The sequence below is a fragment of the Actinoplanes sp. NPDC089786 genome (assembly GCF_040684855.1).
In the GTDB taxonomy this organism is placed as follows: Bacteria; Actinomycetota; Actinomycetes; order Mycobacteriales; family Micromonosporaceae; genus Actinoplanes.
Map to the genome: position 1 here is coordinate 111,983 of NZ_JBFBGU010000007.1, position 113,767 is coordinate 225,749.

The 113,767-nt window shown below is 71.4% G+C and carries 99 protein-coding genes and 1 pseudogene (2 of these 100 cut by a window edge); 47 read left to right on the plus strand and 53 right to left on the minus strand.

Going from position 1 to position 113,767, the window contains the following annotated elements:
- From AB0O15_RS22465 to AB0O15_RS22480, 4 genes are all read left to right on the plus strand, one after another.
- Window positions 1-145: the 3' end of a ThuA domain-containing protein gene (locus AB0O15_RS22465; RefSeq protein WP_364321615.1), read on the plus strand. It extends 3,713 nt beyond the left edge of the window; 145 of the gene's 3,858 nt are visible here — the last part of the coding sequence; its start codon lies off the left edge, out of view; it ends in the stop codon at window positions 143-145.
- Window positions 142-1,941 (plus strand): copper-binding protein, encoded by a 1,800-nt coding sequence (locus AB0O15_RS22470; protein ID WP_364321618.1) that lies wholly within the window; start codon window positions 142-144, stop codon window positions 1,939-1,941. Before AB0O15_RS22465 ends, AB0O15_RS22470 begins: the two co-directional genes overlap by 4 nt.
- 38 nt (window positions 1,942-1,979) lie before the next feature.
- Window positions 1,980-2,963, plus strand: coding sequence for a hypothetical protein (locus AB0O15_RS22475; protein WP_364321621.1), 984 nt, complete (start codon window positions 1,980-1,982; stop codon window positions 2,961-2,963).
- A gap of 90 nt (window positions 2,964-3,053) precedes the next feature.
- Entirely contained in the window at window positions 3,054-3,470 is a 417-nt protein-coding gene (locus AB0O15_RS22480) for a nitroreductase/quinone reductase family protein (protein ID WP_364321624.1), read from the plus strand.
- Here AB0O15_RS22480 and AB0O15_RS22485 read toward each other — a convergent pair.
- Window positions 3,457-3,783 carry a plasmid stabilization protein gene (locus AB0O15_RS22485; RefSeq protein ID WP_364321627.1) on the minus strand — a complete coding sequence of 109 codons (327 nt, stop codon included), beginning with the start codon at window positions 3,781-3,783 and terminating at the stop codon, window positions 3,457-3,459. The genes AB0O15_RS22480 and AB0O15_RS22485 overlap by 14 nt on opposite strands.
- A gap of 2 nt (window positions 3,784-3,785) precedes the next feature.
- Window positions 3,786-4,751 carry a TIGR03557 family F420-dependent LLM class oxidoreductase gene (locus tag AB0O15_RS22490; protein ID WP_364321630.1) on the minus strand — a complete coding sequence of 322 codons (966 nt, stop codon included), beginning with the start codon at window positions 4,749-4,751 and terminating at the stop codon, window positions 3,786-3,788.
- A 50-nt stretch (window positions 4,752-4,801) separates the two neighbouring features.
- On the opposite strand from AB0O15_RS22490, the gene AB0O15_RS22495 reads away from it, so the two are divergent.
- Entirely contained in the window at window positions 4,802-5,230 is a 429-nt protein-coding gene (locus AB0O15_RS22495; protein WP_364321633.1) for an SRPBCC family protein, read from the plus strand.
- Window positions 5,231-5,885: 655 nt separating this feature from the next.
- Here the strand turns inward: AB0O15_RS22495 and AB0O15_RS22500 are convergent.
- Entirely contained in the window at window positions 5,886-7,346 is a 1,461-nt protein-coding gene (locus tag AB0O15_RS22500; RefSeq protein WP_364321636.1) for a benzaldehyde dehydrogenase, read from the minus strand.
- Window positions 7,347-7,356: 10 nt separating this feature from the next.
- The gene (locus tag AB0O15_RS22505; RefSeq protein WP_364321639.1) at window positions 7,357-8,307 is read right to left on the minus strand and encodes an EamA family transporter; all 951 of its coding nucleotides are present in this window, start codon (window positions 8,305-8,307) and stop codon (window positions 7,357-7,359) included.
- Window positions 8,308-8,380: 73 nt separating this feature from the next.
- Between AB0O15_RS22505 and AB0O15_RS22510 the strand changes: the two genes are divergently transcribed.
- A complete protein-coding gene (locus AB0O15_RS22510; RefSeq protein ID WP_364321642.1) occupies window positions 8,381-8,929 on the plus strand; it encodes a CGNR zinc finger domain-containing protein in 549 nt (182 codons plus the stop codon).
- Between the two features lie 18 nt (window positions 8,930-8,947).
- Window positions 8,948-10,129, plus strand: a complete 1,182-nt coding sequence (gene fabV / locus AB0O15_RS22515; protein WP_364321645.1) for an enoyl-[acyl-carrier-protein] reductase FabV — start codon at window positions 8,948-8,950, stop codon at window positions 10,127-10,129.
- 180 nt (window positions 10,130-10,309) lie between these two features.
- Here fabV and AB0O15_RS22520 read toward each other — a convergent pair whose 3' ends face one another.
- Window positions 10,310-11,893 carry an RICIN domain-containing protein gene (locus tag AB0O15_RS22520; protein WP_364321648.1) on the minus strand — a complete coding sequence of 528 codons (1,584 nt, stop codon included), beginning with the start codon at window positions 11,891-11,893 and terminating at the stop codon, window positions 10,310-10,312.
- A gap of 149 nt (window positions 11,894-12,042) precedes the next feature.
- Between AB0O15_RS22520 and AB0O15_RS22525 the strand changes: the two genes are divergently transcribed.
- Window positions 12,043-13,224: an MFS transporter gene (locus AB0O15_RS22525; RefSeq protein WP_364321651.1), complete on the plus strand. Its 1,182-nt coding sequence runs from the start codon at window positions 12,043-12,045 to the stop codon at window positions 13,222-13,224.
- Here the strand turns inward: AB0O15_RS22525 and AB0O15_RS22530 are convergent.
- Genes AB0O15_RS22530 through AB0O15_RS22540 form a run of 3 tightly spaced genes read right to left on the minus strand, consistent with a single transcriptional unit; the run spans window position 13,215 to window position 15,825 of the window.
- Window positions 13,215-13,670: a MaoC family dehydratase gene (locus AB0O15_RS22530; protein WP_364321654.1), complete on the minus strand. Its 456-nt coding sequence runs from the start codon at window positions 13,668-13,670 to the stop codon at window positions 13,215-13,217. The two genes, AB0O15_RS22525 and AB0O15_RS22530, sit on opposite strands and share 10 nt — an antisense overlap.
- Entirely contained in the window at window positions 13,667-15,091 is a 1,425-nt protein-coding gene (locus tag AB0O15_RS22535) for a long-chain fatty acid--CoA ligase (RefSeq protein ID WP_364321657.1), read from the minus strand. The genes AB0O15_RS22530 and AB0O15_RS22535 overlap by 4 nt, the downstream gene beginning before the upstream one ends.
- 56 nt (window positions 15,092-15,147) lie before the next feature.
- Entirely contained in the window at window positions 15,148-15,825 is a 678-nt protein-coding gene (locus tag AB0O15_RS22540) for a maleylpyruvate isomerase family mycothiol-dependent enzyme (RefSeq protein ID WP_364321660.1), read from the minus strand.
- Window positions 15,826-16,511: 686 nt separating this feature from the next.
- Here AB0O15_RS22540 and AB0O15_RS22545 point away from each other — a divergent pair.
- Complete coding sequence (locus AB0O15_RS22545; protein WP_364321663.1) at window positions 16,512-17,915, plus strand: serine/threonine-protein kinase; 1,404 nt, start codon at window positions 16,512-16,514, stop codon at window positions 17,913-17,915.
- Window positions 17,916-17,918: 3 nt separating this feature from the next.
- On the opposite strand, the gene AB0O15_RS22550 is transcribed toward AB0O15_RS22545, so the two are convergent.
- The 3 genes from AB0O15_RS22550 to AB0O15_RS22560 all read right to left on the minus strand — a co-directional run bounded on the left by AB0O15_RS22550 (window position 17,919) and on the right by AB0O15_RS22560 (window position 22,361).
- Complete coding sequence (locus AB0O15_RS22550; protein ID WP_364321666.1) at window positions 17,919-18,932, minus strand: LacI family DNA-binding transcriptional regulator; 1,014 nt, start codon at window positions 18,930-18,932, stop codon at window positions 17,919-17,921.
- 68 nt (window positions 18,933-19,000) lie between these two features.
- Window positions 19,001-20,071 (minus strand): lytic polysaccharide monooxygenase, encoded by a 1,071-nt coding sequence (locus AB0O15_RS22555; RefSeq protein WP_364321669.1) that lies wholly within the window; start codon window positions 20,069-20,071, stop codon window positions 19,001-19,003.
- 67 nt (window positions 20,072-20,138) lie between these two features.
- A complete protein-coding gene (locus tag AB0O15_RS22560) occupies window positions 20,139-22,361 on the minus strand; it encodes a xyloglucanase (protein WP_364321672.1) in 2,223 nt (740 codons plus the stop codon).
- A 190-nt stretch (window positions 22,362-22,551) separates the two neighbouring features.
- Here AB0O15_RS22560 and AB0O15_RS22565 point away from each other — a divergent pair, with 190 nt between their 5' ends.
- The 5 genes from AB0O15_RS22565 (at window position 22,552) to AB0O15_RS22585 (ending at window position 28,094) form a co-directional block, all read left to right on the plus strand.
- Window positions 22,552-23,862: a cellulase family glycosylhydrolase gene (locus AB0O15_RS22565; protein WP_364321675.1), complete on the plus strand. Its 1,311-nt coding sequence runs from the start codon at window positions 22,552-22,554 to the stop codon at window positions 23,860-23,862.
- A gap of 124 nt (window positions 23,863-23,986) precedes the next feature.
- Window positions 23,987-25,717, plus strand: a complete 1,731-nt coding sequence (locus AB0O15_RS22570) for a glycoside hydrolase family 6 protein (RefSeq protein WP_364321678.1) — start codon at window positions 23,987-23,989, stop codon at window positions 25,715-25,717.
- Between the two features lie 64 nt (window positions 25,718-25,781).
- Window positions 25,782-26,789: a cellulose binding domain-containing protein gene (locus AB0O15_RS22575; RefSeq protein WP_364321681.1), complete on the plus strand. Its 1,008-nt coding sequence runs from the start codon at window positions 25,782-25,784 to the stop codon at window positions 26,787-26,789.
- Between the two features lie 111 nt (window positions 26,790-26,900).
- Complete coding sequence (locus AB0O15_RS22580) at window positions 26,901-27,560, plus strand: ElyC/SanA/YdcF family protein (RefSeq protein WP_364321684.1); 660 nt, start codon at window positions 26,901-26,903, stop codon at window positions 27,558-27,560.
- A gap of 90 nt (window positions 27,561-27,650) precedes the next feature.
- A complete protein-coding gene (locus AB0O15_RS22585; RefSeq protein ID WP_364321687.1) occupies window positions 27,651-28,094 on the plus strand; it encodes a thioesterase family protein in 444 nt (147 codons plus the stop codon).
- Window positions 28,095-28,099: 5 nt separating this feature from the next.
- On the opposite strand, the gene AB0O15_RS22590 is transcribed toward AB0O15_RS22585, so the two are convergent.
- The gene (locus AB0O15_RS22590) at window positions 28,100-30,733 is read right to left on the minus strand and encodes a glycoside hydrolase family 48 protein (protein ID WP_364321690.1); all 2,634 of its coding nucleotides are present in this window, start codon (window positions 30,731-30,733) and stop codon (window positions 28,100-28,102) included.
- Between the two features lie 529 nt (window positions 30,734-31,262).
- Between AB0O15_RS22590 and AB0O15_RS22595 the strand changes: the two genes are divergently transcribed.
- Window positions 31,263-31,805: a hypothetical protein gene (locus tag AB0O15_RS22595; RefSeq protein ID WP_364321693.1), complete on the plus strand. Its 543-nt coding sequence runs from the start codon at window positions 31,263-31,265 to the stop codon at window positions 31,803-31,805.
- On the opposite strand, the gene AB0O15_RS22600 is transcribed toward AB0O15_RS22595, so the two are convergent.
- Window positions 31,780-32,358: an ABATE domain-containing protein gene (locus AB0O15_RS22600; RefSeq protein WP_364321696.1), complete on the minus strand. Its 579-nt coding sequence runs from the start codon at window positions 32,356-32,358 to the stop codon at window positions 31,780-31,782. The genes AB0O15_RS22595 and AB0O15_RS22600 overlap by 26 nt on opposite strands.
- Window positions 32,359-32,420: 62 nt before the next feature.
- Here AB0O15_RS22600 and AB0O15_RS22605 point away from each other — a divergent pair, with 62 nt between their 5' ends.
- The 4 genes from AB0O15_RS22605 to AB0O15_RS22620 all read left to right on the plus strand — a co-directional run bounded on the left by AB0O15_RS22605 (window position 32,421) and on the right by AB0O15_RS22620 (window position 38,303).
- The gene (locus AB0O15_RS22605; RefSeq protein ID WP_364321699.1) at window positions 32,421-33,596 is read left to right on the plus strand and encodes an MFS transporter; all 1,176 of its coding nucleotides are present in this window, start codon (window positions 32,421-32,423) and stop codon (window positions 33,594-33,596) included.
- 250 nt (window positions 33,597-33,846) lie between these two features.
- Window positions 33,847-36,549 carry a BTAD domain-containing putative transcriptional regulator gene (locus tag AB0O15_RS22610; protein ID WP_364321702.1) on the plus strand — a complete coding sequence of 901 codons (2,703 nt, stop codon included), beginning with the start codon at window positions 33,847-33,849 and terminating at the stop codon, window positions 36,547-36,549.
- A gap of 451 nt (window positions 36,550-37,000) precedes the next feature.
- Entirely contained in the window at window positions 37,001-37,537 is a 537-nt protein-coding gene (locus tag AB0O15_RS22615; RefSeq protein WP_364321705.1) for a sigma-70 family RNA polymerase sigma factor, read from the plus strand.
- 286 nt (window positions 37,538-37,823) lie between these two features.
- Window positions 37,824-38,303, plus strand: a complete 480-nt coding sequence (locus tag AB0O15_RS22620) for an Rrf2 family transcriptional regulator (protein ID WP_364322114.1) — start codon at window positions 37,824-37,826, stop codon at window positions 38,301-38,303.
- 113 nt (window positions 38,304-38,416) lie between these two features.
- On the opposite strand, the gene AB0O15_RS22625 is transcribed toward AB0O15_RS22620, so the two are convergent.
- From AB0O15_RS22625 to AB0O15_RS22635, 3 genes are all read right to left on the minus strand, one after another.
- On the minus strand, window positions 38,417-39,676 hold the full coding sequence (locus AB0O15_RS22625; RefSeq protein ID WP_364321708.1) for a histidinol-phosphate transaminase: 1,260 nt from the start codon (window positions 39,674-39,676) through the stop codon (window positions 38,417-38,419).
- A gap of 91 nt (window positions 39,677-39,767) precedes the next feature.
- Window positions 39,768-41,381 carry a CocE/NonD family hydrolase gene (locus tag AB0O15_RS22630; RefSeq protein WP_364321711.1) on the minus strand — a complete coding sequence of 538 codons (1,614 nt, stop codon included), beginning with the start codon at window positions 41,379-41,381 and terminating at the stop codon, window positions 39,768-39,770.
- 133 nt (window positions 41,382-41,514) lie between these two features.
- Complete coding sequence (locus AB0O15_RS22635) at window positions 41,515-42,261, minus strand: class I SAM-dependent methyltransferase (RefSeq protein ID WP_364321714.1); 747 nt, start codon at window positions 42,259-42,261, stop codon at window positions 41,515-41,517.
- Window positions 42,262-42,321: 60 nt separating this feature from the next.
- On the opposite strand from AB0O15_RS22635, the gene AB0O15_RS22640 reads away from it, so the two are divergent.
- Complete coding sequence (locus AB0O15_RS22640) at window positions 42,322-43,215, plus strand: GNAT family N-acetyltransferase (RefSeq protein ID WP_364322116.1); 894 nt, start codon at window positions 42,322-42,324, stop codon at window positions 43,213-43,215.
- Here AB0O15_RS22640 and AB0O15_RS22645 read toward each other — a convergent pair.
- From AB0O15_RS22645 to AB0O15_RS22670, 6 genes are all read right to left on the minus strand, one after another.
- Window positions 43,176-43,583, minus strand: coding sequence for a GNAT family N-acetyltransferase (locus tag AB0O15_RS22645; protein ID WP_364321716.1), 408 nt, complete (start codon window positions 43,581-43,583; stop codon window positions 43,176-43,178). The two genes, AB0O15_RS22640 and AB0O15_RS22645, sit on opposite strands and share 40 nt — an antisense overlap.
- On the minus strand, window positions 43,580-44,371 hold the full coding sequence (locus AB0O15_RS22650; RefSeq protein ID WP_364321719.1) for a GNAT family N-acetyltransferase: 792 nt from the start codon (window positions 44,369-44,371) through the stop codon (window positions 43,580-43,582). Before AB0O15_RS22650 ends, AB0O15_RS22645 begins: the two co-directional genes overlap by 4 nt.
- A complete protein-coding gene (locus AB0O15_RS22655; protein WP_364321722.1) occupies window positions 44,368-45,453 on the minus strand; it encodes a M20 family metallopeptidase in 1,086 nt (361 codons plus the stop codon). Before AB0O15_RS22655 ends, AB0O15_RS22650 begins: the two co-directional genes overlap by 4 nt.
- A complete protein-coding gene (locus AB0O15_RS22660) occupies window positions 45,450-48,641 on the minus strand; it encodes a serine hydrolase (protein WP_364321725.1) in 3,192 nt (1,063 codons plus the stop codon). The genes AB0O15_RS22655 and AB0O15_RS22660 overlap by 4 nt, the downstream gene beginning before the upstream one ends.
- 382 nt (window positions 48,642-49,023) lie before the next feature.
- Entirely contained in the window at window positions 49,024-49,692 is a 669-nt protein-coding gene (locus AB0O15_RS22665; protein ID WP_364321728.1) for an HAD-IA family hydrolase, read from the minus strand.
- A 555-nt stretch (window positions 49,693-50,247) separates the two neighbouring features.
- Complete coding sequence (locus AB0O15_RS22670) at window positions 50,248-50,904, minus strand: DUF4386 domain-containing protein (protein WP_364321731.1); 657 nt, start codon at window positions 50,902-50,904, stop codon at window positions 50,248-50,250.
- Between the two features lie 66 nt (window positions 50,905-50,970).
- On the opposite strand from AB0O15_RS22670, the gene AB0O15_RS22675 reads away from it, so the two are divergent.
- Entirely contained in the window at window positions 50,971-51,606 is a 636-nt protein-coding gene (locus tag AB0O15_RS22675; protein WP_364321734.1) for a TetR/AcrR family transcriptional regulator C-terminal domain-containing protein, read from the plus strand.
- On the opposite strand, the gene AB0O15_RS22680 is transcribed toward AB0O15_RS22675, so the two are convergent.
- From AB0O15_RS22680 to AB0O15_RS22690, 3 genes are read right to left on the minus strand one after another with little or no spacing between them, the layout of a single operon-like run.
- Entirely contained in the window at window positions 51,581-53,293 is a 1,713-nt protein-coding gene (locus AB0O15_RS22680) for a glycerol-3-phosphate dehydrogenase/oxidase (protein WP_364321736.1), read from the minus strand. The two genes, AB0O15_RS22675 and AB0O15_RS22680, sit on opposite strands and share 26 nt — an antisense overlap.
- A gap of 1 nt (window position 53,294) precedes the next feature.
- Window positions 53,295-54,800, minus strand: a complete 1,506-nt coding sequence (gene glpK / locus AB0O15_RS22685) for a glycerol kinase GlpK (RefSeq protein WP_364321739.1) — start codon at window positions 54,798-54,800, stop codon at window positions 53,295-53,297.
- Entirely contained in the window at window positions 54,793-55,626 is an 834-nt protein-coding gene (locus AB0O15_RS22690; protein WP_364321742.1) for an MIP/aquaporin family protein, read from the minus strand. Before AB0O15_RS22690 ends, glpK (AB0O15_RS22685) begins: the two co-directional genes overlap by 8 nt.
- A gap of 126 nt (window positions 55,627-55,752) precedes the next feature.
- Here AB0O15_RS22690 and AB0O15_RS22695 point away from each other — a divergent pair, with 126 nt between their 5' ends.
- The 6 genes from AB0O15_RS22695 to AB0O15_RS22720 all read left to right on the plus strand — a co-directional run bounded on the left by AB0O15_RS22695 (window position 55,753) and on the right by AB0O15_RS22720 (window position 63,201).
- Window positions 55,753-56,514 carry an IclR family transcriptional regulator gene (locus AB0O15_RS22695; RefSeq protein WP_364321745.1) on the plus strand — a complete coding sequence of 254 codons (762 nt, stop codon included), beginning with the start codon at window positions 55,753-55,755 and terminating at the stop codon, window positions 56,512-56,514.
- A gap of 2 nt (window positions 56,515-56,516) precedes the next feature.
- Window positions 56,517-58,010, plus strand: a complete 1,494-nt coding sequence (gene glpK, locus AB0O15_RS22700) for a glycerol kinase GlpK (protein ID WP_364321748.1) — start codon at window positions 56,517-56,519, stop codon at window positions 58,008-58,010.
- 20 nt (window positions 58,011-58,030) lie between these two features.
- On the plus strand, window positions 58,031-59,344 hold the full coding sequence (locus AB0O15_RS22705; protein WP_364321751.1) for an ABC transporter substrate-binding protein: 1,314 nt from the start codon (window positions 58,031-58,033) through the stop codon (window positions 59,342-59,344).
- Window positions 59,341-60,630: an ABC transporter permease subunit gene (locus tag AB0O15_RS22710; RefSeq protein ID WP_364321754.1), complete on the plus strand. Its 1,290-nt coding sequence runs from the start codon at window positions 59,341-59,343 to the stop codon at window positions 60,628-60,630. The genes AB0O15_RS22705 and AB0O15_RS22710 overlap by 4 nt, the downstream gene beginning before the upstream one ends.
- 113 nt (window positions 60,631-60,743) lie before the next feature.
- Window positions 60,744-62,279 (plus strand): ABC transporter ATP-binding protein, encoded by a 1,536-nt coding sequence (locus AB0O15_RS22715; RefSeq protein ID WP_364321757.1) that lies wholly within the window; start codon window positions 60,744-60,746, stop codon window positions 62,277-62,279.
- 31 nt (window positions 62,280-62,310) lie between these two features.
- Window positions 62,311-63,201, plus strand: coding sequence for a M64 family metallopeptidase (locus AB0O15_RS22720; protein ID WP_364321760.1), 891 nt, complete (start codon window positions 62,311-62,313; stop codon window positions 63,199-63,201).
- Window positions 63,202-63,260: 59 nt separating this feature from the next.
- Here the strand turns inward: AB0O15_RS22720 and AB0O15_RS22725 are convergent, their stop codons facing one another.
- The 6 genes from AB0O15_RS22725 to AB0O15_RS22750 form a co-directional block, all read right to left on the minus strand.
- Entirely contained in the window at window positions 63,261-64,079 is an 819-nt protein-coding gene (locus AB0O15_RS22725; RefSeq protein WP_364321763.1) for a carbohydrate ABC transporter permease, read from the minus strand.
- Window positions 64,076-64,948 (minus strand): sugar ABC transporter permease, encoded by an 873-nt coding sequence (locus AB0O15_RS22730; protein ID WP_364321766.1) that lies wholly within the window; start codon window positions 64,946-64,948, stop codon window positions 64,076-64,078. The genes AB0O15_RS22725 and AB0O15_RS22730 overlap by 4 nt, the downstream gene beginning before the upstream one ends.
- A complete protein-coding gene (locus tag AB0O15_RS22735) occupies window positions 64,945-66,288 on the minus strand; it encodes an extracellular solute-binding protein (protein ID WP_364321769.1) in 1,344 nt (447 codons plus the stop codon). The genes AB0O15_RS22730 and AB0O15_RS22735 overlap by 4 nt, the downstream gene beginning before the upstream one ends.
- Before the next feature lie 71 nt (window positions 66,289-66,359).
- Complete coding sequence (locus AB0O15_RS22740; RefSeq protein ID WP_364321772.1) at window positions 66,360-67,235, minus strand: phosphotransferase; 876 nt, start codon at window positions 67,233-67,235, stop codon at window positions 66,360-66,362.
- Between the two features lie 51 nt (window positions 67,236-67,286).
- Window positions 67,287-68,939: a HEAT repeat domain-containing protein gene (locus AB0O15_RS22745; protein WP_364321775.1), complete on the minus strand. Its 1,653-nt coding sequence runs from the start codon at window positions 68,937-68,939 to the stop codon at window positions 67,287-67,289.
- Between the two features lie 73 nt (window positions 68,940-69,012).
- On the minus strand, window positions 69,013-70,197 hold the full coding sequence (locus AB0O15_RS22750) for a cytochrome P450 (RefSeq protein ID WP_364321778.1): 1,185 nt from the start codon (window positions 70,195-70,197) through the stop codon (window positions 69,013-69,015).
- A 113-nt stretch (window positions 70,198-70,310) separates the two neighbouring features.
- Here AB0O15_RS22750 and AB0O15_RS22755 point away from each other — a divergent pair, with 113 nt between their 5' ends.
- From AB0O15_RS22755 to AB0O15_RS22765, 3 genes are read left to right on the plus strand one after another with little or no spacing between them, the layout of a single operon-like run.
- Window positions 70,311-71,279, plus strand: coding sequence for an aldo/keto reductase (locus AB0O15_RS22755; RefSeq protein ID WP_364321781.1), 969 nt, complete (start codon window positions 70,311-70,313; stop codon window positions 71,277-71,279).
- 9 nt (window positions 71,280-71,288) lie between these two features.
- Entirely contained in the window at window positions 71,289-72,125 is an 837-nt protein-coding gene (locus AB0O15_RS22760; RefSeq protein WP_364321784.1) for a helix-turn-helix transcriptional regulator, read from the plus strand.
- A gap of 51 nt (window positions 72,126-72,176) precedes the next feature.
- A complete protein-coding gene (locus AB0O15_RS22765; RefSeq protein ID WP_364321787.1) occupies window positions 72,177-72,992 on the plus strand; it encodes a PfkB family carbohydrate kinase in 816 nt (271 codons plus the stop codon).
- 93 nt (window positions 72,993-73,085) lie between these two features.
- Here AB0O15_RS22765 and AB0O15_RS22770 read toward each other — a convergent pair whose 3' ends face one another.
- The 9 genes from AB0O15_RS22770 to AB0O15_RS22810 form a co-directional block, all read right to left on the minus strand.
- Window positions 73,086-73,757, minus strand: coding sequence for a FadR/GntR family transcriptional regulator (locus AB0O15_RS22770; RefSeq protein WP_364321789.1), 672 nt, complete (start codon window positions 73,755-73,757; stop codon window positions 73,086-73,088).
- An 87-nt stretch (window positions 73,758-73,844) separates the two neighbouring features.
- Window positions 73,845-75,146: an L-fuconate dehydratase gene (locus AB0O15_RS22775; protein WP_364321791.1), complete on the minus strand. Its 1,302-nt coding sequence runs from the start codon at window positions 75,144-75,146 to the stop codon at window positions 73,845-73,847.
- A gap of 26 nt (window positions 75,147-75,172) precedes the next feature.
- Window positions 75,173-75,841 (minus strand): FadR/GntR family transcriptional regulator, encoded by a 669-nt coding sequence (locus AB0O15_RS22780; RefSeq protein WP_364321793.1) that lies wholly within the window; start codon window positions 75,839-75,841, stop codon window positions 75,173-75,175.
- Complete coding sequence (locus tag AB0O15_RS22785; RefSeq protein WP_364321794.1) at window positions 75,842-76,828, minus strand: ABC transporter permease; 987 nt, start codon at window positions 76,826-76,828, stop codon at window positions 75,842-75,844. It abuts the gene before it with no gap.
- Complete coding sequence (locus tag AB0O15_RS22790) at window positions 76,825-78,303, minus strand: sugar ABC transporter ATP-binding protein (protein WP_364321796.1); 1,479 nt, start codon at window positions 78,301-78,303, stop codon at window positions 76,825-76,827. Before AB0O15_RS22790 ends, AB0O15_RS22785 begins: the two co-directional genes overlap by 4 nt.
- The gene (locus tag AB0O15_RS22795) at window positions 78,303-79,343 is read right to left on the minus strand and encodes a sugar ABC transporter substrate-binding protein (RefSeq protein ID WP_364321798.1); all 1,041 of its coding nucleotides are present in this window, start codon (window positions 79,341-79,343) and stop codon (window positions 78,303-78,305) included. The genes AB0O15_RS22790 and AB0O15_RS22795 overlap by 1 nt, the downstream gene beginning before the upstream one ends.
- Before the next feature lie 64 nt (window positions 79,344-79,407).
- The gene (locus AB0O15_RS22800; protein WP_364322118.1) at window positions 79,408-82,212 is read right to left on the minus strand and encodes a PQQ-dependent sugar dehydrogenase; all 2,805 of its coding nucleotides are present in this window, start codon (window positions 82,210-82,212) and stop codon (window positions 79,408-79,410) included.
- A 28-nt stretch (window positions 82,213-82,240) separates the two neighbouring features.
- Window positions 82,241-83,392 carry a ThuA domain-containing protein gene (locus AB0O15_RS22805; RefSeq protein ID WP_364321800.1) on the minus strand — a complete coding sequence of 384 codons (1,152 nt, stop codon included), beginning with the start codon at window positions 83,390-83,392 and terminating at the stop codon, window positions 82,241-82,243.
- A gap of 74 nt (window positions 83,393-83,466) precedes the next feature.
- On the minus strand, window positions 83,467-83,928 hold the full coding sequence (locus AB0O15_RS22810) for a hypothetical protein (protein ID WP_364321801.1): 462 nt from the start codon (window positions 83,926-83,928) through the stop codon (window positions 83,467-83,469).
- Window positions 83,929-84,357: 429 nt separating this feature from the next.
- Between AB0O15_RS22810 and AB0O15_RS22815 the strand changes: the two genes are divergently transcribed.
- A complete protein-coding gene (locus tag AB0O15_RS22815) occupies window positions 84,358-84,834 on the plus strand; it encodes a hypothetical protein (RefSeq protein ID WP_364321804.1) in 477 nt (158 codons plus the stop codon).
- Between the two features lie 248 nt (window positions 84,835-85,082).
- Here AB0O15_RS22815 and AB0O15_RS22820 read toward each other — a convergent pair whose 3' ends face one another.
- On the minus strand, window positions 85,083-85,412 hold the full coding sequence (locus tag AB0O15_RS22820; RefSeq protein ID WP_364321807.1) for a hypothetical protein: 330 nt from the start codon (window positions 85,410-85,412) through the stop codon (window positions 85,083-85,085).
- A gap of 314 nt (window positions 85,413-85,726) precedes the next feature.
- Here AB0O15_RS22820 and AB0O15_RS22825 point away from each other — a divergent pair, with 314 nt between their 5' ends.
- Window positions 85,727-86,353 (plus strand): AAA family ATPase, encoded by a 627-nt coding sequence (locus AB0O15_RS22825; protein WP_364321810.1) that lies wholly within the window; start codon window positions 85,727-85,729, stop codon window positions 86,351-86,353.
- A gap of 144 nt (window positions 86,354-86,497) precedes the next feature.
- Complete coding sequence (locus AB0O15_RS22830) at window positions 86,498-89,176, plus strand: AAA family ATPase (RefSeq protein WP_364321813.1); 2,679 nt, start codon at window positions 86,498-86,500, stop codon at window positions 89,174-89,176.
- 62 nt (window positions 89,177-89,238) lie between these two features.
- Here the strand turns inward: AB0O15_RS22830 and AB0O15_RS22835 are convergent, their stop codons facing one another.
- Both AB0O15_RS22835 and AB0O15_RS22840 read right to left on the minus strand, forming a co-directional pair.
- Entirely contained in the window at window positions 89,239-89,895 is a 657-nt protein-coding gene (locus tag AB0O15_RS22835) for an SRPBCC family protein (RefSeq protein WP_364321815.1), read from the minus strand.
- A 20-nt stretch (window positions 89,896-89,915) separates the two neighbouring features.
- Window positions 89,916-90,419 carry an SRPBCC family protein gene (locus AB0O15_RS22840; RefSeq protein WP_364321818.1) on the minus strand — a complete coding sequence of 168 codons (504 nt, stop codon included), beginning with the start codon at window positions 90,417-90,419 and terminating at the stop codon, window positions 89,916-89,918.
- A gap of 288 nt (window positions 90,420-90,707) precedes the next feature.
- Between AB0O15_RS22840 and AB0O15_RS22845 the strand changes: the two genes are divergently transcribed.
- Entirely contained in the window at window positions 90,708-91,745 is a 1,038-nt protein-coding gene (locus tag AB0O15_RS22845; protein ID WP_364321821.1) for an FAD-dependent monooxygenase, read from the plus strand.
- Between the two features lie 70 nt (window positions 91,746-91,815).
- On the opposite strand, the gene AB0O15_RS22850 is transcribed toward AB0O15_RS22845, so the two are convergent.
- From AB0O15_RS22850 to AB0O15_RS22870, 5 genes are all read right to left on the minus strand, one after another.
- Entirely contained in the window at window positions 91,816-93,417 is a 1,602-nt protein-coding gene (locus AB0O15_RS22850; RefSeq protein WP_364321824.1) for an amidohydrolase family protein, read from the minus strand.
- Window positions 93,418-93,426: 9 nt separating this feature from the next.
- Entirely contained in the window at window positions 93,427-94,086 is a 660-nt protein-coding gene (locus AB0O15_RS22855) for a helix-turn-helix domain-containing protein (RefSeq protein ID WP_364321827.1), read from the minus strand.
- Window positions 94,083-95,300 carry a fumarylacetoacetase gene (gene fahA, locus AB0O15_RS22860; protein WP_364321830.1) on the minus strand — a complete coding sequence of 406 codons (1,218 nt, stop codon included), beginning with the start codon at window positions 95,298-95,300 and terminating at the stop codon, window positions 94,083-94,085. Before fahA ends, AB0O15_RS22855 begins: the two co-directional genes overlap by 4 nt.
- Window positions 95,297-96,493 (minus strand): homogentisate 1,2-dioxygenase, encoded by a 1,197-nt coding sequence (locus AB0O15_RS22865; protein ID WP_364321833.1) that lies wholly within the window; start codon window positions 96,491-96,493, stop codon window positions 95,297-95,299. Before AB0O15_RS22865 ends, fahA begins: the two co-directional genes overlap by 4 nt.
- Before the next feature lie 237 nt (window positions 96,494-96,730).
- Complete coding sequence (locus tag AB0O15_RS22870) at window positions 96,731-97,072, minus strand: helix-turn-helix domain-containing protein (RefSeq protein ID WP_364321836.1); 342 nt, start codon at window positions 97,070-97,072, stop codon at window positions 96,731-96,733.
- A 143-nt stretch (window positions 97,073-97,215) separates the two neighbouring features.
- On the opposite strand from AB0O15_RS22870, the gene AB0O15_RS22875 reads away from it, so the two are divergent.
- The 3 genes from AB0O15_RS22875 to AB0O15_RS22885 all read left to right on the plus strand — a co-directional run bounded on the left by AB0O15_RS22875 (window position 97,216) and on the right by AB0O15_RS22885 (window position 100,315).
- A complete protein-coding gene (locus AB0O15_RS22875; protein ID WP_364321839.1) occupies window positions 97,216-98,514 on the plus strand; it encodes a helix-turn-helix domain-containing protein in 1,299 nt (432 codons plus the stop codon).
- Between the two features lie 365 nt (window positions 98,515-98,879).
- Window positions 98,880-99,104 (plus strand): hypothetical protein, encoded by a 225-nt coding sequence (locus AB0O15_RS22880; RefSeq protein WP_364321842.1) that lies wholly within the window; start codon window positions 98,880-98,882, stop codon window positions 99,102-99,104.
- Window positions 99,101-100,315 carry a PEP/pyruvate-binding domain-containing protein gene (locus AB0O15_RS22885; protein WP_364321845.1) on the plus strand — a complete coding sequence of 405 codons (1,215 nt, stop codon included), beginning with the start codon at window positions 99,101-99,103 and terminating at the stop codon, window positions 100,313-100,315. The genes AB0O15_RS22880 and AB0O15_RS22885 overlap by 4 nt, the downstream gene beginning before the upstream one ends.
- Here the strand turns inward: AB0O15_RS22885 and AB0O15_RS22890 are convergent.
- Window positions 100,310-101,389 carry a hypothetical protein gene (locus AB0O15_RS22890; RefSeq protein WP_364321848.1) on the minus strand — a complete coding sequence of 360 codons (1,080 nt, stop codon included), beginning with the start codon at window positions 101,387-101,389 and terminating at the stop codon, window positions 100,310-100,312. The genes AB0O15_RS22885 and AB0O15_RS22890 overlap by 6 nt on opposite strands.
- Complete coding sequence (locus tag AB0O15_RS22895) at window positions 101,386-101,721, minus strand: PadR family transcriptional regulator (protein ID WP_364321851.1); 336 nt, start codon at window positions 101,719-101,721, stop codon at window positions 101,386-101,388. Before AB0O15_RS22895 ends, AB0O15_RS22890 begins: the two co-directional genes overlap by 4 nt.
- Before the next feature lie 126 nt (window positions 101,722-101,847).
- Here AB0O15_RS22895 and ribA point away from each other — a divergent pair, with 126 nt between their 5' ends.
- From ribA to AB0O15_RS22910, 3 genes are read left to right on the plus strand one after another with little or no spacing between them, the layout of a single operon-like run.
- Entirely contained in the window at window positions 101,848-102,483 is a 636-nt protein-coding gene (gene ribA / locus AB0O15_RS22900) for a GTP cyclohydrolase II (protein WP_364321854.1), read from the plus strand.
- Between the two features lie 5 nt (window positions 102,484-102,488).
- Entirely contained in the window at window positions 102,489-102,956 is a 468-nt protein-coding gene (locus AB0O15_RS22905; RefSeq protein WP_364321857.1) for a deaminase, read from the plus strand.
- Window positions 102,934-103,407 carry a MarR family transcriptional regulator gene (locus tag AB0O15_RS22910; protein ID WP_364321860.1) on the plus strand — a complete coding sequence of 158 codons (474 nt, stop codon included), beginning with the start codon at window positions 102,934-102,936 and terminating at the stop codon, window positions 103,405-103,407. The genes AB0O15_RS22905 and AB0O15_RS22910 overlap by 23 nt, the downstream gene beginning before the upstream one ends.
- On the opposite strand, the gene speB is transcribed toward AB0O15_RS22910, so the two are convergent.
- On the minus strand, window positions 103,367-104,371 hold the full coding sequence (speB, locus tag AB0O15_RS22915) for an agmatinase (RefSeq protein ID WP_364321862.1): 1,005 nt from the start codon (window positions 104,369-104,371) through the stop codon (window positions 103,367-103,369). The two genes, AB0O15_RS22910 and speB, sit on opposite strands and share 41 nt — an antisense overlap.
- A 95-nt stretch (window positions 104,372-104,466) precedes the next feature.
- Between speB and AB0O15_RS22920 the strand changes: the two genes are divergently transcribed.
- From AB0O15_RS22920 to AB0O15_RS22940, 5 genes are all read left to right on the plus strand, one after another.
- Entirely contained in the window at window positions 104,467-105,681 is a 1,215-nt protein-coding gene (locus AB0O15_RS22920) for an extracellular solute-binding protein (protein WP_364321865.1), read from the plus strand.
- Window positions 105,678-106,703 carry an ABC transporter ATP-binding protein gene (locus AB0O15_RS22925; RefSeq protein WP_364321868.1) on the plus strand — a complete coding sequence of 342 codons (1,026 nt, stop codon included), beginning with the start codon at window positions 105,678-105,680 and terminating at the stop codon, window positions 106,701-106,703. Before AB0O15_RS22920 ends, AB0O15_RS22925 begins: the two co-directional genes overlap by 4 nt.
- The gene (locus AB0O15_RS22930) at window positions 106,700-107,560 is read left to right on the plus strand and encodes a sugar ABC transporter permease (RefSeq protein WP_364321871.1); all 861 of its coding nucleotides are present in this window, start codon (window positions 106,700-106,702) and stop codon (window positions 107,558-107,560) included. Before AB0O15_RS22925 ends, AB0O15_RS22930 begins: the two co-directional genes overlap by 4 nt.
- 4 nt (window positions 107,561-107,564) lie before the next feature.
- Complete coding sequence (locus AB0O15_RS22935) at window positions 107,565-108,398, plus strand: ABC transporter permease subunit (RefSeq protein WP_364321874.1); 834 nt, start codon at window positions 107,565-107,567, stop codon at window positions 108,396-108,398.
- A gap of 114 nt (window positions 108,399-108,512) precedes the next feature.
- A complete protein-coding gene (locus AB0O15_RS22940; RefSeq protein WP_364321877.1) occupies window positions 108,513-109,070 on the plus strand; it encodes a hypothetical protein in 558 nt (185 codons plus the stop codon).
- A gap of 138 nt (window positions 109,071-109,208) precedes the next feature.
- On the opposite strand, the gene AB0O15_RS22945 is transcribed toward AB0O15_RS22940, so the two are convergent.
- Window positions 109,209-109,679, minus strand: a complete 471-nt coding sequence (locus AB0O15_RS22945; protein ID WP_364321880.1) for a nuclear transport factor 2 family protein — start codon at window positions 109,677-109,679, stop codon at window positions 109,209-109,211.
- Between the two features lie 216 nt (window positions 109,680-109,895).
- Between AB0O15_RS22945 and AB0O15_RS22950 the strand changes: the two are divergent.
- Both AB0O15_RS22950 and AB0O15_RS22955 read left to right on the plus strand, forming a co-directional pair.
- Window positions 109,896-110,728, plus strand: a pseudogene (locus tag AB0O15_RS22950) (DUF72 domain-containing protein).
- A 133-nt stretch (window positions 110,729-110,861) separates the two neighbouring features.
- Complete coding sequence (locus tag AB0O15_RS22955) at window positions 110,862-112,298, plus strand: NAD(P)/FAD-dependent oxidoreductase (protein WP_364321883.1); 1,437 nt, start codon at window positions 110,862-110,864, stop codon at window positions 112,296-112,298.
- Here the strand turns inward: AB0O15_RS22955 and AB0O15_RS22960 are convergent.
- Window positions 112,211-113,767, minus strand: partial view of a M14 family zinc carboxypeptidase gene (locus AB0O15_RS22960; RefSeq protein ID WP_364321886.1) — the 3' portion only. The gene runs 1,272 nt beyond the window's last position; the window shows 1,557 of its 2,829 coding nt (coding positions 1,273-2,829); the start codon falls outside the window, past its right edge; the stop codon is at window positions 112,211-112,213. The two genes, AB0O15_RS22955 and AB0O15_RS22960, sit on opposite strands and share 88 nt — an antisense overlap.

A 113,767-nucleotide genomic window follows, 5' to 3' on the forward strand; every position in this document is an offset into this window, starting at 1 on the left:
CGACAACACCCCGGGCAAGCAGTCGTCCCGGGCCGGCGACCCGCCGACCGACCTGCGGCAGTTCACCGAGGGCTTCCTCGGGCTGCAGAACCACGGCGACGCCGATCTCATCGAGTTCCGCAACATTCGCGTGAGGCCCCTGTGAATTTAAAGATCCGCGCTGCCTTCGCGGCGCTGGTCCTGCTGGTCAGCACCTTCGTCGTGGCGGGGGCTTCCCCCGCCGCGGCGGCGGTGCAGACCTTGAACTGGACCGCTGACAGTGACATCACCCGCTACAAATCGGCGCCGTCGTCGGCCGTCGCCGGCGCCACCACGATCGTGTGGGAGAACAGCGAGGCGACCGGCAACAACATCGGCATGCCGCACACGCTGACCTTCGACACCTCGGCCGAGGGCTACAACCACGACGTCAACGTCAACCAGCTGGCCAGCCCGTTCGACCAGAACAACGGCCGCTGGGTGATCGACGTGGTGCTGACGCCGGGCAAGTACCGGTACTTCTGCTCCATCCCGGGGCACAGCACGATGGTCGGCGAGTTCACCGTCACCGGCGGGCCCGTCGAGGACACCACGCCGCCGACGGTGACCGGCTCGGTGGCCGGCAACCGGAACGACGACGGCGACTACGTCGGCTCGGCCACCGTCACGGTCAACGCGACCGACAGCGGGTCCGGGGTCGACACGGTCGAGTACCAGGTCGACGACACCAGCTTCCTGCCGTACACCGCACCGGTCGTGGTCGATGAGCTCGGTGACCACTCGGTGCAGTTCCGGGCCACCGACAAAGCCGGCAACACCTCGGCGGTCGGCTCGGTCTCGTTCACGGTGGTCGAGCCCGGCGACGAGGACGTGACCCCGCCTTCGGCGAGTCACACGATCGCCGGTGACAAGGACGCCAACGGCAACTACATCGGTACGGCCACCGTCACGGTGACCGCCACCGACGCGGACTCCGGGGTCGCCCTGATCGAGTACAACGTCGACGGCGGCGCGTACCAGCCGTACACGGCGCCGGTCGTGGTCAACACGCCGGGCTCGCACATGGTGCACTACCGCGCCACCGACAACGCCGGGAACCGGTCGGCCGAGCAGATGGCGATGTTCACCGTCGTCGCGCGGCCCACGCCGGACACCACTCCCCCGGCGACCAACGCGACCGTGGCCGGCTCCCGGGACACCAACGGCAACTACATCGGTACGGCCACCGTCACGGTGACCGCCACCGACGCGGATTCCGGCGTGGCCACCGTCGAGTACCAGCTCGACTCGGGCGCCTGGACGGCGTACACCGCGCCGGTCGCGGTGACCGCCGTGGGCGCGCACACGCTCCGCTACCGGGCGACCGACCAGGCCGGCAACGCCGCCCCGGAGAAGTCGGTGACCTTCACCGTGGTCGCCCCGCCGCAGCCGGACACCACCGCTCCGGCCACGACCGCCTCGGCGGCCGGTGAGCAGGACGGCGACGGCAACTTCGTCGGCGCCGCGACGGTGACCGTCACCGCGACCGACAGCGAGTCGGGCGTGGCGCGGATCCAGTACGCGCTGGACGCCGGCGGCTGGACGACCTACACGGCCCCGGTCGTGGTCCGGACGGCCGGCGCGCACACCCTCAAGTACCGCGCCACCGACAACGCCGGCAACACCGCGCCGGAGAAGTCGGTGACCTTCACCGTGGTCACCTCGGGCGAGGACGCCTGTCCCGCCTCGGACACCCGGCCCACGGTGATCATCGGGACCGACGACACCAGGGTCCCGAACCGGGACACCGGGGACGGCTGCACGGTCAACGACCTGGTCGCCGAGTTCGCTCCCTACCCCAACCACGCCGCGTTCGTCCGGCACGTCGAGACGGTCACCGGACCGCTCGTCCCGGGCACGCTCACCCCGCGGCAGCAGGGCGCCATCGTCCGGGCGGCAGCTCGATCGACGGTCGGCTCATGACCCATCTTTCGAACACCGACGAATCGGGGAGATCCACGATGCGCAGACGCTTAGTCGCCCAGCTCGCCACGGCCACGGCCGCCGTCACCGCCGGTGTCCTCGTCGGCGCCGCGCCGGCCAGCGCCGACCTGGTCACCTACTGCATCGGCACCGGTGGCGCCGTCACCGTGCCGAACGACCTCTACGTCCCGCCGAACGAGTCGTGCGCGCTGACCGGCACCACGATCACCGGCAACGTCAGCGTGGCGGCGGGGGCCAACCTGGTCGTCACCGGCGGCCACGTCAGCGGCAACGTGCAGGTCGCGGCCAACGGGTACCTGGACGCCGGCAACTCCGACATCGGCGGGACCGTGGTGGTCGCGTCCGGCGGCTACGGCGTCTTCCTCAAGTCGGCGCGGACCGGCACGATCACGGTCCGGGCCAAGGGCGCGTCGACGGTCGACTCGTTCCTGTTCGTCGAGGGCTCGACCATCACCGGCGCGGTCAACGCCAGCGCCGGCGAGGTTCGCCTGGACCAGAACACCCAGGTCACCGGCGCGGTGAACAGCTCCGGCACCTACTACACGGACGTGCACGACTCGTTCGTCGACGGCCAGCTCTCGGTGCTCAACAGCGCGACCGGCAGCGTGGTCTGCGGCAGCGCGGTCCGGGGCAAGGCGACGTTCGCCGGTAACCTCGGCGGCGTGCAGCTCGGCCCGAACGGCGCCCTGGACGGCTGCGCGTCCGGTGGCTACTTCGGCCGGGACGTCAGCATCACCAACACCCAGGGCGGCGTGACCGTCGACGACAACATCATCGACGGCGTGCTGACCGTGCAGACGAACAACCCGGCGGCCGTGGTGGCGTCCAACAACCGCATCCGCGGTGGCGTGGTCGGCGACTCGACCGCGACGGCGGCGGCGTCCAAGAAGGCCGCCAAGTCGGTCACGGCCGACCGCTCGGGCTCGCGTGACGCCCGGGCGTCGGAGCGGCGCACCGACGCGGTGGCCGAGGCCACGGCGGCCGGCGCGGCCAACCTGTAATCTGCTGTTTCCGGGAGCCCGGCGGACCTGATGGCCGCCGGGCTCCCACTTTTTTGGTGGAATTTCCCGGCGTCAACTAATCTTGGCGGCATGGCTTCGTTCAACGACACGATCATCGAGCAGTTCCGAGCCAACGACGGCGTGCTGGGGGGCCACTTCGAGGGCAAAGAGACCCTCCTGCTGCACACCCCGGGCCGCAAGACCGGCAAGGTGACCATCAACCCGCTGGTGGCGGCGTCCGACGGCGACACGTTCATCGTCTGCGGCAGCGCCGGCGGCGGCCCCTCCGACCCGGTGTGGGTGGCCAACCTGGAGGCGGTCGACGGCCCGGTCACCGTCGAGTACCACACCGACACGGTGAAGGCGGACCACCGTGTGGTCCGCCCGGGCCGCGACGACGACTGGGACCGCCTGTACGGCATCTGGCGCGCGTACTGGCCGGACGCCGCCGACTACGAGACGAAGACCGACCGCAAGTTCCCGGTCGCCGTCATCACTTTGCGTTGACGGCCTTCTCCAGCTCCGCCTTGGACATCGAGGAACGACCCTTGATGTTCTTCTGCTTCGCCTCGTTGTAGAGCTGCTCCTTCGTCCGGCCGCCGGGTCCGCTGTGCGACCGCTTGCCGCCCCGGTGGCCCGACGACACGTCCTTCAGCGAGCTCTTGCTGGCCGTCCGCGACTCGCCCGCCCGGGCGCGTTCCTTGTTGACGGTCCGCGCGGCGATCTCCTCGGCCACACCCTCGGACCGGCCGCTCTTCTTGAGTCCCTGCTTGATGTGCTCGTACTGCCGCTCCCGCTTGGGGCTCGAACCAGCCGGCATGATCAGACCTCCTTCGTGAGCACGTCCCGTAGTTCCTTGTCGTAGAAGTCGAGGAAGCCGTCCGGGTCCGGGCCGGCGTTCATCAGCACCAGGTGGTCGTACCCGGCCTCGGCGTAGGTCTTGACCTGCTCGACGTACTTGCGCGGGTCGGGCCCGACGACGAACTGCTCGCGGATGTCGTCGGCGGTGACCGTGGCCGCGGCGGCCTCGAAGTTGACCGGGTTCGGCAGCTCGCTCATCACCTTCCAGCCGGTGACCGCCCACGGCGTGAGCTTCAGCGCCGACTCGACCGCCGCGTCCTCACTGGTCGCCCAGGCCGTCGCGACCTCGGCGTACCGCGGGCCCTGGCCACCGGCCTTCGCGTAGGTCTCGGCGAGATCCTTGCGCGGCTCGGTCGTGAACAGCCCGCCACCATGCGTCGCGGCCAGTTCCGCGGCGTCCTTCCCACCGGCCGCGACCGCGATCACGGGCAGCTGTTCCGGCAGGTCGAAGACCCGCGCGTCCTCCAGGGTCAGATGCTTCCCGTCGTACGACCGGTAGCCGCCCTGCCACAGCAGGTTGATGATGTCGAGCGCCTCGGCCAGCCGCTCGTGCCGCCCGCGGACGCTCGGGAACCCCTGACCGACCACGTGCTCGTTGAGCCGCTCCCCCGCCCCGATGCCCAGCGTGAAGCGGTTGTCCGAGACGATCTGCAACGTCGCCGCGGCCTGCGCCACGATCGCCGGGTGGTAGCGCACCGTCGGGCAGGTCACGCCGGTGGCCAGACCCAGATCCCGGGTACGCGCGGCGATCGCGCCCAGCACCGTCCACGCGAACGGCGAATGCCCCTGCGCCTCCACCCACGGATGGTAGTGATCACTGATCTCGACGAAGTCGAATCCCACGGCCTCGGCCCGCTCCGCCTGCCGGATCAGCTCCCGCGGCCCGAAGTTCTCGGCGAACAACTTGTATCCGAAACGCATACTCATCGGGTTCCCCCGCCGCGCACGGACAAACCAGGGTCCCCGATCATGGATCGATGCCCACCGACCACTTCAGCACCACGACCAGCCTGGCCACACCCCCGGCCGACGTCCACGCCTTCCTGTCCGACCCGCACAGCTACGTCGGCCTGGCGCCCCTGGTCGTCGAGGTCCGCGACATCCGCGTCACCGGCGCCTCGACCCGCTACGTGGCCGCGGAACGCTTCCGCTTCGGCCCGTTCCACTGGGACAACGCGATCGACGTGACCATGACCTTCCCGACCCCGCTGGAGGTCGTCAGCTCGGTCCGTTCCCCCGGCTGGGTCCGCCTGACCTCCACCGTCACCCTGACGCCGACCGAGGCCGGCTGCACGCTCGTCGAGTCGGTCGAGCTGCACACGCCGTGGTTCCTCCGCTCCTACGCCCTGCGCAAGGCCCGCGAGGCCCAGGCAGGCCGCATAACCGGCCTCCAGTCCCGCTTCTGACCCGCCCGCGGTCCCCATCCAGGCGTCCTCGACGGCGCCGACCGCGGCCCCCAGCCGCCTTCCTCTCAGCTCCTGAGCCCCTCAGCCCCTGAGCCCCGCCTCTGGCGCCCCTTTGCTCTGAGCGCGTATAGGCAACACTTCGATGTTGGCGTATCCGGATGTCGTCGCCATCCAAGTGGTGCCTATACGCGCTCAGAGCAAAGGCGCCGGCGGAGGGGTCGGGCTCGGAGCGCCGGCGCGGAACGGCTCGGCCCGGAGTGGTGGTTTGGGCGCGGAGCGCCCGGAGGGTGACCACGCACGCAGAACGAAGGGTGCGCGGCTCTGTTCTGGCCGGCCACGGCCTTGGAGCCGCGCGCCCGGCCTCGGCGGGAGCTGCGGTCTGCACACCCCACCCAGCTACGACATCACGCTCTTGATCTTGATCTGGGGGTGGCGGGCCGACAATTTGCGCCCCGGCGGAAGCCGCTGCCGCTCTTGAAGTTGGGTGAGACGAAGAAGCCGGGGATCACTGAGCACGAAGCGGCTGCGCCCGGCGGTGGGCCTGATGCACGCCGAGCCGGGGCGGCCGTGGCAGCTGGTCGAGCCGGCCCGCGCGGCCACCATGTCCCGTCGGAGAGCGCGTTCAAGCGCGAGGTGGGCGTCTCGCCGCCGCGGTTCAGATCGGGTACGAGGGCAGATCGCCGCGCAGGGTGACCCACTGGGTCTCGGTGAACGCCTCGATGTTGGCCTGCGGGCCGCCGTGGCGGGAGCCGGTGCCGGACGCGCCGACACCACCGAACGGGGCCACCGCCTCGTCGTTGACCGTCTGGTCGTTGATGTGGACCAGGCCGGACGGGATGCGCTCGGCCAGGGCCAGGCCCGCGTAGACGTCCTTGGTCAGGATGCCCAGCGACAGCCCGTAGTCGGTGTCGGCGGCCAGCGCGATCACCTCGTCGATCGACGAGAACGGCGTCACCGGGGCGACCGGGCCGAAGATCTCCTCGGCGTACGCGGGGGCGGACACCGGCACGTCGCCCAGGACCGTGGGCCGGTAGAACAGGTTGTCGTAGGTGCCGCCGGTGCGCAGCGTCGCCCCGCCGGCCACGCTGGACGAGACCAGGCCGTGCACGCGGTCGCGCTGGGCCTGGTCGATCAGCGGGCCGAGCGCCACCTCCTCGCGGAACGGGTCGCCGACCGGCAGTTTCGCGACCCGCTCGGCCAGCTGGGCGGTGTACTCCTCGGCGATGTCCCGGTGCACCAGGTGGCGGGAGGTGGCCATGCAGATCTGGCCGGCGTGCGCGAAGGTTCCCCACGCGCCGACCGAGGAGGCCGCGGCGACGTCGACGTCGGGCATGACGATCAGCGCCGAGTTGCCGCCCAGCTCGAGGTGGGCGCGTTTGAGGTGCTTGCCGGCCAGCTCGCCGACCAGCCGGCCGGCGCGGGTCGATCCGGTGAAGGCGATGACGCGTACGGCCGGCTCGGTCACCAGCGCGGCGCCCACGTCCGCGCCGCCGGGCAGCACCTGGAGCACGCCGGCGGGCAGCCCGGCCTCCTCGAAGATCCGGGCGAAGACCACGCCGCCGGTCACCGCGGTGCGCGGGTCGGGCTTCAGGATGACCGCGTTGCCCAGCGCCAGGGCCGGGGCGACGGCGCGGATGGCCAGGATCGTGGGGACGTTGAACGGCGCGATCACGCCGACCACGCCGGCCGGGACGCGGCGGGCGAAGCTGAGGCGGGGCAGGCCGGTGCGGAGCAGTTCGCCATACGGGTGGGACGGCAGCGCCGAGGCCTCGTAACATTCGGCGGCGCTGGTGTGCACCTGGAAGCCGCCGAACGGCTGGATGGCGCCGGTCTCGCGGGCCAGCCACTCCTTGATCTCGCCGGCGTTGGCGTTGAGCAGGTCGCCGGCGCGGCGCAGCACGGCGGCGCGTTCCTCGTGGGGCAGGCCGGCCCACGCCACCTGCGCCTCCTTGGCCCGGGCGGCGGCCGTGGCGACGTCGGCCGGCGTGGCCAGCCCCATCGTGCCCAGCGTATCGCCGGTGGCCGGTTCGACCACGTCGTACGCGTCGCCGCCACCGTCGGCCCACGCCCCGGTCCAGATCTTGCCGTGCCACGCACCATCGCCGACGAGTGTCATGACCGGGACGCTATGCAGCTGCCTCAACAGACGGGAGTGGCGCCTTCCGCTCAGTGGAATCGGGGCCGGCTCGATCCATGCCCAGCCGCACCAGCACGATGCCTCCGATGATGAGGACGCCGCCGCCGAGCTGGAGCGCGGTCGGCAGCTCGTCGACGAACAGCCACGCGAACAGGACGGCGAACAGCACCTCGGTCAGGCCGACGAACGACGACAGCGACGCGCCCAGCAGCCGCGCGGCGCCGATGCCGGCCACGTACGCGATGGTGGCCGCGACCACCGCGAGCCCGGCGATCGGCACCAGCCAGCTCACCCGGAGCCCGGCCAGGGTCACCTGGCCGAAGGTGAACGTCATCGGCAGCAGTCCTGCCGCGCCCAGCCCGAAGAGCAGCACCGCGCCGACCGCCATGCCGCCCGAGGCCAGCGCGATCGACGGCAGCTCGGGGTCGACCCGGGCCGAGAGCACGAAGTAGCCGGCCAGCCCGACCGCGGCGATCAGCCCCCACATCACGCCCAGCGGGTCGAAGCGGGCGCCGCTGGTCAGGTCGAGGACCAGCGCCAGCCCGGCCAGCGCGGTGACCGCACCGGCCACGGTGAGCCGCACCGGCCGCTGCCCGTGCACCGCCCACATCCACAGCACCACCAGCAGGATGCCGGAGTATTCCAGCAGCAGCGCCACCCCGATCGGCAGCCGCTGGACGGCGTTGAAGTAGCCGACCTGGGCGGCCGCGATGGCCAGTAGGCCGAACAGCCCGATCGGGCCGGCCGACCGCCGCAGCGCGGCCCAGCGCCCCCGCATCGCGATCAGGGCCGGTATCGCCAGCAGCACGGCGCCGAGCCCGACCCGCACGGCCACCGCCGACCCGGCCGACCAGCCGGCGTCGAGCAGTGAACGCGCGAAGATGCCCGACGTTCCGAAGGTGGCGGCCGACAGCAGCGCCAGCAGCAGCCCGAGACGCATAGCCCCATCCCCTGTCATGAGTCAAACATTGCTATGCTCATGACACTAGGACCCGGGCGTGACAGGAGTCAAGATGATTTTCGCCCATGACACGGAGATCTCTCTGGCCGGCGCGGCGGCGTTGGTGAACACCACCGACGGCGGCGAGCAGCTGCCCGACCTGGCCGCTCTGGACGCGTTCTACCGGACCTGGCAGTGGACCGGCCGCCGCGCCGGCACCGAGGCCGAGCTGCGCGCGGTGCACAAGCTGCGCCCCCGCCTGCGCCAGGTCTGGGAGGCGGCCGGCGAGGAGCAGATCGTCGTCCTGGTGAACGAGCTGCTCCGCGAGGGCCGGGCGCTCCCCCAGCTGGTCCGCCACGACCAGTTCAGCTGGCACCTGCACGCCGCCCCGTCCGAGGCCCCGCTGGCCACCCGGATGATGGTCGAGGCGGCGATGGCGTTCGTCGACATGATCCGCGAGGACGAGCTGAGCCGCCTGCGCCGGTGCGCCGCCGACGACTGCGACAACGTGCTCGTCGACCTGTCCAAGAACCGCTCGAAGCGCTTCTGCGAGGCCGGCTGCGGCAACCGGGCGGCCGTCAACGCGTACCGCGCCCGCAAGGCCGGCCGCGTCCGACCGTGAGCATGGCAGGATGTGCCGGTGGCTGAACGTATCGTGCGCCCCACCGGGCGCGGCTTCCTCCTGCTCGACTCCCACCCGACCGGCTGCGTCGAGAGCGTCCGGGCGGCGCTGCCTCCCATCGCAACCGTGTCCCGGCGGCCGACGGCACTGGTGATCGGTTCCAGCGCCGGCTACGGCCTGGCCGCCACCGTCGCGGGCCTGGCCCGGCAGGGCATCCAGGGCGTCGGCATCGGTTTCGAGCGCCCGCCCGGCCGCCGCACCGCGACCGCCGGCTGGTACCGCACGATCGCCACGGCCGAGTTCGCCGCCGAGGCGGGCAGCGACTTCACCTTCCTGAACGCCGACGCCTTCGCCGACGCGACCAAGCAGGAGACCCTCGACCTGCTGGCCAAGCGCTTCGGCGGCCTCGACCACCTGATCTACAGCGTCGCCGCGCCCCGCCGCACCGACCCCGACACCGGCGAGACCTTCCAGTCGGTCATCAAGCCCCTTGGCGCCGCCCATACGACCCGCACGCTGGAGTTCGACCGCGACGGCACCCCCGCGCTGCGCGAGCTGAGCGCCGACCCCGCCGACGAGGCCGAGACCGCCGCCACGGTCCGCGTGATGGGCGGCGACGACTGGTCCCGCTGGATCACCGCCCTGTCCGACCGCGGCCTGCTGCGCGACGGCTTCCGGACGGTGGCCCTGACCTACATCGGCTCGAAGCTGACCTCGGCCATCTACCGCGACGGCACGATCGGCGCCGCCAAGGCCCACCTGGAGTCGACCGCGGCCGGCCTGACCGACCTCCTGAAGCCGGTCGGCGGCCGCGCCCTGACCTCGGTGAACGGCGCCGCGGTGACCCAGGCGTCGACCGCCATCCCCGGCATCGCCCTCTACGTCAGCCTGCTGCGCGCCGTCCTGGGCGACGCGCTCCAGTCCCCGATGGAACAGTCGATCCGGCTGTGGGACCAGCTCACCGGCGCGGCCCCCCTCGACCTGGACGAGCAGGGCCGCATCCGCCTCGACCGCTGGGAACTCTCCCCCGACGTGCAGGCCGCCGTGGCCGAGCGCTGGTCGTCGATCACCCCCGGGACGATCAGCGAGGTGGCCGACGTAGCCTGGTTCCGCGCCCAGTTCCGCGCCCTCTACGGCTTCGACATCGACGGCGTCGACTACGACGTCCCGGTCGAGCCCGACCTTCCGTGGCCGACGTGAGTTCACGATCAAAGGCTTGATGTCGTAGCTCGGTGGGTGGTGCTGACCGCCGCTCCCGCCGGGGCCGGTCGCGCGGCTCCTGGCCGCTGGCGCGCCCAAACCAGAGCCGCGCGACCTTCATTCCGCGTGCGTGGTCACCCTCCGGGCGCTCCGCGCCCAACCCTGACCGGGGCGGCGGGATCAGGTCCAGATCTGGTTGGGCTGGGCGTGGCAGGTCCAGATGATGATGCCGGCGCCGGGGGTGGTGGAGGCGCCGTTGACGTCGAGGCACAGGCCGGACTGGACGGCCGCGATGGTGCCGTTGGGGTTGAGGCGGAACTGCTGGTTGACGCCGCCGTTGCATTCCCATTGCAGGACGCGGGTGCCCGCCGCCGTGCCGCCGTTGAAGACGTCGAGGCAACGCGTGCCGTCGTAGACCCGCAGCTCACCGGCCGCGGTGAAGTTCCAACGCTGGTTGGCGCCGCCGTTGCACGGGTAGATCTCGGCCGCCGCGTCGTTGACCACCACGTTGTCGTGCACGTCGAGACACTGTCCGGAGGCTTGGCCGACCAGCTGGCGACCGGCGTAGGGCGACCCGCCGGACACCCGGAACACCGCGGTGCCATGGGCCGGAACGGTCGCCGAGATCGTTCCGGTGGTCGTCGAGGCGCCGCCGGTCCAGAGGTCGCGCAGACCGTAGGACCCGGCCGCGTTCATGCCGACCTGGGCCGCGCTCGTGGTGATCGTGGTGGCCGAGCCGTTCTCGTTGAACAATGCCACCGCGCGGTCGCCGTTCGCCAGCACCTTGCTGAACACCCACTGGCCGGAGTAGTTGCGGACCACGTACGCCGACCGGCCCAGCGAGTCCTGGTCGACCGCGATCAGCCCGGCGTTGGTCAGGATGCCGAACGTGGCGCTGGAGGCGGTCCTCAGGTCCGAGCCGATCAGCAGCGGCGCCGACATCATGGCCCACAGCGCGAAGTGCGTACGGTATTCGGTATCGGTCATCCCGCCGTTGCCGACCTCGAGCATGTCGGGGTCGTTCCAGGCGCCGGGCCGGGAGTACGGGGCCAGCACGTAGTTCTGCCGGATGATGCTGAGGACGGAGCCCCAGTTGTCCTCGATGTCGCCGGTGCTGCGCCACGCGTTGCCGACCGGGCCGGCCCAGCGCCACGGTTGGGTCGAGCCCCACTCGCAGATCGCGAACACGATCGGCCGGCCGGTGCGGGCCAGCGCGTCGCGCATCCGGGTGTAGCGCTCGATCGCGTCGCGGCCCTGGTTGTTGCAGTTGTCGTACTTCAGGTAGTCGACGCCCCACGAGGCGAACAGCCGCGCGTCCTGGTCCTCGTGGTCGAGCCCGCCCGGGAACCCGATCGGCGAGCAGGTCATCGTGCCGGCGCTGGTGTAGATGCCGAACTTCAGACCCTTGCCGTGTACGTAGTCGGCGACCGCCTTGATCCCGTTGGGGAACCGCGCCGGGTCGGGCACCAGGTTGCCGTTCGCGTCCCGCTGCGACAACGCCCAGCAGTCGTCGAGGTTGACGTACTCGTAGCCGGCCGCCTTGAGGCCGCGCGCCACGAAGATGTCCGCGATGCCCCTGATCATGGCCTCGTTGAACTCGGCCCGGCACTGCGTCGAGTTCCAGTTGTTGAAGCCCATCGGTGGTGTCCGGGCCAGCCCGTTGTCCAGCGCCAGGACGGGCTGAGCTGGAGCGACGAGCGAGGCGGCGAGTACGAGGACGGCGACGGCAGCGAGCCGGAGGATCCGCATCACATTGATGAACATCCATGTATTGCCGATATTTGTCAACGCCGGGCCGCGCCGGTGGCGTAGGGTCCCCGCCATGCCCGGTCGTTCCCGCACGCGCTGACGAAACCCGTCCGACGCGTGCCGCCCACTGAGATGCGTGGCACCAGCCTGCCCGAAGGATCTCCGTGCGCGACCGCGACTTCCGCTTGCTCTGGTTCGGCCAGACCGCTTCCCAGCTCGGCGAACACACCACCGCGGCGGTCCTGCCGCTGATCGCGGTGCTCGCCCTGAACGCCACCCCGGCCGACGTCGGCCTCCTCCGCGCCTTCGGCCAGGCGCCGTTCCTGCTGCTCGCGCTGTTCGCCGGCGCTTGGGTGGACCGATGGCGTACCCGCGACGTGATGGTCGCGGCCGACCTCACCCGGGCCGTCGCCCTGACCGTCGCGGCCGTGGCCGGGCTCGCGCTGCCGGGCCTGTTCGTGGTGGCCCTGGTCGTCGGCGGCATGTCGGTGCTGTTCGACATCGCCTACCAGGCGTCGATCCCCCGGCTGCTGCGCCGCGACCAGCTCATCACGGCCAACAGCGCTCTGGAGGGCACCCGCTCGGCCGCGCAGCTGGGTGGCCCGGCTCTCGGCGGCGCGCTCGTGTCGCTGCTGCCGGCCGCGGCGGCCATCGGTTCCGGCGCGCTGTTCTTCGCGACCTCGTTCCTGTCGATCCGCGCGCTGCGCGCCGACGACCCGGAACACCGCTCCCGCACCCGGATCCGCGACGGCCTGCGCTTCGTCGCCGGTCAGCCGGTGCTGCGGGCGGTGGGCCTGGCGTCGGCGGCGTTCCAGTTCTCGTTCGCCGGGTTCATGACCGCGTTCCTGGTCTTCCTGCCCCGGGACCTGGGTCTCTCGGCCGGCGCGATCGGGCTGGTGCTGGCCGCGACCGGGCCGGGCGCGCTGGTCGGGTCACTCCTGGCGGCGCGGCTGCCGGGTCTTCTCGGGTACGGGGTGACGGTGGTCGGCGCCGCGCTGATCGGGGACGGCGTGGCCCTGGTCGTCCCGGCCCTGCACGGGTCACCGGCCTGGACGTTCCCGCTCCTGCTGGCCGTGATGGTGATCTTCGGGGCGGGCGGTCAGCTGGTGAACGTGACGGTGATGGCCATCCGCCAGGCGGTCACCCCGGCCGCCATGCAGGGCCGCGTCGCCGCCACGATCACCTTCGCGGGCATGGGCACGCAGCCGCTGGGCTCGCTGGCCGGCGGCTTGCTGGCCGGCGCGTCGAGCCCGCGGACCACCCTGGTGGCGGCCGCCGCGGCGATGCTGCTGTCCCCCCTCGTGCTGGCCCTGTCACCGGTGCGGAGATGGAGCGATCAGGCGTAGAAGCGCTGGATGCTCTGCGCCACGCAGACCGGCTTGGGCGAGCCCTCGGCCTCGACGGTGAAGTCGAACACCGCCTGCACGCCGCCGTCGACCGGCTCGACGCTCGCCACGGCGCCGAGCATGCGGATGCGGGAGCCGACCCGGACGGGGGCCGGGAACCGTACCCGGTTGAGCCCGTAGTTGATCCCCATCGCGACGCCCTTGACCTGCAGCAGTTGGGAGAACAGCGGGATCACCAGGGACAGCGTGAGGAAGCCGTGCGCGATCGTGCCCTTGAACGGCCCGGCCGCGGCGCGTTCGGCGTCCAGGTGGATCCACTGGTGGTCGTCGGTGGCGTCGGCGAACTGGTTCACCCGCTCCTGGGTGATCTCCATCCACTCGGTGGCGCCCAGGTCCTGGCCGGCCAGGGCGGTCACCTCGGCCAGCCCGTTGGCGACGGTCGTCATGCGGTTGTCCCTTCGATGGGTCCGCCGTACTCACGGCGGAGTCGTGCCTTCAGCAGTTTGCCCGACGCGGTCCGGGGCAGATCGTCCACGAACCGTACGTACCGGGGAATCTTGAACTTGGCCAGCCGCCCCTCGAGGCTGCTCAGGATGTCGGCGGCCTCGACGGCCGAGGACCGCACGATCAGCGCCTGGCCGACCTCGCCCCACTTGGCGTCGGGCACCCCGATCACCGCGCACTCGGCGACGCCCGGGCAGCTCAGCAGGGCGCTCTCCACCTCGGCCGGGTAGATGTTCTCGCCCCCCGAGATGATCATGTCCTTGGCCCGGTCGACGATCCGGTGGAAGCCGTCGGCGTCGCGGACCGCGATGTCGCCCGAGCGGAACCAGCCGTCGTCGTCGAGCACCGCGGCGGTCTCGTCGGGCCGGCCCCAGTAGCCGTCGAACACGTTCGGGCCGGCGACCAGGATCTCGCCCGGCTCGCCGTCGGCGGTGTCACGGCCGTCCGGGGTGACCACGCGGACGTCGGAGAAGAACACCGGCACGCCGGCCGTGCCCGCCCTGCGCGCGGCGTCCTCGGCTGCCAGGTAGAGCACGCCGGGCGCGGCCTCGGTCATCCCGTAGCCCTGGAGGAACGGCACGCCGCGGTCCTCGTACGCCTGGATCAGCGACGCCGGCACCGGCGCGCCACCGCACTCGAGGATCCGCAGGCTGGAGAAGTCGGCGTCCTTGACCTTCAGAAGCAGGGCGAACATCGTGGGTACGCCGAACATCACGGTCACCCGTTCGGCCGCGATCGTGGCCGCCGCCCGCTGCGGGTCGAACGACGGCACGAGCACCGCCCGGCCGCCCTTGACCAGGATCGGCAGCAGCGACTGGGCGAGCGCGGCGATGTGGAACAGCGGCGCCGCCACCAGCACCACGTCGTCGCCGCGCAGGTCGATGTCGATCAGGTGGTTGCAGACGTTCCAGGTCAGGTTGCCGTGGGTGAGCATGGCGCCCTTGGGCCGCCCGGTCGTCCCCGACGTGTACATGAGCACGGCCAGGTCGTCGAGCCCCACCGGCTCGTCGATGGGGTCGCCGCCCACGCCACCGACCGTGACCGACGGGAGGTCGAGGTCGGCCGCGGCGCCCTCGTGTCCCGGCCCGGCCACCACCACGACCGGCTCGGCGTCGCGGACGATCACCATCAGCTCGTCGCGGGTCAGCCGGAAGTTGAGCGGCAGGTACACCGCCCCGAGCAGCCCCGCCGCGAACAGGGTCCGGACCGCGTGCGGATGGTTCACCCCGAGGTAGGCGACGCGGTCACCACGCCGCACGCCCAGTCGCCTGAGCCGGTGGGCGAAACCCAAAGCTTCCGAGGCGAGTTCCGCGTACGTCGTGCCGGCCGCGCCGTGGGTCAGGGCGACGCGGTCAGGTGACATCCGCGCCCGGCGGGCCGGCCAGGATCCGAGTCCCTGATTGCGCATCGCTCCCCCGCTCACAGCCAGTCGGGCAACTCCGGCTTCTCGCCCCGCACGTCATCACCCGGCGACCGGCCGGTGAGCCAGCCGGCCACCGCGGCCGGCGTGCCCGACACCGCCACCGCGCCGTCGCCCAGGGTCCAGCTGTGTCCCGCCGCCTCGATCCGCACCGACAGCCCTTTGAGACGCCCGGCGACATCCCCGATCAGCTCGATCAGGAAGTCTTCCGGAAAGCCGTCGAAGGTCAGCCCGGTGCCGAGGTCGGCCTGGTGCACCCAGACCTCCCGCGACCGCATCCAGAGCACCTCGGCCCCCTGGATCGCACGCCCCTGCCGCGTTCGCACGGTGGCCGTCCACGCCTCGGCCGGCATCTCCGCCGTCCGGGCCGCGAACCGCTCACTCGACCGGAGCAGGTCGGCACGCAGCTCGGCGGCCGGCCGCTTGGCGCCACGCTCGATGTCGTCGTCCCGCTGCTCCGGGCTCGCGTACATCGGGGTCTCCACCCCGGTGCGCGCCCACTCCAGCAGGTTGACCAGCGCATCGGCGTTGCGGGCGACATGCGCGACCACGTGGGCGCGGGTCCAGCCGGCCAGCGCCGACGGTTCCCGCACCTGGTCCTCGGTGAGCCCGGCGACCGCCGCCACGAACCGGGCGGTGCCCTCCCGGGCCCATTCCTCACTCCATGCGCGAGACACGTGAGGATTCTACGGTTGGCGCCCCCGAAACGCAGTCTCCGCGGCGGTGTCCGACATCCCGCCGACCTAGGTCCGATAGACCCCCGGCACCGTGGTCCAGCCCTGCCGTCCCCAGATCGCCAGCTCATCGCCGGCGAGCCGGATCCCGATGTCCCGGTGCTCACCGAGCCGCAGCCACTCGGTCTGTTGTGGACCGTCCGGCCGGCTGCTGGACCAGCCACCGATACTTCTGGCGCTGGGCGCTCGCTCGCAGCAGCGCCGTCGCCCGCTGCTCAGCCGTCCGGCGCCGATCCGTCCAAGGCACCATCCCGCACCTGCCCCCTTTTGCTCTGCGCACCTATATGCACCCCCTAGGCAAACCGCCTGACCAGGGGCGCCGGCGCCGACGCCGGGGTGCTCAGCCGCACCCCGGAGAGAAAGCCGAGGTCAGCGGGGGTTGCGTATGAGTGCGCAGAGCAAAGGCGGGCGGGGCGGGTAGCGTCGCGGTCGACAGGGCGGCCGTCGGAGCAGCCAGGACACGAATGTATGCACGGGAAGTGGGCATATCGGCCCCCAAGCGGCGACAATGCTTCGGCGTAGTTGACATCCTGTGTCCGATCGACGTCGGCCAGGAGGACCGAGGCACGCGCGGTAGCACAGAAACGCACCTGTTGACGGCGACCAGGCTCTTGGCGGAGGGTTCCCAGGTGGACGAGGACTGGCCACAACCAGGGGCGCTGCTGTCCCACCGCTACCGGCTGGTGGACCGGCTGGCCACCGGCGGCATGGCGGAGATCTGGCGCGCCGACGACGAGCTGCTCGGGCGGGCCGTCGCGCTGAAGCTGCCCACCCCGCACGCCGCCGAGGTGCTGCACCAGGCGTGGACCGAGGCGCGCACCGCGGCCCGGCTCTCGCACCCGCACATCGCGGCCGTCCACGACTACGGCGAGTCGCCCCGCCCGGACGGGTCGCTGGCGCCGTTCGTGGTGATGGAGCTGCTGGACGGCGAGTCGCTCGCGGCCCGGCTCACCGACGGCCCGATCCCCTGGCCGGAGGCGGCGCGGATCGGCGTCGAGGTGGCGTCGGCGCTGGCCGCGGCCCATGCCCGCAGCGTGGTGCACCGTGACGTCAAGCCGGGCAACGTGATGCTCACGCCGACCGGCACCAAGATCCTCGACTTCGGGATCAGCGCGGTCACCGGTACGCCGGACGAGGACGAAACCGGGTCGACGTTCGGTACGCCGGCCTACGTGGCGCCGGAACGGCTGGACGGACGCCCGGCCGAACCCGCGACCGATGTGTACGCGCTGGGCGCGGTCCTGTTCGAGATGGTGGCCGGCGAGCCGCCCTACCCGGTGGACACGTGGGAGGAGTACGCCGCCGCGCGGACCGCCGGGCCGGGCCGGCTGCCCGACGACCTGCCGGTGGCGTTCCGTGACCTGGTCGAGCATTGCCTCCGGGACGATCCCGCGAAACGGCCGCCCGCCGACGAGGTTCGCGACGAGTTGAGCACACTGATCGGCAACAAAGAGAAAGGACGTTCGTTCTCTCCCCGGGCCGCGGCGGGACCGTTCACCTCGGGCCGGGCGCCCGCGCACACGGTGCCGATCGTGCGGCCCCCGCGCCGTACCGCGGGACGCATCGCCGTGGTCGTCGCTCTGCTCGCCGCGGCCGGCGTGGCCGTGGTGATCGGCTCCTGGTCCTCCCCGGGCGACGAGAACCGCGCCGAACCACTGGTTCCGACGACCGAGCCCGCCGTCACCCACACGGTCACCGTCGAGCCGGACCTGCCGCCGGCCAGCCCACCGCCGTCGCCGGCGACGGAGACGGGGACGGGGACCGGGACGGAGAACGACGGGAGGCGGGACGCCGCCGTGCAGGACGTGACGGCCGCCGTCGAGGCGGGCCGCGACGCCGGCCGGATCCGCGAGGACGTGGCCGTCGACCTGCTCAACCTGCTCGGCCAGCTGGACGACGCGCCGGCCGGCGAGGTGGCCGGCCGGGTCGACGCGCTCCAGCAGAAGGTCCGCCAGCGCATCGGCGAGGGTGGCCTCGACGCCGCCCAGGCCGACGTCCTGCGGGCCCGCCTCGACGAGGTGAAGCGGACCTAGGCGTCAGGCCGAGCCGCGGGGCACCAGCCGGGTGGGCAGCACGACCTCGTGCTGCCCGAGGTCGGTGCCGTCGACCTTGGCGAGCAGCAGCCGGACCATCTCCTCGCCCATCTCCTCGATCGGCTGGTGCACGCTGGTCAGCCCGGGGTCGGTGTGCCCGGCGATGGACGAGTCGTCGAAGCCGACCATGGCGACGTCGTCGGGCACCCGCCGGCCGCTCTCGCGCAGCACCCGCATCGCCCCGGCGGCCATCAGGTCGGAGGCGGCGAACACCGCGTCGAGGTCGGGGTGCTGGTCGAGCAGCCGGCGCATGGCCGTCTCGCCGCTCTCCTCGCTGAAGTCGCCGACCACCACCGCGCCGGGCCCGACCACGTCGCGGTAGCCGGCCAGCCGGGCCACGCCGGGCGCCATGTCCTGCGGGCCGGCGATCGCCGCGATCCGGCGGCGGCCCCGCATCTGGAGGTATTCGACCGCGGCCCGGGCGCCGCCCCGGTTGTCCGCGTCGACGAACGTCTGCCCGCCGATGACGCCGGTCGGGCGCCCGGCGCGGACCGTGGCCACGCCGCGCTCCTCGAGCTTGGCCGGCAGGGCGTCGTCACCGTGCAACGAGAGCAGCAGGGCGCCGTCCACGTGCTGGCGGGTCAGGAAGCCCTCGGTGCGGTGCCGTTCCTCGGGCGACTGCGCGATCATCAGCAGCAGCTGGAGGTTGCGGCCGACCAGGGCCGAGGAGATCGACTGCACGATCCGGCCGAAGAAGGGCTCGGCGAAGAAGCGCCGGCCCGACTCGAAGATGACCAGCGCGATCGAATCGGTCCGCTGGGTGACCAGCGTCCGGGCGGCGCGGTTCGGCACGTACCCCAACTCCGCGATAGCGCTCTCCACGGCGCGCCGGGCGCCGGCGCTGACCTTGTCGGAGCCGTTCACCACCCGGGAGACCGTGCCCCGGCCCACCCCGGCCCGACTTGCGACCTGGTCCAGCGTCGGTCGTCCCGAGGCACGGCTTCGTTCCGTCGTCATGTCCCCCGCCTCCCCCAACCCGAGCGGTTGTCGCTGCACAAGCTACAACCACCCGGGTAGGGATTGGATCACGCGGGCATGCACATCAGTTCGTTGAGCGCCGCCGGGGCGGTCCCGTTGGCGAGGAAACCGATCGTTGCCGTGCCGCCGGCGGGCAGCGACCCGTTCCAGGTCTCGTTGGTGATGGTGACCAGTGAGCCGGCCGAGGTCTGGCGTCCGTTCCAGGCCTGGGTCAGGGTCTGCGAGCCGGGCCAGGTCCAGTGCACCATCCAGCCGTTCAGGGCCTCATCGCCCGCGCGTACCGTGACCTGGCCCTGGAAACCGCCACCCCACGAGCTGGTGATCGAGTACGCGGCGGCGCAGGAGCCGTCCGGCGGTTCGGTCGGGTCGGTCGGGTCCCCGCCTCCGGGCGGCGGCAGGGTGCTGTCGCCGACGCCGGTGACCTCGCCGTGGCCGCCGTCGAAGACCACGTCCGAGCAGCCGTAGAAGGTCTCCGTGCTGTCCGAGCGTGACCACACCGAGTAGATCAGGTGCCGCCCGGTCTTGTTGGCCGGCAGCATCGCGTTCCACGAGTAGCGGCCCTCCGCCGTGCCGGGGCCGCCGACCGACGACGGGTTGACCACCTGGCTGAACGGCTGCGGCTCCAGGTCGTTCCAGGCCAGCGCGCGGGTCGGGCTCCACGAGTCCTTGGTGATGTAGAGCGAGAACGTGCCCGGGTGCTTGGCCCAGTTGTTGTAGTCGAACCGCATGCTCGCGCCGGAGGTCAGGTGGGTGACCGGCCAGTCGGTGCGCGGCAGGTTGAAACCGGTGAAGTTGTACGGCCCGCCGGCGCCGCCGCTGCACGGCTGCCCGTCCGGGATGAAGCCGCTGGTCCGGCCGGCGCCGTCGGAGCGGAGCACGGCGAACCAGTTGTACAGCGAGGTGGCGCCGCTCTGCGCGACGGCCGCCGCGCAGGCCGGATTCTTGGGGTTGATCGCGCCGGTCGAGTCGAGGCCGTCCAGCCAGCAGAGGTACGTGCGGCTGCCCGGCGCCATCATCGCGCCGTGCGCCGCGGCCGGTTGTGCGGTCAGGGCGACCAGCCCCGTCGTGGCGGCGAGAACGGCCGCCGCCGCGAACGAGACCCAGCGTCCTCGTTTCATTGGTGTCCTTTCCGAAACAGGGCTTCGGGGCGGACGGAACCCGGTGGATGGTCCCGTCCGCCCCCGATCAGGAGCCGGCCCGGTCGGCGTAGAGGATGCCGCGGCCGTTGGTGCCGAGGTACACGCGCCCGTAGACGCGCGGGTCGCCGGCCAGCGCCTCGCCGGCGTTGCCGTACTGGTGCTGGTCGTCGTTGATCCGGACCCAGGAGCCGCCCGCGTTGTCGGAGCGGAAGACCCCGTCGAGACCCACGGCATAGACCGCCGGGTACGCCGACCCGGGCGCCGCCTTGCCGAAGGCGACGTTGACCGCCCCGTTGACGCCGGCCACCGGGGTGAACGTGGCGCCGGAGTCGGTCGAGCGGGAGAGACCGTTCGGGCCGGCCAGCCACACCTCGCCGGCCCGGCCGGGCACGGTCCGCAGCGTCCGGGCGTCGATCATGGCCCGGCCGGTGAACGTGGCGCCGCCGTCGGTGCTGATGTAGAGCCGGCCGGCGGCGTACCCGTAGAAGGTCTTGGGGTTGACCCGATCGGCCTCGACCTTGGCGCCGGTCGGCAGGCCGGACGATCGCGTCCACGAGCCGCCGCGCGAGGTCGAGTGGTGCACCTCGGCGCCGGCCGGGGCCCAGACGATGGACGAGGCGTCGGCCGCGATCGCGATGTTTCCGCCGCCGGTGACGCCGGCCGGTTCCTGCCCGGCGTACCAGTTGCGCCCGCCGTCGTTGGAGATGCCGACGTTCGAGCCGTCGCCGTTGCCGGCCCGGACGAACACCGACGGGTTGAGCTCGGCGAAGTCGATGCTGGTGTTGCTGCCCAGGCTGGGCTGGTCGTGGAAGGCGGCCGGCACGGCCGTAAGGTCGGCGTGGTAGAAGCCGCCGATGTCGCCGAGCGCGCTGACCAGCGGGGCGCCGGAGGGTGGGCTGGCCAGGTCGAGCACCGCGGTCTCCTCCAGCCCGCGCGCCTGCGGCCGGATCGTGAACGTGGTGCCGCGGTCCCAGTTGGTCAGCTCGGTGGTGCCGTAGATCGTGCCGCCGGTGCCGTACAGCAGCCGGTTGGAGTCGAACGGGTCGATCTCCACCGACTCGTTCATCCAGCCGAGCTTCGGGGTGGCCTCCGGCGGCTGCGGGTTGGTGTTGAAGTCGAGCCACGGGTTGGCCGAGATGTCCATGGTGTAGCGCTTGGACGTGTTCGGATAGCTGGTGTAGTCCCAGATCCGCGACCAGGTGGCGCCGCTGTCGGTGCTGCGGAAGAAGATCGCGTCCGGCCACCAGGAGATCTGCGAGGCGACGATCAGCGTGCCCGGCTTCTGCCGGTCGAGGGTCAGGCCGGAGTAGCCGAAGTAGGTGTCGGCCAGGCCGACCGGGCTGATGTCGGTCCATCCGCCGGTCCGTGGGTCGAACTTCCAGACCTGACCCTTGCCCCCGTCGTACGGGCCACCGGTGTCGCTGGTGGCGATGTAGAGCTGGTGGCTGACCGGGTCGACCACGCCCTTGTGCGCGAGGTAGCCGGTGGGCTGCCCCGGGATCCGCGACCAGGTGCTGCCGCCGTCACTGCTGCGGTAGACCGGGTTCTGCTTGTCCGCGACGCCGACGAAGACGTCACGCGTGGTCTCGTCGAAGGTCACCCAGGTCAGACCCTGGTTCTGGCTCAGGTAGCCGGTGGCGTCGGACGGGTCCTGCGCGTAGTTGCCGGCGTTCGGGAAGGCGGTGACCCGGACCCAGGTGGCGCCGTAGTCCTTGCTGCGCCACAACCCGTTGCCGCCCTCGGCCGCGTAGTAGACCGTCTTGTTGTCGCGGGGGTCGACGGCCAGTCGCTCGCCCTGGCCCCGGCCGGGCATGTTGCCGCCGTTCTTGAACGGGAGCGGGGTGACCTGCCAGGTGGCGCCGCGGTCGGTGGAGCGCAGGATCGCGCCGTTGTTCGGGTCCCACGAGTTGGTGTACATGCCGACCGCGGCGTACACCCGGTTGGGGTCGACCGGGTCGGTGGCGATGCTGACCACGCCGTTGTAGCCCCAGTTGCGCTGGCCGACCCAGTCGAGCAGCGGGATCCAGCGGCCGCCGGCCTGGTCCCAGCGGTAGGCGCCGCCGATGTCGGTCCGCGCGTAGATCAGGTTCCGTTCGCGGCGGTTGAAGACGACGCCGGGTACGAAGCCGCCGCCGTCGATCCGCACGTTCTTCCACGTGTAAGTTTCGGCAAGTTTCCGATCAGTAACCTCGGCTGCGGCGGATCCGGGTACGGCGGCACCGGCCACCATCAGGGCGGCGGCGAGCACGGCGAACGGGCGGCGGGGCACAGAAACTCTCCCTCCGGACAGGGGATGTGGGAGCGCTCCCAACACCATCGGCCGCCGTAACTATCCTGTCAAGGGCCCGAAACAAATACCGCACTTTTCGGGCCCGGGATTTGACACATGTCGATGTTCTTGAGTAGACAGAGACCCGTCCGTCGATGTGGGAGCGCTCCCGACCATCGATGGAGGACCCATGCGCCGCATCGTCTCCGCAGCCCTCGTGGCCGCGGCGATATCGATCGCACCGTCGCCGGCCCCGGCCGCGGACCGCCTCGCGCCCGCCGCCGGCATCCATGTCGACGGAACCCGGATCGTGGAGTCCACCGGCGACACGTTCGTCTTCCGCGGTGTCAACCACGCGCACACCTGGTACCCGCAGCAGACCACCGCGCTGGCCGACCTCAAGTCGCTCGGCGCCAACTCGGCCCGGGTCGTGCTGGCCAGCGGCAAACGCTGGACCAGGAACGAGACGTCGGACGTGGCCGCGGTCGTCGCCGAGTGCAAGCGGGTCAAGCTGATCTGCGTCCTCGAGGTCCACGACACCACCGGGTACGGCGAGGAGGCCGCCGCCGCGACCCTGGACGAGGCGGTCACCTACTGGATCAGCGTGAAGTCGGCGCTCGACGGCCAGGAGCCGTACGTGGTGCTCAACATCGGCAACGAGCCGTACGGGAACACCGGCGCCCCGGCCTGGACCGCCGCGACCACCTCGGCCGTCCAGCGCCTGCGCGCGGCCGGCTTCGGCCACGCCATCATGGTGGACGCGCCGAACTGGGGCCAGGACTGGCAGTTCGTCATGCGCGACAACGCCGCCTCGGTGTTCGCCGCCGACCCGCGGAAGAACACCATCTTCTCGATCCACATGTACGGCGTGTTCGACACCGCCGCCGAGATCACCGACTACGTCGGCCGCTTCCAGTCGGCCAACCTGCCGCTGGTGATCGGCGAGTTCGGCCACCTGCACTCCGACGGCGACCCGGACGAGGACACCATCCTGGCCACCGCCCGGTCCCGGGGCATCGGCTACCTGGGCTGGTCGTGGAGCGGCAACGGGGGCGGCGTCGAATACCTCGACCTGGTCACCGGCTTCAACAAGAACGCGCTGACCCCGTGGGGCGCCCGCCTCTTCAACGGCGCCAACGGCATCTCGGCCACCGCCAAGGAGGCCGCGGTCTACGGCGGCGCTCCCACCGATCCCCCTCCGGCCTCATCGTGCTCGGCCACCTACGCCGCCACCGGCGACTGGGGCGCCGGCTTCCAGGGCGCGGTGACCGTCAAGGCCGCCGCCGGCGCGATCACCGGCTGGACCGTCACCTGGACCTGGCCCGACGGGCAGCGCCTCACCAACAGCTGGAACGCCGTGGTCACCGGCACCGACGCGATCACGGCTCGCAACGCCGCGTACAACGGCTCGCTCCCGGCCGGCGGCAGCACCACCTGGGGCTTCACCGCCAGCCGGGGCAGCGCCAACCGCGCACCCACACCGACCTGCACCGCTTCCTGATCCGTCCGTCCCACCGCAGTCGTCCGCTCCCAGACCCGTCCCACCAAGGTCTTCCGCTCCCAGACCCGTCCCACCACAGTCTTCCGCTCCCAGACCCGTCCCACCGAAGTAAGGAGCTCCACGCATGCACCATCCATCTCGACGGATGCTCGCCGCCACCGCGGCGGCCGTCCTCGCCACCGGCGTAGGCCTGGTGGCCGCCAACGAGGCGAACGCCGCGGCCGGCTGCCGGGTCGCCTACACGGTCAACCAGTGGAGCACCGGCTTCACCGGCGACATCGCCCTGACCAACCTCGGCGACCCGATCAGCAACGGCTGGCGGCTGGAGTGGAACTTCGCCGGCAACCAGCGGGTCACCCAGGGCTGGAGCGGCACCTTCGCCCAGAGCGGGCAGCACGTCACGGTCACCAACCCGTCGTGGAGCGCCTCCCTACCTACCAACCAGTCGGTAAGTCTGGGCTTCAACGCCGACTACTCCGGCACCAACGCCACCCCGGCCCAGTTCACGCTCAACGGGACGGTGTGCACGGGCTCGACCACGCCCGGCCCCTCGCCGTCCGACCCGGGCCCGTCGCCGTCCGACCCCGGCCCGTCCACCCCGCCGCCGCCCGGCAACAAGGTGGACAACCCGTACGCCAGCGCGCAGGGCTACCGCAACCCGGAGTGGCAGGCCAAGGCCAACGGCGAGCCGGGCGGCAGCCGGGTCGCCAACAACCCGACCGCGGTCTGGCTGGACCGGATCGCCGCGATCGAGGGCACCGACGACTCCAGCTCGAACGGGTCGATGGGCGTCCGCGACCACCTCGACGAGGCGCTGCGGCAGGGCGCCGGCTACATCCAGTTCGTCATCTACAACCTGCCCGGCCGGGACTGCTCGGCGCTGGCCTCCAACGGTGAGCTGGGCGTCAACGACCTGCCGCGGTACAAGTCGGAGTACATCGACCCGATCGCCAGGATCATGGCCGATTCCAAGTACGCCAACCTGCGCATCATCAACATCGTCGAGATCGACTCGCTGCCCAACCTGGTGACCAACACCAACGTGGCGACCTGCGCGACGATGAAGGCCAACGGCGGCTACGTGCAGGGCATCGGGTACGCGCTGCAGAAGCTGGGCGCGCTGCCCAACGGCTACAACTACGTGGACGCCGCGCACCACGGCTGGATCGGCTGGGACTCCAACTTCGGCCCCTCCGCCCAGCAGATGCTGGCCGCCGCCCAGGCGTCCGGCAGCGTCAACAACGTCACCGGCTTCATCACCAACACGGCCAACTACTCGGCGCTGACCGAGCCGAACTTCACCATCAACACCTCGGTGAACGGAACCTCGGTGCGCCAGTCGAAGTGGCTGGACTGGAACCAGTACGTCGACGAGCTGACGTTCGCCCAGGCCTTCCGCAACCAGCTGGTCTCGGTCGGCTTCAGCTCCACCATCGGCATGCTGATCGACACCTCCCGCAACGGCTGGGGCGGCTCGGCCCGGCCGACCGGCCCGAGCACGGCCACCAACGTCGACACGTTCGTCAACCAGTCCAAGATCGACCGCCGCATCCACGCCGGCAACTGGTGCAACCAGTCCGGCGCGGGCCTCGGCGAGCGGCCGCGGGCCAACCCGGCGACCGGCATCGACGCGTACGTGTGGGTCAAGCCGCCGGGCGAGTCGGACGGGTCCAGCACGCTGATCCCGAACGACGAGGGCAAGGGCTTCGACCGGATGTGCGACCCGACGTACACCGGCAATGAGCGCAACGGCAACAACCCCACCGGCGCGCTGTCCGGCGCGCCGATCTCCGGGGCGTGGTTCTCCGCTCAGTTCCGCGAGCTGATGGCCAACGCGTACCCGCCGCTGTCCTGACTCCATCCGCGGCCCGGGACCGACCCCTTCGGTCCCGGGCCGTCCCCTTCCCCGGAGGGTTCTCATGCTTGTTCGTCGCCTTGTCGCGGCCGTGCTGCTCGCCGCCGCGCTGGTCATGGTCGTGCCGTCCCCGGCGAGCGCGCTCGGCGCCTGCACGGCGTCCTACGCGGTCACCGGGAGCTGGACCGGCGCCTTCCAGGCCGCCGTGACCGTGACGGCCGGCTCCTCGCCGATCACCGGCTGGACCGTACGGCTCACCTACCCCGGCGCCCAGACGATCCAGCAGTCCTGGAACGCCACGGTCACCACCAGCGGTTCCGTCGTGACGGCGGCCAACGCGTCCTACAACGGCGCGCTACCCGCCGGCGGCACCGCTTCCTTCGGTTTCATCGGCAACGGCTCGAGCACCACCCCGACGGTGGCCTGCTCCACCGGCGCGGCAGAGGATCCCGGCACCGGAACCGCCGTCCGGATCATGCCGCTGGGCGACTCGATCACCGGCTCCCCCGGCTGCTGGCGGGCCTCCCTCTACAACAACCTGGTCGCGGCCGGCCACGAGGTCGACATGGTCGGCACCCTGCCCGGCGACGGCTGCGGCGTGGCCTACGACGGCGACAACGAGGGCCACGGCGGCTACCTGGCGACCAACATCGCCGGCGGCAGCCAGCTCCCACCCTGGCTGGCCGCCACCGACCCCGACGTCGTGATCATGCACCTGGGCACCAACGACGTCTGGAGCAACCGCTCACCGACCGAGATCCTGGCCGCCTTCACCACCCTGCTCCGCCAGATGCGCGCCCAGAACCCGGACGTCGTCCTGCTCGTGGCCCAGATCATCCCGATGAACCCGTCGAACTGCGCCGCGTGCGGCGCCCGGACCGTGGCCCTCAACCAGGCGATCCCGTCGTGGGCCGCCCAGAACACCACGGCCGCGTCCCCGGTCCGTGTGGTCGACCAGTGGACCGGCTTCACCACGTCGACCGACACCTACGACGGCGTCCACCCCAACGACAGCGGCAACGCCAAGATCGCCGCCAGATGGCTCGCCGCCCTGGAGACAGTCCTCCCCTGACCCTTTGCTCTGAGCGCGTATAGGCACCACCCGCGGACGTTTCATGGGTGGTGCCTATACGCGCTCAGAGCAAAAGGCGCCGGTTCGCATGGGCCTGACAGGATCGTGGCCGTGCGACGGCTGCGACGACGTTTCTGGATCCCGCTGATCGTTCTTGTGCTGCTCGGGAGCGGGCCCTGGGTGTGGACCGAGGTCGGGGCCGCGGGGCACGAGCATGACGAGGCCACCGCGCCGGCGGCGGAGGTGGCGATCGTGCTGGGGACCGGGGTCGAGGCGGACGGACGGCCGTCGCCACGGCTCGAAGGGCGGCTGCGGACGGCGGCGGCCCTGGTGGCGAGCGGGCGGGCGCGGGTGCTGCTGGTGTCGGGGGACGGCGGCGGCGACTCGGGGGACGAGACCGGCGTGATGGCCGCGTACCTGAAAGGTCTCGGGGTTGACGAGAAGCGCGTCGTCGAGGATCCGCACGGACTGGACACCTACGACAGCTGTGTGCGGGCGCGTGAGGTCTACGGGATCGACCGGGCGCTGGTCGTCACGCAGGGCTATCACCTGTCGCGGGCGGTGACGCTGTGCCGGAGGGTGGGCATCGACGCCGACGGGGTGAGCGCGGGCTGCCCGGGCTGCGGGACCCTGTTCCTGGCCGGGAAGGCCGGGCGCGACTTCTTCGCCTGTTTCAAGGCCGCCTGGGACACCGTCCGCGGCCGGCCGCCGGTGACGAGCGAGCCGCCGAATCCGGCCGTGACCGAGGCACTGACGGTCAGCATGCGGTGACAGTTCAGATTTAGGAGCGGCCGGTTGAGCGCAGCGCCTGTTTCGACGTCTGTACGGTTGCCCGGTCAACAAAACAAAGAGGTAAGAAACATGGAAGCTGCGGTCTCCTACGGCTCGATCGAGCACCCGGTCGTGTTCTACGACGACCTGGACACCATGGGCATGGTCTACGCCTCGCACTACTTCACGCTGGTCGACCGGGCGTCCGCCGACTTCTGGGCGCGGCACGGCATCCTGCCCAGCCACCCGGACGCGATCCACCTGATCCGCGCGCAGTCGATCAGCTACCACGCCCCGATCCGGGAGACCGGGCCGCTGCGGGTTCGGCTCTGGCTGGACCGCATCGGCCGGACCTCGTCCGCGTACGGCTTCGAGATCCGCTCCGGCAACGGGCGCATCCTGCACGCCGACGGGCACCGGACGACCGTACGCGTCAGCCTCGCGACGGGTCGTCCGGCGCCCTGGACCGCCCAGGCCCGTCAGGGCGCCCAGGAGATCCTCAAGCCGGGAGCGGAACAGCACCAACCGGCCTGACCGGCTCAGCCGTTCGGGAAGAGCCGTCCGTAGTCGGCGTAGGCCATGGCCACGTCGGCCTGCGCCCAGAACCGGTGGTAGTTGAACGTCGGCGCGGCGCCGCCGTTCAGGTAGGTCTGGACCTTGGCCCAGTCCGGGTCGTTGCGGTAGAAGGAGCGGATGCCCAGGAAGGTGGAGCCGGGACGGATGGCGTCACCGTTGGGCATCGTGCCCGACCAGCCCGGCGGCAGGTAGAGGCCCTGGCCGGTGGACGCGTTGTAGGTGTCGTCGAAGCGGTTGAAGTCGGCCCGCGTCTCGGTCACCGACACGCCCTTGCTGTCCGCGTTCGCGTTCAGCGCGTCGATCAGGCCTTTCGCGCCGGTCTTGGCCGCGCTGTTGCCCGACTTGGCGGCATACCACATGAGGGTACGGGCGTACGCCGCCGCGACACCGACGTCGTTGCCCCGCTCGGTGACCGTGACGTGCAGGCCGCTGTTGGCGGCGGGGCTGGACGGGTTCCACGTGGCCGGCGCGCCCGACCAGGCCAGCGTGGACGGGATCGAGAAGGTGGCGCCCGTCCCGATGGTGGTGTTGGCGAGCGCCCACGGCACCCACTTGTCCAGCAGCGCCTTGGCCTGGGCGTTGCCGGTCTGGTGGTACAGCTCGGCGATCCGCTGCATCGACCACACCTGCATGCCGAACCAGGTGTTGCTGCCTGGGTCGGCGTAGACCGGGTTCTCCACGTACGGCATGCCGTAGAAGCTCGGCGTCCCGGACGGCGGCTGGGCGTACGCGCCGTCCCAGCTGTTCGTGGCGCCGCCGGCGATGCCGCCCTCGGACGACTGGAGCCAGGTGTAGAACTCGAGCTGGCGGGCCATCGACTTGGTCCAGTCGGCCGACGCGGTGCTCGACTTCATGCCCGCCGACAGCTCCGGCGTATTCGTCAGCGCCCAGGCCGCGAACGGGTTCTGGTAGCCGAAGTGGGCGTGGCTCGAGCCGATCCGCCAGGACCAGCCGGCGGCCGGGTCGGTCGCCCCGCCCCACGCGTAGTACCAGGAGAGCAGGTAGTGCGCCGAGTCCTTGCCGGTGCCGGCCGGGCAGGCGGAGGCGCCGACGCAGTTGCCGATCTTCTTGAAGTACTTGTCGAACATGGCGTAGCGCAGGTAGTCGCCCATCTTGCCGGCCTTGGTGATGGTGGACGACACGTCGGTCAGCTTGCCCTGCTCCTTGGCCCAGGTCAGCGCCCAGTAGGCGGCCTGCACGGCGCGGGCGTCGGCGTCCGGCGCGTTGGTGTACTTCCACTGCTTGGCCGGGGTCCCGCTGTCCTTGATCGAGATGTCCAGGAAGCCGTTCGGGCCGCCGTGCTTGAACGTGTCGCAGGACGGCTGCGGCACGGTTTCCCACACCGACTCCTGCGGGCCCCGCTGGAAGGTGTTGATGTACGCCGGTTTCGTGGTCCCGTCGCCGCAGCGGCCGAAGCCGTACGTGTTGTCGACGTCGAGCAGCCAGTGCATGCCGTAGATGTCGCCGGTGCCGTAGGCCGACTGGAGCTCCGACCGCAGCGGGTCCTGCCCGACCGGGACGCTGGGTTGCAGCTGGGACGGGTACTGGTCGGGCCGGTTGTACTCGGCGGCGTACTGCGGGGTGCCGTTGACGCCGGCGGTGGGCTGGTCGGCGTGGCTGGGGATGATGTACTGCTCCATCGCCGTCCAGGCCCGGTTGAACGGCGACCAGTCCTGCGTGACCCGGCCGTACTGCGCCTCGAGCCAGAGCCAGAAGCTGAACGCCTCGGACGTGGTCTCGTGGCCGTGGTCGGGCGCCTCCACGATCAGCGTCTCGATCGAGTGGTAGGGCACGCCCTGCGGGCTGAAGTAGCCGGAGTTCTTGATCTTCCGGTACTGCTCCAGGAACCGCGCGGTGTAGGCGTTGTCGCTGGACGGGACGTCGTCGTCGATCTCGGTGACCGGCACGGCCAGGGACGGATAACCGGTGGCGCTCGCCGTGATCGTCGCGCTGCCGCCGGTGGTGTCGGCGTCGGCCGCCGCCGAGACGGTCACCGGGACGCCGGTGTTCCAGTTCGAGGCGGTGAGGGTCGCGCTCGTCGGCGAGACGGAGACGTCGGCGTCGCCCGACCTGACCAACGAGACGGGTACGCCGGCCGCGGGCGCCGCCGTCAGCTTGAGGGTGAACGCGCTGCTCCCGGCCTCGGGCACGCTGACCGACGACGGGGTGGCGACCAGCGCCGCCGCGGGAACGTCGCCGGCGCAGGTGGTGCCGTTGAGCGTGAAGCTGGTCGGCGCCGGGTTGCGGCCGGTGTGCGAGCCGTTGAAGCCGAAGCTGACCGAGCCGCCGGCCGGCACCGAGCCGTTCCAGCCGGCGTTGACCGCGGACACCTGGCTGCCGGTCTGCGTGACGGCCGCGGACCAGCCCTGGGTGACCCGTTGACCGCTGTCCGGGAAGGTCCAGCCCAGGTTCCAGGAGCTGAGCGGGTCGCCGAGGTTGTGGATGGTGACGGTGGCGGTGAAGCCGGTGCTCCAGTCGCTGGTGGTGTAGCCGACCTCGCAGGCGGTGGCGGCGTACGCGGGCGCGCTCACCGCCCCGGAGGTCAGGAGGACGCCGGCGACCAGGGCCGCGCGCCATCGTTTGAGGACAGGTTGCATGGTGGTGGACTCCTCGCAACGGGTCGTGCTGGACGGAGGACTTGCGCCGGTCCGGCTCCCCGATCGCGATATCGACACTCTTCCATGGGAGCGTTCCCACGGCAACACCCCGGCTCGCGCCGCGACTCGCGCCATGTGCCCCTGGCCTTGGCCCGGGAGGCGTCATTCGATAGGCTGATCGGCATATGGGAGCGCTCCCATGAGCGTGACCAGGGCGAGCCTCACCAATTCGCCTTCATCCCGATCCGCCGACCGAGAAGGAGGCGCCACCACCCGAGCATCGACCACGCGGCCGGCTCCCGCGTGGTCACCCGCGGGGGACAGGGGACCGCCATCCCGGTCCCCCGCGCTCAGGGTCGATCACCCCGTTCTTGACCACCTTCGTGTCCTCCAGCTCGAACGTCGCGGCCACGTCCCGCAGCGGCGTCGTCAGCGGTTCGGGTTCTCGTCGTTGACCAGCTGAACCTGGCCCGACCGGCCTGACGATCCGCTTCAGGTGCGCCTACGGCGGGTCTGCGAAGATCAAGTAATGCCCTGGACCGCCCCGACTCCCCCGCGCCCCCTGACCCGGCCCGTGGCGTTGCGCCCGGCCGACCGGCGGCATCGCGCCGTCCTGCACAACCTGGGTCAGCTGTTCCGCTACGACCTGTCCGAATCGTACGGAATGCTGCCGAACGAGGACGGCACCTTCAACGACCGGATGGTCGACCGCTTCCTGGCCGAGGCCGACCCCGGCCACCGGGCCTGGCTGATCACCGCCGCCGGCCGGCTGGGCGGCTTCGTGATGACCCTGCCGATCGCCGGCGGCGGCACCACGATCGGCGCGTTCTTCGTGGTCCGGGCGCTGCGCCGGACCGGAGTCGGCCGGGAGGCGGCGCTGCGGACCATCGCGCTGTTCCCGGGCCGCTGGCGGATCGGCTTCCAGCGCTACAACCCCGGCGTCGAGTCCTTCTGGGCCGGCGTCGCGACCGAGGTGGCCGGGAACGAGTGGAAGGTCGAGGACGGCCCGCACCCGGAGAACCGCCCGCCGGACACGTTCATCGAGTTCACGACCGCTCCCGCCGGCGGCTGACGTACCGCTGCATCTTCTCGACCGTGCCGCAGTCGGCCATGTCGCACCAGCGGCGGCTGTGGTTGCGGGACCGGTCGACGAACAACCACGGGCAGCCCGAGCACCGCTTGACCAGGCGCAGGTCGGTGCCGGTCAGCAGCTCGGCCGCGGCGACGGCGACCGGGTGCAGCATGGCCGCCGGGTCGTCCCGGATCGACCACGACCAGCGCATCTCGTCGTCGAGGGCCGCGGCCGCCATGGCCTGGACGACGAAGGGCCGCAGGGCCGGCCACCGCTCCGCCACGTCGCCGGTCCGGTCGGCCGCCGCCCCGAACACGTCGTTGAGGACGTCGCGCAGCTCGTGGGCCCGGCCCAGCACCTCGCCGGGTCGCCGGCGCCGTGACGACCCGGTGGCCAGCGTGCCGGCCCGCTCCGACCAGGCCATCAGGTCGTCGTAGTCGCCGAGGTGGTCGTGCCGGGTCGGCCCCCACGGGTTGTCGACCGTGTTGGCGAAGTCGAGGGCCAGGTTGCCGCCGACGACCGGCAACGCGCGCGGGGGCGTCCTGCTCACCATGTTTCCACCGTATCGCTCCTTACCGGTTGCGGGCCTCCCGGCGCGATGCCAGTGTTTCCAGTATGAGCCTGATAGCCGGTAACAAGGGAACGTTCACCGCGCTGGCCGGTGCGGTGGTGCTGCTCGGGATCGCGGACTCGATGACCGGGGCGTACCTGGTGCTCTTCGCGGCCGGGCCCGCCGGGCTGAGTCCGGTGGAGATCGGACTGTTCACCTCGGCGCCCGCCGCGGGCGGGATCGTGATCGGCACGCTCGCCGGTCGCCGCTTCGACCGCCGACCGGCCAAGAGCTACGCGATCGCCACGGCGGTGCTCGGCGCGCTGGGCTTCCTGCTGCTCACCACCATCAGGTCGGCGCCGCTGCTGATCCTGGTCGGCGGCACCCTGCTCGCCGCCGGGCAGGCGATGTTCCCGCAGCTCTTCGCCCTCTCCCGGGTCGTGCTGGGCGGTCCGCGGTCGACCCCTCTGCTGCGCTCGACATGGTCGCTGGCCTGGGCGCTGGGCCCGCTCGCCGGGGCCGCCCTGCTCCCGCGGACCGGCTTCACCGGGCTGCTCGTCGCGGCCGCGCTGACCCTGATCCTGGCGGCGGTCGCGACGGCTCTCGTCCCCGCGCCCGCGACCGGCCGGGCGGCGGGCCCGGACGAGGCCGCGCCGGCGACGCCGCCGAAGACGCCGATCATGGCGGTGGCCGGCGTGACGCTGTTCTTCCTGGCGATGTTCGCCGGGTCGCTGGTGTTGCCGCTCTACGTCACGACCGACCTGCACCGGCCCAGCAGCGCGGTCGGCCTGCTGTTCAGCGCGTGCGCGGCGATCGAGATCGTCGCCGCCCTGGGCCTGGCCGTGCTGCCCGAGCGGGTGAACCAGCGGCTGCTGATCGGCGGCGGGATGGTGGCGATGGCCGCGTACTACGCGATCACCCTGCTCGCCCGGAGCATGACCGGCCTGCTGGTGGGCCAGGTCGCCCGGGCTGTCGCGATCGCCGTGGTCAGCGCGGCCGGGATCCGCTGGTTCCAGGAGCTGATGCGGCCGGCCGCCGGCCGGGCCACCACGCTGTTCGCGAACGCCACCGCGGCCGGTTCGCTGCTCGCCGGCGTGCTCGCCGGGCTGGCCATCGAGCACTGGGGACGGGTCGTGACGCTGGGCCTCTGCGGAGTGGTTGCCCTGGTGGGCGCCGCCGTTTTCACGTTTGCCCGGGAGCCGAGTCGGCATGGCGACAGACCGCTCGCCCGATCACACTGAGTCAGATCGGGGCTGACCGGCTGGGTGATCGACGGATGCGTCCGCGCCCGGTCGGGAGTGGACGGTAGCGCCATGACACAAATACGACAGCGCCCAACGACATGCCGATGGTTGGCGTTGCAGCCGAACGGCTACCGTGACCCACGTGCAGCCCAGTGATCTTCAGCCGGTGACATTTCACCTGCTCGGATCCCTTCGCGTCACTCAGGGTCACCATGAGCTTGCGCTCGGGGCTCGGCAGCAACGCCTCGTGCTCGCGCTGTTGCTCGCGCGGGCCGGCTCCCTGGTCACCATGACCGAGCTGATCGACCTGCTCTGGGAGGAGTCGGCGCCCGCGTCGGCGTCCAACGTGGTGCATCGGCAGATCGGGGCGCTGCGCCGGCTGCTCGAGCCGGGGCTGCCCACCCGCGAGACCGGGCGCTACCTGATCCGGCAGATGTCCGGCTACCAGCTGCACGTCGCCCCGGAGTCGCTCGACCTGCTCCGGTTCCGGGGCCTGGTCGCCCAGGCGCGGTCCACCGACGACCCCGGCGCCGCGCTCGACCTGCTGCTGGCCGGCCTCGGGCTGTGGCGCGGGCGGGTCGCGGCCGGGCTCGAGCCGGTCAGCCGTACCCATCCGGCCTTCACCGCGATCGAGGCCGAGCACGCCGTGGCCGTGCGGGAGGCGGCCGACGCGGCGGAACGAAGCGGGCGCGCGGCGGCGGTGCTGGTGCCGCTCCGGGACGCGGCCGGGCGGCATCCGCTCGACGAGGCGCTGCAGAGCCGGTTGCTGGTCGCGCTGGCCGCGGACGGGCGGCAGGCCGAGGCGGTCGACCTCTACCACGCGGTACGCCGCCGGATGGCCGACGAGCTGGGCATCGACCCGGGCGAGGAGATGCGCGACGCGTACGACCGGGTGGTTCGCCGGACCGCCGGGCGTACCCCCGCCCCGACATCGGCCGCGGCCCTGCCCGCACCCGCGCAACTCCCGCCGGACCTGCCGTTCTTCGCCGGCCGCGTCGGCGCCCTGGCCGAGGCCTACCGCGTCGCCGGGGCGCCCGGGCCGGACGGCGCCGGGGTGCTGGCGCTGGACGGCATGCCGGGCGTCGGCAAGACCACCCTGGCCGTGCACATCGCACACGCGCTCGCCCCGCGTTATCCGGACGGTCAGCTCTACGTCGAACTGCGCGGCTTCGACGGGCAAGGACCCGCGATGAGTACGGCCGAGGCGCTCCGCGGCCTGCTCGGCTCGCTGGGCGTGCCCCAGGACACCATCCCGGCCGAGCTGCACGCCCAGGCCGGCCTGTTCCGCAGCACCGTGGCCGGCCGCCGGCTGCTCATCGTGCTGGACAACTGCCGCGACACCGAACAGGTCCGCCACCTGCTCCCCGGCAGCCCGGGCTGCCTGGTCATCGTGACCAGCCGCAGCCGGCTGACCGGCCTGATGGCGGGCGCCGGCGCCCACCCGATGCCGGTCGCGCTGCCCACCCTCGAGGAGGCGCGCGAGGGGTTCATCCGGCGGCTCGGCCCGGCCCGGGTGAACGCGGCCGGCGACATGGTCGACGAGATCATCGAGAGCTGCGGGCGGCTGCCGCTGGCCTGCGCGGTGGTGTGTGCCCGCGCGGCGAGCCGGCCGGACACCCCGTTGGAACGGATCGCCGAGGAGCTCCGGCTGGCCCGGGGCAGCCTCGACGGGTTCTCCGGTGACGACCCGAACACCGATCTGCGCGCGGTGTTCTCGTGGTCGTACCGGGCGCTGAACCCGGAGACCCAGCGGCTGTTCCGGCTGCTGCCCGCGCACCCCGGCAAGGACGTGTCGATCGCCGGGGCGGCGGCGCTGGCCGGGGTGCCCGCCCGGGCCGGACGCCGGCTGGTCGGGGAGCTGAACCGGGCCCACCTGATCGCCGAGCACCGGCCGGGCCGCTATCAGACCCACGACCTGCTCCACGCGTACGCCACCGAGCTGCTGGACGAGGCCGGGGCCGCCGAGCGGAGCGCCGCCGAAGACCGCTGCCTGCGCTTCTACCGGTCCACGGCGGCCGTCGCCCATGAGCTTCTGTCCACCCGCGCCGAGCAGCACGGCGTACCCGACACCGGCCCGGACGTGACTCCCCTGGCCTTCCCCGGCCGGGTGGCGGCGATGTCCTGGCTGGAGGCGGAGGGGCAGGTCCTGATCGACCTCGTGCAGTTCGCCGCGCGGACCGGCCGGCACGCCGCCGCGTGGCAGCTCGCCGTCGGCATCCAGCACTACTTCGAGCGCAGCGGCCGGTCGCTGGACTGGGCGGCCACCGCGCTCGTGGCGCTCGAGGCGGCCGAGCGCGGCGGTGACCGGCCAGGCCAGGCGCGCACCCACCGCAGCCTGGCCGGCGCGTACTACTTCCAGCGCGACTTCGACGCGGCCGTGCTCCATCTGGAACGCAGCCGGTCGCTGTTCGTCGCGCTGGGGCTCGGGGCCGAGCTGAGCCGGGTCGAGTTCAACATCGCGATGGTGCTGCGCCAGCAGGGCCGGCACGACGAGGCGCTGGCCGCCCTGGCCAAGCCGATCGCCCAGGCCACCGCCACCGGCGACCGCAAGCAGCTGGCCGACGCCGCCGTCGAGCAGGCGGCCAACCACGCGGCGCTGGGGCATCGGGACGAGGCGGCGCGGCTGGCCCGGTGGGCGCTCGGGGTCTTCCAGGAGCTGGACGACCAGCTCGGGGCCGGGGAGTGCTGGGACGTGATCGGGAAGGTGCACACCGCCGCGGGCGATCACGAGGCCGCGGTGGCGGCGTGGCGGGCCGCCGCCGTGTGCTTCCGGGAGGCGTCGGCCAGGCCGCAGACCGCCGAGGCGCTGACCGCGCTCGGTGACGCGCTCATGGCGGCCGGCGATGCCTCCGAGGCGGGGCGGGCCTGGGACGAGGCGTTGAGGCTGATCTCGTACGCGCAGGCGGCGACCGCTCACGCCCTGCGTCGGCGGCTGCGTCCCTCGGCCTGAGCAGAACCCGCTCCGGGGTCTCCCGGACCGGTTCGGGCAAGGCGACCACCGCACGGGGAGAGGTGGCCGCCTTGCGTCACTAAGGACGCAAACCGGCAGCCTGTGTTCACGGTGACAACTGTGATCCAGATCACTTCCACCGGCCAAATGAACAACGCCTGGTCAGCACCGTTCTTAACGGATGGAGCCGGCGTGTTGCCGCTGGGGGGTCAGGGACAGCGCCGCTCCCGTTGCGGGCGACGGCGGCGCCGCACGCTGCCCGCCGGTGGCCGGCCCGCCGTCGTCCGCGTTCGTGACGGACCGTGACTTGTTTCCCGCACGCCGCGACGGCACTCATTCCGCACTCGAGTGTCAGTGCGATGACACCCTCGCCTTCTAGCGTTCTCGGGCAGACGGACCGGACCCGGTCCGTGACCTCATCTCGCCCTAGTTCGCCCGACGGGGGTTACGGATGCTCGCACCACCTCTGGAAACACCATCTCTGCGCGGGGAGGACCGGGAGGCCCGCATGGTCGCCCTGCACGCCGAACACTCACGCGACGTGTCCCGCTTCCTGCTCGGCCTCACCAAGGGGGAACGGCAGACCGCCGAGGACCTGCTCCAGGAGACGATGCTGCGGGCCTGGCGGCACATCGACTCGCTGCCCGACGACTCCGAGGGCATCCGCCGCTGGCTCTTCACGGTGGCCCGGCGCCTGGTCATCGACGTCGTGCGCATGCGGCACAACCGCCCGGCCGAGGTCGGGGCCGTCGACCTGAACTGGATCGCCGCCCGCGACGACACCACCGGCTCGGCGCTGGCCGGCGCGTCCATGCGGTACGCCTTCGACCGCCTGACGCCGGCCCACCGCGACATCCTGTCCCAGGTCTACCTGCGTGGCCGTTCGATCGACGAGGTGGCCGAACGCCTGGGCGTCCCGGTCGGGACGGTCAAGTCGCGCACCCACTACGCCCTCCGGGCTCTGCGGACCGGACTGGAGGCGGCCTGACCGCTCCGGTCGTGTTCTCGGGAGGTGCCCCTCCACCGCGGGGTGGGTGGAGGGGCACCGATTCCCCAGGGCCGGCGCCGTCGGAGGGGGGTCGCGGCGCCTGCGTACGGCCCCGGCACGGCCACCGGCTGGAGCACCGGCGCCGCAGCGGAAAGCGTGCGTCGGACTCCACAACGGACCGGTCAACCCGTTGTTCATGCCGATCCGAGTTTTTTCGCGGCGTGAAATGATCCTGACCATCCAATTCGGACAATATTGTCCGGGAAAGTAGCGTGTCGGCGTGAAGATGTCCGGTGGCGTCGAATGGGCCCTGCACAGCTGCGTGGTGCTGACCGCGGCCGACCGCCCCGTCCCCGCCGCCCGCCTGGCCGAGCTGCACGACGTGTCCGCCAGCTATCTGGCCAAGCAGATGCAGGCGCTGTCCCGGGCCGGCCTGATCGAGTCGGTGCAGGGCCACTCCGGCGGGTACATCCTCACCCGCTCCTCGGCCGAGATCACCGTGCTGGACGTGGTCGAGGCGGTCGACGGCGCCTTGCCGGCCTTCGTCTGCACCGAGATCCGCCAGCGCGGCCCGATCGCCATCAGCGCCTCCGAGTGCCTGACGCCGTGCGCCATCAACCGCGCGATGCTCTCCGCCGACCAGGCCTGGCGCCAGGCCCTGCGCGCGGTCACGGTCGCCGACCTGGCCGGCTCGGTCGCCGCCGACCAGGGCCCCGGCAGCCTCAGCGACATCCGGAGCTGGCTGGGCGTCCCCGCCACGCTCTAGCCGCAAGATCAATTTGCCTCCCGCGCGCGTGCCGCCACCTCCCCCACCCCGGCACTGGGTGGGCGGAAATGTAGCGCACGGGTGTGACGTTCCGGGACGGTTATCCACAGGGGCTACATGGCGGCCCGGCGGGCCGAGTACTCGGAACGGCCCCGGGACGGGTACTGGATCAGGTTGTCCGGCCGGGCCTCCGGCTGCGGCGGCTCCCAGCCGCGGCGGGTGTCCAGCGGGTCGGCCTCGTACGACGGCGGGCGGCGGAACTGGCTGCCGTAATCGATCATCCCGTCGATCAGCCGGTCCACGTCCCGGGCCGGCCGCACCACCATCCGCATGAACTGGCTGGTCATGCCCAGCTTGTTGCCGCACTCGCGGGTGTAGACGCCGTGGTTGGCGACCAGGAAGTCGCGCAGCGCCACACCGGACCACTCGGTGGGCAGCTTGACCAGGATGAAGTTGCCCTGCGAGGGGAAGACGGTCAGGCCGGGGATCCGGGACAGCTCGCCGGCCATCGACCGGCGGTCCCGGCTCAGCAGGGCGAGGCTCTCCTCGTACTCGCCGTCGTGCTCCTGAATCATGTAGACGACCTTCTCGGCCAGCGAGTTCAGGTTCCACTTGGGCAGCGTCCTGGCGATCTTCCCGGCGATGGCCGGGTTGGCCAGCAGGTAGCCGAACCGGATGCCGTGCAGGCCGAAGTTCTTGCCCAGGCTCTTCAGGACGACCGTGTTGGGGCGGATCACCGCGTCCGGGCCGACCGACGGGTACTGCTCCTCGTCGGAGAAGTCGATGAACGACTCGTCGATGACGACCAGGTCGAGGTCGCCGAGCATGTCCATGAACCGGATCACCTCGCGCCGCGGGAGGTAGCCGCCGTCCGGGTTGTTCACGTTGCAGACCACGGCCACCCGGGTGCCACGCTCGCGGATGAAGCGCACGTAGTCGTCCAGGTTGAGCCGGAAGCCGTCCCGTTCCTGCAGCGGGTACATGTCGACCCGCTTGCCGGTCTCCAGCGGCTGGTCGGTCCACCGCCCGAAGGTGGGGATCGGGATCGCCACGCTCTCCTTGATGAGCAGGTGGTCGATCCAGGTGATCAGCTCGGTCGAGCCGTTGGCCATGGCCACCGTCTGCGGGTGCAGGTTGAGCACGCTGGCGAGCTTCTTGGTGATGTTCGCCGAGTCGCTCGGGTAGTACTTCAGGATGTTCTTGAGGTCGCGGGAGAGCTCGTCGAACATCTCCGGGGTCGGGAAGTACGGGTTGCAGGGAATGCAGAAATCGACGATCTCCACACCGTCACCCGCGTTCCGGGCGAGGTCGAAGTAGGACGCGCTGTGCGCACCCTTGTGCAGGATCGACGTATCGATTCCCGTCCCGGCCATCGCGACTCCAGTCCTCGGTGACATTGGCGTCTTTCTGTACGTGTCACGTCCGCGAAACGTTCAGCCGTTTTGGAAACCATCAATTCAGCCTTCAACCCTCGGGCTCGACCTGCGGCAAGACGATGCTCGAGGTACGCAGCGCGATGGCGTGCGTGGCCGGCCTCATGGCCGACCCGGTGCCCGGGTTCTCCCCGGTGCCGAGGTTCCGGGCGTACTGCGGGTGGGCGCCGCCCGAGATCAGCAGGCGCACCCGGCTCCCCGCGGCGAAACGGTGCGCGACGTTCCGCAGCCTCAGCGTGACCGGCCCGTCGCCACGCTCCGGGTCGAGCCGCAGGTAGCCCTCGGTGACGTTGCGCGACCGGGCACGCGCGCCCACGTCGGACAGCCGGGCGAAGACGTCGACGTGCGGGTTGTCCGAGCTGTGCGCCAGGGTCAGCACCGGGGCGCCGAGGACGGTCAGCGGCTCGGTCAGCGGGGCGCTGGTGAACGCGAGCACGTCGTCCCGGCCGGCCAGCGCGCTGTCGTCGACCACGCCGCCGCCGGACAGCACCGGGCCGCCGCTGACCGGGGTCGGCCGGGCCGGATCGAAGGTGAAGGCGGCCGTGGCGGCCTCGCCGGCGCGCTCCGCGGTCAGCTCGCCGTTCACATTCAGAAAGAACGTTCGTTCTCTTTCGGCCGGCGGCCACGACGGCAGGTCGCGCCACTCGCCCGCCCCGGTGACGAACACCCGGACCGGCGTCCGGCGCCGCCGCCGGCCGTGCCCGGCGAGGTGTTCGCCCAGCCAGTCGAGGGTCTCGCGGGTGATCAGGCCGGCGCCCTGGCCGGCCACCTGGGTGTGACTCCACGGCCCGACGGTCAGCGCCACGTCGACCCCGCGGTCACGCAGCCGGGTGTACTGCTCGATCGACTGCTCCAGGAACAGGTCCTGCCAGCCCGCCGCGATCAGGATCGGCACGTCGGCCCGCTCCAGGGCGGCCGCCTGCCGCATCGGCGCCCAGAACGGGTCGGCCAGGTCCGGGCGGGTCACCCGGTCCCGGTACCAGGGCGCCCGCCCGGCCAGGTACCGCTCCCCCGCGTCGGCCACCGGCAGCCCCGCCAGCACCGGTCCGAGGCGCTTGGCCGCGGTGGCCTGCCGGTACACGCGGCGCAGCACACCCGGGTCCTCCTGGTGCGCGACCAGGTCGGCCCAGCCGAGGAAGTCCAGGTTCAGCGCGCCGGTCCCCCACATGTGCCGGGCGAAGTCGTGCGGGCCGACGGTGACGATCGCGGCGGCCAGCTGCGGCGGCGGGTCGGCCATCAGCGCCCACTGGGTGAATCCCAGGTACGAGATCCCGAGCGTGGCGAACCGCCCGGTGAACCAGGGCTGCGCCACCATCCAGCGCACGACGTCCTGCCCGTCGTCGGCCTCCGTGATCATCGGGTCGAACACGCCACCCGACCCGAACGTCCCGCGCGACGACACGTAGAGCACCGCGTAACCTCGGGCGGCATAGACGCCGGCGGCGCCCGCCGCGAACATCCCCCGCCCGTACGGGCCACGGATCAGAATCGTCCCCGCCGCCTCGGCGACCGGCCGGAACAGATCGGCGGCCAGCGTCACGCCGTCGCGCATCGGCACCCGTAAATCCTTGGTGACCGTGTAGCCGGTGGTCGCGGGCGGCAGCTTCAGCAGCCGGGTGGCGAGGCGATCAAGGAGACGGGCCATGGCCGACTGTAACCCCGCCGCTACCCGCGTGCCCGAACGGGCAACGCGTTCATCGACGGCGCCTGGACCCCCGTGCCCGGCGAGACCCTCACGCTGGTCGATCCGGCGACCACGCCGCGCCAAGCTTCCTCGTTCAGCCCTTGCGGGCGAGCAGGGCGTAGGTGTTGGGGAGCCGGCCGTCGAAGGCCGCCGCCTCGACGTCGCCCATCTTCCAGAACGGCTCGGGGTGTTCGCTGAGGTGCTCGATCGCGAGGCCGGCGTTCACCACCGCGGTCACCAGCCGGCCCAGGGTCCACTGGTATTCGACGGCGCCGTTGGCCGGGAAGCTGTCGTTGACGTAGCCGCGGGCGAAGTACGACCGGTCGGGCCGGATGCGGGCGACATCGGTGTCCCACGACCACAGGGCGGAGGCGGGGTGGCCGTCGAAGATGAAGAAGTGGCCGCCGGGGCGGAGCAGCCGGGCGATGTCCCGGGCCCAGGCGTCGATGTCGGGCATCCAGATCAGGCCGCCCTTGCCGGTGTAGACCAGGTCGGCGCAGCCGGCCCGCAGCGGGGCGCCGGGCAGCGCGCCGGTCACGTAGTGGCAGGGCAGGCCGAGCTCACACGCCCGCCGCCGGCCGGTGGCGGCGGCCACCACGCTGAAGTCGACGCCGACCACCGAGGCGGCGCCGGCCCGCACCAGGGCGACGTCGTCGAGGGCCCAGCCACTCTGCAGATGGACCACGTGCGGCGCCGTTGCCAGCAATGGTCCGAGCAGGGCAAGCTCGGCCGGGAAGAGCGGATAGGTGCCCTCGGCGAGGCCGGAGAGCGAGGAGTACTCCCGCACGTACTTCTCCGAGGCGATCTCCCACGCGTGCCGGTTCCCCCGCAGCTCGTCCACACCCGGCATCGTGGCGGTCCACGGCCGGGCCGGTCAACCAGGTATGTTCTCGCCGTGCCGATGTGGAAGATCGTCGAAGAGGCCGGTAACGACCTCGCCGACCTGTGCCGGACCGCGGACGCGGAGGTGTACGACCCGCGCCCGCCGGATGCTCGCTCGCTGCGCGCCCGGCATGGCGAGTCGCAGCGCCGATGGGTCGCTCGGGCCGCGGACAACACGCCCATCGGGTACGCGACGCTGACGCTGCCGTCCGGCAAGCTGCGGATCGTGGTCCGGGCCGACTGGCGGCGCCGGGGCCTGGGCTCGGAGCTGATGCAATGGGTACGCGCGGCCGCGCTCGCCGACGGCCCGGCCACCGTCTACGGCTGGGCCGCGGAACACTCGGCCGGTCACGGCTTCCTGGTCGCCCGCTTCGACCGGCCCCGCGGCGCCGAGGAGTGGAGCCTGCTCGACCTGCGCGGGCGCGCCGCCGGCCCGAGCGACGACAGCCTGGCCGGCTGGTTCGGCCCGTGCCCGACCGCGCTACGGGAGTCGTTCGCGCAGGCCCACCGCATGCTGGAGATCCCGCCGCGCGGCACCTCGTCGATGACCGCCTCGCTCGGCCTGCTCGAGGAGCGGGCCGCCTTCGCCGGCGAGCGCTGGCTGACCCTGTGCGCCCGCGACCAGGCCGGCGTGATCACCGGCTTCACCCAGGTCACCCTGTCGCCGACCACGCCGGGGGTGGCCGAGCAGGAGTTCACCGGTGTGCTGCCGGCGGCCCGGGGCCGTGGCCTGGGCACCCGCCTGAAGGACGCGATGCTGTCGGTGCTGATCCGCGAGCACCCCGAGATCCGCTACCTGGTCACCCAGAGCGCCGCCGACAACACCCCGATGCTGGCCATCAACCGCCGCCTCGGCTTCCAGGTGTTCCAGCGTCAGGTCGCCTGGGAGTCGAGGCTGATGAGCCCGGCCTGAGTGGGGCGGAACCCGCAGCGGTCACGGTAGAAGTGGTCGAGGTGTGGCTCGTAGTCGACGTGCAGCCAGTCGCAGCCGGCCGCCTTGGCCTCGGCGGCGGCCGTCCGCACCAGCGCCGCGCCGACGCCTCGGCCCTGCGCGGCCGGGTCGACCGCGGTGTCGAGGATGAAGGCGTGCCCGCCGCCGTCCCACGCCACCTGCACGAAGCCGATCAGCTCGTCGCCGGCGTCGAAGGCGCCCAGCCAGGTCAAGGCGTGCCGGTTCAACTGCGAAGACCACTTCTTCACTTCGACGGGTACGCCGAAAGCACGCGAATGCAGAGCGCTGAGGACGGCATCGTCGACCGGGAACCGCGACCGAATGATCATTGCTCGAGGATGTAGTACCCGGTGCGGTCGAAGCCCGCGAAATAGTAGCCCTCGGCGAGCAGCCCGGTCAGCGCCTCGCGCACCGCGTGGCGCCACCGGTTGGCCGTGTCCGGGTCGGCCTCGCGCAGCGCCTCGATGTCATCGGGCACCGCCACCAGCACCCGCGGCCCGCCGCCGGGCTCGTAAGCGGGCCCGCCGTCGGCCGCCCGGCCGAGCACCACCTCGGCGCCGTCCACCGGAGTCGGAGGCGGTGGGTAGCGGGCCACCTCCCAGCGGGCCATCAGCCGGTCGCTCTCGTCCTTGCCGTTCCGCCCGTCCTGCATGGTGCCGTAGAAGTTGGTCAGGTAGGTGGTCGGCCGCGCGCCCAGCCGGGCCAGGTTGAAGTACGCGTTCCGGGCCACCAGCGGGTCGTACGTCCAGGTGATCGCCGCGACGCCGCGTTCCAGGCACCACTGCCGCTGGTGCAGCTTGAGCGCCCGGCCGACGCCGCGCCCGGCCGCCCGGTCGGTGACCCCGGTGACGTGGCTGTGCAGGGCGTTCGCCGCCGGCGCCTCGAAGAAGCCGATGCTGCACCCGACCATCTCCTCGCCGGAGTACGCCCCGACCAGGTAGTTGCCGGTGTGCGCGAAGGCCCGCATGGTCTCCAGCGGCAGCATCATGCCGGGCTCGACCGGTTGCCAGATGTCCCGGGTCAGGGAGTCGGCGGCCATCAGGTCGGTGATGCTCTCGAGCGCGCGGATGCGCACCCCGGCGGCCCGGGCGGCCGCCTCCGCTTCGGTTTCCGTCACGAGTCCGACCGTAGATCGGCGATCAGGGCCGCGACCAGGGCGACGCGCCCGTCCATCGTGTCCACCAGCACGTGTTCGTCGTCGGCGTGCGCCCCGCCGCCGATCGCGCCGAGGCCGTCCAGCGTGGGCACCCCGATCGCGGCGGTGAAGTTGCCGTCCGAGCCGCCGCCGACCGCGACACCGGCCGGGGCGGGCTGGCCCAGCCGCCCGGCCACCGCGATCGCCCGCCGGTGCAGGCCGGCCGAGGCTTCCGGCGGCATGGGCGGCCGGTTGACGCCACCGGTGACCTCGAGCCGCGCCCCGGGCAGCACCGGGCGCAGGCTCTTCAACGCGGCGTCGACCCGCTCCGCCTCGTCCGCGTCGGGCACCCGGACGTCGATGACCAGCCGTGCCCGCGCGGGCACGGTGTTGGCCGCTGTTCCACCACTGAGCACGGTCGGTGTGACGGTCGTGCCGCGGTCCCGGTTCCCGAGCCCGGCCACCGCCACGATCTGGTGGGCCAGCTCGACCGAAGCGTTCACCCCGAGCTCCGGGTTGAGGCCGGCGTGCGCCGCCTTCCCGTACACGTCGATGGTGTAACCCGCGATGCCCTTGCGCGCGGTCTTGAGCGCACCCCGGTCGTCGGCCGCGGCCTCCAGGACCAGGGCGGCGACACAGCCGGCGGCGTCCTCCTCGATCAGCCGGCGCGACGTCGGCGAGCCGATCTCCTCGTCCGCGGTGATCAGCAGCTCGACCCCGGCGCGATCGGGCCGGCCGGCCAGCGCGTGCATGGCCAGGACCAGGCCGGCCTTCATGTCGACGCAGCCGGGACCGCGCAGCACGCCGTCCCGGACGGTGGCCGGGTGGCGGGCCAGCGAGCCGATCGGCCACACCGTGTCGTAGTGGCCGAGCAGCAGGACACGCGGGCCGTCGTCGAAGGATCGCCAGCGGAGATGCGTACGCCCATCGACCTGGATCCGCTCCGGAGCCGCACCCAGCAGACGCTCGCCCAGCCCCGCGACCAGCCCGGCGCAGTCGGCCAGGGCGGCCAGGTCACTGGACGGCGACTCGCACTCGATCAGTCTCAGGGCGTCGGCGATCACGCAAGCTCCACCTTCGGGGTCGCGCGGATGGAGAGGTGCACGTAGCGCTCCCCGGTAGGCAGAGCGTAGAACCTGACCGGTGTCCAGACCGACGAATACGGCGAGCGCACCACGAAATGGTCCTCGGAGAGCGCGACCAGAGCGTACTCGGTGACCGGCTCGGCGGTGAGTTGCGTCATCTCGCCGGTGGCCGTGTAGCGCAGCGCCGGGCCGTCGGCCAGCACCTCGATCTCGGCGCCGGCCCGGCGGTAGACACCCACGTGCGGCGTGATGTCCACCTCGACCGGCTGCTCCGGCGGGGCCGGCGGCCGCGGCATGGCCACCCCGGCGACCTCGGCGAACACCTCCCGCAGCAGCTCGTCGGCCAGGTCGGCGGCCTCGTCCGAGTTGGTCAGCAGCGTCATCGCGAACCCGGCCTCGGGCAGCAGCCGCAGGAACGCGCACTGTCCCACGGTCCGCCCGTCGTGGCCCAGCACCAGCCGGCCGTCCCAGGTGGCGCGCATCCAGCCCAGCCCCCACGAGTCGTGCAGCGTGTGCCCGTCCGGCACGTCCACCTGGTGTTCGGTCATCGCCGAGACCGCCTTCTCGCCCAGCACGTGCAGGCCGTCCGGCGCCACGCCGCCGGCCAGGTGCATGCGTGCGAAGGCCAGTACGTCGCCGACCGACGAATGGATCAGCCCGGCCGGTCCGATCCCCCGCGGGAGCATCCAGACCGGCGTGGGTCTTAACCCGGTGCGCGCGTTCAGGTGGCCGACGGCCGCCCGGTGCAGCAGCGCCTCCTCGGGCATGGTGCCGGTGTGGGTCAGGCCGAGCGGCTCGCAGATGCGCTTCTGGACGGCGCCGTCCCAGGTCAGCCCGGTCAGCCGCTCGACCACACGGCCGGCCAGCACGAACCCGGCGTTGCAGTACGACCAGGTGGCGCCGACCGGGTGGTTCTGGGCCACGTCGGCGAGCAGGTCGACGTACTTCTCGACGCAGTCGTCGCCCCGGCCGGTGTCGGTGAACACGTCGCCGTCGATGCCGCTGGTGTGAGTGAGCAGGTGGCGCATGGTGACGCCGGGCCGTTTGAACTCCGGCAGCACGTCGCTCAGCGGCGCGTCCAGGTCGAGCCGGCCCTCCTCGACCAGTTGCATGACCAACGTGGTCGTCCAGATCTTGGAGATCGAGCCGATCTGGAACACCGAATCCGGCGTGGCCGGCACCTCGGTCGACGTGCTCAGCACACCGTGTGCGACCTCGATCGTCTCGCCGTCCAGGTGGGTGATGCCGAGCGCCGCGCCCGGGACGTTGTGCCGCTCGGCCAGCACCCGCAGCCGCCGCTCCCAGCGCACCGGGTCCAGCGTGGCCGGCCGGCCCGCGGTGTGCTCCAGCAGCCAGGCCACGGTCCGCCGGTGGTAGTCGATCCGGTAGGACGGCCGCCCGTTGAACAGGAACAGGTGATCGGCCTCCGGATACATCACCAGCCGCGCCGGCACGCCCCGCTGCCGCAGCGCGGTGTGCCACTGCCGGGCCTGGTCGGGCGGGCAGCGGCGGTCGTCGGCGCCCTGCAGGATCAGCGTCGGCGCGGTCACCCGCTCGACCTGGGACAGCGGCGAGAGCTCGGCCGACCGCTCACGGTCCTGCCACGGCAACACCCTGATCTCGTGTACGCCGAGGTACTGCGCGATGTCCGCCGTCCCGGTCATGCTGGTCAGGTCGCTGATCGGCGCCCCCGTGACGGCCGCCGCGAAGCGCTGGTCGCGGCTGGTCAGATAACACGTCATGAAGCCGCCGTAGCTGTAGCCGGTCACCGCCAGCCGCCGCGGGTCGGCGATGCCCTCCTCGACCAGCCGGTCGATCGGCTCGAGCAGGTCCTTGGCGTCGGCCTCGCCCCAGGCGCCGGAGACGGCCACGTAGAACGCCTCGCCGTACCCGTCGCTCCCCCGCGGGTTCAGCAGCAGCACCGTCCACCCCTGCCGGACCAGCTCCTGGTGGTACATGTGGATGCCGTCCGCGGCCCCGTTCCAGGCGTTGTGCGGGCCGCCGTGCACATCGAGCAGCAGCGGCTGCGGGCCGGTGGCGTCGTCGTCGCGGATCACCCAGCCGTGCACCACGGCGCCGTCCGAGATGGCGAACTCGCGTTCCCGCCGCGGGTAGAACACGATCTCCGGGTCGCTGTGCTTCGTGCGTACGCGTTCCTCACCGGTCTCCAGATCGACCACGACGATCTCGCCGAGCGACTCCGAAGTCTCCAGCACCACCACGGCCGTGTTGCCCCGCACGTCGTAGCCGGCCACGTTGCGCCCCGCGCCCTGGACGACCGCCTTGGCCTTCTGGTCGTCGGCGGCGTAGAGATGGGTGCAGCCGCGGTCGATGGCGGAGAAGTAGACCTTGTCCCCGCTGATCTTCGGCGCCACCGGTGAGACGTTCCGGTCGAGGGCGGCGGTCAGATCGGTCGGCTCCGTCCCGCTGACCGGCATGCGGAGCAGATGCTGGTGGCCGCCCGGCCCGTCCGGGCGCCCGGTCACCAGGAGCGCGTCGCCGTCCCAGGTCACGGTCGTCGCCACCCCGTCGACCGGCCCGTGCACGCGCGGCTCGCCCTTCCCGCCGGCGTCGATCACCCACACCGGTTCGCGCAGGCTCAGGTCGGCGTCCGGCCCGGTGCAGGCCGGGTACGCCAGCCGGGTGCCGTCCGGCGACCAGGCCGGCTGGCCCACCGGCCAGTCCCCGTCGGTGATCTGCCGGCAGGCGCCGGTGGCCAGGTCGAGGACATGCACATGTCCCGCCTCCCGGATACCGAGCCGATCCGCGACCACGGGCTTGTTCGGCTGCCTGATCTCGGCCCGCGCGGTGAACGCGATCCGGCCGCCGTCCGGGCTCCACACCGGCGCCCCCGCACCCTGTGGCAACGATGTCAGCTGTTGTGGTTCGCCGCCGCCGGCCGGCAGGACCCAGACCTGGCCGGCCCGCAGGAAGGCGATCCGCTCCCCGTCCGGCGCCCAGGCCGGCGCGGTGTCGGCGGGTCCGTGGGTCAGTTGCTGCGGTTCACCGTCCGTGGCGCCCACGCGCCACAGGCAGGTCACGGCGCGGTCGGCGGTGGCATCGGCGGTGCGCAGGACGTACGCGATCAGCGTTCCGTCCGGCGACAGTGCGGGCTCCTCCGGCGCGGCGAACGAGGTCAGGTCGTCGATGCGCGGGCGTCGGGTCACCGAAGTTCTCCTCGGGGTGCGGGGGTTCGATCAGCACATCGTGCACACACGATGACGCTCTGGTCACGCCCCGAAAGCAAACGGTCCTGTTTGCCCCATCACAGTTTCCTGTTGGCCCGAAACGCCCCTTCCGCGTCGACGCCCGTCAATGTCCCATGTCAAACCGCGCCGATCCCCCGAAGTGGATCTCCCTGGTCCGCCCGCCCGCGCCCCCTTTGGCCCGCTTCGCCAATTCCCAGCAGACGGACGCCACCGTCCCAATTCCGAGCCCTTCGACCGCCGATCCCGCCGCGCCGACTGTCCACCTTGTGCGCCCGGCATCCTGCTCGCGGCCCCGGCTCTTCGTCCGCTCCCGTCACCACCCTCATCCGGCCGCGTCAGCTCAACCAGCACGCGGAGTGAGCGCGGCCAGGATCGCGTCGAGCGACCGGCTTGCGGCGTCGGGCAGGAGCATGTCCGCATGGGTGAACCGGCCATGGTCGGCATGCCGGTTCGGCACCGCCACGCACGGCAGACCGGCCGCCCGCGCGGCGGCGACCCCGTGCGCGGTGTCCTCGAACGCGACCGCCTCCCGCGCCGGCAGGCCGAGCCGATCCAGGGCCAGCAGGTAGACGGCCGGATCCGGCTTGTGCGCGGGCACCTCATCGCCGGTCGCCAGCACCTCGAACCGCGCCCTCAGCCCGGTCCGATCCAGCATCGCGCCCACGTGGTGAACACCGGAACTGCTCGCCACCGCCAGCCGCAACCCCAGCTCACCGGCCCGATCCAGCCAATCCACGATGCCGGGTGCGGGTTCCAGCGCTTCGTTCAGGGCGGCGCGGTAGGCCATGCGCTGCGCATGGCTGGACGCCCGGTCGTAGGCCGGCCCGACGGCCTCGGCGAGCGCGGCGTAACGCGGCTCGTTGGCGTCGCCGCCATGGTCGGCGAAGAAGCCGGCCGGGTCGAGTTCCAGCCCGTGCCGCCACCACTCCCAGCGCCAGCTCTCCAGCAGCGTGGTCTCTGTGTCCATCAGCAAGCCGTCGAAGTCGAAGATCAGCGCCTTGGCGGTCACAGAAGCCAGTATGGTCCGGGCCAGTTTTTCCCCTCGCCGACGTTCTTTCCCTCTTCTCATCGGGCATCGCGTGCAGGTCGGCCGGCTCCCGGCGGGGTGCACGCTGCCCTTGTCCATTGCTCGATGAGCGGCGGCCAGTTCGTCAGATCCGTCTTTCCGGTCCAGCCATGCGTTGACCTCGCTCAGCGGGCGCGGGCTCGGCGGCCTAGAACCGGCGAACGCCCTCAGCCCGCTGCCACCAGGGAATCTAACGGCTATCGCTGATATAAGTGAAGGCTGTCATCTTGGCGAGGCGGCCCAGCAGCGCTCGGCGGTGGCGCCGCGTTAGCGGCGGGGGTGACCACTCACTCAGGGTGCAGGGAGGGCGGCCGCGGAAGCGGAGCGTGCGGCCGCCCGGACCGACCTCGGCGGGAGCGACGGTCTGTGCCACCCACCCCGGTGCGACATGGGTATTGATCTTGGTTGTCAGACACACGTTCGGGCAGCTCGGGTTCGGGTTCAAGAGCGCCGATCCGGAGTACGGCCGGATCTACGGCGTGGCGCAGGGCACGACGGTCAGGAGGCCGGCGCCGGTGAAGGCGCGGGCCGGACGCCGAGGATGAGCAGGTAGCCGATCATCCAGAACTCGCCGACGGTGGCGGGCACGACGAGCAGGTCGGCGACGACCCCGGCCGACGGGAGCAGGGCGCCCACGAAGGCGCTCACCACGTACCCGACGCCGCCGGCCACCAGGACCCACCCGAGAGCCCGCGGCATCAACGCCGAGCGCAACACCCACAGGCCCATCGGGATCAGCCACAGCCCGAAGAACAACCCGCCGACCTCCCACAGCTGCCCGCTGATCAGGTAGAGCGTCTGCACCGCCGCGGCGTCCGGCCCGACCTGGAGCGCGGCGCCGAGCAGGGCCGCGCTCACCAGCACGACCACGGCGTTGACCAGGCCGAACGCCGCCACTCCGGCCGCGGTGAACCGATCGGCGCGGTGGAACAGACGGTAGAAGCCGGCCGCCGCCAGCGCCTGCGTCAGTACGGTGACCAGTTCGAGCGAGACGCCCAGCCGGGCCAGCCCGGGGTCCGCGGTCAGGCGGGACAGGGTCGCGGCCGGATCACCGGCGACGAACAGGGCCGGCCGGATGGTCAGGAAGCCGAGCGCCCCACCGGCCGCGAGGCCGAGGTAGAGCAATCCGGTGACGCGGGCAATGCGAACGGACATGACGGCCCCCAGGGCGACGATGCGACCTTACGGCGTAAGGTAACCATACGATGTAAGGTAGCGGCAATGGTCAAGCAGGCACTGAGTCGCGAGCGGGTGCTGGGCGCGGCCGTCGCGCTGGTCGACGCCGAGGGGCTCGCGGCGTTGACGATGCGACGGCTGGCGGCCGGGCTCGGCGTCGAGGCGATGTCGCTCTACTACCACGTGCCCAACAAGGAGGCACTGCTCGACGGGGTCGTGGAGACGGTGCTGAGCGAGATCCCGCCGACCGGTGAGGGGGCGGACTGGCGCGAGACGCTGAGACGGCAGTTCCTGGCGGCCCGCGAGGTGATGATCCGCCATCCGTGGGCGCCGGGCCTGCTGGGGAGCCGCAGGTCGATCCCGGCGGCGGTGTTCGGGTACTACGACCGGATGGTCGGCACGATGCTGAAGGCCGGCTTCGACCACCATCTCGCGCACCGGGCGCTGCACGCCTTCGGCAGCATGCCGCTCGGCTTCGCGCAGGAGGTCTTCAGCCCGGCGGCGCCGGACGCGGCCGGGGCCGATCTCGCCGAGCTGGCCAAGGCTGTCCCGCACCTCACCGCGATGGTCGCCGCCGAGGTCAACGACCACGGCGGCGACACGCTCGGCTGGTGCGACAGTCAGGCCGAGTTCGAGTTCACCCTCGACCTGCTGCTCAATGGGCTGGAGGCGCGGAGGTGAGCGGGACGACCTCGGGGGCGCCCAGGCGGGCCGCGTCGGCGGTCTCGTCGTCCGGCTGTTCCTGCGAGGCGCGTTCGGCCTCGACGCGCAGCCGGTAGTTCTCGACCTCCTTCTTCGTCTGTTCCGGCGTCCACCCGAGCGCCTGGGCCAGCAGCTCGGCCGCGTGCGGAGCGGCGGCGACACCCCGGTCGAAGGTTTCGATCGAGATGCGGGTGCGCCTGGTCAGGACGTCCTCGAGGTGGCGGGCGCCCTCGTGCGTGGCGGCGTAGAGCAGCTCGGCCCGGAGGTAGTCCTCGGCGCCTTCGACCGGCTTGCCCAGGGTCGGGTCGTCGGCGATCAGCGCGAGGATCTCGTCGACCAGCGCCCCGTACCGCCCGAGCAGATGTTCGAGCCGGGCCACGTGCAGGCCGGACGACTCGGCGAGCACCCGGCGGCGGTTCCACAGGGCGCGGAAGCCGTCGGCGCCCAGGAGCGGGACGTCGTCGGTGCAGGAGGGCGGGACGGCCCGGCCGAGGTTGTGTACGCAGGCGTCGACCGCGTCCTTGGCCATCACCCGGTACGTCGTGTACTTGCCGCCGGCCACCACGACCAGGCCGGGCTGCGGGCTGGCCACGGTGTGCTCCCGGCTGAGCTGGGAGGTGGATTCCGACTCGCCCGACAGCAGCGGCCGCAGCCCGGCGTACACCCCTTGCACGTCGACCCGGCTCAGCGGCGTGGTGAGGACCTTGTTGACCTCGGCCAGCAGGTAGTCGATGTCGGTGCTGGAGGCGGCCGGGTGCGCCTTGTCCAGGGCCCAGTCGGTGTCCGTGGTGCCGATGATCCAGTGCCGGCCCCACGGGATGACGAACAGCACGCTCGACGCGGTGCGCAGGATCAGGCCGGTGCGCGACTGGATGCGGTCGCGCGGCACGACCAGGTGGATGCCCTTCGAGGCGCGGACGTGGAACTGGCCCCGCTCTCCCACCAGCGCCTGGGTGTCGTCGGTCCACACGCCGGTCGCGTTGATCACCTGCTGTGCCCGTACCTCGAAGGTGGTGTCGTCCTCGAGGTCGTGCACCCGCACCCCGGTCACGCGCTCGCCCTCACGCAGGAAGCCGACCACCTCGGTGCGGCTGGCCACGTGGGCGCCGTACGCGGCCGCCGTGCGGGCCAGGAACATCGTGTGCCGCGCGTCGTCGACCTGGGCGTCGTAGTACTGCAGGGCGCCGACCAGGGCCTCCTTCTTGAGCGCGGGGCACTCGCGCAGCGCACCGCGCCGGGTGAGGTTGCGGTGTCGCGGGAGCCCGCCGCCGAGCGCCATCGTGTCGTAGAGGGTGACGCCGCTGCCGGCGTACGCCCGCTCCCAGACGTGATGTTGCAACGGGTAGAGGAACTTCACCGGGCGCACCAGGTGTGGCGCGAGGCGGGTCAGCAGCAGCCCGCGCTCGCGCAACGCCTCCCGGACCAGGGCGAAGTCGAGCATCTCCAGGTAGCGCAGACCGCCGTGGATGAGCTTGCTGGACCTGCTCGACGTGCCCGAGGCGAAGTCGCGCGCCTCGACCAGGCCGGTGGACAGGCCGCGGGTGGCGGCGTCGAGCGCTGCGCCCGACCCCACCACGCCGCCACCGACCACCAGCACGTCCAACTCGGCGCCGGCCAGCGCCGCGAGGGCGCCGCGCCGGTACTCCGGGGACAGTGCTTCCTTCATGTCAGTCCACATCCACCCAGTTCAGGGTGCGTTCGACGGCCTTCTTCCATTTGCCGTACCCCTCCTCGCGCTGTTCTTCCGACCAGGTCGGCTGCCAGCGCTGGGACTCGTTCCAGTTCTCGCGCAGCTCGTCGGTGTTCTTCCAGAAACCGACGGCCAGGCCCGCGGCGTACGCGGCGCCCAGCGCGGTGGTCTCCGCGACGACCGGCCGGCTGACCGGGACCCCGACGACGTCCGACTGGATCTGCATGCACAGGTTGTTGACCGTGATGCCGCCGTCGACCTTCAACACGTCCAGGGTTACCCCGGAATCCTGGGCCATAGCGTCCACGACGTCGCGACTTTGGTAACAGATGGCCTCGAGGGTGGCCCGGGCGATGTGCGCGTCGGTGTTGAAGCGGGAGAGCCCGACGATCGCGCCACGCGCGTCGGAACGCCAGTACGGCGCGAAGAGCCCGGAGAACGCCGGTACGAAGTACACGCCGCCGTTGTCCGACACCGTGGCCGCGAGCCGTTCGCTCTGGGCCGCGTCGTTGATGATGTGCAGCTGGTCGCGCAGCCACTGCACGGCCGACCCGGTGACCGCGATCGAGCCCTCCAGCGCGTACACCGGGGCCGCGTCGCCGAACTTGTAGCAGACCGTGGTGAGCAGCCCGTTGCTCGAGCGGACCAGGTCGGTGCCGGTGTTGAGGAGCATGAAGTTGCCGGTGCCGTAGGTGTTCTTGGCCTCGCCGGGCGCGAAGCACACCTGACCGACCATGGCCGCCTGCTGGTCGCCGAGGATGCCGGTGAGCGGCACGTTGCCGCCGAGCGGCCCGTTGTCCAGGGTCGCGCCGTAGGTGTTGGGGTCGGACGAGGGCCGGATCTCCGGGAGCATCGAGCGCGGGATGTTGAAGAACGACAGCAGCTCGTCGTCCCAGTCCAGCGTCTCGAGGTTCATCAGCATGGTCCGGCTGGCGTTGGTCACGTCGGTGACGTGGTTGCCGCCGGTCAGGTTCCAGACCAGCCAGCTGTCGGTGTTGCCGAAGATGGCGTCGCCCCGCTCGGCCGCCTCGCGGACCCCGTCGACGTTCTCCAGGATCCACTGGATCTTGCCGCCGGAGAAGTAGGTGGCCGGCGGCAGCCCGGCCTTCTGCCGGATGACGTCGCCACGGCCGTCGCGGTCGAGGGCGGAGGCGATCCGGTCGGTACGGGTGTCCTGCCAGACGATCGCGTTGTAGTAGGGCCGGCCGGTGTTCTTGTCCCAGACCACGGTCGTCTCGCGCTGGTTGGTGATGCCCAGCGCGGCCAGGTCGTTCGGGCCGAGCCCCCGGGCCTGCATCGCGGTCCGGACGACGGCGACCGTACGCTCCCAGATCTCGATCGGGTTGTGCTCCACCCATCCGGCCTGGGGCAGGATCTGCTCGTGCTCCAGCTGGTGCCGCCCGACCTCGTTGCCACCGTGGTCGAACAGCATGAATCGGGTGCTGGTGGTGCCCTGGTCGACGGCGCCGACGAAGTCAGCCACGGGTTGCCTCCTGTGTCTCGGTGGTGGGCAGCTCGCCCGGCTCCTGGATCGCCGCGGACGGAAGGAACCGTCCGATCAGCGTCTGGTAGAGCCCGGCGCCGATCAGGCCGCCGATGATCGGGGCGACGATCGGTATCCAGAAGTACAGGTAACCCGTCTGATCTCGGAACGCGCCACCGTATCCGGTGAAGAAGCTGGCGAGTCGCGGCCCGAAGTCACGCGCCGGGTTGATCGCGTAGCCCGCGTTCGTGCCCCAGGCCATGCCGATGCCGACGACCAGCAGGCCGATGATGAACGGGGCCAGGTTGGCCGACGGCGGGGTGTTCGCCGCGTCGGTGATGGCCAGGATCAGGAACAGCAGGATCGCGGTGCCGATGATCTGGTCGCGGAACGCGCCCCACTCGCCGACCGGCAAGGTCCCGTTGCCGGGCAGGGTGGAGAAGACGCCCTGGGTCTTGATCGTGAGGCCGGGGTCGGCGGCGTGCAGGACCTCGGTGTAGTTCCAGCGCACCAGCAGCGCGGCGACGAACGCGCCGAGGAACTGGGCGATCGAGTAGGGGGCCACCTTGCGCCATTCGAAGCCCTTGAAGACCGCGAGCGCGATGGTGACGGCAGGGTTGAGATGGGCGCCGCTGATCCGCCCGGCCACGTACACGCCCAGCATCACACCGAGTCCCCAGGACCAGGCGATGCTGTCGTGATCTCCGATCTCCGCGCCGGCGACCTGCGCGACGACGCCGACACCGAAGAGGATGAGGATCATGGTCCCGGCGAATTCGGCGGCGAGCTCGCCCCAGATTCCCGGGATCTTGAGTCGTTCGGCCATGTGCCCTCCTGACGCTGGATGCACAGGACGCTAGGTAGCGGCACGAGCCCGAACAATGAACGCCGTTCGACATTGCCGAACGCTCAGCCCCTTGCGTCGTTCACCCGATCGCATGAAGCTCGAAACATGCCTGGAACAGTGCAGTCCATCGAGCGGGCCGCCGCCGTGCTGCGGCTGCTCGCCGGCGGCACCGGCCGGCTCACTCTGGGTGACATCGCGCACTCGCTCGATCTGGCCAAGGGCACCACCCACGGCATTCTGCGTACGCTCAAAGCGGTCGGCTTCGTCGAGCAGGACCGCACCACCGGCCATTACCAGCTGGGCGCGGCCATGCTCCGGCTGGGCACCGGCTACCTCGACATCAACGAGCTCCGTTCCCGCTCGATCAACTGGGCCGACCCGCTGGCCGCGCGCAGCGGCGAGGCGGTGCGCATCGGCACCGTGCTCGACGGTCAGGTGCTCGTCGTGCACCACGTGTTCCGCCCCGACGACACGTTCCAGACGCTCGAGGTCGGCGCGCTGCTCCCGTTGCACGCCACGGCCTTGGGCAAGGCGCTCCTGGCGTACTCGGCGGCCGGAGCGCACCCACCACCGATCTTGGACCGCTTCACCCACCGCACCCTGGTCACGGCCCGCGCGCTCAGTATCGACCTCAGCCACATCCGGGCCGTCGGGTACAGCGTCGAGATCGAGGAACTGACCCCCGGCGAGGCCGGCGTCGCCGCTCCGATCCGCGGGCACGGCGGCCTGGTGGTCGGCGCGATCGGCATCTCCGGCCACGTCGAACGGGTCTGCGACACCCACTACCAGCCTCATCCCCAGCTGGTGACCTACGTCCGGGATACCGCCCGGGCGGTTTCGAGGGATCTCACCGCTGTGGGGAGATGACGATGACCGAGCGTTACGTGGTCGCGATCGACCAGGGAACGACGTCGACGCGATGCATCGTGTTCGACCGCCGCGGTCAGCTGGTGTCCCTGGCCCAGCAGGAGCACAAGCAGTATTTTCCGAAACCGGGCTGGGTCGAGCACGACGCCATGGAGATCTGGCGCAACGTGGAGCGGCTCGGGCCCGAGGCGCTGCGCCGGGCCGGCATCACCGTGGACCAGGTGGCCGCGGTCGGGATCGCCAACCAGCGGGAGACGGTCGTGCTCTGGGAGCGGGACACCGGCCAGCCGGTCGGTCACGCCATCGTCTGGCAGGACACCCGCACCGACGCGCTGGTCAACCGGCTGGCCCGGGAGCCCGGGGCGGCGACCGTGCATGATCGTTCGGGGCTGCCGCTGGCCACGTACTTCTCCGGGCCGCGGGTCCGCTGGATGCTGGACCGCACCCCGGGGCTGCGCGAGCGGGCCGAGCGCGGCGAGGTGCTGTTCGGCACGATGGAGACCTGGCTGATCTGGAAGCTCACCGGCGGCCTGCACGTCACCGACGTGACCAACGCCAGCCGCACGATGATGATGGACGTGCACACGCTCGACTGGTCGGCCGAGTCGCTGGCCTTCTTCGGCGTCCCGCGGGCCATGCTGCCGGAGATCCGGCCCTCGGTGGGGGTGTTCGGCAAGGCGAGGAGCGCTTTCCCGGGGGTACGGATCGGCGCGGCGCTGGGCGACCAGCAAGCGGCGCTGTTCGGGCAGACCTGCTTCACGCCGGGCGAGGGCAAGTGCACCTACGGGACGGGCAGCTTCCTGCTGCTGAACACCGGGTCCGAACTGGTCCGGTCGACCCACGGGCTGCTCAGCACGGTCGCCTATCAGGTGGCCGGCTCCCCCGCGGCGTACGCGCTGGAGGGGTCGATCGCGATCACCGGGTCGCTGGTGCAGTGGTTCCGCGACCAGCTCGAGCTGATCGCCAGCGCGCCGGAGATCGAGACGCTGGCCCGGACCGTCGCCGACAACGGCGGCTGCTACATCGTGCCGGCGTTCTCCGGGCTGTACGCGCCGCACTGGCGTTCCGAGGCGCGCGGGGTGATCGTGGGTCTGACCTCGTACATCACCAAGGGCCATCTGGCCCGGGCGGTGCTGGAGGCGACCGCCTGGCAGATCCGCGAGGTGGTCGACGCGATGAACGCCGACTCGGGCCTGACCCTCAAGACGCTGAAGGTGGACGGCGGCATGACCGCCGACAACCTGCTCATGCAGTTCCAGGCCGACGTGCTGGACGTGCCGGTGGTGCGCCCGCTGGCCTCCGAGACGGTGTCGCTGGGCGCGGCGTACGCGGCCGGGCTGGCCGTCGGTTACTGGCCCGACCTCGAGGGGCTGCGGCAGAACTGGCACCGCGCGGCCCAATGGATGCCCACTATGGACCCGGCGCTGCGCGAACGGGAATACCGGAACTGGCGCCGGGCCGTCGAGCGCACCCTCGACTGGATCCAGCCCGCCTAGTAACCCTATAGGATTTGTCTGTGACCGCCGCCTTCGACCCGAAGACCTGTCAGGGCGGCACGCTCACGGTGCTCAACCAGGGCGGCATCACCCACCTCGACCCGGCCCGGCTCTACACCTCGGGCGGCGGCAACATCCCGTCGCTGCTGTTCCGCACGCTCACCACCCGCAACCGCCAGCCCGGCGACGCCGGCACCAAGCCCGCGCCCGACCTGGCGACCGACCTGGGCACCTCGTCGGACGGCGCCAAGACGTGGACGTACAAGCTGCGGGACGACATCTTCTTCGAGGACGGCACCCCGATCACCGCGGCCGACGTCAAGTACGGCATCGAGCGCTCGTTCTCGCCCGACCTGCCCGGCGGCGCGCCCTACCTGCGCGACTGGCTGGCCGACGCGGCGTCCTACCAGGGCCCGTACAAGCAGCCCGAGGGCATCAGGTCGATCGAGACGCCGGACGAGAAGACGATCGTCTTCAAGCTGAGCAAGCCCGAGGGCGACTTCCCCTTCCTGGCCACCGCCACCCAGTTCGCGCCGGTGCCCAAGGCCAAGGACTCCGGCGTGGGGTACGAGGCCCACCCGATCTCGTCCGGGCCGTACATGGTCGAGAAGTACCAGCCCAAGAAGACCCTGACCCTGGTACGCAACCCGCACTGGAAGAACACCGGCGACACCCTGCGCTACGCCTGCCCGGACCGGATCGAGGTCACCTCCGGCCTGGACGCCGCCGTGATCAACCAGCGGCTGGTCACCGGGGCCGGCGCCGACGCCAACGCGGTCACCACCGACGCGTCGGTCGGCCCCGAGCAGCTGGCCCAGCTCCAGCCCGGCTCCGAGCTGGCCGAGCGGGTCGCCCGCGGCGAGTTCCCGGCCACCTACTACCTGGCCTTCAACACCAGGAAAGCGCCGTTCGACGACCAGAAGGTCCGCGAGGCGCTGTCCTACGCGATCAACCGCACCTCGGTGGTGAACTCGCTCGGCGGCACCGCGGTGGCCGGCCCGTCGACCACCTTCCTGCCGCCGCAGAAGGCGCTCGGCTACCACGAGTACGACTACTTCCCGGCCGGCGCCTCGGGCGACGCGGCCAAGGCCAAGGAACTGCTCGCCGCGGCCGGAAAGAGCAACCTGACCATCGAGCTGGCCCACGAGAACGACGACTCCAACGGGCTCGGCCCGAAGGCCGCCGCCGCCGTCCAGGAGGCGTTCAAGCAGGCCGGCGTGACCGTGAAGCTGACCGCGATCGACTCGGCGACCTACCGTGACGTGACCGGCAAGCCGGCCACCCAGCCGGCCCTGTCGCTGCAGTACTGGGGAGCCGAGGTCTCGGTCAAGTGAGCCGCGCCGCGGTCGCGTTGCGGGACCGCGGCTTCGTGGCCGGCGCGGCGATCGCCACCGTGATGGTGGTGGTCGCCGTGTCGGCGCCGCTGCTCACCGCCCTGGCCGGGCAGGACCCGACCACCTACCACGACAACCTGCTCGATTCGGCGCGCGGCGGCGTACCCATCGGACCGTACGGCGGCGTCAGCGGCGACCACTGGCTCGGCGTCGAGCCGGGCACCGGCCGTGACCTGTTCACCCGCATCGTCTACGGCGCGCGGGTGTCGCTCGGCGTCGCGGTCGGCGCGACGATCCTCCAGGTGCTGATCGGCCTGCTGGCCGGGCTGGCCGCCGGGCTGGGCGGGCGGTGGGCCGACGCCGTGCTCGGCCGGCTGTTCTACCTGGCGCCGTCCGACCCCGCGGTGCTCACCTGCGGCAAGGGCTGCACCCCGGAGCGGCTGGTCGAGGTCCGGCACGCGATGGGCGTCGACGACCCGGCCCACGTGCAGTACGCGCACTTCCTCCAGGGCCTCGTGGCCGGGCGCGACTACTCGTCCGGCGCCCAGGCCCGGCACTGTCCCGCGCCCTGCCTGGGCTACTCCTTCGAAACCGACCAGTCGGTGACATCGCTGCTCGCCGACCGCCTCCCGGTGTCCGCCTCGCTGGCGATCGGCGCCGAGGTGCTGTCCCTGCTGGCCGGCGTCGGCGCCGGCCTGCTCTCCGGGCCGCGCCGGCACCGCTGGCTCGACCGGCTGGTCAACGGCCTGGTCCTGACCGGGTACGCGGTGCCGGTCTTCCTGGTCGGCCTGCTGCTCCTGCTGCTGTTCTGCGTCGTGCTCCAGTGGCTGCCGTTCCCCGCCTACGTCCCGTTCGCCACCGATCCCCTGCTCTGGGCCCAGAACCTGCTGCTGCCCTGGGTGGCGCTGGCGATCATCCAGACCGCCTACGCCCGGCTCACCCGGGCCGGCATCCAGGAGACCCTGGCCGAGGACCACATCCGGACGGCCCGCGCCTACGGGCTGCCGGAACGGCGGATCATCTGGCGGCGGGCGCTGCGCGGGGCGATGTTGCCGCTGGTCACGCTGACCGCGATCGACCTGGCCTCGATCATGACCAGCGCGGTGCTCACCGAGACCATGTTCGGCCTGCCCGGCATCGGCCAGCTGCTCGTGGGGGCGGTCAACCAGATCGACCTGCCGGTGGTCGTCGGCGTGACGCTGCTCACCGGGCTGCTCATCGTGATCGCCAACGCGGTCGCTGACCTGCTCTATGCCGCCATCGACCCCCGGGTGCAGTTGAGATGACCGCGAATCCTGTGGACAACCCACCAGAATCGTCACCGCCGCGCGCTACGTTTTCGCCCACCCACAAGGGCGGGGGTGGGGGCGGAAACGTTGCGCCTCTCAAGATCGAAAACTTGCGGATCAGGTTCGGTGACACGCAGGCCGTCGACGGGCTGTCGTTCGAGCTTCCGGCCGGCGGCGCGGTCGGCATCGTCGGCGAGTCCGGCTCCGGCAAGAGCGCCACCGCGCTGGCCCTGCTCGGCCTGCATCAGACGGCGTCGGTGAGCGGAACGATCGAGTTCGGCGGCACCGACCTGACCACGCTCACCGACCGCGAGTGGCGGCGGATCCGCGGCGCCCGGATCGCCATGGTGTTCCAGGAGCCGCTGACCGCGCTCAGCCCGTTCCACCGCATCGGCGACCAGATCGCCGAGGTCTACCGGGTGCACACCGGCGCCACGCGACGGGAGGCGCGGCGGCGGGCCGTCGAGGTGCTCCAGCAGGTGCACATCCCGGACGCGGCGTTGCGGGCGGAGTCGTACCCGCACCAGTTCTCCGGCGGGATGCGGCAGCGGGCGCTGATCGCGATGGCGCTCGTCTGCCGGCCCGAGGTGATCGTGGCCGACGAGCCGACCACGGCCCTGGACGTGACCGTGCAGGCGCAGATCCTCGACCTGCTCGACGAGGTGCGCACGACCACGGGCGCCGGGCTGCTGCTGATCAGCCACGACCTCGGGGTGGTGGCCGGGTCGACCGACAGCGTCGTGGTGATGCGGAACGGGCGGGCCGTCGAGGAGGGGGCGACCGAACAGGTGCTGGTGACGCCGCGGGACGCGTACACCCGGGAACTGATCGCGGCCGTGCCCCACCCGAACCCGCCCCGGATCGTCTCGGCCGAGCCCCTCCTGCGCCTCGACGGGGTGCGCAAGCATGTCCGGCTGGCCCGGCGGCGTGTCGTCAAGGCGGTCGACGGGGTGACGATGGACGTGCGGCGCGGCGAGACGCTGGGCATCGTGGGCGAGTCGGGCACCGGCAAGACGACCCTGGCCCGGATCATGGTCGGGCTGGTCGAGCCGTCGGCCGGGCGGGTCGTGTTCGAGGGCGCCGACGTCCGGCGGTCGGTGCAGATGGTGTTCCAGGACCCGCTGTCGTCGCTCAACCCCCGGCGGCCGGTCGGCGAGAGCATCGCCGACCCGCTCTACCTGCGCGGTGTACGGAAACCGCGCGAACAGGTCCTCACCCTGCTGGAACGGGTCGGGCTGTCGGCCCGGGAGTACGACCGCTACCCGCATCAGCTCTCCGGCGGGATGCGGCAGCGGGTCGGGATCGCCCGGGCGCTGGCGCCGTCGCCGCGGCTGATCGTGTGCGACGAGCCGGTGTCCTCGCTCGACGTCACCACCCAGGCCCAGATTCTCGCGCTGCTGGAGGACCTGCGGTCGACGCTCGACCTGACGCTCGTGGTGGTCTCGCACGACCTCGCGGTGCTGCGGCAGATCGCGGACCGGGTGGCGGTGCTGTCCGGCGGGGCGGTGGTCGAGGTGGGCGACACCGCCGACGTGTACGAGCACCCGCGGCACCCGTACACCAAGGAACTGCTCGCGGCGGTCCCGGTGGCCGACCCCGTCGAGGCCCGCCGGTTGCGTGCATTGCGGCGGTCTCGCCTGGTTTGACATTCATGAAGATCGATGTAGCGTCGGGCCGATGCATCCCCTGCTCCCGATCCTCCTGCTCCTGGCTCCCCCGCCGGCCCCCGCGCCGATGAGCATCGAGGTCTTCTCCCCCGACGGCAGCATCAGCCGCACCACGATCACGGCCGCCGACCTCCCCCGGGCCAAGGCCGCCGCCGACGCCGAGGTGGTGACCATCCAGCAGACCGGCCCGCCGGCCGACCGGTACGACCTGGTGTTCATCGGCGACGGCTACACGGCCGGTCAACAGGCCCTGTTCCACCGCCAGGCGGTCGCCCGGTGGGCGCAGATCACCGCGTACGAGCCGTTCCGCACGCTGAAGGACAAGTTCAACGTGTGGCAGGTCAACGCCGTGTCGAACCAGTCCGGCTCGGACAACGACCCGACCCCCGGCGTACGCAAGGACACCGCGCTGGGCGGCGGCTTCTACTGCGACGACCTGGCCCGGCTGATCTGCGTGGACACCGCGGTCACGAGGTCGTACGCGGCGCTGGCGCCCGGCGCCGACCAGGCCCTCGTGCTGGTCAACAGCACCACCTACGGCGGGTCGGGCGGCACGGTCACCGTCTCCAGCGGCGGCAACGCGCAATCCGGCGACATCGTCGTGCACGAGCTGGGGCACTCGATCGGCGGGCTGGCCGACGAGTACGGCGGGCCGGGAACCTACTCCGGCGGCGAACCCAGCGAGCCGAACGCGACCAAACGCCCGGACACCGCCAAGTGGGCCTCGTACCTGGGCCGGCCCACCCCCGACGGCGGCGTGATCGGCGCCTTCGAGGGCGGCGCCTACTTCGACAAGGGCGTCTACCGGCCCAGCCAGAACTCGATCATGCGCACCCTCGGCAACGAGTTCAACCTGATCGGCATCGACCGGCTCACCGCGGCCATCAACGCCCGGACGTAACCGTCCTCCATGCCCGATCTTCAGCGATCGGTGCCCGTCGTCAGGTGTGGACGGGGTTCTCACTTCCCGATGCCGGCGGTCAGGCCCCGGACGAAGGACCGCTGGGACAGGGCGTAGAACGCGGCCACCGGCAGGATGGACAGGGTGGCGACGGCCAGGACCAGCGGCTGGTCGGTGGCGTAGCGCCCCTGCGAGAGGGACAGCCCGCCCATCAGCGTGCGCTGGTTCTCGCCCTGCAGGAAGACCAGCGAGATCAGCAGCTCGTTCCACACCCAGATCGCGTTCACCACACCGACCGTCATCAGCGCCGGGCGGGTCAACGGCAAGATCACCGACCAGAGGGTACGGCCGGGGCCGGCGCCGTCGACCTGGGCGGCGTGGATCACGTCGTACGGGACCGACCGGAAGAAGCTGGTCAGGAAGAACACCGCGAACGGCACCAGCAGCCCGGTGTAGAACAGCATCACCGACGGCAGCGTGTTGATCAGCCGCAGGTTGACCATGATGACGAAGACCGGCAGCAGCAGGACCACCGGCGGCACCATGATCAGGCCGATGTTCAGCCCGAGGAGGAGCTGGCGGCCGCGGAACCGGCCGAACGAGATGGCGTACGCGCCGAGCACGGCGACCACCGTCGACGCGGCCACCGACACCGTGGTCACCAGCAGGCTGTTGAGCATCCACCGCAGGGTCGGCAGGTCGGTGAGCGCCCGCCGGTAGTTGTCGAAGGTGATCGAGGCCGGCGGCCCGGCCGGGTTGACGGTGTAGTCGGCCGACGTCTTCAGGCTGGTCAGCACCATGAAGACCAGCGGCGCGAGCGCGGCCACGGTGGCCAGGCAGAGCAGCACCTGCCGTGCGGTCAGGCTGAGGCGGCTCATGACTGGCCCTCCGAGGACAGGGACCGGCGCCGCAGCACCAGGTAGGCGGCGATGAGCACGGCGGCCAGCGCGAGCACGACCACCGCGGCCGCGTTGGCCAGCCCGACGGCGCCCTGCGCGAAGCCCTCTTTCCAGATGTAGAACTCCAGCACCATCGACGCGTTGCCGGGGCCGCCGCCGGTGAGCACGTACACGTAGGTGAACACCCACGACAGCACCGTGATCGCCTCGGTGACCACGAAGAACTCGATGGTCGGACGGATCTGCGGCAGGCTGACCCGGGTCTGCAACTGCCACCAGGAGGCGCCGTCGAGCCGGGCCGCCTCGACCGTCTCGGCCGGCAGCGACAGCAACGCGGCCAGGAACACCACCACCCCGAAGCCGAGCTGCTGCCAGACCACCATGCCGCTGACCGACCAGATGGCCAGATCGGGCGACCCCAGCCAGTCCAGGGCCAGACCGTTGAGATGGAGGGCGCGCAGCCCGCCGTTCAGGCCGCCGTTGAGCGACAGGAACACCGAGAAGGCCAGGCCGGTGCCGACCGCGGGCAGGATGTACGGGAAGAAGATGGCCGCCCGGTAGAACCGTCCACCCCGGACACCCTCGTGGATCAGCACGGCCAGCAGCAGCGCCACGACCGTCATCACCGGCACGGTCAGCAGCAGCTTGAGGTTGTTGCCGAGCGCTGTCCGGAACACGTCGTCACCGAACAGCGCCCGGAAGTTCCCCAGGCCGACGTACGTCAGCTCGTAGATCGAGCCGGTGTAGAGGCTGTTGCGCAGCACGCTGACCAGCGGGTAGCCGAAGGCGAAGAGGATCGCGGCCACCATCGGCAGGATGTACAGGTACGGCCAGCGGCCCTTGCTCACGAGCCGGCAACCCAGTCGGTGTACTTCTTCAGCTCCTCCGGGTGCTGGGTGCGCCACTTGTCGATGGCCTTGGTCCAGACCTCGACCGCCGCGGCCGGGGCGCCACCCGAGGTGATCACCTGGCCGGCCGGGCCGTTGCCGTCGGAGTCGACCGAGGGCGGCAGGTAGTTCTGCGGCCAGACCGCGCCCGGGCGGCTGTCGAACTCCCAGATCTGCTTGGCCATGTCCGACTTGATGGCGCCCTGGTCGAAGCGCTTGTCGGCCGGGAAGATGCTGGTCGCCTCGTACCAGGAGGCCAGGTTGGCCGGCTGGTGGAGCCAGGTCAGGAACTGGGCCGCGGCCCGCTTGTGCGGCGACCACGAGGTGATGAAGGCGGTCGACGACTGGGTGGTGTTGTGGGTGTCGGCCAGTTTGCCCGTACCCCACTTCGGGGTCATGGCGACGCCGACCTTGTCCGTACCCAGCGTCTTCGCCCAGCCGGAGACCAGGCCGTCCGTGCCCCAGGCCATCGCGGCCTGACCCGCGCCGAACTTCTGCATGCCCTGGTCGAGCGTGAGCGAGGCGATGTCGTCGTTGAGGCAGTTCTGCTTCTTCAGCTGGGCCAGCGCCTCGTAGAAGCCACTGACCTTCGGATCGGCGAACGGGGTCTTGCCGGTCATCGCCTGCTTGAGGTCGTCGATCGAGTCCCACCGCTGCTTGCCGACGATCGAGAAGAACCAGGCGCCGAAGAAGCCGTCCTTGTTGCCCATCCCGAACGGCGTCACGCCGGCCTTGCGGAGCGCGGTGCACTGCGACAGCAGCTCGTCCCAGGTGGCCGGCGGGTTGGTGAGGCCGGCCTTCGCGAACAGATCCTTGTTGTACGCCAGCGGAATGCCCATCAGGTAGATCGGCATCCCCCACAGCTTGCCCTGGTAGGTGTTCTCCTGCGTGTTGAGCCAGTTGGCGGTCTCGGTGGCCGGCACCAGGTCGCTGATCGGGGCGACCGCGCCGGCCCAGGCCTGGCTGAGCACCGGCATGGTCGCCCACTGGGTGGCGATGTCCGGCCCCGACTTGGTCTGCGCGGCCGTGGTGAACGCCCCGATGAGCGTGTCGGTGGGCTGCGGCACCAGGTCGACGGTCACCTTGGGGTGCTGCTTGGTGTATTCGGCGATGCGCGCCTTCATCCAGTCGTTGGCGCCCGGGGCGTCGCTCTCGGCCCAGTACCAGTAGGTGAGCGAGGCGCTCTCCGGGTCGTCGCCGCTGTCCGACGCGGTGGTGGCGGGCTTGGCCGTGCAGGCGGCGGACAGGAGCAGGGCGGAGACGACCGTCGCGGCGGTCAGGGCTGTTCGGTGAGTGAACATTCGCGGCACCTCGCACTAGGCGTTGTTGGCCGCAGATTATGCTCGGCTTTGATCAAACTTCAATCGTTCACTCACAAATGGACATTCCAGGGTGAGCGAATGATCGCAGCCGCCTGATCGGCGACGTCGTTGCCGGGCGGCCGGGTGACCAGATCCGACAGCGCGAACATGTCCAGCACCCGCCCGATCTCCCGCCACTCCGGGTGCCGGGGCTCATGCGCGGCGAAAGCCTCGTCGAAGCCGTCCAGAAATCCCGGCGGGTAGCCGTCCCCGAAGCGGGCCATGTTGGCCGCGTCCCCGTACGGGCTGCCGGCGTAGGCGAACTCCCAGTCCAGCACGGCCGTCACCCGCCAGCCGTCCGCACCCCGCGTCACCAGGATGTTCTTCGGGTTGACGTCACCGTGGGCCAGCCTCGCGCCCCCCTCGACGGCGGTGAGCCTCGGCGCCTGCTCGGCGCACCGCCGCAACCAGGCCGCCCGCTCACCCGGCGTGAGCCGTTCGGTCTTGGCCATGCACTGCTCCACGAACGGCACCAGCTGCTCCGACCAGGGCGGCTGAGCTCCGGGGGTCAGCGTCGCGTCGGTGAAGAACCCGGGCGCGTCGAAGCGCACGTCACCGATCCGCGCGATCACCCGCCCCACCTCCCGGCCGAGCCCCTCCGCGTCGTCCGGCCGCTCCTCGAGGACCCGGCTCAGCACCGTTCCCTCGACGAACGCGATGGCCATGGCGTCCGCTTCGACGAGCAGAACCTCAGGCACGGGTACGGGCGCCAGCCGCATCACCGCGGCCTCGATCGCCGGGTCTCCCCCGCCGAACCGGGCCACCACCCTCCGGTCGGCCAGTTCGAGCAGCACCGTCTCATGCGAATAGCCACCCGCCAGCGTGGTCGCCCTCCGCACCGCCCCGCCGAGCGCCGCCGCGATCCGTTCCCCGTCCTCAGCCCGCATCGCGCCAGTCAACCACTGCCGCCCGGCCGGGATTGACCCGGTGTGTCGGGTTCAGCTCCGGGGTGCGGACACCTTCTCGATCCGTTCCAGGCGCCGGATGGCGAGCTGGACGTCGGCGCTCCCCTGCGCGCCGGCCTTGCGCAGCGCCGGCAGGGCGCTCACGTCACCGAGCCGGCCCAGAGCGTAGGCGGCGGCGTCTCTCTCCGGCCGGTCGGCCGCGTCGCCGTCGCCCTTGCTCTCGCCGTCGCTCTTGCCCTCGCCCTTGCTCTCGCCGTCGCCCTCGCGTTTGCTCTCACCGGACAGGATCTCGCACAGGGCGGGCACGGCCCGGCGGTCGCCGAGGTCGCTCAGGGCGCTGACGATCAGCCACGTGTCGTCCCCGGCCGACGTCTTCTCCGTCAGCGCGCGCAGCAGGGGCTCCACGCACCGCGGGTCGCCGGTGTAGCCGAGCGCCGACGCGACGTGCGGCCGGTCGGCGGGCCGCCAGGACTCGAACAGCTCGAGCAGGGTGGTCACCGCCTCCTCGCCACCCAGGCGGCCGAGGCACCGGAGGACGGTGACGCGGTTGAGCCTCGGCGCCCGGTCGTTGCCGGCCGACCGCAGCCAGGCGACCAGGGCGCCGGTCGCGCGCCGGTGCTTCGTGCGGCTGAGCAGGTCGGCCGCGCCGAAGGTGCAGCGGGCCGGGTCGGTGACGTCGGCCACCAGGATGTCGGTCACCCGGGGGTCGTCGAACTCGTCGAGCGCCCGCAACGCGGCTCGGCGTACCCGAAAATCCTCGTCCTTGGCGCAGACGGCGATCGGCTCGAAGTGCACCGGGTCGGCCGCCTGCCCGAGAGCCTCGAGGGCGATCCGGCGGACCCGGGACGACCGGTGTCCCAGGGCGGCGAGCACCGGCGGCCGGGGCGGGGTCCGCCGGGCCAGGGCCGCCGCGCCGATCAGCTCGACCAGCTCACCCTTGCGTTCCGGCAGCTCGGACATCAGCGCCCACAGCTGCTCGTCGACCACCACCCCCGGGATGGCGGCGAGCGCCTCGACCTCGGCCGCGGTGACGTGCCAGCTCCGCCGCAGCCACCCGGTGAGCGCTTCCACGGTGGCCCGGCCGCGCAGCGAGGCGAGCGCGAGATAGGCCTCGGGCACGAACTCCCGGTCGTTCCGCACGAAGTCGGTCAGGTCGGCCACGACCGCCCGGTTCCCGGTCCCGGCCAGGGCGAGGTAGACCTCGGGCATCGCCTTGGGCCCGCGCCGCATGTGTTCGGTCAGGTGGGCCAGCGCGTCGGCGCTGCCGATCGAGGCCAGCGTGCTGATCGCCGCCACCCGCAGGTCGAACGGCATGCTCGCGTCGTCCATCAACCCGATCAGCGCCGGCACGTCGTCGGCGCCCGCCCGGCGCTGGAGCAGCCGCCGGGCGCCGGCCGCGACCCCGGCGAACTCGCCGCGGGAGAGGCCGGGCCAGGCATGCCGCCGCAGCGCGTCGATGAACTCGTCGACGAAGAACCGGTGCCCCCGCCCCTCGATCCGATCGAGCGCGGCGATGGCGCCGGCCAGCTCGACATGGCCGAGCAGCGGCCCGATCGCCCGCTCGTCACCGACCTCACCCAGCGCCGCGATGACCGACCCCGGGCGACGCCCCCGGCTCAGCGCAGCGAGCAGCCGCTTGACGTCACCCCGACGCTCCCACCGCTTGATCCGGTACTCATCGAACACGCCTCCAGTATGGTCGTTCCGTCACGGCGGCCGGCGCCGCCATGGACGCTCCCGACCCGATCGCGTCGGCGACTCAGGGAGCGTCGGAGCCGGCGAAGCGCAGCGGTAGCTCGTTCGGGCCGTTGATGCCGATCGCCGGGCGCCAGGTGACCTCGCCGGCGATGACCGGTGCGCCGAAGCGGCGGGCCAGGATCGGCAGGGCCTCGCCCAGTTCGGCGTGGGCCAGGGCCGAGCCCAGGCAGTAGTGCGGGCCGGCGCCGAACTGCAGCAGCGGGGCCTCGCGGACGGCCGTGATGTCGAAGACGCGGCCGCCGGGGTAGGCGCGCGGATCACGCTGGGCGGTCGTCACGGCCGCCGTCACGAAGGTGCCCTCGGCGATCGCCAGGCCGCGGTACTCGAAGTCCTCGGCGGCGCGGCGGAACACCGTGGCCGCGGACGGGCGCCAGCGCATCGACTCGGCGACGGCCCGCGGCGCGAGGGACGGCTGGTCGCGGAGCAACTGCCACTGGTCCGGGTGCTCGGCGAAGGTGACCATCAGGTTGGCGAACTGGTGGCGGGTGTTGTCGTGGGCGCCGAAGACCAGGGTCACCAGCAGGTTCCGGAGCTCGGCCCGGGTGACGGTCCGGTCGGCCCGCCAGGCGGCGACCATGTCGGAGATCAGGTCGTTTCCCGGCCTCGCCGCCTTCTCGTCGATCAGCGCGTCCACGTAGCCGTCCAGCCCGGCGACCGCACGCTCCACCCGTTCGGCCGTGTCGCCGCCGGCGGCCAGGCCGAAGATCAGGCCGATGTCGCTGGTCCAGACGCTGAACGTGTCGTAGTCGGCGGCGGGCACGCCGAGCAGCTCGCACATCACGGCCAGGGGCAGCCGGTTGGCGAAGGTGTCGACGAAGTCGGCGTCGTCGACCGAGTCGGCCAGTTCCTCGGCCCGGGCCCGGATGAACGGCCGCAGCGCCTCGATGGTGCGCGGCGTGAACGAACGGCCGACGAGGCCACGGAGCCGGCGGTGGTCGGCACCGTCCTGGTTGACGAGCATCGGCACCCACCAGTCGTGGATGGGACCGCCGGTGATGCCGTTGCGGCGCATGTAGTCGTCACCGCCGTGGTCGAGGCGGCGGTCGCGCATCAGCTCGTTCGCCTCGGCGTACCGGAGCACGATCGGCCCCAGTGGACTGTCGGCGTACCAATCGGCATCTTGAGCTGCGAAGACAGAGGGTGAGGTGAAAGCGAAAGCCGGATCGACGACGTCTAGGTACGGCATGTCACACAGTGTGCCGTACCGGTCACCAAGGTCGGAACGCCTAACGTCGCCCTCGCGGGGCGGGGATAGCCACGGCGTCCCGCCCGGCCGATCGGGGCGGCATCGTGATCGGCATGAGCTTGCAGCTACCGAAACTGGGCCTCGGCACCATGGGCATGACCGCGATGTACGGCACGCCGGACGAGGCCGAGGCTCTCCGGACCATCGACCGTGCCGTCGACCTGGGCGTCACGATGTTCGACACCGCCGACATGTACGGCCCGTTCACCGGCGAGGAGCTGCTGGGACGGGCGCTCGAGGGCCGCCGCGACGACCTGATCGTGGCCACCAAGGGCGGCGGCGTCACCCTCGACGAGACCGGCCGGATCGTCGGCGGGCCCAACGGCCGTCCGGCCTACCTGCGGGCGGCCGTCGAGGGTTCGCTGCGCCGGCTCGGCACCGACCACATCGACCTCTACTACCTGCACCGCGTCGACCCCGGCGTCCCGGCCGAGGAGACCTTCGGCGCCCTCGCCGACCTGGTCCGGGAGGGCAAGCTGCGACACCTCGGCATCAGCGAGGCGTCGCCGGCGAGCATCCGGGCCGCCCACGCGGTCGCCCCGCTGGCCGCGGTGCAGACGGAATACTCGCTGTTCACCCGCACCGTCGAGGTCAACGGGGTGCTCGACACGGCCCGCGAGCTCGGCCTCGGCTTCGTCGCGTACTCGCCGCTCGGCCGGGGTTTCCTCACCGGAACCGTGCGATCGGCGCGCGACCTGCCGGCCGGCGACTTCCGCCGCACCTCGCCCCGCTTCGCCGACGAGAACCTGGACCAGAACCTGGCCCTGCTCGACCGGATCGTCGCGATCGCACAGACGCGAGGCGTGCCGCCCGGTCAGCTCGCCCTCGCCTGGGTGCTGGCCCAGCCGGGTGTCTCGGCCATTCCCGGTACGAAGCGGCGCGCCTACCTCGAGCAGAACGTCGCCGCCGCGGCCATCGACCTCACCCCGGAAACCCTCGCGGAGCTGAGTGCGGCGGTTCCGGTCGGGGCCGCGGCGGGCGACCGTTACGCTCCGATGGGCATGGCCTCGATCCAGGAATGAGGGTGTGCGATGGCCGACGAGCTGGGTGTGTTCCTGCGTGACCGGCGGGAGGCGCTGCGACCGGCCGACGTGGGCCTGGCCCCGGGCGGCCGGCGGCGCACCCCCGGGCTGCGCCGCACGGAGGTGGCCATGCTGGCCAACGTCTCCGTCGAGTACTACGAGCGGCTGGAGCAGTCGCGCGCCGCCAATCCGTCCGAGAGCACGCTGGCCGGCCTGGCCCGGGCGCTGCGGCTCTCGGTCGACGAGCGCGACTACCTGTTCCGGCTGGCCGGCCATCCGGCGCCGGCCCGGCACGCGGCGGGCAGCTACGTCGACCCGGCCATGATGTTCCTGCTCGACGCGCTGACCACGGTGCCGGCCCACGTGATCGACGACCTGACGACGATCCTGGCCCAGAACGACCTGAGCCGGGCGCTGCTCGGTTCGTGGACGGACGCCGACGGGCCGGAGGCCAACGTCATCTGGCGCTGGTTCACCGATCCGTCGTCGCGGCGGCTCAACGTGCCGGCCGAGCACGAGACCATCGGCCGGGGCTATGTCGCGGACCTGCGGTCGGCGTACGCCCAGCGCGGACGGGACGGCGTCGCCTCCCGGCTGATCGCCGATCTGCACGAGGCGAGCGAGGAGTTCACCCGCTTCTGGGACTCGCACGAGGTCGGGGCGCTGGCCTCGACCCGCAAGATGCTCGACCACCCGCGGGCCGGCCTGCTCGACGTCCGCTGCGAGTACGTCCTGAGCACGGTCACCGGCCAGCGGCTGGTCATCTTCCGCCCGCAGCCCGGCTCCGCGACCGCCGGGAACTTCGACTTCCTCCGCGTCCTCGGCGGCCAGTCCTTCGACCCCTAGGCCCGGCGTTTCTCCTCGACGAGGCGCTCGCCCGGATGTGATGGTGGGCGAATGCTGTTGATCGTGGGTGAGGCCATCGTCGTCTACCAGCGCCAGGGCGACGGGCCGTGGACCGGGCCGTGGCCGAGCGGGGCGCCCGCCATCAGCTCGTACGTGGCGTCCCGGCTCGGTGTGGAGGTCGCGTTCGTGGGCGGCGTCGGCCGGGACGACCACGCCCGGGTGATGGCCGACGGGCTGGGCGCGGCGGCGCGTCTGGTCGTGTCCGACGACCGGCCGACCGCCACGGCCTACATCACCTACCACGGCGAGGACCGCTCCTTCGACTTCCGCGTGGTGGGCTCGGCGGCGGCCGCGGTGCCGTCGTCGGCCCTGGGCGACCTGCCCGAGCGGGCGCGCTGGGTGCACCTGTCCGGCTCGGCCCTGATCTTCGGCGAGCCGCTGGCCACCACCGCGCTCGAGGCGGTGCGGCGCGGCAAGGCCGCGGGGGCCACGATCTCGGTCGACCCCAATGTACGGGTGGAAGCGCTCACGCCCGCCGGCCGGGCGGCGCTGATCGCCGTGCTCCACGAGGCCGACGTGTGCCTGCCCAGCGAGGGCGAGCTCGAAGCCCTGGGCGTGGACCCGGCTTCGCTGAACGCGGTCGTCTGCACCACCTACGGTGCGGCCGGCGCCGAGGTCAACGGCGTACACATCGAGGCGCCCCCGGTCGACGCCATCGACACCGACGGCGCCGGCGACACCTTCGCCGCCGGTTTCATCGCCGCGTCCCTGGCCGGCGCCGACCCGGTCACCGCCGCCCGCAACGGAATCCGCGCGGCGGGCGCGGCGGTGACGGTGGAGGGCCCGATGACCGTGACGTTCGACTGACCGGGCGCCGGCCAAGATCTTCGGGTGGGCCTGGGTGAACCCGTGGTATCACCTCCGGGTCTGCTGACCTGAGCCGGGAGCGCCGCGCCTGGATCAGAGGGCGCGGCGCAACCAGTCCTCGACGCCGGCGATGTGGACCATGGTCCAGGAGCGGGCCAGCTCGGGGTTGCGGGCCTCGATCGCGTCGATGATGGTCTGGTGCTGTTCGCGGGTGCGGTCGACCGCGCCCTCCTGGGTGAGGCCCCGCCAGACGCGGGCCCGGACGGTCGGGCCGGACAGGCCGTCGATCAGCGAACACAGCACCGAGTTGCCGGCGCCGTCGGCGATCTGGCGGTGGAACTCCAGGTCGTTGGCGACCAGCGCCTCCACGGTCGGGTCGGGGCCCAGCTCGGCCAGGACCTGGCGCAGGCCGGCGATCTGCTCGGCGTTCATCCGGTCGGCCGCCAGCGCCGCGGCGGCCGGCTCCAGGATGCGGCGGACCTCCATGAACTCCAGCACGGTGTCGTCGCGGTGGAAGTCGACGACGAAGCTCAGCGATTCGAGCAGCAGGTTCGGGGCGAGGCTGGTGACGTACGTGCCGTCGCCCTGGCGGACGTCGAGCACCCGGATCAGCGACAGCGCCTTGACCGCCTCGCGCAGCGAGTTGCGGGACAGGCCCAGCCGCTCGGCCAGGTCGGCCTCCTTGGGCAGCCGGTCCCCCGGGCCCAGCTCCCCCGAGGTGACCATGCCCTTGATCTTGCTGATCGCCTCGTCGGTCAGCGCCATGAGCCCAACTCCGGGAGAGTCAGGGGCGAGCCGAACTCCGGGAGAGTCAGCGGCGAGCCGAGCTCCGTCAGTGCCATGGTCAGGAATCTAGCCGGTGACCCACACCGGGCCGTCCGGGTACGCGTACTCGGCCAGCGTCGCGGGGTGCATGGCCGCGCTGAAGCCGGGCGCCCGCGGGGTCAGGTAGTGACCGTTCCGCACGCGTACCGGATCGACGAAGTGCTCGTGCAGGTGGTCGACGTACTCGATGACCCGGTCGCCGATCTCGCCGGACACCGCGACGAAGTCGAACATCGACAGGTGCTGGACCAGCTCGCACAGGCCGACCCCGCCGGCGTGCGGGCAGACCGGCCGGCCGAACTTGGCCGCCAGCAGCAGGATGGCGATGTTCTCGTTGACCCCGGCCACCCGGGCCGCGTCGATCTGCACGTAGGAGACCGCGTCGAGCTGGAGCAGCTGCTTGAACACGACCCGGTTCTGCACGTGCTCGCCGGTGGCGACCCGGATCGGGGCGATGCCGCGGGCGATGGCGGCGTGGCCGACCACGTCGTCGGGGCTGGTCGGTTCCTCGACCCACCACACGTCGTACGGGGCCAGCGCCCGCACCCACTCGATGGCGTCGGGCACGTCCCAGCGCTGGTTGGCGTCGACCGCGATCCGGATGTCGGGGCCGCACACCTCGCGGGCGATCCGCATCCGCCGCAGGTCGTCGGACAGGTCGGCGCCGACCTTGAGCTTGATCTGGGTGAACCCGGCATCGAGCGCCTCCCGGCAGAGCCGCCGCAGCTTCTCGTCGTCGTAGCCGAGCCACCCCGGCGAGGTGGTGTAGGCCGGGTAGCCGGACTCGAGCAGCTGCTGCTCGCGCTGGGCCCGCCCCGGGGCGGCGGCGCGCAGGATGCCCAGCGCCTCGGCCGGGGTGATCGCGTCGGTGAGGTAGCGGAAGTCGACCAGCGCGACCAGCTCTTCCGGCGAGAGCCGGGCCAGCAGCTGCCACAGCGGCAGCCCGGCGCGCTTGGCCTTGAGGTCCCACAGCGCGTTGATCACCGCCGAGATGGCCATGTGCATGACGCCCTTCTCCGGCCCCAGCCAGCGCAGCTGCGAGTCGTGCACCAGCTCGCGCCACATCCCGCCGAGGTCGTTCAGGACCAGATCAACATCACGATCGATGAGGTACGGCCGGAGCGCGCCGATCGCGGCCGTCTGCACCTCGTTGCCGCGTCCGATGGTGAACGCGAACCCGTGTCCCTCGAGGTCGCCCGCGGAGGTGCGCAGCACGACGTACGCCGCGGAGTAGTCGGGGTCGGGGTTCATCGCGTCCGAGCCGTCGAGCTCGCGCGAGGTCGGGAAGCGGATGTCGTACGTGTCGACCGAGACGAACCGGGCGCTCATCGAACTCCTCTGTGCGTTGGTGCGTTTCACAGCGCGCGGCGCAGCCATTCCTCCACGCCGGCGACGTGCACGGTGGCCCAGGAGCGGGCCAGGTCGGGTTGGCGGTTGGCGATCGCGTCGACGATGGCGAGATGCTGCTCCCGCGTACGCCGGTTCGCGCCCTCCTGGGTGCGGCCGCGCCAGATCCGGGCCCGGGTGGTCGGCCCGGACAGCCCGTCGATGAGCGAGCACAGCACCGTGTTGCCGGAGCCGGCCGCGATCTGCCGGTGGAACTCCAGGTCGGCGGCGACCAGCCCGTCCACCGACGCGTCGGCCGGGCCCCGGGCCAGGTCGCGCAGGACGGCGACCTCCGCGTGGCCCATCCGGCGGGCCGCCATCGCGGTGGCCGCCGGTTCCAGGATGCGGCGGACCTCCAGGAACTCCAGCACGGTGTCGTCGCGGTGGAAGTCGACGACGAAGCTGAGCGACTCCAGCAGCAGGTCGGGCGCGAGGCTGGTGACGTACGTGCCGTCGCCGCGCCGGACGTCGAGCACCCGGATGACCGCCAGGGCCTTGACCGCCTCGCGCAGCGAGTTGCGGGACAGCCCGAGCCGCTCGCCCAGGTCGGCCTCGTTGGGGAGACGGTCGCCGGGGCCGATCTCCCCGGAGACGATCATCCCCTTGATCCGGCCGATGGCCTCGTCGGTGAGCGCCACCTAGTCCTGCGCCTTTCCGGTGGTGAGCCGGGCCAGCATCAGCGCGATCAGGATGATCAGGCCGTAGATGGCCTGGATCCACTGGGCCGAGACGCCGGCCAGGGTGAGGATGTTGTTGATCAGGCCGAGCACGACGACGCCGCACAGCGCCCCGAAGAGCGTGCCCTTGCCGCCCTCCATGCTGACCCCGCCGATCACCGCCGCGGCGAACACCGTGAAGATCATCCCCTGGCCCTGGGCCGCGGCGACCGAGCCGAGCCTCCCCGTCATCATCAACCCGGCCAGGGCCGCGAGCAGGCCGCCGACCATGAACACCACGAAGATCACCCGATCGGCGCGGATGCCGGCCGCCTTGGCCGCGTCCGCGTTCCCGCCGATCGCGTAGACCGCCCGGCCGCTGCGGAACCAGCCGAGCAGCGTGATGCCGGCGGCGAAGAGGACCGCGCAGATCCAGATCGAGGCGGGCAGCCCGAGCCAGACCGCGTTGCCCAGGTAGAGCACGGACGTCGGCAGCTCGAACAGGTTCTGCCCGCCGGTGATGCCGATCTGCAGGCCGCGCAGCACGATCAGCATGCCCAGGGTGACGATGAACGCGCTGAGCCCGAACCGCAGGATCAGCATCCCGTTGAACGCCCCGATCAGCACCCCGACCAGCAGGCAGATCGGGATGGCGAGCCAGGTCGCCCACTCGGTGCCCAGCCCGTTGCTCGCGGCCGGGATGACCAGCGTGACCGCGAGGGCGGGGGCGAGGCCGACGGTGGACTCCAGGGACAGGTCGAACCGGCCGCCGATCAGGATGATCGCCTCGGCCAGCACCAGCAGGGACAGCTCGGTCTGCTGCTGGAGGACGTTGACGATGTTGGCGCTGGACAGGAACACCGGGTCGATCAGGGCACCGACCAGGATCAGCACCACGATCGCGGGGACCAGCGCGAGGTCGCGCATCCTCCCCAGCCTGGGCACCCGGGCCGCGATGGCCGTGGTCATGACGACACTCCTTCGATGGCGGCGACGACCTGCTGGTCGTCCCAGCCGCCGGGCAGGGAGGCGGTGATCCGCCCGTGGAACATGACCAGCACCCGGTCGCAGTGCCGCAGGTCGTCCAGCTCGTCGGAGACCATCAGCACGGCGGTGCCGGTGTCGGCGGCGGCGCGGACCGCCCCGAGCAGCGACTCCTTGGAACGCACGTCGACGCCGGCGGTGGGGTTGATGAGGACGAGGACCCGCGGATCGGTCGACAGGCCGCGGGCCAGGACGACCTTCTGCGCGTTCCCGCCGGAGAGGCTGCCGACCGGCGCCGCCGGGCTGGACGTGTGGATGTCGAAGCGCCGGATCATCTCCTCGGCCAGGGCGGTGCGCCGGGCCGGCAGCGCGGTCCCGGCCGGCCCGAGCCGGTCGGTGAGCGGCAGCGTGGCGTTCTCGGCGACCGACAGCAGGGGCACCAGGCCTTCCCGGTGGCGATCCTCGGGGACGAGCCCGATGCCGGCCTTCAGGGCCGCCGGAACCCCGGGACGCACCACTCTCCCGGCGACCTCGATCGAGCCCGCGTCCGCCTTGCGCAGCCCGCCGACCGTTTCGGCCAGCGACACCTTGCCGCTGCTGCCCGAGCCGGTCACCCCGACGATCTCGCCCGGCCGCAGCTCGACCGAGATGTCGTCGTACGCGCCGGCCAGCCGCAGCCCGGACAACCGCAGCACCGGGTCGGCGGAGGACGTGAAGCCGCGCGCCGCGACCGCCGCCGGCCCGGTGTCCGACCCGGTCATCGCCGCCACCACGGACGCGTGATCGACCGAGCCGACCGGAGCGGTCAGGATGTGCCGGGCGTCGCGGAACACCGTGACCGTGTCGCACACCTCGAAGATCTCCTTGAGGTGGTGGGAGATGAACAGCATGGTGACCCCGGCCGCCGCCAGCGACCGCATCCGGTCGAAGAGCCGGTCGATGGCCGCGCCGTCGAGCCGGGCGGTCGGCTCGTCCAGGATGATGAACCGCGACCCGTGGGACAGCGCCCGGGCGATCTCGACCAGTTGCCGCGCCTCGACGCCGAGGTCACCGGCCATGGCCGCCGGGTCGACGCGTACCCCGTACTCCTCGAGGAGCGCGCCGGCCCGCCGGCGCAACGCGCCCCACCTGATCGGGCCGTGATCGGCCTGGCGGTTCAGGAAGAGGTTCTCGGCCACGGACAGCGCCGGGATGATCGTGGACTTCTGGTAGACGCAGGCCACGGTGCGGCGCCAGCCGTCCCGGTCGGCGAGCGCGGGCGCCGGCTCACCGCCGAAGCGGACCGTGCCGGCGTCCGGCCGCAGCAGCCCGGTGAGGACCGCGACCAGCGTGGACTTGCCGGCGCCGTTCCGGCCGACCAGCGCGTGCGTGGCGCCGGGTTCGATGGCGATCCCGGCGTCGTCGAGCGCGATGGTCGGTCCGAACCGCTTGGTGATGCCGGCGGCCTCGACGAGGGCCATCACTTGCCGATCTGGTTGCCCCACAGGGCCTTGTCGTCGACGTTCTCCTTGGTGACCAGGGGCGCCGGGAGCTGGTCCTCGAGGTTGCCGCCGCCGACGTCGACGATCGTGCTGTCGTGGTCGGTGGGTCCGGGCTGGAAGGTCTTGCCCTCGACCGCGGCCTTGGCGTACGTCAGCGCGTACTTGGCGTAGAGGTCGGCGGGCTGGGAGACGGTGGCGTCGATCTCGCCCTTGCGGATGGCGTCGAACTCCTGCGGGATGCCGTCGTTGGAGACGACGAAGATGTGCTTCGGGTCGGTCGGCGGCACGATCAGGTTCTTCGAGCGCAGCAGCTGCAGCGTCGGCGCGAGGAAGGCCCCGCCGGCCTGCATGTAGATGCCGTTGATGTCGGGGTGCTGGGCCAGCCGGGTCTGCAGCGCGGCGGACGCCTTGGCGCCCTCCCACTCGGTCGGCTCGGCGAAGATCGTGATGCCGGGGAACTTGCTCTTCATGCACTCGGCGAAGGCCTCCGAGCGGTCCCGGCCGTTCACCGACGACAGCGAGCCCTGGAACTCGATGACCTTGCCCTTGCCCTTGAGCTTGTCGCCGAGGAACTCGCAGGCCTTCTGCCCGTACGCCCGGTTGTCGGCCCGGACCACCATGAACACCTTGCCCTTGTCCGGGCGGGTGTCGACCGTGACGACCGGGATCTTCTTCACCTCCAGCTGCTGCAGCGTGGTGGCGATGGCGCCGGTGTCCTGCGGGGCCATCACGATCGCCTTGGCGCCCTGGCTGGACAGCGCCTGGGCGTTGGCGACCAGCTTGGCGATGTCGTTCTGGGAGTTGGTCGGTGGCATCAGGTTGATGCTGTTCTCCTGCGCGAACTGCGGGATGTACTTGGCGTAGGAGATCCAGAAGTCGGTGTCGGCGCGGGGCAGGTCGACCGCGATCTGCGGGCTGCCCGCGTTTCCCGAGGCCGATGAGGAGTCGCCGGAGTTGCAACCGGCGGCCGCGAAGACGGTCACGGCCGCCATGGCGACGCCGAGGAGGGAGCGTCTCATGTCGGGATCCTTCGAAGGGGTGGGAGCGATAGGTCCGATGTCTACCAGCCCCACACCCCCCGAATCAAGACTCTTCTGACATGAAGAAGGGAAGACGTCCTATCTTAAGAACCAAATCGAACTTCTCCCACGGGCCGATCGTGTCGCGGTTGGCGATCAGCGGCTGGGCGCCGGAGTTCTCCGCCGTCACGTACTTGCCGTTGACCGTGGCCCGCAGGCTCTCGCTGCCGTCGGTGTTGCGGATCAGGGTGAAGGTCTCCCAGGCGCCGGCCGTCGGCCGGTTGGCGATCAGCGGCTCGGCGCCGCCGTTCTCGGCGCAGACGAACTGGTTGCTCGCCCGCGAGCGCAGGGCGATGGCGCCGTTGCCGAGGTCGACCACGTCGAAGCGTTCGGTGTCCCCGGCCGTGGTCTGGTTGGCGATCAGCGGGCTGGTGGTGCCAAGGGCGCTGACGAACTGGTTGTTGATCAGCGCCTTGAGCGTCGCCCCGCCGGCCGGGGCGGTTCCGGTGTCGAAGGTGAACGCGTCCAGGTCGAACAGGTTGCCCGTGCCGCCCTTGAACACGAAGTAGACCGACACCGGGCCGGACGGCGGGTTGCTCAGCGCCGCCGAGACGGTCGTGAAGGTCTCCCAGTCGCCGGTCACCGGGACGGTCACCGTGCCGTGCAGCGTGCCGGTGGGCGAGCCGCTGCGGACCTCGATGGTGCCGCCGGCGCCGGCCGACGCGACCCGCGCGACGAACCGGGTGGCGTTCGACAGGTTGTACGGGAAGAACGAGACCCAGTCGTTGTTCTCGATGAACCCGGACGTCGCGCCGCCCTCGGCCGCCGCGTGTGCGGCCACCTGGACGCCGCTCATCGTGGTCCAGTGCTCGGCCTGCCGGTGCCGCGGTTGCAGCATGATCCGGCTGGTCGAGGTGAGGCCGCCGTTGTCGGTGTACGAGACCACGAAGTACCCGAAGATGTTCGCCGCCGCGTCGTGCTCGCCGTCGACCGGCACGGCCATCGTCCCGGAGCACCCGTTCTGCCGCTTGATCTCGTGCTGGTGGCTGTCGTGCCCGAGCTCATAGGCGACCGAGACGCGGGTGCAGTCGACCACGCCGTCCTCCGGGTCGGTCACGGTGACCGAGTACGGCACCGCGTCGCCGAACGAGAACAACCGGCCGTCGCCCGGGGTGGTGAACCGTACCGTCGGCGCGGTGTTCCCGACGGTCACCACGAGGCTGGCGGTGGCCGTGAGCCCGGTCGGGTCGGTCACGGTCAGCGTCGGGGTGAACGTACCCGTCGCGGTGTAGGTCTTGGCCGGGTTGGCCGCGGTCGAGGTGGTGCCGTCGCCGAAGGCCCAGCGATAGGTGAGCGCGCCGCCCTCGGGGTCGGAGCTGCCGGCCGAGGAGAACGCGACGGTGAGCGGCGCCGGGCCGGACGTCTTGTCGGACGAGGCCTTGGCCACCGGCGCCCGGTTGCCGCCGCCGATGTACTCGACGCGCCACAGCGCCTGGTCGTCGGCGCCGGTGCCGTAGTCGAGCACATAGAGCGCCCCGTCCGGCCCGAACGCCATGTCCATCACCTGGGTGCCGGTCCACGGGAAGTCCTCGATGGCGCCGCGCGAGCCGTCGGCGCCGAGGGTGATCGCCTTGATCCAGCGGCGCCCGTACTCGCCGGCGAAGTACTTGCCGTCCAGCGACTGCGGGAACTTGACCGGCGAGTCGAGGCTCGCGTTGTAGCGGTAGACCGGGCCGCCCATGGGTGATTCGGAGCCACCGCCGAACTCGGGCGGCGAGCCCTCGAAGCCGTACCGGATCCAGGCCGGTCTGGCCCCGGGCAGCGTCGGCTGCCCGGTGTTGCGGAACGAGTTGTTGGTCGCCCCGCCCGCGCAGTTGTACTTGGGCCCGGTCGTGCCGGCCGCGAAGTTCCACTCGTTGTAGACCTCGTTGCCGGTGTTGGTTCCGGTGCAGTACGGCCAGCCGAAGAAGCCGGGCGAGGTGATCCGGTTGAACTCGACCTGCCCGCCGGGGCCCCGGTTGGCGTCGCCGCCGCCCGCGTCCGGCCCGTAGTCGCCGAGGTAGACGACGCCGGTCGCCTTGTCCACGCTCATCCGGAACGGGTTGCGGAAGCCCATCGCGTAGATCTCGGGCCGGGTGTTCGGCGTGCCGGGGGCGAACATGTTGCCGCCCGGGATGCTGTACGTCCCGTTGGCGTTCACCTTGACCCGCAGCAGTTTGCCGCGCAGGTCGTTGGTGTTGGCCGCGGTGCGCTGGGCGTCGTACGACGGGTTGCGGTCGGTCCGTTCGTCGAGCGGGCTGTACCCGTTGGACTCGAACGGGTTGGTGTCGTCGCCGGTGGTCAGGTAGAGGTTGCCGGCCGCGTCGAAGTCGATGTCCCCGCCGACGTGGCAGCACATGCCGCGGTCGTTGGGCACCTGGAGGACGACCGCCTCGCTGCCGGTGTTCAGCGTGTTGTCGGCGTTCAGGGTGAACCGGGACAGGTTGAGGTGGCCGGTGAACCGGTCCCAGTCGGCCTGCGAACCGGTCGGCGGCGCGGCGCCGCCCGGGGTGCTCAGCGGCGGCGAGTAGTACAGGTAGATGAACCGGTTGGTGGCGAAGCCCGGGTCGACGCCGACGCCCTGGAGCCCCTCCTCGTCGTTGGTGTAGACCGGCAGGGCGCCGGCCACCTTGGTGTTGCCGTTGGCGTCGGTGACCCGCAGCGTGCCGTTGCGGGCGGTGTGCAGCACCGAGCGGTCGGGCAGCACGGCCAGGCTCATCGGCTCGCCCAGTTCGGCGCTGCCACTGGCCAGGCTGACCTGCTGGTAGTCGGTGGGCGGGATGGCCACGGCTCCGGTCTGGACCGCGCCGCCGGCGGCAACCAGGAGCATGGCCACGAAGGCTGGAAGTCGAAGCATGTCAGGCCCCGTACACATTCAGGTCCCACAGCGAGTAGCCCCACTGGGTCGCACGCTGGGTGCCGTAGACCCGCACATACCGGGCGTTGGCGCTGAGCGTCGACTCGTCCACCCCACCGTCGCCGTTGGTGACGGTCACCGCGGTGGTCCAGGCACTGCCGTCGGTCGAGGTCTGGATCTGGTACGCCCGGCCGTACGCGCCTTCCCAGGTCAGTTTGACCCGGTTGATCGGTCGGACGGCGCCGAGGTCGACCCGGATCCACTGCGGGTCACTGAACGCGCTGCTCCACCTCGTGCCCGCGTTCCCGTCCACCGCGTTACCGGCGCCGTAGGACGCCGCCTCGGTGCTGGACGCCGTGGCGGGCTTCCCCCGGGCGAGGTCGGTGCTGACCGTCCCGCCACAGTTGGCGGTCACGGACTGCGCGGCGATCCGGATGCCGCCCAGGAGCATCCGGGTGAAGTTCGCCTCGGTGTACGACTCGTCGGTGTGCCCGAGGCCGGTGTACCAGGCTCGGCCCGCGCCGACGTTCTTGCACCAGCTGATCGGGTGGTCGGCGCCCATGTTCCCGCCCGAGTACGTGCTCTCGTCGAGCGTCGCGAGCACGTGCGCGCCGCCGCTGCGCGGGTTGGTCTGGTAGTTGTACCACTCGTCGGTCCGCGACCACGCCGCCGGCAGATGCGCGGTGGCGTCGGTGTTCGGGTCCTCCACGCGTACGGTGGCGGTCTGGATCGCCGGGTGGGAGTGGAAGTAGGCCCCGACCGTGGTGCCGTACCAGGTCCAGGCGTACTCGGTGTCGGCCGCCGCGTGCACGCCGACGTACCCGCCGCCGCTGCTGACGTACCCCTCGAATGCCGTTTGTTGCGTGTCATTGAGGACGTCGCCGGTGGTGGAGAGCCAGACGACGGCCTGGTACTGCGCGAGGTTGGCCGCGGTGAACTGGCCGGCGTCCTCGGTGGCGGTGACGCTGAAGCCGTTCTGCGAGCCGAGTCGCTGGATCGCGGCGATGCCCTGGGGGATGGACGAGTGCCGGAAGCCCGCGGTCTTGGAGAAGACCAGGACCTTGGTGAGCGGTGCGGCGGTGGCCGGCGCCGCGGGGACGGCGACGGCCGTGGTGGCCAGGAGGACGGTTGCGGCCAGGACTTTCCAGCGCATGGGTGCGCTCCTTCGGGGGATGAGGGTGGGGGGCATGCCTTTCGGCGCGACAGGCCCCCACCGGTTGGGATGGGTCAGCCGTCGACCGCGCTCAACTGGTCGCGGGCGGCCTGCACCGAGTTGCCACCCGCGGCGTTCTTGCGGCTGGCGGCGGTGAACCAGACCGTGCAGCTGCTCGCCCCGGCGATGCTCAGGCGTACCCGCGTGCCGTTGATGGTCTGCGACGTGAAGCCGGCGCCCTCGACCGTGGCGGCGAACGTGTAGCCGAAGCCGTTCGGGTCGCTCTGGCCGCGGCTCAGGCCCACGCCCGTGCCATCGGCGAACGTGCCGGCCGTCAGTCCCTGGACCGGGCTGGAGTTCGGCCGGTTGTAGACGATGTCGTGCTTGGCCAGGTAGCTGCCGTAGTTCACGTTCAGCGCGCCGGTGCCGCTGTTGAACGCGGCGTCGGCCGGCGAGGCCTGGGCGGACGCCGCTTGCTCGGCGAGGAGGAGGACGGCGGCGGCGAGCGCCGCCATGATCGGCGTACGCACCTTCATCGACACGATCCCTTCGATCGCTCGTGGCAGGGGCCTGCCCGTCCGCCGAAAACGAGCAGTCGACGTGGGTCCGGCAACTGCCTGACCCACGCCCGTGACCCGTAGTTAACATTGGACGACTTTGTTCGTCAATCCGTCACCGTCAATGTTTTTAACTATCCGAAGCATTCAGACATCGGACCTTTGACTACATCGGAGACGGCGGAGGCATCGCGGCAACCTTGTCGAACTGGGTCCAAGCCGGGGCGGCGCGCGGCGCGACGGCTCACCATGACCACCGACGGGCTCACGATCGGCGACCACCGCCGGGTACTGGCCGTCCTGGCCTACTTCAACTCGTGACGGATACCGCGGGTCGCGCCCTCATCGCGGCATGAAAGTGCAACGCTGACAACAACGTAGCCGCTCCTTGCCGCTAAACTTTGCCTCGTGAAAGACGTTGGAACTGCTTCGCAGGTCAGCTCCTTGATCTCGGTATTTATATCGCTCACCGCTCTCACCATCGCCGGATTAACCTACCGCGATCGGCGCAAGCAGGATCGCCGCGACCTCTTCTTGAAACTTCATGAGCGCATGGTCGACTCCGACCTGCAACGCGGTAGGAGACTACTGTTCACCCGCGCTCAGAGCGTGGCAGATGTCAATAGGCTTCGTGCGGAGGAGCCCGAAGTCTTCGACCAGATCAATCGTGCTGTGGCAATGTTGGACATCGCCGGTATGTACGTGGCCAAAAACTACATCAACAAGGACGATTTCGTGGCAGAGTGGGGATCTGCTTATGGTCGAGCCTGGATCGCAGCTCAGCCATTCCTTGAGGTGCGATTGGCCGGGTTTGGTGGCGGCACGCCCGGGTGGCCCTACTTCAGGGGTTTGGGAACCGAGTTGGCTGCCTCCTGCGAGGGATAGATACCCGCCGATGGGCCAACCGCTAGCTTCATCGACACGAGTCGGCGGGCCTACTGGAGGGCTCAGCCGACGCCGCAACAGGCCGCTCCCTACCCTCCATGACGAGCCGTCGCCGCGGCCAATCACCGCTAGCCAGCACGAACGACCAACCACCGTGAGCGAAGAGCTGCCCGACGTCGCGCCTTATCGGCGGCAGATGAATGCAATGCGAGAAGGACGAAAGTGTTAGGCGCTGATTTAGCCCCCTGTCACGGCCCATTGCCGGCCAGTGGGGGCGGTTCTTGGTTCGGGTCCGGTGCGTCACCTGGGTAGTAGTGCGACGGGGCGGAGTTTTTCCTGGTTCGGTCGATCGCCGCTTCGGCCTCGGCTGAGGTAGGCGGCCGGTTGGCCTGCTTGATGATTTCGGCGATCTCGTCGTCGGACAGGTCGGTTCCGCCTCCGCTGGTTGCCCTGATGTTGATCGGTGTGGCCGGACCGACCGGCGCTTCATCTCGCCCGTCGGCGGCAGGCTCGGGACTGCCCAAGGCACCGCACAGGGCGGCGGCCAAGGCAACGGCGATGAGTCCGGGTCGCAACACTCATGCCTCGTTCCGGGTCGATGTTGGCGAACGTCGCCGGGCGTCGCTCGGGCCATTTCTATCGTTGCGGTTCACCCAGGTATATTCAGCTGACCGCACGGCCGCTATGAGGCCGACAAACCGCTTGATGTAAGTGCACGACCGGTGGAAGCGGTGAAACGGGAGCGGCGGAATCGACACCGTGTGACGATTGAGGTTGACGAAGCAGCGCCCTCATCTCGGCGCTGACCGCGCGCTGTCGTTGAACGGGGCCCAACAGGGCTGACGATTGCCGCCCGGCCGCCGGTTACGCGACGGTCTGGCACGATCGCCGCATGCCGACTGACGACAGGCCCGTCGTGATTGCCGTGTGTGGGTCGCCAGCGGCCGGGAAGACCACTGTCGCCGCTGCGACCGCACGCCATCTTGGTGTGCTGTTCCTGACCCGGGACGAGATCAAGACCGGTCTTGGGCTGTCGTCGGCTCGCGCGGCCGAGGATGGGAGCGTCCGGCTCGACCCGGACGTCCACCTTGCCGGCGGTCCCTTCGGGGGCCGAGCCGAGAGGGTGATGGTCAATACCGCGCGGCTTCTGGCGTCATCCGGGGTGAGTTTTGTGGTGGAGTCGGCGCTGATCTCCGGGGATCTGGTCGATGCGCTGCACGCGTGCGGCGCTCGGGTGCTGGCTGTTCACGTGGCCGCTGACCAGGCAGTCGTCCGCGAACGGCTCCGGGCGCGGGCGTCGAAGGGCTGGACGGTGGATGAGCAGCTGGCCGCCCAGTTCGAGCGAGGTGAGATGGATCCCTCGATCTTCCACCCGCCACGAGGGGCCGACGCCGTTATCGAGGCCGACACCTCGGCCGGGGAGGAACCGAGGGTCCGGATCATCGAGGCGGCGGTCGTTGGCCTGCTGACCTCTGGCAGCGCGACCGGCTGCCTCGGTACCGGAACCAAGAGATCATGATTCGCCCGAAGTCCCGATCATGACGCAGCGTAGCTGCCGACAGTGCCACGATATGGGGGGTGGTCATGCCGCCCGCGCCAATCGCTGACGGGCGTGGCCGACGTTAAGGTTGCGACGAAGACGACATCGGGACGGGGTGTGTGGATGCGTTTGGTCGCGCGGCGGTCGGAGTTGCGCGAGCTCGGCGCGCTCGCGGCGGGCGGGCGTGGAGGCGCGATGCTTGTCGTCGGCGGGGCGGGCATCGGCAAGTCGACTCTCGTCGGGGCCGCGGTTGAGTCGCTCGACGGCTGGCGGGTGCTGCGCGCGAGCGGCGTCGAGTTCGAAAGCGAGCTGCCCTATGCGGCGCTGCACCAGCTCTGCGCTCCGGTACTGGAGTACCGCCGCGAGCTCCCGGCAACTCAGCGGCTCGCACTGGATACGGTCTTCGGGCTCGGCGCCGGTGCCGCACCGGATCCCATGCTGGTCGGCCTGGCGGTGCTGAGCCTTCTGGGCGCTGCGGCGCAGGACGTCGCGGTGTGTTGCGTGCTCGACGACGCGCAGTGGAGTGACAGAGCGTCACGGCAGGCGCTGGCATTCGTCGCACGCCGTATCGGCGCCGATCGGGTCGTGATGGTGTTCACCGCCCGGGAAGTCGACGCTGTTCCTGAGCTCGATCGCCTCCCCCGGCTCGCCGTTGCCGGGCTCGCGGCCAGCGAAGCCCTTGACCTGCTCCGCATGTCAGCGCTGGCCAATCACGACGCCCCGGTCCTGGAACGAATTGTCGCCGAGGCGGACGGCAATCCCCTCGCACTGGTGGAGTTCGCGCGGGACGCGGATCCGTTGGGCCTGCCGAACGTGGTGACGGGTGGTGTGCAAGGCGCGTTGGAGGCGCAGTTCACACGTCGGATCCTGCGGTTGCCGGCGGGCACCCGGCTGGTCATGGCGCTCGCCGCGGCGGAGCCCTTGGGCGACATCATGCTGCTACGCCGGGCCATGACAGTTCTCGGTCTGGACGCCGCCGATCTCACCCCGGCCGAGGAGGATGGCCTGCTGGTGGCCGGTCCCTGCTTGCACTTCCGGCATCCATTGGCTCGTTCCGCGGCGTACCGGTCGGCGGATGCCCGGACACGCCGGCAGGTACACGCGGCGCTGGCCGAGGCGACCAGTGCCGATACGGCTGCGGACCGCCGCACGTGGCACCGAGCCAACGCGGTCGCCGTTCCTGACGAGTCGATCGCGGCGGAGTTGGAAAGGTCGGCTTGCCGCGCGCGCGAACGTGGGGGCTTCGCCGCGGCATCGGCATTTCTGGAACGCTCCGCCCAGTTGACGCCGGACGCTTCGCGGCGGACAGGTCGGTTGCTGTCCGCCGCCCGAGCCCGGTTGAAGTCCGGGGCGCCCGAAGCCGCGCGGGAACTGGTCAATCAGGCTCGGCAGGGTCCGCCTGGAACGGCCGACCGCGCCGAGCTGCGCCTCCTGGACGCGATGATCGACTACCACGTGGCGCGCAGTATCCCGGCGACGCTCGCCCTTGCCGACGCGGCCGATGGCCTCGAGCCCGACCAGGCCCGCGAGATCTACCTGGAGGCCTTCGCCTCCCTGATGTTCAGCATCGATGAGCCTGGCCGGCTGCGCCGTCTCGCCCTACGCATCCAGGAGCGGGTACCGCGACGGCGTCCGCCCCGCGTCGTCGATCTTCTCCTCGACGCCCTGCTTGCCCAGAACCTGTTGCCCGTCGACCAAGCGGCACCCGAGATGCGCCGCGCGATCGAGGCGTTTCAGGATCAGGCCCGGGCGTCCGATGCGAATCCTTGGTGGATGGAGCGCGCCTGCGTGCTGAGCGCCGACCTCTGCGACGAGGTCGCGATGGAGCAGCTGACCGACCGTCAGGTCGAACTGGCCCGGGCACAGGGAGCCTACGCGATTCTGCCGCATGCGCTGCGTTTTCAGGCGGCCGCCAGGACGATGGTCGGCCGGTTCGACGATGCGGCCGCCAGCATCATCGAGGCACGCGCGGTCGACGAGGCGGCGGGCACGACCAATCTCCTCGGCTCGGACCTGACCCTCGCCGCCTGGCGTGGTGACACCGAACGGTTCGGTGAGGTGCGGGAGGTGCTGCGCCATTGGGACGGCGTGGAGTACACGGCCGTCTTCCACGCGACCGGCGTGTTGTGCAACGGGCTCGGCGACTACCAGGCCGCGCTCGACGCGTTGCTGGTCGCCCGAGATCGGCAGCAGCAGGGTTCGTACGTCGTCTCCGGGTTCCACAGTGAACTCGTCGAGGCGGCCGTGCGTACCCGCCGGCCGGAGGAGGGCAAGCTCTCAGCCGCCTGGCTCGAGGATCTCGCCCGGGTCAGCCCCACGTCGTGGGCGGTCGGCGCGAACCTGCTCGCGCAAGCGCTGCTCGAGCCGGGCCTGGGCGCTCACGAGCTGTACATCGGCGCGATCGATCGGTTCGCCCACACCCGGCTACGCGGACACTACGCGCGTGCTCGCTTGCTGTATGGGGAGTGGCTACGCAGTGTGGGCCGCCGTGCCGAGGCGCGGATGGAGCTACGTGCCGCGCACGAGTTGCTGAAGACGGTCGGCGCGCGGGCCTTCTGCGACCGGGCCGCGCGGGAGCTGGCGGCCGTCGACGAGCATCCCGGTGCCGACGAGACCGATCCGCTCAACGCGCTGACCGAGCGGGAGTTGCTTGTCGCTCGCAGGGCCGCTTCGGGGATGGGCACCAAGGAGGTGGCCGCGCTGCTGTTCGTCAGTCCTCGCACGGTCGACGCCCACCTGCGCAACATCTATCGGAAGCTGGGGATAACGTCGCGGCGCCAGCTCCGTGAGCTCCAGCTGTAGAAGAGACGGCCGGCCCCGCCACCGGCGGGGGTCGGTGGCGGGGCGTCGGGGGTTCAGCGTTGTCAGCGGCGGTGCCGGCCGCACTCGCTTTCAGCCGCGGTCTTCAGGTTTGCCAGCCAAGCCTCGAGACCCGCTCCGAGAGCGGCGGTGCCGATTTCGACGTTCGCATCGACCTGGGGGCCGCTCCAGGTTTCCTCGGTACGCACGAGAACCCGGCCCCTGACCTCGGTGAAGGTCCAGACGTGGACTCCCTCGTCGATCAGCAGTCCTTCGCCCACCGCTGGGCCGCTCCACCGCAGGCACTTGTGCCGCTGAAGCTGGTGAACGGTGGAGGTGACCACGAGAGTGGTGGCGGGATTGAGGGGCGTCTCCGGCACCGGAGTCGTCCACCGGAACGACGAGCCGGCGCGAAGCGGACCGGAGTCGAGACGCCTGCTGGTCAGGACCGGTGGTTGCCAGGACGGCCAACGCTCCACGTCGGTTTGCAGATTCCAGACGGTCCGAAGCGGTGCGTCGATGACGACCTCGGACCGGTAGCGGATCTTCGCCTTCGGGTCGATGCCCTGTCCCGCGCAACTCGGTGCTCCGGAGTTGGCGCCGCCGCCCTGAACGGAGGCGTGCGCCGGCGTGGCCAGGAACCCCAGAACGCCGGTCAGGGCGAGCGAGACCACCAGCATGCGTTTGATGCCCGACCCAGGTGCTGGACGGATGACGGTCATAAATTCCCTCTCATTGGTTCTCATCGCGATGGAGGCGCGTCGGTCTCCGCGGTGTCCTTCAGCCGTTGCAGCCAGGTGGCCAGACTCTCGTCCAGTGCGGCCTGGACGGAATCAGGATCGGCATCGACCGGCGGGCCCGCGAAGGACTCCTCGGTGGACACGAGCAGCCCGCCGTCACCGGGAGCAAGGTTCCAGACGTGTACGCCCAGAATGCCGTCCGGTCCGTTGGCGTGCCCGGACCAGACCAGGCGCTCGTACGGCCGTACCTCGGCGATGGTCGAGACAATGTCCAGCCCGGACACGGACCACCGGAACACCGATCCCGGCCCGATCGGGCCCGGGGTTTCCACACGCGCGTACGAAAGCTCCGGCAGCCACGTCGTCCACGCGTCAATGTCGGTCAGAAAGAGCCACACGGTCTCGGCCGCCGCGTGCACCGTGACGCTGTGGCGACTGATCACCGGCGCCGTCTCGTCGATCCCCAGACCTTCGGTCGCCGCGCCGGTGAGCTGCTCGTTCTCCATCGCGCTACCTCTCCGCGGTGAACGGCGGCCGGCTGGCCGCCACCGTGTCGCGGGGCTGACCCCGCACACCGCAGACGATCTTGCCAAGGCACCCGTCTCGCCCGCATCGGCGAGAATTACCTACTCGTCGTGGCCGCTCTCCGCCCGGCGCGGGTGGCCAGCTTCCGCGACCCGCCCGACCCGCCCGACCCGCCCGACCACCCGGTCACCCGGTGGCTCTGGCGGTGTGTGCGAGGGCGGTATGTGCGGGGCGGTGTGGGCAGTGGATGGTGCGGCAGGATGGCGTGCATGGCCGTACGCAAAGTGATCATCGCCGGTGGGGGTGTCGCGGGGACCGCGACCGCGCTCGCCTTGCTCGAAGCCGGCATCGAGGCCGAGGTGTACGAGGCGCACGCGTCCGCCGGCGAGGATGCCGGCGCGTTCCTCACCGTGATGCGCAACGGCATGGCCGCGCTCGCGGAGATCGGCGCCGCCGAGGCGGTGGACGCGGTGTCGTTCCCGGCGCGAGCGGTGGCGTTGCTCGACGCCCAGGGCCGGCGGCTCGGACACCGGCCGATCGAAGGCCCTGCCCGCTCCCTCACGCGCGCCGCGCTCTACCGGGCGCTGCAAGAGCTTGCGACCACGCGAGGCATCCCGGTGCACCACGGCAAGCGGATGACCGGGGCCTCGAGCAGTCCCGATGGTGTCGAGGTCAGGTTCGCCGACGGCAGCCGAGCCAACGGTGACGTACTCGTCGGCGCGGACGGTGTCCATTCCCGGGCCCGCCGGCTCATCGATCCCCACGCCCCCGAGCCCCGCTATTCCGGGCAGCATGTGGTGTACGGCTACGCGCCCGGCAACCCGGCCGGCCTCGACCTGGACGAGTACTACATGGTCCGCGGCAGCCGGGCGTTCTTCGGCCTCACCGCGCCCGGCGGCGACGGCCGGACCTGGTGGTTCGCCCGCGTCCACGGCGACCAACCGGCAGCGGGGCTCAGCCCGGATCAGTGGCGCGACCTGGCCCTGCAGATGTGCCGCGACGACGCCACTGGCGTCCATGCGCTCATCGCCGCCTCCGGCACGGACGTCGTGGGCAGCGATTCCTACGACATCCCGGCCACCCCGCACTGGCACAACGCCCGCATGGTCCTGACCGGCGACGCCGCCCATGCCGCGGTCCCGGCCGCGGCCCAAGGCGCCTCGATGGCCCTCGAGGACGCCGTGGCCCTGGCCACGGCACTACACGACCACCACGACCCGATGATCGCCTTCGCCGCTTACGAGGGCCGCCGCCGTGCCGAGACGGAGGAGACGGTCGCCGTGAGCGCCAAGCTGAGTTCCCGATGAGCCGGCCACGTCGGGCACCGCGTACGACCTGCGGTAGAAGAGGCGCACCGCCAAGCCCAGCCGACGACCGTCAGGCGCGGTGTGTGACCGTCCCGTCGACCACGGTCAGCGGGACCGGCGACTCGGCGAACTCGTCCGGGCCGGCGGTCAGCGGGTCGAGGGTGAACGCCGACAGGTCGGCCTGGAAACCGGGGGCGATCCGGCCGGCGCGGTCGGCCAGCCCGGCCGCGGCCGCGGCGGCCGAGGTGTAGCCGTCCAGGGCCATCCGCGCGGTCAGCGCCTGGGACGGGACGATCGGCTCGACGTCCGGCGAACCGGCCGGGCGGCGCAGACGGGCCGAGGCGATGATGCCGCGCGGGTCGTACGGGGCGATCGGCCAGTCCGAGCCGAGGGCGACGCGGCCACCGCCGTCGCGGACGTCCCGGATCCGATAGGCGCGGCCGGCCCGGGTCTCGCCGAGCCGCTTGGACCAGTTGTCCTGCCCGTCGGCCCGGGTGAAGTGGCTGCAGTGGTTGGGCTGCATGCTCGCCGTCACGTCCAGCGCCGCGAACCGGGCGACCAGGTCGGACGGCATGGTCTCCAGGTGTTCCATGCGGTACGGAACCGGCGAGACGCGAGGCACCGACGAGTAGGTGTCCAGCACGTAGCGGATGCCCGCGTCACCGATGGCATGGGTGACGATGGGAACGGAGTGCGAGGCGAGCTGCCGGACGGCGGCGCGGTACGCCGACGGGTCGGGCCAGAGCGACGACGTGCACTCGCCGTGGGAGTCGGGTTCGTCGAGCCACGCGGTGCCCACGTCGACGACCCCGTCGATCATGAACTTGGCCCCGTCGACCCGCCACCGCCGGCCGCCCGCGCGTTGCAGGTCGACCACCGCGGCCAGCCCGTCCGCGTCCACGCCGGGGTTGACGAACGGCGCGCACCGCCAGCGGATCGGCAGCTCACCCTCGTCCTCCAGGGCGTCGAACAGCGCGGCCGAGTCGTCCTCGAAATCCATCGCGTTCGCCCCGGTCAGCCCGCTCGCGGCCATCGACCGCAACAGCGCACGGAGCCGATCGCGGCGCTCGGAAGGCTCGTCGGCCGGCATCACCTCGTCGAGCAGCGCGGCGGCCTCCATCTCGAGCAGGTGCCCGGTGGGCCGGCCGGCCGGGTCGCACACGACGCTCGCCCCGGACGCGAAGCCGCGCGGCCCGCCGATCCCGGCCAGCTCCAGCGCCCGCGGGCTGGCGATGGCCGAGTGCGCGTCGAACATCTGGATCGCGCCGAGCACGTCCGGCCCGAGCGCCTCGACGATCGGCGCGTGGGTGACCGGCACGTCGCCGAACACGTTCGGGTCGAGCCCCCAGCCCTCCACCCAGCCGCCCCGCGCCACGGATTCGCCGGCCCGCTTCAGAGCAACGACAAGATCGTCCAGCGTGCGTACGCGGGTCAGGTCGGCGCCCCGCGTCATGCCGATGCCCATCACCGGGTGGAAGTGCCCGTCGACCAGCCCGGCGGTGATCGTGGCCGGCCCGAGATCGATCACCTCGGTGCCCGGGCCACGCCAGTCCCGGGCGTCGGACCGGTCGCCGACCGCGGTGATCACGCCGCCCCTGATCGCGATCGCGCCCGCCGGAGGCCCGGCGGCGTGGATCGTGTCGGCCATCAGGATCAGGTCGGCGGCGGGCATGACCCCAACCTATTCGATGATCTTGCCGGCGGCCGCCACCACCGCCCGGCCGATCCGCTCCGGGCTGAACTCCGACTCCACGTACACCACGGCCAGCGCGGCGCCGGCCACCGCGAGGGGCGCGGCGACCGAGCGCAGCCCGGCGATCACCTCGCCCAGCGAGGTCGCGAACCCGGCCCGCCGGGCCTCGACCAGCTCGGGCCGGTCGGTCTCGCCCGGCGGGTCGGCCATGAGCAGCGCCAGGCCGGGCGCGCCGCGGTCGACCGGGTGGCGGATCCCCGGCCGGTAGACCACGTGCGCCTGCGTGTCCTGCGGTTCGACGCTGGTCACGGTCACCGCCTCGGCGCCCGCCCGGACCACGAGGAAGGCGGTCATCCCGAGCTCGGCGGCCAGCGCGGCCAGGTGCGGGGTCACGGCCGACTGCAGATCCGTCCGTACGCCGCGGGCCAGCGCGGCCAGCCCGAGACCGAGACCGTACCGCCCGGCCGGATCACGCTCGACCAGGCGGTGGTCCTCCAGGGTGCGCAGCAGCCGATAGGTGATCGACCGGTGCATGCCCAGCCCGTGCGCGATCGCCGTGGCCGTCCGCGCGTCGTTCGCGGCCGCGAGATGTTCCAGGATCCGGATCCCACGGTCCAGCGTCTGGGACTGCGGCGCCTCATCACTCAAAATGTTGCCTCGACCCGGCCGGTCACCTCACCGAAGCCGATGCGCTCGCCGTCCGGGCCGGGCGCGGAGGCGGTGATCGTGACGACGTCGCCGTCCTCCAGGAACGCGCGGGTGGTGCCGTCGGCCAGCTTGATCGGCTCGGCGCCGTTCCAGGACAGCTCGATCAGCGAGCCGCGCTGGTCACGGTCGGGCCCGCTGACCGTGCCCGAGGCGAACAGGTCACCCGTACGCACCGAAGCGCCGTTGATCGTCATGTGGGCCAGTTGCTGGGCGGCCGTCCAGTACATCGGCCCGAACGGTGGCCGCGAGAGCCGTTCGCCGTTGAGCCACACCTCGAGGGTCAGGTCCAGGCCCCACGGCTCGGCCGCGTCGTCGAGATAGGGCAGCACGGCCACATCACGCTCGGGCGGCGCCACGCGGGCCGCGGCCAGCGCCTCCAGCGGCACCACCCAGGGCGACACCGAGGTGAGGAAGGACTTGCCGAGGAACGGGCCGAGCGGCACGTACTCCCAGGCCTGGATGTCCCGGGCCGACCAGTCGTTGACCAGGCACACCCCGAAGACGTGCTCCGGGAACGCGCCGACCGGCACCGGCTCGCCCAGCCGCGACGGCGCCCCCACGACGAACCCGACCTCGGCCTCGATGTCCAGCCGCCGCGACGGGCCGAACGCGCCGTCCTTCTGCTGGCCACGGGGCCGGCGGACCGGCGTACCCGAGACCTGCACCGTGCCGGACCGGCCGTGATAGCCGATCGGCAGATGGGCCCAGTTGGGCGTGAGCGGCGGCTGGCCCGGGCGGAACAGCCGGCCCAGATTCTCGGCGTGGTGCCGCGAGCTGTAGAAGTCGACGTAGTCGCCCACCTCGACCGGCAGGTGCATCCGCACGCTCGCGCGCGGAACCAGATGTGGCTCCACCTCGCCCCGGCGCGCCGGATCGGTGAGCCACTCGACCAGCTGCCGACGCAGCCGCCGCCACTCGTCCGGTCCTTTGGCCAGGAACGCGTTGAGGCTGCCCGTCGCGTGGACGGGGTCCCCGGTGAGCGCGGCCAGATCGAGCACCCGGTCCCCCACCGCCACCCCCGTGCGCCCCCTTTGCTCTGCGCACTCATACGCACCACCCTGCATCCCGGGCGTGTCGTCGCCGGAGAACACGCCCAGCGGCAGGTTGGCCAGGCCGAACCCGGTGTCCCCGGGCAGATCGAGCCAGCTGCTCATGCCGACGGCCCCCGCCCCGACCAGGACCACGCGTACTTGCCGTCGTCCGACGCCGTGCCGCCCTCGCCCAGGCTGAGCGGCCGAAATGTGTCAACCATGACGGCGGTCTCGTCGAAGAACTCCGCGCCCAGCGAGTTCTCGACCGCCCCCGGCTGCGGCCCGTGCGAGTGCCCGCCCGGATGCAGCGAGATCGACCCCTGACCGATGCCGGAGCCCTTGCGCGCCTCGTAGTCCCCGTCCACGTAGAACATCACCTCGTCCGAGTCGACGTTCGAGTGGTAGTACGGCACCGGGATCGCCAGCGGGTGGTAGTCGACCTTGCGCGGCAGGAAGTTGCAGATCACGAAGTTGGCGCCCTCGAACACCTGGTGCACCGGCGGCGGCTGGTGCACGCGCCCGGTGATCGGTTCGAAATCGGCGAGATTGAAGGTGTACGGGTACAGGCAGCCGTCCCAGCCGACCACGTCGAACGGGTGCTCCGGCACGACGTGGACGGTGCCGGCCAGCCCGCCCGGCCCGTCGCCACGGTGCTTGACGTAGATCTCCACGTCGCTCCCCTCGGCCAGCAGCGGCTCGGCCGGGGCGCGCAGGTCCCGCTCGCAGTAGGGCGAGTGCTCCAGGAACTGGCCGTAACGGGAGAGGTAGCGCTTGGGCGGTGCGATGTGTGAGTTCGCTTCGATCGCGTACGTACGCAGCGGCTCCTCGTCCTTGGGCAGCCAGCGGTGGGTCGTGTTGCGCGGAATGACGATGTAGTCGTTCTTGACCACGTCCAGCGCCCCGAACACGGTCTCCACGGTCGCGGCCCCCCGCTCGACGAACACACACTCGTCCCCGGTCGCGTTGCGGTAGTAGGGCGAGGGACGGTCACTGATCGAGTACGAGATCCGCACGTCCGCGTTGCCCAGCACAAGCCGGCGCCCCGTCACCGCGTCCCCATCCGGCTTGGGGAACAGGTCATGCAACTTGAGGTGCCGCGGCAGCAACGGCTGATTGGGCGTCAGCGACTGGTCGGGCAACTCCCAAGCCCGCGCGCCGACCAGCGACGACGGGATGCCACGGTGATAGAGCAGCGACGAGTCGGACGAGAACCCTTCCTCGCCGACCAGCTCCTCGGAGTAGAGCCCGCCGTCCGGGCGGCGGTGCTGGGTGTGCCGCTTGGGCGGGACGCTACCCACCTGCCGGTAGTAAGCCATCCGATAATCGAACACCAAGCCCGCATATCGATCCAGCCCTTCCAGCTCTTTCAACCCGATTCCGAGGTACGCCGTGAGCAATCCGCGCGACCTCCGCCCTCCGCCGAGCCGTTCCTCACCTCCGCCCTCCGCCCGGCCGCTCCTTCACCTCGGCCCGGCCGCTCGCTCACCTCGGCCCAGCCGCTCGCTCACCTCGGCGTGTGCGGCTCCGGCCGCGCAGTTCCATCCAGCTTGTGCTCATTTCCGCCGTGAGCGACTGGCCTCGACCTCCGGTAGGTGGCGGGCCGACCAGGCCAGCAGGTCGTCAAAGATCGGCTTCAGCGAGCGACCCAGGTCGGTGACGGCGTACTCGACCCGCGGCGGCGACTCGGCGAAGCAGTTCCGCACGATGAAGCCGTCGGCCTCCAGCTCCTTCAACCGCAGCGTGAGCATGCTGGGCGCGATCCTGGGCAGCTCACGGGCGATCTCCCCGAAGCGCAGCCGGCCCCGGGTGAGCAGCGCCCACAGCACCTGCGCCTTCCACCGCGGGAAGACGATCTCGACGACGGGCGCGAGCGGAATCTGGACCTCGACCTTCACACCCTCTCGAACGGATGGAATGCCGCAGGCTTCACAGCCTCTTGAGCATCCTAGGATCATGACTCATTTCAGATGTTGCCGGTATTCAGATGTCGTCGGTATCTTGCTGGTGCGTATAGGTGCGCAGAGCAAAGGGGCGGCGGGTGGCACGGTTGAGCCGGGCGGAACAGCAGGTGCGAACGCGGGCGGCGGTGCTGGCGGCGGCGCGGGCGGAGTTCTCGGAGCACGGGTATGCCGAGGCGCGGGTCGATCGGATCGCCGAGAGCGCGGGGCTGACGCGCGGCGCGATCTATGCCAACTTCCCCGGAAAGCGGGCGCTCTACCTGGCCGTTCTGCTCGACCTCGAGGGCGCTGAGGAAAGCGCGCCGATGGAGAGTGGGCGTGATCTGGCGGACGCGGTTGAGGCCTTCGCGCGGATCTGGCTCGAACGTCTCCCCCTCACCTCGGATGCGCCGGCCGACGGGCGGTTGCGACTCCGCTCGCTGACCGGCGTCTTCGAGACGGGGGGCGCGGAGCGCGCGGCGATGGCGGGGGTGGCCCGGCTGGAAGGGCTGTTGCTGGCACTGGCGCTGGAGGAGCGGGCGCTGGAGGGACGGGTGCCGGAGGGACGGGTGCCGGAGGGGCGGGCGCCGGGGCGGCGGCTGGTGCGGCTGGCCGAGGTGGTGCGGTCGCTGCTCGACGGGGTTTGTCATCAGGCCGAGGTGGCGCCGGGGGTGGGTGATCCGTTCGATGTGGTGCGGGCCGGCCGGCATCTGGCCTCGCTCGACCTCGGTGAGGCGTGGGAGCCGCCGCATCGGGCGTTCGTGGCGCCGGCGGAGCGGGATGGCCGGGCCTGGGATCCGCCCGAGCCGTTCACCGATCTGGTCGGCGGGGACCAGGTTGATCTCTGGCGATGGGACGGGCTGATCGTGGTGCTCGGCACCGGGCGGCTGGGGGCGGCCGAGGAGGCCGTGCGGTCGGGTGAGCCGGTCACGCTGGTCGTGGTCAGTGAGCGGCCGGCCGAGCTGGGCGCCCTGGTGCGCCTCCGGGTCGCGGACATGGCGCGCTGCCTGCGACGGATCGCGCCGACCAACGCCGCCGAGCCCGGCGGCGAGACACAGACGGGCGGCGGCACAGCGGAAGGCCTCAGCACAGAGGCAGGCCACGGCACAGAGGCAGGCGGCGGCATAGAGGCGGGCGGGAGCGCGACGGGACGCAGCGCGGGACCAGGAGGTTCAGCGGATCGCGACGCGACCGTGAGGGCTGGTGCGGCGAAGGGCGGTCCGGCGGCGTTGCGGGTGGTGGTGGATGACGATGGCGCGGTTGCGGGAGCGCTTCGGGTGGGGGTGGCGGAACAGGCCGAGGTTGCGGTGCGGGTGCGGGGGCGACACATGGTCGCGCGGGCTGAAGGGCGGGGTGCCGCTCTGGCCGTTGCCGACTACAGAGCGGACGGGCGGCGGTGACCGGCGGGCGGTGGGAAGTGCTGCATACGTTGCGGTGTATGGGGTTCAGCTCGGTGGGGCGGGTGGCTGAGGCCGCGGGGATCGATGTAGACCTGGCTGAGGGCGAATTGCTCGGGCTGGCGGTTGCTGGGCTTGTCACGCATCAAAGGGGTCCGTTCGGGGGGTGGGGAATCAGCGCGGCGGGCAAGGTTGCGGATGCTGAGTGGGTGGCTCGGGAGTTGGATTCGATGGGGGCTCGGCGCTTGCTCACGGAGGCGTACCGGAGGTTTGAGGGGTTGAATTCTGAGGTTTTGGATCTCTGCACGGCTTGGCAGATGCGCAGCGGGGCCGTCAATGACCACGGGGACGGGGGATATGACGGGCGGGTGCTTGACGGGCTGGTTGAGGTTGACGGGCGGGCGGGGGTGCTGCTCGGGGAGATGAGCGGGGTGGCGGGGCGGTTCGGGCGGTATCGGGAACGGCTCGGGGTGGCGTTGGGGCGGGTGCGGGCGGGCGACGGGGCGTATGTGTCGGAGGAGCTCGAGTCGTACCACGGGGTGTGGTTTCAGCTGCATGAAGATCTGCTGGTGACGTTGGGGATTCCGCGGTGATCGCGCGGCTGGAGGCGGGGCTTGACGCGAGCGCGGAGGTGATCGGGGGGAAGGCGGTTGGGCTTGTGCGGCTGCTGCGGCTCGGGCTGGCGGTGCCGGACGGATTTGTGGTCGGCACGGCGGACTGCCGGGAATATCTCGCCACGGGGCGGCGGCCGGACGGGCTGGATGAGGCGGCCGCGGTGCTGGGTGGCGGGGCCGGGTCGGCGGGTGGTGGGGCCGTGTCGGTGCGGTCGGGGGCGGCGGTGTCGATGCCGGGGATGATGAGCACGCTGCTGGATGTGCGGCCACCGCTCGGTGATGCGGTGGCGGCCGTGTTCGAGTCGTGGAACACGCCGCGGGCGATCACCTACCGGCGGCTGCACGACATCGCGGACGAGGCCGGCACGGCGGTGATCGTGCAGGCCATGGTGTACGGCGACCGGGACGGGCGCAGCGGCTCAGGCGTGGCGTTCAGCCGGGACCCCAACACCGGCGATCCCGGGCCGTACGGCGAGTTCCTGCCGGGACGGCGCGGTGACGCCGTGGTCGCCGGCGAGGAGCGGACGCTGCCGGTCGGCGAGCTGGCGTCCCGTCTGCCGGATGTCTGGGCCTCCCTGCGAGCCGCACTGGAACGGGTGGAACGGCACTATCGCGATGTGTGCCACGTGGAGTTCACCGTCGAGTCGGGACGGCTGTGGCTGCTCCAGGTGCGGCCGGGTGGCGTGGCCGGACACGCGGCGGCGCGGGTCGCGGTCGACCTGGCCGAGGAGGGGCTGATCACCCGGGCCGAGGCGGTCGCCCGGGTCGACCTGGACCGGCTCCCCCGCGTGCCGCGCCTGCCGGCGGAGGTGCCGCCGCTGGCCCGGGGGCTGGGCGCCTCCCCGGGCGTGGCCACCGGGCGGGTCGCCACCACCGCGGACGCCGCGGTCCGGATGACGGGACCGGTCATCCTGGTCCGCCCGACCACCTCCCCGCTCGACCTGCACGGCCTCGCCGCCGCGGCGGGCGTGGTCACCGCCCGCGGCGGACCGGCCAGCCACGCCGCCGTGGTGGCCCGCTCGATGGGCAAACCGGCCGTCGTCGGCGCCCCGCTCGAAGCCCTCGCGGAGGGCACGGTGATCACGGTCGACGGCTCGACCGGGGTGGTCGCCGCCGGCGAGCACCCGCCGCGCATCCCGGGCGCCGACCCGGCCGAGACCCGCCTGCGCGCGTGGGCGACGGGCCTATGAGAACGTCTCGTGCACCGGATCGCCGGCCGCGCGGGCGCCCAGCGCGGCGGTCACCACCGCGATCAGACTCAGGACGAACCCGAGCAGGACGCAGCCGTAGCCGTAGGTGAGGCTCAGCGACCAGAACGGCTGGAAGGGCGGGCTCGTCGCCAGCGGCTCGGCCACCATGGCGACCACGCCGAACACGGTCTGGGGCAGGGTGATGATCAGCGCGAGGCCGGCGGTGGTGTGGCTGACCGCGCGGGCGCCGGGGGTGGAGCGTTCGGTGTGGCGGCTCACCCAGCCGGTCAGCAGCCAGCCGACGATCGCGCCGAGCAGCAGGCCCACGGCCGCCGCGGCGGTGACGTACCAGGGCGGCAGGCGGGTCAGGGTGGCCGAGGCGTAGAACGTGCCGGGCGGTTTGCGGTCGGTGTTGATGATGGTGCTGGCCTCGAACTCCATGCTCAGGCCGTCGCGGGTGGCCCAGAAGGCGCGGCCGCTCTCGTCGAGTTCGCCGGTGGCGATCCAGGTGTTGCCGGTCGGCCACACGTCGTGCACGGTCCAGCCGGCCCGCTCCAGCCGGACGACCGCCTCGTCGGTGAACCGGTGGTATTCGCCGGGCACGTAGTTGCCGCCGACCGGGCCGAAGTCGTACGTGGCGTATTCGAAGTCTTCGTTGCGACCGAGGAAGAGCTGCTCGGTGAAGCTCTGCTCGGAGATCCCCAGGAACAGGCCGTCGTCGCTGCGGTAGCCGTCGATCGGCGCGCCGGGGAACACGGTTCCGGTGATCTCGGCCAGGCGGGCGCCGGTCGGGTAGCCGGGGACGGCGGTCCAGGTGATCCGCGCGGCGAAGGCGGCTCCGGCGTACCCGATGGTCAGCGCGACCAGCACCGCCGTGACCACCACCCAGCGGCCGGCCGGGCGGCCGAGCCGGGCGCGGGCGCCGTGCCGGACGAGGTCGAGGGTTTCGGCCGGGGTGGGCCGCGGCCGGCCGGGTGGGGCCGCGGCCAGGAGGGTGTCGAGCAATTCGTCGCGGCGCGGCCCTTTCGGGTACGCCCGGAGCAGCCGCCGGTACCGCCGCTCGAGCCCGCTCACGCCGTACCCAGCTGAGGCCGCGTCCGCAACTGGGCCACCGCGGTCTGGGCGTTCTTCTGCAATCGGGACGACTCGGCGGCCAGCGCGGACGCCCCGGCGTCGGCGAGGCGGTAGTAGCGGCGGGTCCGCCCGTCGACGACCTCGTCATGGTCGACCTCGACCAGGCCCTCGGCGGCCAGCCGGTCGAGCGCCGCGTAGAGCGTGCCGGCCAGCAGGGTGACCTGGCCGTCGGACAGGCGGGCGACCTCTTGGATCACGCCGTACCCATGTCGGGCCCGCTCGGCCAGCGCGGTGAGGATCCAGAAGGTCGGCTCACGCATCGGCTTCCCCATGCCAGGCAATATAAAGATCAGTTGACTATGGGTCAACCTGTGATCAGCGACACCGACGGTGTTGTTGAAGTTTCAGCAAGATAGGTCGAGTGTTGTCGCTGATACGTCAACAACCTGGGAGTCACGATGACGGACGTGCTGACCGTTCCCGCCGCCGCGGTGCGCACCCGCGTCGTGGTGCCGCTGGAATTCCCCGACGGGTACGCCACCAGCGCCGACGTCTTCACCTTCACCGGCCTGGTCGACGGCAAGGAACACCTCGCGCTCGGGCTGGGCGACTGGCGTGGCGCGCTTGCCGGCCACCCGCTCGTCCGGCCGCACAGCGAGTGCCTCACCGGCGACGTCTTCGGCAGCCGGCGCTGCGACTGCGGTCCGCAGCTGCGCGAGGCGGCCGAGCGGATCACCGAGGCCGGCGGCTTCCTGCTCTACCTGCGTCAGGAGGGCCGCGGCATCGGGCTCTACGCCAAGCTCGACGCGTACGCGCTGCAGGACACCGGCCTGGACACCTACCAGGCCAACCTGGCGCTCGGCCACGGCGAGGACGAACGGGACTACACCGCGGCGGCCCAGATGCTGACGGCGCTCGGCGTGACGAACCTCCGGCTGCTCAGCAACAACCCGGACAAGGCGGCCCAGCTCGGCGCGCTCGGGCTCACGGTCGACGAGCAGGTGCCGACCGGCGTGCACGTGTCGGCCTCGAACGTGCGCTACCTGACCGCCAAGCGCGACCACACCCACCACACGCTCGACCTGGCCGGCTGACCACCATGCGCCACGACGACCACCACTGGCTGAGCGCCGCGATCGACCTGTCGCGCCTCTCCCCGCCCTCCCCGGCCCACTACGCCGTCGGGGCGATCATCGTCGGCGCCGACGGCCGGGTGATCGCCACCGGCTACACCGGCGAGGGCGACGACCACAACCACGCCGAGGAGGTCGCGCTGGCCAAGGCCGAGGGTGACCTGGCCGGCGCCACGATCTACAGCTCGCTCGAACCGTGCACGATGCGGCGCTCCCGACCGTACCCCTGCACGAACTTGATCGTGAACGTCGGCCTCAGACGGGTGGTCTTCGCGATGCGCGAGCCGGAGCTCTTCGCCGACTGCACGGGGCTGGAGACGTTGCGGGCCAACGGGATCGACGTGGTCGAGCGGTCCGACCTGAGCGACCGGGTGGCCGCGGTGAACGCGCACCTGCTGAAGCGGGAGTGTGATGAACGAGCCGCGCTGGCTTGACCCGGCCGAACAGGCGACCTGGCTCGAGCTCGTGCAGATGTTGATGCTCCTGCCGGCCGCGCTCGACCGGCAGCTGCGCGAGGAGACCGGGATCCCGCACGCGTACTACCAGATCCTGGCGATGCTGAGCGACCGGCCGGGCCGGGCCATGCGGATGACCGACCTGGCCCGCCACACCGGCACCACCAGCAGCCGGCTGTCCCACGCGGTGGCCGCGCTGGAGCAGAAGGGCTGGGTGTGCCGGCAGGCGTGCTCGACCGACCGGCGCGGGCAGATCGCCAAGCTGACCGACCTGGGCCTGTCCACCCTGGAGGCGGCGGCGCCCGGTCACGTGGCCGAGGTGCGCCGCCGGGTGTTCGACGCGCTCACGCCGGACGACGTCGAGCGGCTGGGCACGATCGCGGGCAAGATCAATCAGGCGGGTAGCGCAGGCGCGAGGCGTCCGGCGTGATCCCCGGGCGGGTCGGTGACCCGCCCTGCCGCGCCCGCGTCTTGTAGGCCAGGCCGCCGAGCACCTCGAAGACCACCCGATGAGCGTTGTTGACGGTCAGATCGGCGTGATCGTACGGCGGGGACACCTCGACCACGTCCATCGCGACCAAGGGCGTCTCCAGGGCGACCTGCCGTACGGCGCGCAGCAGGTCGGCCGCGGTCATCCCGCCCGGCTCGGGCGTCCCGGTGCCGGGCGCGGTCCCCGGGTCGAGCACGTCGATGTCGACCGACAGGTAGATGGCGTCGCAGCCGTCGCCGGCCCGGGCGATCGCGTCGGCCAGCACCGCGGTGATGCCCCGTTCCCACACCTCGTGCATGAGGTGCCAGGTCATCTCCTGCTCGAGCATCCAGTCGAAGACCTCGGGTGGCGGCCAGTAGCCGCGCAGCCCGATCTGCACGAAGTTCCGCCCGCGGACCGCGCCCGACTCGATCAGCCGCCGCATCGGGGCGCCGTGCGAGGCCAGGTTGCCGTCGATCTGGTCGGCGGTGTCGGCGTGCGCGTCGAAGTGGATCAGCCCGAGCCGCCCCCAGCCGTGCTTCCGGGCCACGGCGGTGGCCGACGGCCAGGTGATCGAGTGGTCGCCGCCGATGACGATCGGGAAGATCCCCTGGTCGACGACGCCGGCCACCTTGGCCTCGATGTTCCGGTGGGACGCCTCGGTCTGGCCGTGGGGGCAGTGCGCGTCGCCCGCGTCGACCAGGTCGATGAAGTCGAACAGCTCGACGCCGAGGTCGAGGTGGTAGGTGCCGGGGTGGTAGGCGGCCGCCCGCAGCGCCCGCGGGCCGAAGCGGGCGCCCGGCCGGTAGGTGGTGGAGATGTCGAACGGAGCGCCGACCACGGCCGCGTCGGGTCGCCGTTCCCGGAGCGCGTCGGCCGAGGGCACCCAGTCACGTTCGCCGAAGGTCGGCAGTCCGTCCGTCACGCCATCACCCTACGGCCGGGAGCGCTCCCATACGCCGGAGAATCACCGTAGTCGATCTCTTGACATCTTTCCGAAATGGACTGAAGACTCTGCGCATGGCCGTGGACATCCGCAAGGCAACCCGGACCACAGTTCTCGCCGCTCTCCTGGTCGCCGCGGGGTGCGGCGCCCCCGACGCGCCCGGCGGAACGTCCGGGAGCACCGACGGGCCGGTGCCCGCCAAACCGTCGAAAGCGATCACCCTGAACATCCTCGACGTGGCCGGGAACCTCCAGCTCACCCAGGGCATGATCGACGACTTCGCCAAGCGCAACAGCGACCAGATCGCCCGGGTCACCTACTCCAAGGCCACCGCCCCCGAGCTGGTCGGCAAGGTCAAGGCGCAGCAGAACGCCGACCGGGTCGACATCGACCTGGTGCTGACCGGCGTGGACGGGCTGGCCGCGGGGATCGACCAGGGCCTGTGGCTGAAGGTGCCCGACCGCGCGGCCCGGCTGCCCGGCATGGCCACCTACCTGCCCGGGGCCGCGGCCATGCAGAAGCTCGCCGGCGACGAGGGTGTCACGGTCACCTACTACCCGTCCGGGCCGCTCATCGAGTACCTGCCGGCCAAGGTGCCCAACCCGCCGAAGACCGCCGAGGAGCTGCTCGCGTACGCCAAGGCGAACCCCGGCGCCGTCCAGTACGCGCGGCCGTCCAACTCGGGCCCGGGCCGTACCTTCCTGATGGGCCTGCCCTACCTGCTCGAGGACAGCGACCCCAAGGACCCGGTGAACGGCTGGTCGAAGACCTGGGCCTACCTGGCCGAGCTGAACAAGCACATCACGCTCTACCCGTCGGCCACCTCGGAGACGATGAAGAACCTGGCCAACGGCTCGGCCAAGATCATCGTCAGCACCACCGGCTGGGACATCAACCCGCGCGTGCTCGGCACCGTGCCCAAGGAGGCCGCGGTCGGCACCCTCCAGGGCTTCCACTGGGTCACCGACGCGCACTACGCGGTCATCCCGCGCGGCGTGCCGGTCGACAAGCAGGCCGCGGTCCTCAACCTGCTCGCCGACATGCTCACCCCGCAACAGCAGGCCAAGGCGTACGACAAGGGCTACTTCTACCCGGGCCCGGCGGTCAAGGACGTGCCGCTGACCATGGCGCCGGAGGAGAGCCGGCAGGCGCTCGCCGACTACGGGCGGCCGGAGTACGAGCAGCTCATCGCCGCCAACCCGCTCGAGGTGCCGCTGGACGCGAAGGCGCTGGTCGCCGCGTTCGACCGCTGGGACCGGGAGATCGGCGGCGCCAAGGTGAAGAAGTGACCTTCTCCTCGCTCCGGATCGACGGGGTCACGCGCCGCTTCGGCGGCAAGGACGCGCTGACCGACCTGACCCTGACCATCCAGCGCGGCGAGTTCATCGCGCTGCTCGGGCCGTCCGGCTGCGGCAAGTCGACCGCGCTCAACTGCCTGGCCGGGCTGCTCCCGCTCACCGAGGGCAGCATCTGGCAGGACGACCAGCGCCTCGACACGCTGCCGCCGGAACGCCGCGGCTTCGGCATGGTGTTCCAGAACTACGCGCTCTTCCCGCACCTCACGGTCCGGCGGAACATCGCGTTCGGGCTGCAGATGCGGCGGGTGCCGCGGGCCGAGGTCCGCCGGCGCACGGACGAGGCGATCAGTCTGGTACGCCTGGAGGAGCACGCCTCGAAACTGCCGGGGCAGCTCTCCGGCGGCCAGCAGCAGCGCGTCGCCATCGCCCGCGCGGTGGTGCTGGAGCCGTCCCTGGTGCTGATGGACGAACCACTGTCCAACCTGGACGCCAAGCTGCGGCTGGAGATGCGGACCGAGATCCGGCGGCTGCACCAGACGCTCGGGCTGACCACCGTGTACGTGACCCACGACCAGGAGGAGGCGCTGTCCCTGGCCGACCGGCTCGTGGTCCTGCGGTCCGGCCGCGTCGACCAGATCGGCACCCCGGCCGAACTGCACGACCTCCCGGCCAACGCGCACGTCGCCGACTTCATGGGCTACCGCAACCTGCTCCCGATGAAGGTGTCGGCCGAGGGGACCGTGGAAGGATCCGGTCTCACGTTCCGGGCGGCCTCCTCGCTGCCGGTGGGATCCAGCGTCATGGTGGCCATCCGGCCCGAAGACCTCGCGGTCGGCCCCGGCGGGGTGCCGGTCACCGTCGAGGTCGTCGAATACCAGGGACGCGAGGTCGCCGTCGAGGCGCGGACCCTGGCCGGAGTGCCGCTGCACCTGCGGGCGGCCCACCGGCCGGCGCCGGGCGACCAGGTGACCGTGGTGGCCGACCCGGCGCGTGTGCTGGTGTTCCCGGCATGACGGCCCTGCGGCACCGGCTCGCGGAACGCGGGATCGACCGGCAACTCGCGCTCCTGCTGCCGGCTCTGCTGTGCGTTCTCGCGCTCTTCGTCTACCCCTTCGCGTACGGCGTGGGCCTGTCGTTCCAACCCGACCGGGGTGGCGTGCTCGGGGCGTACCGGAGCTTCTTCGATGATCCTTATCAGCGGGACACCATCGCGACCACGCTCGGCCTGGCCCTGCCCGCCGCGCTGCTCAACGTGGCGGCGTCGGTGCCGATTGCATACCGGATGAGGGGTCGCTTCCGCGGCAAGCGCCTGATGACCACGGTGCTGGTCGTGCCGATCACGCTGGGGACGGTGCTCACGGCCGAGGGGCTGCTCAACTTCCTCGGGCCGACCGGCTGGTTCAACCGGATCCTCCCCGGCGATCCGGTCCGCCTCACCAACAACTTCTGGGGCGTGTTCTTCTCCCTCGTCATCACCGGTTTCCCGTTCGCCTTCCTGCTGATCCTGTCCTACCTGAGCGGCATCGACCCGAGCCTGGAGAAGGCCGCCGCCACCCTCGGCGCCCGTTCGTGGCAGCGCTTCAGTCGGATCACCCTGCCGCTGCTCGCGCCCGGCCTGGCCACCACCTTCTGCCTCACCTTCGTGCTGGCGTTCAGCGTGTTCCCGTCCGCGATCCTGGTCGGCGACCCGGCCGGCAGCACCCGCGTGATATCCATCGCGGCCTACCACGCCGGCTACGAGGTGTACGACTATCCGCTGGCCAGCGCCATCGCGGTGATCATGGGCGTGGTCGAGCTGGCCGTGGTCGGCGTGGTGCTCGGGCTGCGGTCCCGCTTCTACACCGGCACTTCCTCCGCCGGCAAGGGGTGATCCTTTGAAGCGGCGCATCATCGCCTCCCCCGGCGCGTGGCTGGTCTGGGGTGTGGTCGCGTTCTTCTTCGTCAACCTGGCCGGCGTGATCCTGTCGGTGCTGGTCAGCTCGTTCGGCCGGCAATGGTTCGACAGCTGGCTGCCGCAGAGCTTCACCACCGACTGGTACGGCCAGGCCTGGCGCGAGTTCGGCCTGTTCGACGTGCTGACCGTGACGCTGGAGGTGTCGCTGCTGGTGGTGGCGATCTCGGTGCTGGTCGGGCTGCCCGCCTCCTACGTGCTGGCCCGCCGCGCCTTCCCCGGCCGCCGGCTGCTCTACCTGCTGTTCCTGCTGCCGATCCTGATGCCGCCGATCACCTACGGCATCCCGCTGGCCACGGTCCTCTACAAGTACGGCTTCGCCGGCCACCTCTCCGGCGTCGTCCTGGCCAACCTGGTCCCGTCGATCCCGTTCGTCATCCTGACCATGACCCCGTTCATCGAGCAGGTCGACCCGGCCATCGAACGCGCGGCGCGCATGTGCGGCGCGCGTACCCGTCAGGTCTTCACCCGGATCCTCGCCCCCCTGCTCGTGCCCGGCATCCTGGCCGCCTCGATCCTGGTCCTGGTCCGCACGGTCGGCATGTTCGAGCTGACCTTCCTGACCGCCGGCCCCGACTCGCAGACCCTGGTCGTCGCCTTGTACTACACGATGTCCGCGGCCGGAATCCGAGCCCAGCAGTCGGTCGACGCGATGGCCGTCATCTACACCTCGATGATGCTGGTCCTGCTGGTCATCGCCCTGCGCTTCGTCAACCCGACCCAGCTCGTGGCCCGGGTCAAGGACGACACCGACTGACCGCGACAAGCACCTCGGACGGGTATTCTTCCGGACCCGATCTGGAAAAGGGCGCCCCGGCCGCGTTAGCGTTTCCGGGAGAATATGCCCCGGCAATTGGTCACGGAGGAATGTATGCGTCGGACGATCGTGGCGCTTTTCGGGGTCATTCTGATCGGCATGTCGAGCCTTGCCGCGGCGAGCCCCGCTTCCGCGTCGGCCGGCGTTCTCGCGAGGGCTGACCTTCCGTCGTGCCCTCCGAAGCCCGGCGAATTCGCCTCCTCGCAGGAGAAGCAGGACTACGCCGTCGCGCTCTACATCGGTTGCAAGCCGTTGAAGCCGAAGCCCTGGTTCAAGAACAACTGCGGCATCGTGTCGTGTTCGAGTTACTACTCACGACACGCGGTGAAGATCATCAACGAGGCCAATGAAGACACCAGCTTCTGGGATCTGCTCAAGGACGCCGGTGCGAGTATTGCGTGCGACAAGATCGCGACGAAGCTGAAATTCTCCGGGACGGCCTACTGGTGCGCCGGGGCGGCCTTCGAGATCGCGCTCCTGAAGGAATTCTCGAAGCGGAAGTATCGCGAGGCGGCGGAGAAGGACACCTGCGTCAAGGAGACATCCAACGCGGTCACGGGGTCATACACTTTCACCGTCACCGACCGGAACAACAAGTACTGCTTGGAATGAGCCGTTCTGATCAGCCGGCCGCCTCGCGCGGCGTGGGTGCTGTCGCCTTCTCCACAGCATCGCTGTCGCAGGCGGTGATGAGCAGCAGAGGGATGAGGACGGCGAGAAGGCGGCGTGACGGCATCGTGGAACTCCGGGTCAGCGCAGCGGGATCTCGTGTCCCGGGCCGCGCTCGGTGTCGGGGCGCGGGCCGTGGAGGCGGCGGTCGGACTCGGCGATGGCCACGTCGTTGATGGACGCCTCGCGCCGGCGCATCAGGCCGTTGTCGGCGAACTCCCAGTTCTCGTTGCCGTGGCTGCGGAACCACTGGCCCGCGGCGTCGTGCCACTCGTACTGGAAGCGGACCGCGATGCGGTTGCCGTGGAAGGCCCACAGGCTCTTGCGCAGCACGTAGTCGAGTTCGCGCTCCCACTTCGCGGTCAGGAACGTGACGATCCCGGCCCGGCCGGTCAGGAACAGGTCGCGGTTACGCCAGACCGAATCCTCCGTGTACGCCAGAGCGACCCGCTGGGGATCACGGGAGTTCCAGCCATCCTCGGCGGCCTGCACCTTGAGCAGCGCGGTCGTCTCGTCGAAGGGCGGCACCGGCGGGCGGGCATCCTCAGCCATGGCGCGAGAGTACCCGCCGCCCGCGCCCGTGAGCACGTGCGGCGGGTCCCACCCCGGACCCAAGAGGAGACGCAAACGGACCAGGCCCGTGGCGCCGCGACCGGGGCGCGCGACCACCTGCCGGGCCGGGCCGAGGCCGCCGGGCGGCGCGGCACCAGCCGGCTTCGGACCGAGGCCGCGCGACCGGGCCGGATCCTCGCTGCCTAACCTGGGCGGATGCGACTGCACGTGGGGTGTGCCCAGTGGACCCACAAGGCCTGGCAGGGGCGGATCATGCCGGACGGCGACAAGCTGCGGTCGTACGCGAGCTGGTGCAATGCCGTCGAGGGAACACCACGTTCTATGCCACCCCGGGGCGGGACACCGTTGCCTCGTGGGCGGAGCAGACCGGGGCGGGGTTCCGGTTCGTGGTGAAGTTGCCGCGGACCATCACGCACGATCGGCGGCTTCAGCACGCCGAGGGGGAGCTGCGGGCCTTTCTGCGGGCGATCGAGCCGCTGGGACCGCGGCTGCACGCGCTCTGGATCCAGTTGCCGGCCTCGTTCGCGCCGGGTGATCTGCCGGCCCTTGATCGTTTTCTGCGGGGGCTGCCGGCCGGCCATCGGTACGCGGTGGAGGTGCGTGACCCGGCGTTCTTCGACGGGCAGCCCGAACGGGACCTGGAGCGAACCCTGGGCGGCGCGGAGTGGGTTCCGTTCGACACCACCGAGTTCTTCCGGACGCCGCCGACCAGTGACGCCGAGCGGGACGCCTGGACGAAGAAGCCGCGTACCCCGCTGCGTACCCGAGCTCTGACCGCCGGCCCGATCGTCCGCTACCTGGGGCGGGACGACCCGGCCCGGACGGAACAGGGGTGGCGGCGCTGGGTCGACGCGTGCGAGGCGTGGCTGCGTGAGGGCCGCTCCCCCACCGTCTTCATCCACACGCCGGACAACGTCGACGCCCCGGCCCTCGCGCGTCAGTTCCACGAGGCGGTGCGCAAGCGCGTACCGCAGCTGGAGCCGCTGCCCGATCCCGACCCGATGGACGAGCCCCTGACCCTGTTCTGACGCGGTGAAGCCAGCGGTGAAGCCAGCGGTGAAGCCAGCGGTGAAGCCAACGCGACGCACGCGGTGACGCAGGTCTCGTCACGACGGCAGATGCCCGCTCGTCCTGATGGTGTTGAGACATACGGACGAGGAAGTGATCGCAGTGGGACAGCACCGGGTTGTCATCATCGGCGCGGGTTTCGGGGGTCTGTTCGCGGCCAGGACGCTGCGCCGGGCCGACGTGCACGTGACCCTCATCAACGGCACCACCTACCACCTGTTCCAGCCCCTGCTCTACCAGGTGGCGACCGGCATCCTGAGCGAGGGCGAGGTGGCGCCCCCGATTCGCGAGGTGCTCAAGAGCCAGGACAACGTCGACGTACGGCTGGGCTGGGTCGAGGACATCGACGTGGACGCCAAACAGGTCCTGGTGAACGGGCCGGGCGTCAGCTACACGGTTCCGTACGACACCCTGATCGTGGCCGCCGGGTCGTCCCAGTCGTACTTCGGGCACGACGGGTTCGCCCTGCACGCCCCGGGCATGAAGAGCGTGGACGACGCCCTGGAGCTGCGGGCGCGGATCTTCAACGCGTTCGAGATCGCCGACGTGCAGACCGATGACGCGGCCCGGGAACGCTGGATGACCTTCGTGGTCGTCGGCGCGGGCGCCACCGGCACCGAGATGGCCGGCCAGATCGCCGAGCTGGCCCACCGGACGCTGCCCGGCCAGTACCGGCACATCGACCCCCACCAGGCCCGCATCGTGCTGGTGGACGCGGTCGACCGGGTGCTCACCACCTTCGACGAGCGGCTGTCCACGGCCACCCTGCGCCGCCTGCACCTGCTCGGCGTCGAGGTCGAGCTGGACACCAAGGTGGTCGGGGTGGACGAGACCGGCGTCGACGTGGTGACGGTTCGCGGCCCCGAGCGCTTCGAGGCGATGACCAAGGTGTGGGCGGCCGGGGTGGCCGCGTCCCCGCTGGTCGGGCGGCTGGCCGAGGCGGTCGGCGCGACCACCGACCGGGCCGGGCGGGTGCACGTCGAGCCGGACGCGACGCTGCCCGGTCACCCGGAGATCTTCGTGGTCGGCGACCTGATGGCGTTGCCCGGCAAGGACGGCCGGCAGCTGCCCGGCGTGGCCCAGGTGGCGATCCAGAGCGGCCGGCACGCGGCGAAGCAGGTCCTGCGCCGCCTCGCGGGCAAGCCGGACGGGCAGCCGTTCCACTACTTCGACAAGGGCAACATGGCGGTGATCTCGCGGTTCAACGCGGTCGCCGACATCGGCGGCGTGCGGCTGTCCGGCTTCCCGGCCTGGCTGGTCTGGCTCGGCGTGCACCTGTTCTACCTGGTCGGTTTCAAGAACCGGGTGACCGCGGTGCTGCACTGGGCGGTCAGTTTCCTCGGTCGCGGCCGGTCCGAGCGGGTGAGCACGCTTCAGCAGGTGCACTCCAGGGCCGCGATGCGCGAGTACGGCGACCCGTTCGCACCGCGGCCCCTCGCACCTCAGCCGAGCTTGGCGAGTGCCGACCGCAGCGCGGCCGGTCCGGAGGCGACGTCGTCCAGTCCGAAGCCCAGCGTGACCGTGCGCTGAGTGGAGACCGCCGCGTACGAGCGCAGCACCGCGCCTGCCCGGCCCCACTCGCCCGCCGCCGCCGACCAGCCGCCGAGGTCCGCCTCGAAGCCGTCGGTGGCGGTGGCCGTCCCGCCGATCACCACCCGGGTGTCGTCGACGAAGACGCCGCGCCCGCCGGTGCCGCCGTCACTGAGGTAGGTCACGGACAGCTCGACCGGCTTCCCGGCGTAGGCGGACAGGTCGACGCTGACCTGCTCCCAGCCGTTGCTGCTCCCGCTGACCGAGTGCCACGCGCCGGTGGTGCCGGTCGCGGCGCAGGTCGGGCCGTCGGGCGTCAGGTAGTGCGCCAGGTGCGGGTGGCGGTCGACCAGAACGGCACAATCCTCGGGTACGGCGGTGCCGGAACCGGTGAACGGCAGCGTCGTCCAGTCGTCGCCGCCGGCGGTGCGCGCCTCGATCACCAGGTGGTCCCAGCCGGGCTCGGTGTCGTAGGAGAGCGCCATGGTCAGCGCCGGGTCCTGTGCCGCCGAGGCGCCGGTCAGGTCGACCGTGCGGGTGAGCCGCGCGGACGCGTTGTCGCGGTGCGCGATCGCGGCCTGCCCGTTGCCGGCGAACGGCTCGAACGGCCCGCGCAGCCCCTGGTAGACGCCCGCCGAGGCGGAGGCGACGCGCGGGATCCCGGGCAGGATGTCGCCGGTCGCGCTGAACATGGTGACCGGGCCGGCCGGGTCCTTCAGCGTCGCCGACGCGCCCTGGAGCACGCCGCTGCCGGTGAAGCCGGTCGCGCCGGCCGAGGTGACCGGGGCGTCCACGCCGAGCCAGTACTGGGCGAAGTCGTCGGCGTTGACCCGGGTGAAGTTGAGCGGCTCGTGCGCCGCGGCGGCCCGCCCGGCCTTGACCACCTTGCCGCCCTCGTTGAGGTAGTCCCGCACGGCCAGCGTGGTGCCCGGGGCCGCCGCCGCGGCCGCCACCTCCCAGACGACCGCCCGGTAATGGCTCAGCACGCCCAGGTCGTCCGGCGAGCCCTGGGTGGCCACGTCCCAGACCGGCGCCCCGCCGACCGCATCCGCGTAGAGCTTGGCGCGGGTCGCGGGCGCGCCCTCGTCGGCCAGGATCAGCACGTCACCACGCTTGGGCTTCACGACCGTGTAGGTGAACCGGTCGCTGGCCACCCGCTTGCCGTGCGCCGTCCCGGTGAACCACACCTCGACCGTGGCGCCGCCCGGAGCGCCGGTGACGGCGCCGCGGTACTCGTCGTAGTAGAGGTTGTCGGTGCCGCCGTAGACCTCGCCACCACGCCAGGCGGTGACCGCGGCGGTGCGCTCGGCGCCACCGTTCACCCGCCAGTGCAGCTTCCGGCCGGTCAGCGACCTGGCCGCGGTCACCGCGACGGTCTGCGGGGCGCCGGCGGCGTAGGAGGTGGTGAACGGGTGGGCGGCGAGCGGGGTGGCGGCGATGCCGACCGACGACTTCGGGTTGGCCGGGTC

Excerpts from the sequence above, each read along its gene's own strand:
- AB0O15_RS22805 (WP_364321800.1), bottom strand. The coding sequence starts at position 83,392 with ATGCGCTGGAAAGTCCTGGCCGCAACCGTCCTCCTGGCCACCACGGCC.
- AB0O15_RS22920 (WP_364321865.1), top strand. The coding sequence starts at position 104,467 with ATGGCCGTGGACATCCGCAAGGCAACCCGGACCACAGTTCTCGCCGCT.
- AB0O15_RS22740 (WP_364321772.1), bottom strand. The coding sequence starts at position 67,235 with ATGCGGGCTGAGGACGGGGAACGGATCGCGGCGGCGCTCGGCGGGGCG.
- AB0O15_RS22565 (WP_364321675.1), top strand. The coding sequence starts at position 22,552 with ATGCGCCGCATCGTCTCCGCAGCCCTCGTGGCCGCGGCGATATCGATC.
- AB0O15_RS22810 (WP_364321801.1), bottom strand. The coding sequence starts at position 83,928 with ATGAAGGTGCGTACGCCGATCATGGCGGCGCTCGCCGCCGCCGTCCTC.
- AB0O15_RS22845 (WP_364321821.1), top strand. The coding sequence starts at position 90,708 with ATGGCCGTACGCAAAGTGATCATCGCCGGTGGGGGTGTCGCGGGGACC.
- AB0O15_RS22520 (WP_364321648.1), bottom strand. The coding sequence starts at position 11,893 with ATGTTCATCAATGTGATGCGGATCCTCCGGCTCGCTGCCGTCGCCGTC.
- AB0O15_RS22850 (WP_364321824.1), bottom strand. The coding sequence starts at position 93,417 with ATGCCCGCCGCCGACCTGATCCTGATGGCCGACACGATCCACGCCGCC.
- AB0O15_RS22640 (WP_364322116.1), top strand. The coding sequence starts at position 42,322 with ATGTGGAAGATCGTCGAAGAGGCCGGTAACGACCTCGCCGACCTGTGC.
- AB0O15_RS22550 (WP_364321666.1), bottom strand. The coding sequence starts at position 18,932 with ATGACGACGGAACGAAGCCGTGCCTCGGGACGACCGACGCTGGACCAG.
- AB0O15_RS22615 (WP_364321705.1), top strand. The coding sequence starts at position 37,001 with ATGCTCGCACCACCTCTGGAAACACCATCTCTGCGCGGGGAGGACCGG.
- AB0O15_RS22765 (WP_364321787.1), top strand. The coding sequence starts at position 72,177 with ATGCTGTTGATCGTGGGTGAGGCCATCGTCGTCTACCAGCGCCAGGGC.
- AB0O15_RS22475 (WP_364321621.1), top strand. The coding sequence starts at position 1,980 with ATGCGCAGACGCTTAGTCGCCCAGCTCGCCACGGCCACGGCCGCCGTC.
- AB0O15_RS22840 (WP_364321818.1), bottom strand. The coding sequence starts at position 90,419 with ATGGAGAACGAGCAGCTCACCGGCGCGGCGACCGAAGGTCTGGGGATC.
- AB0O15_RS22645 (WP_364321716.1), bottom strand. The coding sequence starts at position 43,583 with ATGATCATTCGGTCGCGGTTCCCGGTCGACGATGCCGTCCTCAGCGCT.
- AB0O15_RS22825 (WP_364321810.1), top strand. The coding sequence starts at position 85,727 with ATGCCGACTGACGACAGGCCCGTCGTGATTGCCGTGTGTGGGTCGCCA.
- AB0O15_RS22905 (WP_364321857.1), top strand. The coding sequence starts at position 102,489 with ATGCGCCACGACGACCACCACTGGCTGAGCGCCGCGATCGACCTGTCG.
- AB0O15_RS22755 (WP_364321781.1), top strand. The coding sequence starts at position 70,311 with ATGAGCTTGCAGCTACCGAAACTGGGCCTCGGCACCATGGGCATGACC.
- AB0O15_RS22510 (WP_364321642.1), top strand. The coding sequence starts at position 8,381 with ATGATTTTCGCCCATGACACGGAGATCTCTCTGGCCGGCGCGGCGGCG.
- AB0O15_RS22750 (WP_364321778.1), bottom strand. The coding sequence starts at position 70,197 with ATGCCGTACCTAGACGTCGTCGATCCGGCTTTCGCTTTCACCTCACCC.
- AB0O15_RS22725 (WP_364321763.1), bottom strand. The coding sequence starts at position 64,079 with ATGAGCCGCCTCAGCCTGACCGCACGGCAGGTGCTGCTCTGCCTGGCC.
- AB0O15_RS22835 (WP_364321815.1), bottom strand. The coding sequence starts at position 89,895 with ATGACCGTCATCCGTCCAGCACCTGGGTCGGGCATCAAACGCATGCTG.
- AB0O15_RS22770 (WP_364321789.1), bottom strand. The coding sequence starts at position 73,757 with ATGGCGCTGACCGACGAGGCGATCAGCAAGATCAAGGGCATGGTCACC.
- AB0O15_RS22895 (WP_364321851.1), bottom strand. The coding sequence starts at position 101,721 with ATGGGGAAGCCGATGCGTGAGCCGACCTTCTGGATCCTCACCGCGCTG.
- AB0O15_RS22945 (WP_364321880.1), bottom strand. The coding sequence starts at position 109,679 with ATGGCTGAGGATGCCCGCCCGCCGGTGCCGCCCTTCGACGAGACGACC.
- AB0O15_RS22585 (WP_364321687.1), top strand. The coding sequence starts at position 27,651 with ATGGAAGCTGCGGTCTCCTACGGCTCGATCGAGCACCCGGTCGTGTTC.
- AB0O15_RS22695 (WP_364321745.1), top strand. The coding sequence starts at position 55,753 with ATGCCTGGAACAGTGCAGTCCATCGAGCGGGCCGCCGCCGTGCTGCGG.
- AB0O15_RS22620 (WP_364322114.1), top strand. The coding sequence starts at position 37,824 with ATGTCCGGTGGCGTCGAATGGGCCCTGCACAGCTGCGTGGTGCTGACC.
- fahA (WP_364321830.1), bottom strand. The coding sequence starts at position 95,300 with ATGAGCAGCTGGCTCGATCTGCCCGGGGACACCGGGTTCGGCCTGGCC.
- AB0O15_RS22760 (WP_364321784.1), top strand. The coding sequence starts at position 71,289 with ATGGCCGACGAGCTGGGTGTGTTCCTGCGTGACCGGCGGGAGGCGCTG.
- AB0O15_RS22680 (WP_364321736.1), bottom strand. The coding sequence starts at position 53,293 with ATGAAGGAAGCACTGTCCCCGGAGTACCGGCGCGGCGCCCTCGCGGCG.
- AB0O15_RS22535 (WP_364321657.1), bottom strand. The coding sequence starts at position 15,091 with ATGTCACCTGACCGCGTCGCCCTGACCCACGGCGCGGCCGGCACGACG.
- glpK (WP_364321748.1), top strand. The coding sequence starts at position 56,517 with ATGACCGAGCGTTACGTGGTCGCGATCGACCAGGGAACGACGTCGACG.
- AB0O15_RS22605 (WP_364321699.1), top strand. The coding sequence starts at position 32,421 with ATGAGCCTGATAGCCGGTAACAAGGGAACGTTCACCGCGCTGGCCGGT.
- AB0O15_RS22570 (WP_364321678.1), top strand. The coding sequence starts at position 23,987 with ATGCACCATCCATCTCGACGGATGCTCGCCGCCACCGCGGCGGCCGTC.
- AB0O15_RS22590 (WP_364321690.1), bottom strand. The coding sequence starts at position 30,733 with ATGCAACCTGTCCTCAAACGATGGCGCGCGGCCCTGGTCGCCGGCGTC.
- AB0O15_RS22720 (WP_364321760.1), top strand. The coding sequence starts at position 62,311 with ATGCATCCCCTGCTCCCGATCCTCCTGCTCCTGGCTCCCCCGCCGGCC.
- AB0O15_RS22940 (WP_364321877.1), top strand. The coding sequence starts at position 108,513 with ATGCGTCGGACGATCGTGGCGCTTTTCGGGGTCATTCTGATCGGCATG.
- AB0O15_RS22800 (WP_364322118.1), bottom strand. The coding sequence starts at position 82,212 with ATGCTCCTGGTTGCCGCCGGCGGCGCGGTCCAGACCGGAGCCGTGGCC.
- AB0O15_RS22930 (WP_364321871.1), top strand. The coding sequence starts at position 106,700 with ATGACGGCCCTGCGGCACCGGCTCGCGGAACGCGGGATCGACCGGCAA.
- AB0O15_RS22785 (WP_364321794.1), bottom strand. The coding sequence starts at position 76,828 with ATGACCACGGCCATCGCGGCCCGGGTGCCCAGGCTGGGGAGGATGCGC.
- AB0O15_RS22530 (WP_364321654.1), bottom strand. The coding sequence starts at position 13,670 with ATGACGACCGTCGCCAACGGGCTGGCCGAGGTGACCGCCCTGGCCGGC.
- AB0O15_RS22600 (WP_364321696.1), bottom strand. The coding sequence starts at position 32,358 with ATGGTGAGCAGGACGCCCCCGCGCGCGTTGCCGGTCGTCGGCGGCAAC.
- AB0O15_RS22865 (WP_364321833.1), bottom strand. The coding sequence starts at position 96,493 with ATGGCTTACTACCGGCAGGTGGGTAGCGTCCCGCCCAAGCGGCACACC.
- AB0O15_RS22690 (WP_364321742.1), bottom strand. The coding sequence starts at position 55,626 with ATGGCCGAACGACTCAAGATCCCGGGAATCTGGGGCGAGCTCGCCGCC.
- AB0O15_RS22480 (WP_364321624.1), top strand. The coding sequence starts at position 3,054 with ATGGCTTCGTTCAACGACACGATCATCGAGCAGTTCCGAGCCAACGAC.
- AB0O15_RS22575 (WP_364321681.1), top strand. The coding sequence starts at position 25,782 with ATGCTTGTTCGTCGCCTTGTCGCGGCCGTGCTGCTCGCCGCCGCGCTG.
- AB0O15_RS22830 (WP_364321813.1), top strand. The coding sequence starts at position 86,498 with ATGCGTTTGGTCGCGCGGCGGTCGGAGTTGCGCGAGCTCGGCGCGCTC.
- AB0O15_RS22670 (WP_364321731.1), bottom strand. The coding sequence starts at position 50,904 with ATGTCCGTTCGCATTGCCCGCGTCACCGGATTGCTCTACCTCGGCCTC.
- AB0O15_RS22790 (WP_364321796.1), bottom strand. The coding sequence starts at position 78,303 with ATGGCCCTCGTCGAGGCCGCCGGCATCACCAAGCGGTTCGGACCGACC.
- ribA (WP_364321854.1), top strand. The coding sequence starts at position 101,848 with ATGACGGACGTGCTGACCGTTCCCGCCGCCGCGGTGCGCACCCGCGTC.
- AB0O15_RS22500 (WP_364321636.1), bottom strand. The coding sequence starts at position 7,346 with ATGACACTCGTCGGCGATGGTGCGTGGCACGGCAAGATCTGGACCGGG.
- AB0O15_RS22910 (WP_364321860.1), top strand. The coding sequence starts at position 102,934 with ATGAACGAGCCGCGCTGGCTTGACCCGGCCGAACAGGCGACCTGGCTC.
- AB0O15_RS22625 (WP_364321708.1), bottom strand. The coding sequence starts at position 39,676 with ATGGCCGGGACGGGAATCGATACGTCGATCCTGCACAAGGGTGCGCAC.
- AB0O15_RS22775 (WP_364321791.1), bottom strand. The coding sequence starts at position 75,146 with ATGAGCGCCCGGTTCGTCTCGGTCGACACGTACGACATCCGCTTCCCG.
- AB0O15_RS22495 (WP_364321633.1), top strand. The coding sequence starts at position 4,802 with ATGCCCACCGACCACTTCAGCACCACGACCAGCCTGGCCACACCCCCG.
- AB0O15_RS22795 (WP_364321798.1), bottom strand. The coding sequence starts at position 79,343 with ATGAGACGCTCCCTCCTCGGCGTCGCCATGGCGGCCGTGACCGTCTTC.
- AB0O15_RS22595 (WP_364321693.1), top strand. The coding sequence starts at position 31,263 with ATGCCCTGGACCGCCCCGACTCCCCCGCGCCCCCTGACCCGGCCCGTG.
- AB0O15_RS22735 (WP_364321769.1), bottom strand. The coding sequence starts at position 66,288 with ATGTTCACTCACCGAACAGCCCTGACCGCCGCGACGGTCGTCTCCGCC.
- AB0O15_RS22675 (WP_364321734.1), top strand. The coding sequence starts at position 50,971 with ATGGTCAAGCAGGCACTGAGTCGCGAGCGGGTGCTGGGCGCGGCCGTC.
- AB0O15_RS22485 (WP_364321627.1), bottom strand. The coding sequence starts at position 3,783 with ATGCCGGCTGGTTCGAGCCCCAAGCGGGAGCGGCAGTACGAGCACATC.
- AB0O15_RS22555 (WP_364321669.1), bottom strand. The coding sequence starts at position 20,071 with ATGAAACGAGGACGCTGGGTCTCGTTCGCGGCGGCGGCCGTTCTCGCC.
- AB0O15_RS22505 (WP_364321639.1), bottom strand. The coding sequence starts at position 8,307 with ATGCGTCTCGGGCTGCTGCTGGCGCTGCTGTCGGCCGCCACCTTCGGA.
- AB0O15_RS22630 (WP_364321711.1), bottom strand. The coding sequence starts at position 41,381 with ATGGCCCGTCTCCTTGATCGCCTCGCCACCCGGCTGCTGAAGCTGCCG.
- AB0O15_RS22490 (WP_364321630.1), bottom strand. The coding sequence starts at position 4,751 with ATGAGTATGCGTTTCGGATACAAGTTGTTCGCCGAGAACTTCGGGCCG.